General features: G+C 70.4%; 97 protein-coding genes and 7 pseudogenes. 53 read left to right on the top strand and 51 right to left on the bottom strand.

Annotated features, from left to right (window positions below):
* Positions 1-126: 126 nt before the first annotated feature.
* Positions 127-867, top strand: coding sequence for an SDR family oxidoreductase (locus AC068B_RS12935; RefSeq protein ID WP_478671200.1), 741 nt, complete (start codon positions 127-129; stop codon positions 865-867).
* A gap of 82 nt (positions 868-949) precedes the next feature.
* Here the strand turns inward: AC068B_RS12935 and alc are convergent, their stop codons facing one another.
* Together alc and allB are read right to left on the bottom strand one after the other, a co-directional pair.
* Complete coding sequence (gene alc / locus AC068B_RS12930; RefSeq protein ID WP_478671197.1) at positions 950-2,056, bottom strand: allantoicase; 1,107 nt, start codon at positions 2,054-2,056, stop codon at positions 950-952.
* Between the two features lie 28 nt (positions 2,057-2,084).
* Complete coding sequence (gene allB, locus AC068B_RS12925) at positions 2,085-3,458, bottom strand: allantoinase AllB (RefSeq protein WP_478671196.1); 1,374 nt, start codon at positions 3,456-3,458, stop codon at positions 2,085-2,087.
* 358 nt (positions 3,459-3,816) lie between these two features.
* On the opposite strand from allB, the gene AC068B_RS12920 reads away from it, so the two are divergent.
* On the top strand, positions 3,817-4,632 hold the full coding sequence (locus tag AC068B_RS12920; protein ID WP_478671195.1) for an IclR family transcriptional regulator: 816 nt from the start codon (positions 3,817-3,819) through the stop codon (positions 4,630-4,632).
* A gap of 96 nt (positions 4,633-4,728) precedes the next feature.
* Here the strand turns inward: AC068B_RS12920 and AC068B_RS12915 are convergent, their stop codons facing one another.
* Positions 4,729-5,229 carry a universal stress protein gene (locus tag AC068B_RS12915; protein WP_478671193.1) on the bottom strand — a complete coding sequence of 167 codons (501 nt, stop codon included), beginning with the start codon at positions 5,227-5,229 and terminating at the stop codon, positions 4,729-4,731.
* 116 nt (positions 5,230-5,345) lie between these two features.
* Between AC068B_RS12915 and yczR the strand changes: the two genes are divergently transcribed.
* Entirely contained in the window at positions 5,346-6,815 is a 1,470-nt protein-coding gene (yczR, locus tag AC068B_RS12910) for a MocR-like transcription factor YczR (RefSeq protein ID WP_478671192.1), read from the top strand.
* A gap of 63 nt (positions 6,816-6,878) precedes the next feature.
* Here the strand turns inward: yczR and AC068B_RS12905 are convergent, their stop codons facing one another.
* Positions 6,879-7,193 (bottom strand): DUF5955 family protein, encoded by a 315-nt coding sequence (locus AC068B_RS12905; RefSeq protein WP_478671191.1) that lies wholly within the window; start codon positions 7,191-7,193, stop codon positions 6,879-6,881.
* Between the two features lie 165 nt (positions 7,194-7,358).
* Between AC068B_RS12905 and AC068B_RS12900 the strand changes: the two genes are divergently transcribed.
* The 6 genes from AC068B_RS12900 (at position 7,359) to AC068B_RS12875 (ending at position 13,905) form a co-directional block, all read left to right on the top strand.
* A complete protein-coding gene (locus AC068B_RS12900; protein WP_478671188.1) occupies positions 7,359-8,051 on the top strand; it encodes a nucleotidyltransferase family protein in 693 nt (230 codons plus the stop codon).
* Between the two features lie 247 nt (positions 8,052-8,298).
* On the top strand, positions 8,299-9,936 hold the full coding sequence (aceB, locus tag AC068B_RS12895) for a malate synthase A (RefSeq protein WP_478671187.1): 1,638 nt from the start codon (positions 8,299-8,301) through the stop codon (positions 9,934-9,936).
* A gap of 153 nt (positions 9,937-10,089) precedes the next feature.
* On the top strand, positions 10,090-10,674 hold the full coding sequence (locus AC068B_RS12890; RefSeq protein WP_468558002.1) for a sigma-70 family RNA polymerase sigma factor: 585 nt from the start codon (positions 10,090-10,092) through the stop codon (positions 10,672-10,674).
* Entirely contained in the window at positions 10,671-11,438 is a 768-nt protein-coding gene (locus AC068B_RS12885) for an anti-sigma factor (RefSeq protein ID WP_478671185.1), read from the top strand. The genes AC068B_RS12890 and AC068B_RS12885 overlap by 4 nt, the downstream gene beginning before the upstream one ends.
* A gap of 62 nt (positions 11,439-11,500) precedes the next feature.
* Positions 11,501-13,168 (top strand): molybdopterin-dependent oxidoreductase, encoded by a 1,668-nt coding sequence (locus tag AC068B_RS12880; protein ID WP_478671307.1) that lies wholly within the window; start codon positions 11,501-11,503, stop codon positions 13,166-13,168.
* An 80-nt stretch (positions 13,169-13,248) separates the two neighbouring features.
* Positions 13,249-13,905 carry a fasciclin domain-containing protein gene (locus AC068B_RS12875; RefSeq protein ID WP_478671183.1) on the top strand — a complete coding sequence of 219 codons (657 nt, stop codon included), beginning with the start codon at positions 13,249-13,251 and terminating at the stop codon, positions 13,903-13,905.
* A gap of 12 nt (positions 13,906-13,917) precedes the next feature.
* Here the strand turns inward: AC068B_RS12875 and AC068B_RS12870 are convergent, their stop codons facing one another.
* Positions 13,918-14,823: a HipA family kinase gene (locus AC068B_RS12870; RefSeq protein ID WP_478671181.1), complete on the bottom strand. Its 906-nt coding sequence runs from the start codon at positions 14,821-14,823 to the stop codon at positions 13,918-13,920.
* A gap of 144 nt (positions 14,824-14,967) precedes the next feature.
* On the opposite strand from AC068B_RS12870, the pseudogene AC068B_RS12865 reads away from it, so the two are divergent.
* Together AC068B_RS12865 and AC068B_RS12860 are read left to right on the top strand one after the other, a co-directional pair.
* Positions 14,968-15,440, top strand: a pseudogene (locus AC068B_RS12865) (MarR family winged helix-turn-helix transcriptional regulator).
* A 48-nt stretch (positions 15,441-15,488) separates the two neighbouring features.
* A pseudogene (locus AC068B_RS12860) lies at positions 15,489-15,614 on the top strand (MMPL family transporter); the annotation flags it as partial.
* Here the strand turns inward: AC068B_RS12860 and AC068B_RS12855 are convergent.
* Positions 15,601-16,269 carry a winged helix-turn-helix transcriptional regulator gene (locus tag AC068B_RS12855; RefSeq protein WP_478671180.1) on the bottom strand — a complete coding sequence of 223 codons (669 nt, stop codon included), beginning with the start codon at positions 16,267-16,269 and terminating at the stop codon, positions 15,601-15,603. The pseudogene AC068B_RS12860 and the gene AC068B_RS12855 overlap by 14 nt on opposite strands.
* Positions 16,270-16,353: 84 nt before the next feature.
* On the opposite strand from AC068B_RS12855, the gene AC068B_RS12850 reads away from it, so the two are divergent.
* The 10 genes from AC068B_RS12850 to AC068B_RS12805 all read left to right on the top strand — a co-directional run bounded on the left by AC068B_RS12850 (position 16,354) and on the right by AC068B_RS12805 (position 25,662).
* The gene (locus tag AC068B_RS12850) at positions 16,354-17,565 is read left to right on the top strand and encodes a pyridoxal phosphate-dependent aminotransferase (RefSeq protein WP_478671178.1); all 1,212 of its coding nucleotides are present in this window, start codon (positions 16,354-16,356) and stop codon (positions 17,563-17,565) included.
* Between the two features lie 56 nt (positions 17,566-17,621).
* A complete protein-coding gene (locus AC068B_RS12845; RefSeq protein ID WP_478671176.1) occupies positions 17,622-18,227 on the top strand; it encodes a peptidase in 606 nt (201 codons plus the stop codon).
* Positions 18,228-18,262: 35 nt separating this feature from the next.
* A complete protein-coding gene (locus tag AC068B_RS12840) occupies positions 18,263-19,489 on the top strand; it encodes an FAD-dependent monooxygenase (protein WP_478671305.1) in 1,227 nt (408 codons plus the stop codon).
* A 159-nt stretch (positions 19,490-19,648) separates the two neighbouring features.
* The gene (locus tag AC068B_RS12835; RefSeq protein WP_478671175.1) at positions 19,649-20,944 is read left to right on the top strand and encodes a VWA domain-containing protein; all 1,296 of its coding nucleotides are present in this window, start codon (positions 19,649-19,651) and stop codon (positions 20,942-20,944) included.
* The gene (locus tag AC068B_RS12830) at positions 20,944-21,726 is read left to right on the top strand and encodes a hypothetical protein (RefSeq protein WP_478671173.1); all 783 of its coding nucleotides are present in this window, start codon (positions 20,944-20,946) and stop codon (positions 21,724-21,726) included. The genes AC068B_RS12835 and AC068B_RS12830 overlap by 1 nt, the downstream gene beginning before the upstream one ends.
* Before the next feature lie 123 nt (positions 21,727-21,849).
* Positions 21,850-22,455, top strand: coding sequence for a histidine phosphatase family protein (locus AC068B_RS12825; RefSeq protein ID WP_356248848.1), 606 nt, complete (start codon positions 21,850-21,852; stop codon positions 22,453-22,455).
* A gap of 95 nt (positions 22,456-22,550) precedes the next feature.
* On the top strand, positions 22,551-23,456 hold the full coding sequence (locus AC068B_RS12820) for a TIGR03619 family F420-dependent LLM class oxidoreductase (RefSeq protein WP_478671171.1): 906 nt from the start codon (positions 22,551-22,553) through the stop codon (positions 23,454-23,456).
* Positions 23,457-23,507: 51 nt separating this feature from the next.
* Complete coding sequence (locus tag AC068B_RS12815; RefSeq protein WP_478671170.1) at positions 23,508-24,149, top strand: hypothetical protein; 642 nt, start codon at positions 23,508-23,510, stop codon at positions 24,147-24,149.
* Between the two features lie 96 nt (positions 24,150-24,245).
* The gene (locus AC068B_RS12810; protein WP_478671167.1) at positions 24,246-24,668 is read left to right on the top strand and encodes an acyl-CoA thioesterase; all 423 of its coding nucleotides are present in this window, start codon (positions 24,246-24,248) and stop codon (positions 24,666-24,668) included.
* Positions 24,669-24,837: 169 nt separating this feature from the next.
* Complete coding sequence (locus tag AC068B_RS12805; protein ID WP_478671166.1) at positions 24,838-25,662, top strand: endonuclease I family protein; 825 nt, start codon at positions 24,838-24,840, stop codon at positions 25,660-25,662.
* Positions 25,663-25,677: 15 nt separating this feature from the next.
* On the opposite strand, the gene AC068B_RS12800 is transcribed toward AC068B_RS12805, so the two are convergent.
* Together AC068B_RS12800 and AC068B_RS12795 are read right to left on the bottom strand one after the other, a co-directional pair.
* Positions 25,678-28,257 (bottom strand): DUF6185 family protein, encoded by a 2,580-nt coding sequence (locus tag AC068B_RS12800; RefSeq protein WP_478671164.1) that lies wholly within the window; start codon positions 28,255-28,257, stop codon positions 25,678-25,680.
* A gap of 26 nt (positions 28,258-28,283) precedes the next feature.
* Entirely contained in the window at positions 28,284-29,216 is a 933-nt protein-coding gene (locus tag AC068B_RS12795; RefSeq protein WP_478671163.1) for an aldo/keto reductase, read from the bottom strand.
* Positions 29,217-29,313: 97 nt separating this feature from the next.
* Here AC068B_RS12795 and AC068B_RS12790 point away from each other — a divergent pair, with 97 nt between their 5' ends.
* Together AC068B_RS12790 and AC068B_RS12785 are read left to right on the top strand one after the other, a co-directional pair.
* Positions 29,314-30,009, top strand: coding sequence for a DNA-binding response regulator (locus AC068B_RS12790; RefSeq protein ID WP_478671160.1), 696 nt, complete (start codon positions 29,314-29,316; stop codon positions 30,007-30,009).
* A 99-nt stretch (positions 30,010-30,108) separates the two neighbouring features.
* Positions 30,109-30,921 carry an SAM-dependent methyltransferase gene (locus tag AC068B_RS12785; RefSeq protein WP_478671159.1) on the top strand — a complete coding sequence of 271 codons (813 nt, stop codon included), beginning with the start codon at positions 30,109-30,111 and terminating at the stop codon, positions 30,919-30,921.
* A gap of 29 nt (positions 30,922-30,950) precedes the next feature.
* Here AC068B_RS12785 and AC068B_RS12780 read toward each other — a convergent pair whose 3' ends face one another.
* A complete protein-coding gene (locus AC068B_RS12780; protein WP_478671158.1) occupies positions 30,951-31,973 on the bottom strand; it encodes an alpha/beta fold hydrolase in 1,023 nt (340 codons plus the stop codon).
* Between the two features lie 151 nt (positions 31,974-32,124).
* On the opposite strand from AC068B_RS12780, the gene AC068B_RS12775 reads away from it, so the two are divergent.
* Both AC068B_RS12775 and AC068B_RS12770 read left to right on the top strand, forming a co-directional pair.
* On the top strand, positions 32,125-32,697 hold the full coding sequence (locus AC068B_RS12775; protein ID WP_468558034.1) for a helix-turn-helix domain-containing protein: 573 nt from the start codon (positions 32,125-32,127) through the stop codon (positions 32,695-32,697).
* A gap of 247 nt (positions 32,698-32,944) precedes the next feature.
* Positions 32,945-33,472 carry a DUF4232 domain-containing protein gene (locus AC068B_RS12770; protein ID WP_478671155.1) on the top strand — a complete coding sequence of 176 codons (528 nt, stop codon included), beginning with the start codon at positions 32,945-32,947 and terminating at the stop codon, positions 33,470-33,472.
* On the opposite strand, the gene AC068B_RS12765 is transcribed toward AC068B_RS12770, so the two are convergent.
* The gene (locus AC068B_RS12765; protein WP_478671154.1) at positions 33,465-34,526 is read right to left on the bottom strand and encodes an ArsR/SmtB family transcription factor; all 1,062 of its coding nucleotides are present in this window, start codon (positions 34,524-34,526) and stop codon (positions 33,465-33,467) included. The two genes, AC068B_RS12770 and AC068B_RS12765, sit on opposite strands and share 8 nt — an antisense overlap.
* Positions 34,527-34,678: 152 nt before the next feature.
* Positions 34,679-35,788: a serine hydrolase domain-containing protein gene (locus AC068B_RS12760; protein WP_478671151.1), complete on the bottom strand. Its 1,110-nt coding sequence runs from the start codon at positions 35,786-35,788 to the stop codon at positions 34,679-34,681.
* Between the two features lie 200 nt (positions 35,789-35,988).
* On the opposite strand from AC068B_RS12760, the gene AC068B_RS12755 reads away from it, so the two are divergent.
* A complete protein-coding gene (locus AC068B_RS12755; protein WP_478671150.1) occupies positions 35,989-36,888 on the top strand; it encodes a GbsR/MarR family transcriptional regulator in 900 nt (299 codons plus the stop codon).
* Positions 36,889-36,900: 12 nt separating this feature from the next.
* Here the strand turns inward: AC068B_RS12755 and AC068B_RS12750 are convergent, their stop codons facing one another.
* On the bottom strand, positions 36,901-38,208 hold the full coding sequence (locus AC068B_RS12750; protein WP_478671148.1) for a phytase: 1,308 nt from the start codon (positions 38,206-38,208) through the stop codon (positions 36,901-36,903).
* A gap of 129 nt (positions 38,209-38,337) precedes the next feature.
* Entirely contained in the window at positions 38,338-38,778 is a 441-nt protein-coding gene (locus tag AC068B_RS12745; protein WP_478671146.1) for an ATP-binding protein, read from the bottom strand.
* A gap of 156 nt (positions 38,779-38,934) precedes the next feature.
* Here AC068B_RS12745 and AC068B_RS12740 point away from each other — a divergent pair, with 156 nt between their 5' ends.
* Both AC068B_RS12740 and AC068B_RS12735 read left to right on the top strand, forming a co-directional pair.
* The gene (locus AC068B_RS12740) at positions 38,935-39,768 is read left to right on the top strand and encodes a helix-turn-helix domain-containing protein (protein WP_478671145.1); all 834 of its coding nucleotides are present in this window, start codon (positions 38,935-38,937) and stop codon (positions 39,766-39,768) included.
* The gene (locus tag AC068B_RS12735) at positions 39,765-40,010 is read left to right on the top strand and encodes a DUF397 domain-containing protein (RefSeq protein ID WP_478671143.1); all 246 of its coding nucleotides are present in this window, start codon (positions 39,765-39,767) and stop codon (positions 40,008-40,010) included. The genes AC068B_RS12740 and AC068B_RS12735 overlap by 4 nt, the downstream gene beginning before the upstream one ends.
* A gap of 10 nt (positions 40,011-40,020) precedes the next feature.
* Here AC068B_RS12735 and proP read toward each other — a convergent pair whose 3' ends face one another.
* Together proP and AC068B_RS12725 are read right to left on the bottom strand one after the other, a co-directional pair.
* Positions 40,021-41,496: a glycine betaine/L-proline transporter ProP gene (proP, locus tag AC068B_RS12730; protein WP_478671141.1), complete on the bottom strand. Its 1,476-nt coding sequence runs from the start codon at positions 41,494-41,496 to the stop codon at positions 40,021-40,023.
* Between the two features lie 170 nt (positions 41,497-41,666).
* On the bottom strand, positions 41,667-43,493 hold the full coding sequence (locus AC068B_RS12725; protein WP_478671140.1) for an alpha-L-fucosidase: 1,827 nt from the start codon (positions 43,491-43,493) through the stop codon (positions 41,667-41,669).
* Between the two features lie 241 nt (positions 43,494-43,734).
* Between AC068B_RS12725 and AC068B_RS12720 the strand changes: the two genes are divergently transcribed.
* The 3 genes from AC068B_RS12720 (at position 43,735) to AC068B_RS12710 (ending at position 49,285) form a co-directional block, all read left to right on the top strand.
* Positions 43,735-45,951: an alpha-N-acetylglucosaminidase gene (locus AC068B_RS12720; protein ID WP_478671138.1), complete on the top strand. Its 2,217-nt coding sequence runs from the start codon at positions 43,735-43,737 to the stop codon at positions 45,949-45,951.
* 433 nt (positions 45,952-46,384) lie between these two features.
* Entirely contained in the window at positions 46,385-47,404 is a 1,020-nt protein-coding gene (locus AC068B_RS12715) for a D-alanyl-D-alanine carboxypeptidase family protein (RefSeq protein WP_478671136.1), read from the top strand.
* A 240-nt stretch (positions 47,405-47,644) separates the two neighbouring features.
* On the top strand, positions 47,645-49,285 hold the full coding sequence (locus AC068B_RS12710; protein ID WP_478671135.1) for a BCCT family transporter: 1,641 nt from the start codon (positions 47,645-47,647) through the stop codon (positions 49,283-49,285).
* A 172-nt stretch (positions 49,286-49,457) separates the two neighbouring features.
* On the opposite strand, the gene AC068B_RS12705 is transcribed toward AC068B_RS12710, so the two are convergent.
* On the bottom strand, positions 49,458-50,105 hold the full coding sequence (locus tag AC068B_RS12705; RefSeq protein WP_478671133.1) for a DUF4360 domain-containing protein: 648 nt from the start codon (positions 50,103-50,105) through the stop codon (positions 49,458-49,460).
* Positions 50,106-50,359: 254 nt separating this feature from the next.
* Between AC068B_RS12705 and AC068B_RS12700 the strand changes: the two genes are divergently transcribed.
* The gene (locus tag AC068B_RS12700; RefSeq protein WP_478671132.1) at positions 50,360-51,214 is read left to right on the top strand and encodes a chitosanase; all 855 of its coding nucleotides are present in this window, start codon (positions 50,360-50,362) and stop codon (positions 51,212-51,214) included.
* Between the two features lie 131 nt (positions 51,215-51,345).
* Positions 51,346-52,287, top strand: a complete 942-nt coding sequence (locus AC068B_RS12695; protein WP_478671129.1) for a hypothetical protein — start codon at positions 51,346-51,348, stop codon at positions 52,285-52,287.
* A 24-nt stretch (positions 52,288-52,311) separates the two neighbouring features.
* On the opposite strand, the gene AC068B_RS12690 is transcribed toward AC068B_RS12695, so the two are convergent.
* Both AC068B_RS12690 and AC068B_RS12685 read right to left on the bottom strand, forming a co-directional pair.
* Complete coding sequence (locus AC068B_RS12690; protein ID WP_478671128.1) at positions 52,312-53,529, bottom strand: MFS transporter; 1,218 nt, start codon at positions 53,527-53,529, stop codon at positions 52,312-52,314.
* Between the two features lie 136 nt (positions 53,530-53,665).
* Positions 53,666-55,057: a sporulation protein gene (locus tag AC068B_RS12685; protein ID WP_478671126.1), complete on the bottom strand. Its 1,392-nt coding sequence runs from the start codon at positions 55,055-55,057 to the stop codon at positions 53,666-53,668.
* 259 nt (positions 55,058-55,316) lie between these two features.
* Here AC068B_RS12685 and AC068B_RS12680 point away from each other — a divergent pair.
* Together AC068B_RS12680 and AC068B_RS12675 are read left to right on the top strand one after the other, a co-directional pair.
* Positions 55,317-56,637, top strand: a pseudogene (locus tag AC068B_RS12680) (UDP-glucose dehydrogenase family protein).
* Positions 56,638-56,687: 50 nt separating this feature from the next.
* Positions 56,688-57,116: a nuclear transport factor 2 family protein gene (locus AC068B_RS12675; RefSeq protein WP_478671124.1), complete on the top strand. Its 429-nt coding sequence runs from the start codon at positions 56,688-56,690 to the stop codon at positions 57,114-57,116.
* A 25-nt stretch (positions 57,117-57,141) separates the two neighbouring features.
* Here AC068B_RS12675 and AC068B_RS12670 read toward each other — a convergent pair whose 3' ends face one another.
* The 4 genes from AC068B_RS12670 to AC068B_RS12655 form a co-directional block, all read right to left on the bottom strand.
* Complete coding sequence (locus tag AC068B_RS12670) at positions 57,142-57,573, bottom strand: SgcJ/EcaC family oxidoreductase (protein ID WP_478671122.1); 432 nt, start codon at positions 57,571-57,573, stop codon at positions 57,142-57,144.
* A gap of 115 nt (positions 57,574-57,688) precedes the next feature.
* Entirely contained in the window at positions 57,689-58,153 is a 465-nt protein-coding gene (locus AC068B_RS12665; RefSeq protein ID WP_478671121.1) for a hypothetical protein, read from the bottom strand.
* Positions 58,150-58,620: an RDD family protein gene (locus AC068B_RS12660; protein ID WP_478671119.1), complete on the bottom strand. Its 471-nt coding sequence runs from the start codon at positions 58,618-58,620 to the stop codon at positions 58,150-58,152. Before AC068B_RS12660 ends, AC068B_RS12665 begins: the two co-directional genes overlap by 4 nt.
* 55 nt (positions 58,621-58,675) lie before the next feature.
* Positions 58,676-60,064 carry a nucleobase:cation symporter-2 family protein gene (locus AC068B_RS12655; protein WP_478671118.1) on the bottom strand — a complete coding sequence of 463 codons (1,389 nt, stop codon included), beginning with the start codon at positions 60,062-60,064 and terminating at the stop codon, positions 58,676-58,678.
* A 261-nt stretch (positions 60,065-60,325) separates the two neighbouring features.
* Between AC068B_RS12655 and AC068B_RS12650 the strand changes: the two genes are divergently transcribed.
* Positions 60,326-61,243 (top strand): scabin-related ADP-ribosyltransferase, encoded by a 918-nt coding sequence (locus AC068B_RS12650; RefSeq protein ID WP_478671116.1) that lies wholly within the window; start codon positions 60,326-60,328, stop codon positions 61,241-61,243.
* Positions 61,244-61,349: 106 nt separating this feature from the next.
* On the opposite strand, the gene AC068B_RS12645 is transcribed toward AC068B_RS12650, so the two are convergent.
* The 8 genes from AC068B_RS12645 to AC068B_RS12610 form a co-directional block, all read right to left on the bottom strand.
* The gene (locus AC068B_RS12645; protein ID WP_478671303.1) at positions 61,350-62,717 is read right to left on the bottom strand and encodes a nucleobase:cation symporter-2 family protein; all 1,368 of its coding nucleotides are present in this window, start codon (positions 62,715-62,717) and stop codon (positions 61,350-61,352) included.
* 381 nt (positions 62,718-63,098) lie between these two features.
* On the bottom strand, positions 63,099-64,499 hold the full coding sequence (locus AC068B_RS12640; RefSeq protein WP_478671114.1) for an 8-oxoguanine deaminase: 1,401 nt from the start codon (positions 64,497-64,499) through the stop codon (positions 63,099-63,101).
* Positions 64,500-64,576: 77 nt separating this feature from the next.
* Positions 64,577-65,989 carry a nucleobase:cation symporter-2 family protein gene (locus tag AC068B_RS12635; RefSeq protein WP_478671113.1) on the bottom strand — a complete coding sequence of 471 codons (1,413 nt, stop codon included), beginning with the start codon at positions 65,987-65,989 and terminating at the stop codon, positions 64,577-64,579.
* A gap of 67 nt (positions 65,990-66,056) precedes the next feature.
* Positions 66,057-66,989, bottom strand: coding sequence for a factor-independent urate hydroxylase (gene pucL / locus AC068B_RS12630; protein ID WP_478671110.1), 933 nt, complete (start codon positions 66,987-66,989; stop codon positions 66,057-66,059).
* 5 nt (positions 66,990-66,994) lie between these two features.
* Positions 66,995-67,402, bottom strand: coding sequence for a hydroxyisourate hydrolase (uraH, locus tag AC068B_RS12625; protein ID WP_468558079.1), 408 nt, complete (start codon positions 67,400-67,402; stop codon positions 66,995-66,997).
* On the bottom strand, positions 67,399-67,914 hold the full coding sequence (gene uraD, locus AC068B_RS12620; RefSeq protein WP_478671109.1) for a 2-oxo-4-hydroxy-4-carboxy-5-ureidoimidazoline decarboxylase: 516 nt from the start codon (positions 67,912-67,914) through the stop codon (positions 67,399-67,401). The genes uraH and uraD overlap by 4 nt, the downstream gene beginning before the upstream one ends.
* 192 nt (positions 67,915-68,106) lie before the next feature.
* Positions 68,107-68,484, bottom strand: coding sequence for a helix-turn-helix domain-containing protein (locus tag AC068B_RS12615; RefSeq protein ID WP_306337169.1), 378 nt, complete (start codon positions 68,482-68,484; stop codon positions 68,107-68,109).
* On the bottom strand, positions 68,481-68,759 hold the full coding sequence (locus tag AC068B_RS12610) for a YkoF family thiamine-binding protein (protein WP_356248929.1): 279 nt from the start codon (positions 68,757-68,759) through the stop codon (positions 68,481-68,483). Before AC068B_RS12610 ends, AC068B_RS12615 begins: the two co-directional genes overlap by 4 nt.
* Positions 68,760-68,885: 126 nt before the next feature.
* Here AC068B_RS12610 and AC068B_RS12605 point away from each other — a divergent pair, with 126 nt between their 5' ends.
* The 3 genes from AC068B_RS12605 to AC068B_RS12595 all read left to right on the top strand — a co-directional run bounded on the left by AC068B_RS12605 (position 68,886) and on the right by AC068B_RS12595 (position 72,326).
* Positions 68,886-69,725: a TIM barrel protein gene (locus AC068B_RS12605; RefSeq protein WP_478671107.1), complete on the top strand. Its 840-nt coding sequence runs from the start codon at positions 68,886-68,888 to the stop codon at positions 69,723-69,725.
* Positions 69,726-69,769: 44 nt separating this feature from the next.
* Positions 69,770-70,684: a 2-hydroxy-3-oxopropionate reductase gene (locus AC068B_RS12600; protein WP_478671105.1), complete on the top strand. Its 915-nt coding sequence runs from the start codon at positions 69,770-69,772 to the stop codon at positions 70,682-70,684.
* Positions 70,685-70,868: 184 nt separating this feature from the next.
* Positions 70,869-72,326 (top strand): catalase, encoded by a 1,458-nt coding sequence (locus AC068B_RS12595; RefSeq protein ID WP_478671103.1) that lies wholly within the window; start codon positions 70,869-70,871, stop codon positions 72,324-72,326.
* A 640-nt stretch (positions 72,327-72,966) separates the two neighbouring features.
* On the opposite strand, the gene gcl is transcribed toward AC068B_RS12595, so the two are convergent.
* A complete protein-coding gene (gcl, locus tag AC068B_RS12590; RefSeq protein WP_478671302.1) occupies positions 72,967-74,754 on the bottom strand; it encodes a glyoxylate carboligase in 1,788 nt (595 codons plus the stop codon).
* A gap of 293 nt (positions 74,755-75,047) precedes the next feature.
* On the opposite strand from gcl, the gene AC068B_RS12585 reads away from it, so the two are divergent.
* Entirely contained in the window at positions 75,048-75,836 is a 789-nt protein-coding gene (locus AC068B_RS12585) for a hypothetical protein (RefSeq protein WP_478671299.1), read from the top strand.
* A 7-nt stretch (positions 75,837-75,843) separates the two neighbouring features.
* Here AC068B_RS12585 and AC068B_RS12580 read toward each other — a convergent pair whose 3' ends face one another.
* Positions 75,844-77,031, bottom strand: coding sequence for an MFS transporter (locus tag AC068B_RS12580; RefSeq protein WP_478671298.1), 1,188 nt, complete (start codon positions 77,029-77,031; stop codon positions 75,844-75,846).
* 202 nt (positions 77,032-77,233) lie between these two features.
* Here AC068B_RS12580 and AC068B_RS12575 point away from each other — a divergent pair, with 202 nt between their 5' ends.
* Entirely contained in the window at positions 77,234-77,806 is a 573-nt protein-coding gene (locus AC068B_RS12575) for a GNAT family N-acetyltransferase (RefSeq protein WP_478671102.1), read from the top strand.
* On the opposite strand, the gene AC068B_RS12570 is transcribed toward AC068B_RS12575, so the two are convergent.
* Both AC068B_RS12570 and AC068B_RS12565 read right to left on the bottom strand, forming a co-directional pair.
* Positions 77,784-79,415 (bottom strand): AMP-binding protein, encoded by a 1,632-nt coding sequence (locus AC068B_RS12570; RefSeq protein ID WP_478671100.1) that lies wholly within the window; start codon positions 79,413-79,415, stop codon positions 77,784-77,786. The two genes, AC068B_RS12575 and AC068B_RS12570, sit on opposite strands and share 23 nt — an antisense overlap.
* Positions 79,412-81,115, bottom strand: a complete 1,704-nt coding sequence (locus AC068B_RS12565) for an AMP-binding protein (protein ID WP_478671099.1) — start codon at positions 81,113-81,115, stop codon at positions 79,412-79,414. Before AC068B_RS12565 ends, AC068B_RS12570 begins: the two co-directional genes overlap by 4 nt.
* Positions 81,116-81,334: 219 nt before the next feature.
* On the opposite strand from AC068B_RS12565, the gene AC068B_RS12560 reads away from it, so the two are divergent.
* Positions 81,335-82,168 (top strand): helix-turn-helix transcriptional regulator, encoded by an 834-nt coding sequence (locus AC068B_RS12560; RefSeq protein ID WP_478671295.1) that lies wholly within the window; start codon positions 81,335-81,337, stop codon positions 82,166-82,168.
* 77 nt (positions 82,169-82,245) lie between these two features.
* Here the strand turns inward: AC068B_RS12560 and AC068B_RS12555 are convergent, their stop codons facing one another.
* The 3 genes from AC068B_RS12555 to AC068B_RS12545 are packed head-to-tail and all read right to left on the bottom strand — an operon-like array spanning position 82,246 to position 85,684.
* Positions 82,246-82,416, bottom strand: a complete 171-nt coding sequence (locus AC068B_RS12555) for a hypothetical protein (RefSeq protein WP_478671098.1) — start codon at positions 82,414-82,416, stop codon at positions 82,246-82,248.
* Entirely contained in the window at positions 82,413-84,941 is a 2,529-nt protein-coding gene (locus AC068B_RS12550; RefSeq protein ID WP_478671097.1) for an FtsX-like permease family protein, read from the bottom strand. Before AC068B_RS12550 ends, AC068B_RS12555 begins: the two co-directional genes overlap by 4 nt.
* On the bottom strand, positions 84,935-85,684 hold the full coding sequence (locus AC068B_RS12545; protein ID WP_478671294.1) for an ABC transporter ATP-binding protein: 750 nt from the start codon (positions 85,682-85,684) through the stop codon (positions 84,935-84,937). The genes AC068B_RS12550 and AC068B_RS12545 overlap by 7 nt, the downstream gene beginning before the upstream one ends.
* 266 nt (positions 85,685-85,950) lie before the next feature.
* Here AC068B_RS12545 and AC068B_RS12540 point away from each other — a divergent pair, with 266 nt between their 5' ends.
* On the top strand, positions 85,951-87,222 hold the full coding sequence (locus AC068B_RS12540; protein WP_478671292.1) for a sensor histidine kinase: 1,272 nt from the start codon (positions 85,951-85,953) through the stop codon (positions 87,220-87,222).
* Positions 87,186-87,854, top strand: a complete 669-nt coding sequence (locus AC068B_RS12535) for a response regulator transcription factor (protein ID WP_478671095.1) — start codon at positions 87,186-87,188, stop codon at positions 87,852-87,854. The genes AC068B_RS12540 and AC068B_RS12535 overlap by 37 nt, the downstream gene beginning before the upstream one ends.
* Positions 87,855-87,901: 47 nt before the next feature.
* Here AC068B_RS12535 and AC068B_RS12530 read toward each other — a convergent pair whose 3' ends face one another.
* A complete protein-coding gene (locus tag AC068B_RS12530; RefSeq protein WP_478671094.1) occupies positions 87,902-89,086 on the bottom strand; it encodes a winged helix DNA-binding domain-containing protein in 1,185 nt (394 codons plus the stop codon).
* 211 nt (positions 89,087-89,297) lie between these two features.
* Between AC068B_RS12530 and AC068B_RS12525 the strand changes: the two genes are divergently transcribed.
* Entirely contained in the window at positions 89,298-90,467 is a 1,170-nt protein-coding gene (locus AC068B_RS12525) for a magnesium and cobalt transport protein CorA (protein WP_478671091.1), read from the top strand.
* Between the two features lie 168 nt (positions 90,468-90,635).
* Here the strand turns inward: AC068B_RS12525 and AC068B_RS12520 are convergent.
* Positions 90,636-91,245, bottom strand: a pseudogene (locus AC068B_RS12520) (ISKra4 family transposase); the annotation flags it as partial.
* Between the two features lie 104 nt (positions 91,246-91,349).
* Positions 91,350-92,279 carry a hypothetical protein gene (locus tag AC068B_RS12515; protein WP_478671090.1) on the bottom strand — a complete coding sequence of 310 codons (930 nt, stop codon included), beginning with the start codon at positions 92,277-92,279 and terminating at the stop codon, positions 91,350-91,352.
* An 835-nt stretch (positions 92,280-93,114) separates the two neighbouring features.
* Here AC068B_RS12515 and AC068B_RS12510 point away from each other — a divergent pair.
* Together AC068B_RS12510 and AC068B_RS12505 are read left to right on the top strand one after the other, a co-directional pair.
* Positions 93,115-93,300, top strand: a pseudogene (locus AC068B_RS12510) (hypothetical protein); the annotation flags it as partial.
* Between the two features lie 353 nt (positions 93,301-93,653).
* Positions 93,654-95,303 carry an RICIN domain-containing protein gene (locus tag AC068B_RS12505; protein WP_478671088.1) on the top strand — a complete coding sequence of 550 codons (1,650 nt, stop codon included), beginning with the start codon at positions 93,654-93,656 and terminating at the stop codon, positions 95,301-95,303.
* Positions 95,304-96,088: 785 nt separating this feature from the next.
* Here AC068B_RS12505 and AC068B_RS12500 read toward each other — a convergent pair.
* Positions 96,089-96,889, bottom strand: a complete 801-nt coding sequence (locus AC068B_RS12500; protein WP_478671087.1) for a phosphotransferase family protein — start codon at positions 96,887-96,889, stop codon at positions 96,089-96,091.
* 579 nt (positions 96,890-97,468) lie between these two features.
* Here AC068B_RS12500 and AC068B_RS12495 point away from each other — a divergent pair.
* Positions 97,469-97,660, top strand: a pseudogene (locus tag AC068B_RS12495) (CorA family divalent cation transporter); the annotation flags it as partial.
* 524 nt (positions 97,661-98,184) lie between these two features.
* Entirely contained in the window at positions 98,185-98,751 is a 567-nt protein-coding gene (locus AC068B_RS12490; protein WP_478671085.1) for a peptide deformylase, read from the top strand.
* 475 nt (positions 98,752-99,226) lie between these two features.
* Here AC068B_RS12490 and AC068B_RS12485 read toward each other — a convergent pair whose 3' ends face one another.
* Together AC068B_RS12485 and AC068B_RS12480 are read right to left on the bottom strand one after the other, a co-directional pair.
* Positions 99,227-101,068 (bottom strand): FG-GAP-like repeat-containing protein, encoded by a 1,842-nt coding sequence (locus tag AC068B_RS12485; RefSeq protein WP_478671083.1) that lies wholly within the window; start codon positions 101,066-101,068, stop codon positions 99,227-99,229.
* Between the two features lie 67 nt (positions 101,069-101,135).
* Entirely contained in the window at positions 101,136-101,855 is a 720-nt protein-coding gene (locus AC068B_RS12480; protein WP_478671082.1) for a hypothetical protein, read from the bottom strand.
* A gap of 384 nt (positions 101,856-102,239) precedes the next feature.
* Between AC068B_RS12480 and AC068B_RS12475 the strand changes: the two genes are divergently transcribed.
* A complete protein-coding gene (locus tag AC068B_RS12475) occupies positions 102,240-103,340 on the top strand; it encodes a hypothetical protein (protein ID WP_478671080.1) in 1,101 nt (366 codons plus the stop codon).
* A gap of 39 nt (positions 103,341-103,379) precedes the next feature.
* Positions 103,380-103,877 (top strand): hypothetical protein, encoded by a 498-nt coding sequence (locus AC068B_RS12470; RefSeq protein WP_478671079.1) that lies wholly within the window; start codon positions 103,380-103,382, stop codon positions 103,875-103,877.
* 57 nt (positions 103,878-103,934) lie between these two features.
* Here AC068B_RS12470 and AC068B_RS12465 read toward each other — a convergent pair whose 3' ends face one another.
* Positions 103,935-105,464 carry an NHL domain-containing protein gene (locus AC068B_RS12465; protein WP_478671078.1) on the bottom strand — a complete coding sequence of 510 codons (1,530 nt, stop codon included), beginning with the start codon at positions 105,462-105,464 and terminating at the stop codon, positions 103,935-103,937.
* A gap of 236 nt (positions 105,465-105,700) precedes the next feature.
* Here AC068B_RS12465 and AC068B_RS12460 point away from each other — a divergent pair, with 236 nt between their 5' ends.
* Entirely contained in the window at positions 105,701-106,747 is a 1,047-nt protein-coding gene (locus tag AC068B_RS12460; protein WP_478671290.1) for a saccharopine dehydrogenase, read from the top strand.
* Here the strand turns inward: AC068B_RS12460 and asnB are convergent.
* From asnB to AC068B_RS12440, 4 genes and pseudogenes are all read right to left on the bottom strand, one after another.
* On the bottom strand, positions 106,727-108,247 hold the full coding sequence (gene asnB, locus AC068B_RS12455; RefSeq protein WP_478671076.1) for an asparagine synthase (glutamine-hydrolyzing): 1,521 nt from the start codon (positions 108,245-108,247) through the stop codon (positions 106,727-106,729). The two genes, AC068B_RS12460 and asnB, sit on opposite strands and share 21 nt — an antisense overlap.
* A 238-nt stretch (positions 108,248-108,485) precedes the next feature.
* The gene (locus AC068B_RS12450) at positions 108,486-108,830 is read right to left on the bottom strand and encodes a hypothetical protein (protein ID WP_478671075.1); all 345 of its coding nucleotides are present in this window, start codon (positions 108,828-108,830) and stop codon (positions 108,486-108,488) included.
* A 576-nt stretch (positions 108,831-109,406) separates the two neighbouring features.
* Positions 109,407-110,144 carry an alpha/beta fold hydrolase gene (locus AC068B_RS12445; protein ID WP_478671073.1) on the bottom strand — a complete coding sequence of 246 codons (738 nt, stop codon included), beginning with the start codon at positions 110,142-110,144 and terminating at the stop codon, positions 109,407-109,409.
* Positions 110,145-110,831: 687 nt separating this feature from the next.
* Positions 110,832-111,240: pseudogene (locus AC068B_RS12440) on the bottom strand (flavoprotein); the annotation flags it as partial.
* Between the two features lie 53 nt (positions 111,241-111,293).
* On the opposite strand from AC068B_RS12440, the gene AC068B_RS12435 reads away from it, so the two are divergent.
* Positions 111,294-111,785 carry a 2'-5' RNA ligase family protein gene (locus AC068B_RS12435; RefSeq protein ID WP_478671072.1) on the top strand — a complete coding sequence of 164 codons (492 nt, stop codon included), beginning with the start codon at positions 111,294-111,296 and terminating at the stop codon, positions 111,783-111,785.
* Positions 111,786-111,882: 97 nt separating this feature from the next.
* On the opposite strand, the gene AC068B_RS12430 is transcribed toward AC068B_RS12435, so the two are convergent.
* From AC068B_RS12430 to AC068B_RS12420, 3 genes are all read right to left on the bottom strand, one after another.
* Positions 111,883-112,323 (bottom strand): hypothetical protein, encoded by a 441-nt coding sequence (locus AC068B_RS12430; protein ID WP_478671070.1) that lies wholly within the window; start codon positions 112,321-112,323, stop codon positions 111,883-111,885.
* Between the two features lie 122 nt (positions 112,324-112,445).
* Positions 112,446-114,218, bottom strand: a complete 1,773-nt coding sequence (locus AC068B_RS12425) for an outer membrane protein assembly factor BamB family protein (protein ID WP_478671068.1) — start codon at positions 114,216-114,218, stop codon at positions 112,446-112,448.
* A 3-nt stretch (positions 114,219-114,221) separates the two neighbouring features.
* The gene (locus AC068B_RS12420) at positions 114,222-114,863 is read right to left on the bottom strand and encodes a hypothetical protein (RefSeq protein ID WP_478671067.1); all 642 of its coding nucleotides are present in this window, start codon (positions 114,861-114,863) and stop codon (positions 114,222-114,224) included.
* Positions 114,864-114,869: the final 6 nt, after the last annotated feature.

Genomic DNA, 114,869 nt, shown 5'->3' with positions numbered 1-114,869 from the left:
CACCGTAACCGGCCCCGCCGGAACCTCGGCAAGGATTTACGTGTCCGATTGCCGCCAGCCTCCACCCCCACCGGACGACTTTCATTGAACCCGCAAGCACTTAGTGATGAAGCGAAAGGTTCTGAAATGTCTTCTCTCACCGGCAGGACGGCTCTGGTCACCGGCGGCAGCCGCGGCATGGGCGCGGCGATCGCGCTGCGGCTCGCCCAGGAGGGCGCGGACGTGGCCATCACCTACGTCCACGGCGAGGCGGCCGCGAACGAGGTGGTCACGAAGATCCAGGCCATGGGGCAGCGCGCCTTCGCCATCAAGGCGGACGCCGCGGACGCCGGGGACGCGGCCGGTGCGGTGGACCGCGCCGCCGACGACCTGGGCGGCCTGGACATCCTGGTGAACAACGCGGGGATCGGCGTCCTCGGCCCCGTCACCGATCTGTCGCTCGCCGACATCGACCGGGTCCTGGCCGTGAACGTACGAGGGGTCTTTCTGGCCTCCCAGACGGCGGCCGCCCGGCTCCGCGACGGCGGCCGGATCATCACCATCGGCAGTTGCATGGCCCAGCGCGTCCCCGGCCCCGGCGGCACGCTGTACGCGACGAGCAAGGCCGCGCTGATCGGCCTCAACAAGGCGCTGGCACGGGAGTTGGGCGGCCGCAGGATCACGGCGAACCTCGTCCAGCCGGGCCCGATCGACACGGACATGAACCCGGCGAACGGCCCCTTCGCCGACGCCCAGAGCGCCATGACCGCCCTCGGCCGCTTCGGCTCGGCCACCGAGGTGGCATCCCTGGTCGGCTATCTCGCCGGGGACGACGCGGCGTACATCACGGGCACCGAACTGTCGGTGGACGGCGGTCACGCCGCCTGACGGATCCGGGCCAGGTCCGGGCATGGGTGCGAGGCGCGCCGGGGCTGTCCACCCGGCGCGCCCCACGTTCAGCGGGGGCGGGTCAGCCGCCCAGCTCCTGGTGGCGGGCCGCCAGCTTGGCTGCGCCGTCTTCGGTCAGGGAACCGAACAGGCGGAGGCGGGAGATGCCGCCGTCCGGGAAGATGTCGACGCGGACGTGCGTGCCGACGGCCGGTGTGGGCAGGACGAAGCGGTGGTTGGTGTCGGGCTGCAGGCGGGTGCGGGGCAGGGCCTCGACCCACTCGCCCGACTCGCCGTCGCGTACCGAAAGGGCGGCCCATCCGGCCGAGTTGCCCTTGAGGTAGGCGGTGTCGATCTCCACCGAGCGGATCTCGGACTGCTGCACCAGCTGGTAGCGGATCCAGTCGTTGCCGGTGTCGCGGCGACGGCGGGTCTCCCAGCCGTCGTCCATCTTGCGGGAGCGGCCCGGCTGGATGGTGTTGGTGGCCGGGGAGTAGAAGCGGTCGGACGCGTCCTCGACCTGGCCGCCGTTCTCCAGGGCGACGACGTCGAACGTGCCGAGCGCGGCGAGCCACGCGGGGTCGGCGACGACCTCGCCGTACACACGGAGGCGGGCGATGCCGCCGTCGGGGTGCTGGTTGACGCGCAGGTGCGTGAAGCGCTGCTCGATGTCGACGGCGAAGCCGTTCGCGGCGTGGCCGCCGACGGGCGTGCGCGGGACGATGGTCGTCCACTTCACGTCGTCGGCGCAGAGCTCCTCGGGCGTCGGCGAACCGTCGACGCTGGTGCCCTCCACGGAGACGGCCTGCGGGTAGTTGCCGCGGAAGTGCGCGGTGTCGATGACGATGCCGCGGATGACACCGGGCGCGCCGAGCCGGACGAGCGCCCAGTCGTGGTCGTCCGCGGTGGGCCACGGGTGCTCGGCCGAGACACCGCGCCGACGGCGGGTCTCCCAGCCGTCCATGACCTTGCCCTTGTGGCCGAAGTGCTCGGGGTCGAACACGGCGGGGTGGGCGAGGAGCAGGTTCTCGCGCATCGCGAAGAACTCGTCGTTGGCGGCGATCACACCGGCGCCGAGCTGCCGGTCGGCGAGGTTGGCGTACTGGGTGAAGGGGAAGTCGGCCGTGCGGTAGTCGGCGTAGGGCTCGCCGCCGCCGTAGGGGCTCGCGTCGCCGGTGAAGGAAGCCACAGGGGATATATGCTGCGCCGTCACTGTTTCAGTTGTTCCTTTCCAGAAGGCGGCCTGCGGGTTCACTGAACTCGCCGCCGTGCAGGATGCGTTCGCCGCGCAGCCAGGTGGACTTCACGACGCCGCTGAGGGTCTTTCCCGCGTACGCCGTGACTCGGTTCCGGTGCTGCAGCTCCGCGGGGTCCACGGTGAAGGTCTCGTCGGGCGCGAGGACCGCGAAGTCGGCGTCGCGGCCGACTTCGATGGCGCCCTTCTGGCCGAGTCCGACCAGCTGTGCGGTGCGCGTGGACATCCAGCGCACCACGTCGTCGAGGGAGTGACCGCGCTTCCTGGCCTCGGTCCAGACGGCGGGCAGGCTCAGCTGGAGCCCGGAGATGCCGCCCCACGCGGTCGCGAAGTCGTCGGTCTTCAGGTCGGCGGTGGAGGGCGAGTGGTCGGTGACCACGCAGTCGACGGTGCCGTCGGCGAGCGCCTCCCACAGCAGGTCCTGGTTGCCCGCCTCGCGGATGGGCGGGCAGCACTTGAACTCGCTGGCGCCGTCCGGGACTTCCTCGGCGGTCAGGGTGAGGTAGTGCGGGCAGGTCTCGACGGTCAGCTCGACGCCCTCGCGCTTGGCGGCGGCGACGAGCGGCAGCGCGTCGGAGGAGGACAGGTGCAGGACGTGGACGCGCGCGCCGATCCGCTTGGCGACGGCGATGAGGCCTTCGATCGCCGTGTCCTCGGAGATGCGGGGCCGCGTCTGGAGGTAGTCCGCGTACTTGGGGCCGCTCGTGTGCGGGGCGGCGTCCAGCTCGTGCGGGTCCTCCGCGTGCACGATCAGGAGCCCGCCGAATCCGGCGATCTCGGCCATGGAGGCGGTGAGCTGGTCCTGGTTCAGCTCGGGGAACTCGTCGACGCCCGAGGGCGAGAGGAAGCACTTGAACCCGAAGACGCCCGCGTCGTGCAGCGGCTTGAGATCCTGGACGTTGTCGGGGAGCGCGCCGCCCCAGAAGCCGACGTCGATGTGCGCCTTGGTGCGGGCGACGTCCTTCTTGGTGCGCAGGTTGTCCACCGTCGTCGTCGGCGGCAGGGAGTTGAGCGGCATGTCGACGAGGGTGGTGATGCCACCGGCGGCCGCGGCGCGGGTGGCGGTCCAGAAGCCCTCCCACTCCGTGCGGCCCGGGTCGTTCACATGGACGTGGGTGTCGACCAGGCCGGGCAGCAGGGCGTCGTCGCCGAAGTCTTCGAGGCGTGCGCCGTCCGGCACTTCGGCGTCGTACGCCTCGACGGCCACGATCTTCCCGCCGGACACGGCGACCGATGCGGCCCGGGTGCTCTCCGGGGTGATGACGCGGGTCGAGCGGAGCACCAGTTCCACATCCGCGCCCGCCGTCGCGTCCACGTCCACGTCCTTTTCGGACACCCGCGTCCCCTCTCTTCTGTTCCGCTACACAGACCTTTTGTTTCCGCTTAACGGAATTCAACGTTCTGTTGAAGAAGTTTTCACGCTCGCTCTCATGGCGTCAAGGGTGTGCTTCAGCACCCCGTCGCGCCGGGCGGCGAATCCGACCCGGACTGGACGTTTCCACAACGTGGAATTAGAATTCCACTTGCCAGAACGTAGCTACGCACAACGCGAGCGTTGAGTCTTCGCGGACAACCCCGCGAAGAGGGGGACAAAGGCCCCCTGACCGGCGACGACGGCATGACGAGCAAGAGCCCTCGTGAAGAACCGACCGGTAGGCTGCTTCCTTGCCCGCCAGCACCGAAAGGAACGCGCCGTGCCGACGTCAAGCGCCAGCGACGCCCCTGCTGAAACCGCCGCCTCCAAGACCCCCGCCGCGAGCGGTGGCGTCCAGTCCCTCGAGCGCGCCTTCGATCTGCTCGAGCGGATGGCGGACGCGGGGGGCGAGGTCGGCCTCAGCGAACTCTCTGCCAGCAGCGGCCTTCCGCTGCCCACGATCCACCGCCTCATGCGCACGCTGGTCGCCTGCGGATACGTACGCCAGCAGACCAACCGCCGCTACTCACTCGGCCCCCGCCTGATCCGCCTCGGCGAATCCGCCTCCCGCCTGCTCGGCACCTGGGCCAGGCCCTACCTCGCCCGCCTCGTCGAGGAGACCGGCGAGACCGCGAACATGGCGCTCCTCGACGGCGACGAGATCGTGTACGTCGCGCAGGTGCCGTCCAAGCACTCCATGCGGATGTTCACCGAGGTCGGCCGCCGGGTCCTCCCGCACTCCACGGGCGTCGGCAAGGCGCTGCTCGCGAACACGTCGCCGGACGAGGTCCGCGCGCTGCTCGCCCGCACCGGGATGCCCGCCGCCACGGAGAAGACGATCACCACGCCCGAGGGCTTCCTCGACGCACTCGAAGACGTGCGCCGCACGGGGTACGCGGTGGACGACAACGAGCAGGAGATCGGCGTCCGGTGCCTGGCCGTGCCGGTGCCAGACTCGCCCACGGCCGCGGCGATCTCCATCTCCGGCCCCGCGGGCCGGGTGACCGAGGCGGCTACGGACAAGATCGTGCCGGTGCTGCAGCAGGTGGCGGTGGAGCTTTCGGCGGCGCTCGCCAGTGCGGGGCCGGGCTCCTGAGCCGTGAGCCCTGAGCCGTGAGTCCTGAGTCATGAGTCGTGAGTCGTGCAGTACGACAGCCCCGCCGCTATCGCGGCGGGGCTTTTTTCTGCCCTGCTAGTGGTTCGCCAGGGCGAAGTCCTCCGTCGTCATTCTCCGCAGGGTGCGGCGCATGCCCTTCGGGGCCGGGGGCGCGGGGACGGTGAGGACCGCGCAGGTGGCGTGGGTGTGGACGTAGCGGTGGGTGCGGGTCGTGTGGTGTCTGCCGGGGCGCGCACCGAGGACCAGGAGGTCGTCGGGGTGCGCCGCCAGCTCGCACAGGACGCGGCCGGGACGCCCCCTGATCACCCGGCGCTCGGACACGACACCGGGCGGCGCGCCGCCGAAGACCTCGTCGAAGGCACGGTCGAGGCGGGCCCGCGCCTCGGTCCACCAGTGCCGCGCCCACTGCGGATCCGGGTGGCGCAGATACAGCCCCTCCCCCTCCGGCGGTTCCCAGGCGAGCACCGCCACAAGGACACGGCCCCCGCGCCGCGCCTGCTCCGCCCCGGCCCGCAACGCCGCGAGGCTCGCGAGCGAACCGCTGACTCCCACCACCACCGCTTCGTGCTCCGGCATCGATGCTCCTTCCCCCGGGCCTCACGAGCCAGGCCAAACAAGCCGACTGAAGTGCTACGAACGGCAGTCTGTACGCTGATTGGCCTGGGCAGCAGGGCCAATCGGCAGGAGTTGGCATGGCAGACGCACATGTGGTCCACGCAGTGGACAGGAGGCTGGGCAGCCGTCAGCTGGCCCACCTCCTGACCGGCGCCGTCGGCGAACGCCCCGGCTACCGCGCACTCGCCCACGGCGTGTGCCGCCTGCTGCTCGACGGCCGCATCCCCCTGCACACCCGGCTCCCCGCCGAGCGCGAGCTGGCCTCGGCGCTGGCCGTCAGCCGGGCCACGGTCACGGCGGCGTACGACGTGCTGCGTGAGGGCGGCTACGCCCTCAGCCGTCGCGGCGCGGGCACCTGGACCGAGCTGCCGCAGGGACAGCGGCCGTCGAGCGTGGCGGCGTTCCCGGCGGGCGACGGCGTCCTCGACCTGGCGGTGGCGGCGCCGGGCGCGCCGGAGGCGGAGCTCGGGGCGGCGCTCGCCGCGGCGGGCACGATGCTGGCCGAGCACGCGCCGACGCCGGGCTACCACCCGTACGGCATCCCGGAGTTGAGGTCAGCGGTCGCCGAGCGGTTCACGCGGCGCGGCCTGCCCACCCTCCCCGACCAGATCCTGATCACCACCGGCGCCCAGCACGCGCTGTCGCTGACCCTGGCCCTCCTCGGCAGGCAGGGCGACCGGGTCCTGGTCGAGAACCCGTCGTACCCGAACGCCCTGGACGCGATCCGCGGCGCGGGCCTGCGCGCGGTGCCCGTGCCGGTCACGGAGGACGGGTGGGACGCGGGCCTCGTCGAGTCGTCGCTCCGGCAGGCGGCGCCCCGTCTCGCGTATCTCGTACCGGACTTCCAGAACCCGACGGGCAGCCTGATGCCGCGCGAGCAGCGGGTGCGCATCCTGGAGACGGCCCGCGCCACCGGCACCTGGCTGCTGATCGACGAGACCAACGCCGACATCGCGCTGGACGGGCCGCCGCCCGCGCCCTTCGCCTCGCTCGCGCCGCACGGCGCGGGCGAACAGGTCATCACCGTCGGGTCGTTGAGTAAGACGCACTGGGGCGGCCTGCGGATCGGCTGGGTGCGGGCCGGGTCCAGGCTGATCACCGAGCTGGCGACGAAGCGGGTGCCGAGCGACATGGCGACGCCCGTCATCGAGCAGCTGGTGGCGCTCCATCTGCTGCACGGCATGGACGACGTGCTGCGCGAGCGGCTGCCGCGGCTGCGGGCGCAGCGGGAGGCGCTTACGGCGTCGCTGGCCCGTCATGTGCCGGAGTGGCGTTGGCAGGTGCCGCCTGGCGGGCTCTCGCTCTGGGTGGACCTGGGGCGGCCGATCGCGTCCTCGCTGGCCCGCGCGGTGCTGGCGCAGGGCGTGCGGATCGAGGGCGGCTCCCGGTTCGGGGCGGACCCGGGGACGCACGAGCACCGGCTGCGCATCCCGTACACGCTCTCCGCGGACCTCGCGGAGCAGGCCGTGCGCCGTCTGGCGACCGCCCTGTCGGGCGACCTCCGGCCCACGGTCGACGACACGGTGCGCAGGCACTGGGTGGCGTAGGGCACCAAGCCACTGGACCCCCAGCCCTCCGCGCCGCTCCTCAGCAGAACCGATTCCTCAGCCCTATCGGCCGCTGGGCTCGCCGAACATCTCCACCGCGATGCGCACCGCCGCAAGCCCCGCCGCCAGTGCGCTGACCGAGCCGATCGCACCCGCCACGAGCAGCAGGGATCTGCGCATCCTGGGGATCTCGGGGGCGCCGCCGTACGCCATCTCCGCCAGTGCGGCCAGCTCGTCCTCGGCGATGCCGCGGTCGGTGAACTCGGCCGGATGCGCGGCGAGCTCACGGCGCAGCCGGGCTACGGCGGCGCGCAGTTCGGCCACCCGTGGGTCCTCGTCGCTCCCTGTCACTTGCCTCTGCTCCACGCTCCGCAACACAGCTCCCCCTGCGCACGCCGTCGCACGGCTGTTCTCGTGCAATTCCACTGACTCTCCAGAGGCTGGTCGGGCACCTGGGGGCCGCGGGTCAGTAAACCGTTCCTGATGCGGGATGCGCCACTTCGCACACGCCGTCGGGGCGGGTATCTCGTGTATCCAGGAGTCATGACGACAGAACCGAGGAACGCGCAGGCCGCCGGGGCGGGAGAGGCCTACGGGGCAGGAGAGGTCGTCGGGCTGCTGCTCGCCGCGGGAGGCGGACGGCGTCTCGGCGGACGGCCGAAAGCGCTGCTCGAGCACGGGGGGCGGCCGCTCGTGGAGCACGCCGTGCGGGTGCTGCGCGAGGCAGGCTGCGCGCGGGTGCACGTGGTCATCGGCGCGTCCGCCGACGCCGTGCGCGCGCGGGCCTCGCTCCCCGGCTGCGTGCTGGTCGACAACCCGGAGTGGGAGGAGGGCATGGGCGCGTCCCTCCGCGCCGGTCTCGCCTCGATGGCGGGCACGGGCGCGGCCGCCGCGCTGGTCTCGCTGGTCGACCAGCCGGGGATCGGCGCGGCGGCGACGGCGCGGGTCCGTGCCGCGTACCGCTCGCCCCAGACGCTCGCCGCGGCTGCTTACGACGGGCAACGGGGTCACCCCGTCCTGTTCGGGAACGGGCACTGGGCGGGGATCGGGGCGAGTGCGGTCGGCGACCGTGGGGCACGCGACTACTTGCGGGAGCACGCGGGCGAGATCACGCTCGTGGAATGCGGGGACGTCGCGGAGGCGTACGACATCGACACGGCGGCGGACCTGACCCGCCTGGCGCCGGGCCCCGGCCTCCCGTCCGGCCCCGGAACCCCGGCCTCCGGGGCTTCCTGAGCCCCGGCCCACGTGGAGTGACCGGCATGGCACTCAGCGCCATGTTCTGTCGACGAAGAGAATCTCGACGTCAACAAACCATTGAACTTCCACCATAAGGAAACTAGTATCCACTGACCAGAAGGCCCGTTACCTCGGACGGGGCCCCAAAGCCGTACCTCGGCCCCTGTGGCACCCAGTGCCACCGCGTCTGCCCGGCGGCTCGCCCGGCACCGTCCGTGCAGCTCTCTGAAGGAAGTGACAGGACATGTCCGCACTAGCGCCGTCGCCGCTGGCCATCGTCGACGCAGAGCCCCTGCCCCGGCAGGAAGAGGTGCTCACCGACGCGGCCCTCGCCTTTGTGGCGGAGCTGCACCGGCTGTTCACCCCCCGGCGTGACGAGCTCCTCGCCCGGCGTGCCGAGCGCCGTGCAGAATTTTCGGCGAGTGCCCGCACCTCCACCCTGGACTTCCTCCCGGAGACCGCCGCGGTCCGCGAGGACGACTCCTGGAAGGTCGCCCCGGCCCCGGCCGCGCTGAACGACCGCCGCGTGGAGATCACGGGCCCCACCGACCGCAAGATGACCATCAACGCCCTCAACTCGGGCGCCAAGGTCTGGCTCGCCGACTTCGAGGACGCCTCCGCTCCCACCTGGGAGAACGTCATCCTCGGCCAGCTCAACCTGATCGACGCCTATGAGCTCCGCATCGACTTCACGGACGAGCGCACCGGCAAGTCGTACGCGCTCAAGAGCGCCGACGAGCTCGCGACGGTCGTCATGCGGCCGCGCGGCTGGCACCTGAACGAGCGTCACCTCCAGGTCGACGGCCAGGCGGTCCCCGGCGCGCTCGTCGACTTCGGCCTGTACTTCTTCCACAACGCCAAGCGCCTCATCGAGCTCGGCAAGGGCCCGTACTTCTACCTCCCGAAGACGGAGTCGTACCTGGAGGCCCGCCTCTGGAACGACATCTTCGTCTTCGCGCAGGACTACGTCGGCATCCCGCAGGGCACCGTCCGCGCCACGGTCCTCATCGAAACGATCACGGCCGCGTACGAGATGGAGGAGATCCTCTACGAGCTCCGCGACCACGCGTCCGGCCTGAACGCGGGACGCTGGGACTACCTCTTCTCCATCGTCAAGAACTTCCGTGACGGCGGCTCGAAGTTCGTCCTGCCGGACCGCAACCTCGTGACGATGACGGCCCCCTTCATGCGGGCGTACACCGAACTCCTCGTCCGCACCTGCCACAAGCGCGGTGCGCACGCGATCGGCGGCATGGCCGCGTTCATCCCGTCCCGCAAGGACGCGGAGGTCAACAAGGTCGCCTTCGAGAAGGTCAAGAACGACAAGGACCGCGAGGCGGGCGACGGCTTCGACGGCTCGTGGGTCGCGCACCCCGACCTGGTCCCGATCGCCATGAAGTCCTTCGACGCGGTCCTCGGCGAGAAGCCGAACCAGAAGGACCGGCTGCGCGAGGACGTCAAGGTCGCGCCCGGGGACCTCATCGCCATCGACTCCCTCGATGCGAAGCCCACCTACGACGGCCTGGTCAACGCCGTCCAGGTCGGCATCCGCTACATCGAGGCCTGGCTGCGGGGCCTGGGCGCCGTCGCCATCTTCAACCTCATGGAGGACGCGGCCACCGCGGAGATCTCGCGCTCGCAGATCTGGCAGTGGATCAACGCGGGCGTCGTCTTCGAGCACGCCGGAGAGACAGTGACGGCGACGGCGGACCTGGCCCGCAAGGTCGCCGCCGAGGAGCTCACCGCGATCCGCACCGAGATCGGCGACGAGGCCTTCGCGTCCGGCAAGTGGCAGCAGGCCCACGACCTCCTCCTCCAGGTCTCCCTGGACGCGGACTACGCGGACTTCCTGACCCTCCCGGCGTACGAGCAGCTGCGCTGACACCCTTCACGTATACGTCCACTCGTACGTGGACACTTCGCCCCCGGCACCGCACAGCGCCGGGGGCGAAGTGCGTGGAAGGTTGACCAATCCGGAGCGCGGTCGGCTACGTATCAGAGGTGTACGTCGGCCTGCGCCCTGGAGGATCTGCGCGTGAATGAAGTCGTCCGCATCGGGTCCCGGTCGGCACCCGGCCCCGATCTGCAAGAGCTGCTCGCCCGGGTCGCCCGCGGGGACCAGCAAGCGTTCACCGGTGTCTACGACGCCGTGGCGGGCCCCGTCCTCGGGATCGTGCGCGGAGTGCTGCGCGACCACGCCCAGTCCGAGGAGGTCACCCAGGAGGTCCTGGTCGAGGTGTGGCGCACCGCGCCCCGCTACCGGCCGGACCGCGGCACGGCGATGACCTGGGTGCTCACGCTCGCGCACCGGCGCGCGGTGGACCGGGTCCGCTCGGTGGAGGCGGCCGCGGCCCGTGACCAGAAGGCCGCACTGCTCGCCCGCACCCCGGCGTTCGACGAGGTCAGCGAGGAGGTCGAGGCGCATCTGGAGCGCGAGCAGGTGCGCCGGTGCCTGCGCGCCCTCACCGAGGTCCAGCGCCAGTCCGTGACCCTCGCCTACTACCGCGGCCTGACCTACCGACAGGTGGCCGAGCTGCTCGCCCTCCCCTTGGGCACCGTCAAGACCCGCCTGCGCGACGGCCTCATCCGGCTGCGCGACTGCCTGGGGGTGAGCGCGTGAACAGCGCGGCCGACCTGCACACCCTGACCGGCGCCTACGCCGCCGACGCCCTGGACGACGCCGAGCGCGCGCAGTTCGAGGAGCACCTCGCGCTCTGCCCGTCCTGCGCCCAGGAGGTACGGGAGCTGACCGCGACCGTCGCGCGCCTGGCGCTGGCATCGGCCGTCACGCCCCGCCCCGCCATGAAGGACGAGGTGCTCCGGCGCATCGCCACGGTCCGCCAGGACGTGCCGCGCGGCGAACCGGGTCCGGTGCCGAGCGCCACGCCGCGCGGGGCACACGGGTTGGCCCGCTGGGCCCTTGCGGCCTGCCTCGCCGCGGCCGTCGCCTTCGGCGGCACCGCGGTCTGGCAGCACCAGCGTGCGCAGGACGCGCGCGACGCAGCCCGGCAGGCGCAGGAGCAGGCCAGGACACAGGCCCAGGAGCTCGCGGCGGTGCTCGCCGCGCCGGACGCCAGGACCCGTACCGGCGAGCTCACGGAAGGGGCCAGGGGGACGGTCGTCGTCTCCAAGAGCCTCGACAAGGCCGTGTTCGTGGCCGACGGCATGGCACGGCCGCCGCGCGGCAAGGTCTACCAACTCTGGTTCGACGACGGCGGGTCCATGCGCTCGGCCGGACTCGTGGAGCCGGACCGGTCGGCGGTGACGGTCCTGATGCGGGGCGGAGTCGGCAAGGCGACGGGCATGGGCATCACGGTGGAACCGGCGGGCGGTTCGGACGAGCCGACCTCTGCGCCGGTGGCGCTGATGGACCTGCCCGCCTGATCTCCCCATCGGATGGGGAATCCGGTGGGGAACTGACCAATCCGCACGGCCGTCGGCCTCGGATACCCCATGTGACGACAGAACGGAACCGCCCGAAACCGCGCCGCGACCTGTGGCGGATCGCGGCGGGCGCCCTGAGCGGGGCGCTGGCCGGGTTCGCCGCACTTGCGGCGGCGGAGCTGCTGTCCTCCGCGGTGCGTCCCGAGGCAGGGCCCGTGGTCGCGGTCGGCGGCGCCACGATCGACCGCACCCCCGCGTCCGTCAAGGACTGGGCCATCCGGGAGTTCGGCACCGACGACAAGCTCGTCCTGCAGTCGGGCATCGTCGCGGTGCTTGCGCTCCTGGCCGTCTCGCTGGGGCTCGTCTCCCTGCGCCACCGTCGGGTCGGCACGGCGGGCGTGCTGCTCTTCGGGCTGATCGGCGCCTTCGCGGCGACGTCCCGGCCGGATTCCACCGGTCTCGTGGATGCGCTGCCCTCCCTGGCGGGCGCCGTGGCCGGTGCGGCGCTGCTGTACGTGCTCGCGGGCCTGCTGCGGCCTCGCCCGGCTCCGGTCCCGGTGGGCGGCGCGGCGGACCCGGACGCGGAGGACCCGGCCCCGGCCCAGGGGGAAGCGGAGGACCCGGCCCCGGGAGAAACCGGGTGGGACCGGCGCCGCTTCCTCGTCGCCGCCACCGCGGCCGCGGCCACCTCGGCCGGGGTCGGCGCCCTGGGCCGGGCGTTCAACGCCTCGCGCGGCAAGGGCGCCATCGCCTCGCGCGCAGGCATCGTGCTGCCCGCTCCGGCCTCGCCCGCCTCCGCCGTCCCCAAGGGCGCGCGGCTGCGCGTGCCGGGCATCAGCCCCTTCGTCACGTCCAACGGGGACTTCTACCGGGTGGACACCGCGCTCGTGGTGCCCAAGGTGAACGCCGACACCTGGCGGCTGCGCATCCACGGCAAGGGCGTCGCGCGTGAGCGGACCCTGTCCTTCGCGGACCTGCTGGGGCGCGAACTGATCGAGCGGGACATCACGTTGACCTGCGTGTCGAACGAGGTCGGCGGGTCCTATGCGGGCAACGCCCGCTGGATCGGGGTGCGGTTGGCGGATGTGCTCGCCGAGTGCGGGGTCGAGCCGCCGTCCCGGGGAGGCCCCGCCGACCAGCTGGTCGCCCGGTCCGTGGACGGCATGACCATCGGCACGCCCGTGGACGACGTGATGGACGGCCGCGACGCGCTGCTCGCGCTCGGCATGAACGGCGAGCCGCTGCCGTTCGCGCACGGCTTCCCCGTCCGCATGGTGGTGCCGGGTCTCTACGGCTACGTATCCGCGTGCAAGTGGATCGAGGACATCGAGCTGACGACGTTCGACGCCTACGACCCGTACTGGGTAGAGCGCGACTGGGCCGCCAGGGCGCCGATCAAGACCCAGTCCCGGATCGACACCCCCAAGCCGTTCGCCAGGCCGAAGGCGGGCACGGTGATGGTCGCCGGGGTGGCCTGGGCGCAGCACCGCGGCATCGACAAGGTCGAGGTGCGCGTCGACGACGGCCCCTGGCAGCTCGCGGACCTGGCGTCCGAGGACACCCGGGACACCTGGCGCCAGTGGTCCTTCCCCTGGAAGGCCGCCGCGGGCGGTCACACGCTCACCGTGCGGGCGACCGACCGCACGGGCGCCGTCCAGACCGACAAGCGGACCCGCACGATCCCCGACGGGGCGAGCGGCCGCCATTCGGTGGTGGTCACCGTCGACTGACCCGCCCCCCTCCTCCGTACACGGACCGGAGTCGAGCCGAACACGTGCTCACTCACATCACATCGACACCAGGAGAAGCCATGAACACCACCACCCCCCGCCGGGTCCGCCGCGCCGCCGTCGCCGTCGTCTCGGTCGCCTTTCTCCCCGTCGCCCTGACGGCCTGTTCCGACGACAGCAGCGACAGCGGCAGCAACACCGCCAAGGACAAGGCCACCGCGAGCGCCTCCAAGAGCCCGTCCGACGACATGGGCAGCATGACGGAGCCCTTCGGTCCCGGCTGTTCGTCCGTGCCCAAGGACGGCAAGGGCAGCTTCGACGGCATGGCGAAGGACCCCGTGGCCACCGCCGCGTCGAACAACCCCGACCTGTCCACGCTGGTGACCGCCGTCAAGAAGGCCGGTCTGGTCGACACGCTCAACAACGCCAAGGACATCACCGTCTTCGCCCCGACGAACGACGCCTTCGCGAAGATCCCCAAGGCCGACCTGGACAAGGTCCTGAACGACAAGGCGCAGCTCACCAAGATCCTCACGTACCACGTGGTCGGCAAGCGGCTCGCGCCGAAGGACCTGGCGAGCGGCTCCTACGAGACGCTGGAGAAGTCCAAGCTCACGACGTCCGGTTCGGGAGAGTCGTACAAGGTGAACGACTCGGCGAACGTCGTCTGCGGCAACGTCAAGACGGCCAACGCCAACGTCCACGTCATCGACACGGTCCTGATGCCGAAGATGTGAGACCGGCTGCCGTCAGCCGAGATGGGTCGACCAGTCCTGCTCCGCAGCGGGCTTCCCGTGCAGATCGGGGACGCGCTTCAGCCAGGAGGGTCGGCCCTTCTCGGTGGCGGCGGCGCGCCGGGCGTCGGCGGCCGCCAGCTCGTCGCGGGAGGGGAAGCAGGTGGGCAGCCACGCCGCGGAGGCGCGGGCGCGGGCCAGGAGGTGGTCCACATAAGCCGCGCGCACCGCGTCCGGGGAGTCGAAGCCGGGCTCGTCGGCGAGCCAGGCGTCGGGGACGAGGGCGACGATCTCGCGGAGGGCGTCCTCGGTGACCAGGGGCGCCAGTTCGGCGTCGGCGGCCGCCATGTCCGGGCCGTACGCGCCCAGGGCGTGGTGCTGGAAGTCGTACGCCTTGTCGGGGGCGGAGGCGCCCCAGCGGTGGTGGAAAACGAGGGCGGCGCCGTGGTCGATGAGCCACAGCTTCGGCTCGTGCACGCCGAACGTGGGCCAGATCATCAGGTTCGAACTGTGCACCGTGCGGTCGACGTTCGCGGTGAGGGCGTCGAGCCAGATGACCTTCCCTGCCTCCAGCGGGTCGACGTCGATCGCCTCCGGTGTGAAGTCCGCGGCGCCCGGCAGCAGGTCCATGCCGAGGTTGAGGCCCGCGCTGGCGTGCAGCAGGTCCTGGACCTCCTGGTGCGGTTCGTCGGCGGCGACCGCCGGGTCGAAGTGGACCAGCACGAGCTCGGGGAAGCGCAGGCCGAGGCGGCGCGCGAGTTCACCGACGATGATCTCGGCGACCAGCGCCTTGCGCCCCTGGGCCGACCCGGTGAACTTCACGACGTAGGTCCCGAGGTCGTCGGCCTCGACGACGCCGGGCACGGAGCCGCCGGTCCGCAGCGGGTTCACATAGCGAACAGCAGTCACTTCACGCAGCACACCGGCCACTGTATGCCGAGGTCAGCGCCCCGCACGAGCGGGTTTCCGCGGCGGGCTCGCACATGCCGTCGTGAGGGTCATCAGTGTCCCCGCTCTCCGGAGTCCGGGGCCCCGACGGCTCTATAGGCTGCTCGCGTGGCGTCCATGAAAGATCCAGCACCCGAGAGCAGCGCGGCGACCGACCTGGTGTCGTTCACGGTGCAGTTGCGCCGCATGAACGGCGAGATCAACCGGCTGGTCCACGCGTTCGCCGCCGGTCACGAGCTGCACGCCACCGACGTCCAGGCCCTGGCGCCATCCTCGACGCCCAGGAGCCGATGACTCCGGGACGGCTCAGGGCGCATCTGGGCCTGACGTCCGGTGCCGTCACCGCTTGCCTCGACCGGCTGGAGCGGGCCGGGCCCATCCGGCGCTCCCGGGAGAGCCAGGACCGCCGCGTCGTCCACCTGCACTACGAGGACAGTGCCCGCGCCGCCGCACGGGCCTTCTGCCAGCCCCTCGCGGTGGCCACGGAGAGCGCCCGCACCCGCTTCAGCGCTGAGGAACTCACCGTCGTACTGAGCTTCCTCACGGCACTGAACGAGGAGCTTTCCGACCTGCCCCAGCCTGCCCCGTAGGGGTCATGTTCCTGCTCCGTAGGAGTCACACCTCGGGACCCCCCTGGCCTGCGCGGCCTGACCGCCACCGGTGGCGTCATCACGTCGGCCGGTCTCGTCCTGGCCGCCACGTTCGCCGCCCTGGGCGTGATCCCGCTGGCCTTCCTGGTTCAGATCGCGTTCATCGTCGCGTTCGTTCCAGCAAGGCCTTCGCCAGGACGCCGTCGCCGCTGAGCTCGACCCGACCGTCCCGCACGCCCTCGCCGAGGGTGAGCTCGCCCCGGGCGACGGCCGCGCACGTCGCGGCGTCCAGGGCGATGCGGGCGTCGGGCTCCTCGGGGGCCGCGCCCTCGCCGTACCCCTCCGCGCCCTGGCCGGTCCGCACGTGGAAGCACCCCTCGTCGAGCCGCACTTCGAGCACCCCCGCGGCGCCGAGACCCGCCAGGGACCGCAGCAGCGGCAGCGCGAACCAGTGCGCCCGCACCGCGTCGGTCGGCCTGCGCTCCGCGAGGGCGGGGGCGCCCCAGGCGGCGAGGGCCTTGAGGACCGGCAGCAACTCCCTTCCGCGGTCGGTCAGTTCGTACACGTACGCCGCCGCGGGCGGGGGCAGCTTGCGGCGGGTGCTCAGGCCCTGCTGCTCCATGTCCTTCAGGCGCGAGGCCAGGACGTCCGTGCTGACGCCGGGCAGGTCGGCGTGCAGGTCCGTGTAGCGCCGCGGGCCCGCGAGCAGTTCCCGGATGATCAGCAGGGTCCAGCGGTCGCCCACGGCGTCGAGGCCTCGGGCTGCGGCGCAGTACTGGTCGTAGCTTCGGCGGGGCCGGGCGTTCGGCCGGGGCTGCTGAGGTGGCATGCGACATAGTCTATGCAAGTTGTTGGACTTTCCAAGCGGAGACTTGGTAAAACCAAGTAACACACGTCACGGGAGGCACAGCGCATGGAGTTCCGGCAGTCGAGCAAGCTCAGCGAGGTCTGTTACGAGATCCGGGGCCCCGTCATCGAGCACGCCGACGCACTGGAGGAGGCGGGCCACAGCGTCCTGCGCCTCAACACCGGCAACCCCGCACTCTTCGGCTTCGAGGCGCCCGAGGAGATCGTCCAGGACATGATCCGGATGCTCCCGAACGCGCACGGCTACACGGACTCGCGCGGCGTACTCTCCGCCCGCCGCGCCGTCGCCCAGCGCTACCAGTCGCTCGGCCTGGACGACGTCTCCGTAGACGACGTCTTTCTCGGCAACGGCGTCTCCGAGCTGGTCACCATGGCCGTGCAGGCCCTCCTGGAGGACGGCGACGAAGTCCTCATCCCGGCCCCCGACTTCCCCCTGTGGACCGCCGTCACGACCCTCTCCGGAGGCAAGGCCGTCCACTATGTGTGCGACGAGTCCGCGGACTGGTACCCCGACCTCGACGACATGGCCTCGAAGATCACCGACCGCACCAAGGCCGTCGTGATCATCAACCCCAACAACCCCACGGGCGCGGTCTATCCGAAGGAGGTCCTGGAGGGCATCCTCGACCTGGCGCGCAGGCACGGCCTGATGGTCTTCGCCGACGAGATCTACGACCAGATCCTGTACGACGACGCGGTGCACCACAGCGTCGCCTCCCTCGCGCCGGACCTCGTCGTCCTCACCTTCTGCGGTCTGTCCAAGACGTATCGGGTGGCAGGGTTCCGGTCGGGCTGGCTGGTCGTCACCGGGCCGCAGCAGCACGCGAAGAGCTACCTGGAGGGGCTGACGATGCTCGCCTCCATGCGGCTGTGCCCCAACGCCCCCGCGCAGTACGCCATCCAGGCCGCGCTCGGCGGCCGCCAGTCCATCCGCGAACTCACCGCGCCCGGCGGCCGGTTGCGTGAGCAGCGCGACAAGGCCTGGGAGAAGCTGAACGAGATCCCGGGCGTCTCCTGTGTGAAGCCGAAGGGCGCCCTGTACGCCTTCCCGCGTCTTGACCCGAAGGTCCACCCGATCCACGACGACGAGAAGTTCGTGCTCGACCTCCTCCTCCAGGAGAAGATCCAGGTCGTCCAGGGCACGGGCTTCAACTGGCCCCGCCCCGACCACTTCCGCATCCTCACGCTCCCCTACGCCGACGACCTCGACGCGGCCATCAGCCGCATCGGCCGATTCCTGAGCGGATACCATCAGTGATCCCATCGGTGACACCACCGGTGGAGCCGACCACGACGCCGAGAGCCGGGAGCACCGTGCCGCCCTGTACCGCCTGCGGACAGCCCGTCCAGACCCAGTTCGCCTCGCCCGAACTCGTCGCGCCCATCGTGTACGAGGGCTTCGACGCCGCCGCCGACCCGGCCTGGCCCAGCTCGGGCGCGGCCACCCTCGACGACTACGCGCGCTGGTGCAAGCACCTGTGCGGGCTCACCTGCTTCCGGATGGCGCTCGGCCCGTCCGCGCCGTCCCTCTTCACGCTGCGGGACGGCGCGCTCAAGCGCGGTGCGTACACCGAGGAGGGCGGGGTGATCAAGGGCATGATCTACGCCCCGTTCGCCGAGTACGCCCGCGACGAGTTCGGCGTCGACGCCGAGGTCCACCGGCACCTCTCCGTCGAGGAGATCTGCGCGCTCCTCGACGAGGGGAAGAAGGTCATCGCCTCGGTGCACTTCGAGATCCGCCGCCCGCACCGCCCCTCGCCGGGCCGCGGCGGCCATCTGGTCCTGCTCACCCGGCGCACGGCCGAGGGGCTGCTGCACTTCCACAACCCGTCGGGCATCGACGCCCGCAGCCGCGCCGCCGAACTGTCCACCGAAGAGTTCGAGCCGTTCTTCGCCGGACGCGGGGTGTCGCTGCGCTGACAGGTGGTCACCGGGGCTGCCAGGATGGCGCCATGATGCGTGGAGGCAAGGTCGCCGTCGTCGGCGGCAGCATCGCCGGGTGCGCCGCGGCCCTGGCCGCGCACCGCGGCGGCGCGGACGAGATCACCGTGTACGAACGGGCCGCGGGGGACCTGGCGGACCGCGGCGTGGGACTCGCCGTGCACGACTCCCGCTACGCCGAACTGGAGTCGGCCGGGTACCTGGACGCGGGCATGCCGTGGGTGCAGCTCGTGCGGCGGCGGTGGTACGTGCGTGACGACGCGGCCGCGTCCCCGGTGGGCCGGGAGATCGCCGTGATGCCGTTCCCCTTCCGCACGTACAACTGGGGTCCTCTGTGGCGCGAGTTGCGCGGCCGCATTCCGCGGGGCGTTGACTTCCGCGCCGGATCACCGGTGCGGCACGTGCTCCCCGGGCCCGACGGCGTCGAGGTGACCACCGACACGGACAGCACCCGCCACGACCTCGTGATCGGCGCCGACGGCTACCGCTCCGCCGTCCGCGCCGCCCGCTTCGGCGACGTACGCCCCGCCTACGCGGGCTACCTCGCCTGGCGCGGCGCCTTCCCCGAGGCCCGGCTGCACGATCCGGAGCCGTGGGCCGACGACGACTGCGTATACGCCGTCTTCCCGGGCGGCCACGTGATCATCTACCGCATCCCGGACGGCGCGGGCGGCCACCGCGTCAACTGGGTCCTGTACACCGCGCCGCCCCCGGACCTCGACCTCGGACTCGGCCTCGACCTCCGGCTCACCGGTCCCACGAGCCTGCCGCCCGGCGGCCTCACCGACGCGCTCGCCGCCCACCTCGGCCATGTGGCCGACGACCTGCTGCCGCCCTACTGGGGCGCACTGTTGCGCGAGACGGCGCCCGACGAGCTCTTCCTCCAGCCCATGTACGACTTCACCGCGCCGCGCTGCACGGCGGACCGCGTCCTGCTGGTCGGCGACGCGGCGGCGGTGGCGCGGCCGCACACCGGCGCGGGCGCGGTCAAGGCGCTGCAGGACGCGACGGTCCTGGAGTCCGCCCTCGCCACGGCGGACACCTGGGCGGACGCCCTGGACACGTACGACACCGACCGCACGGTCTCCGGCCGCGCGATGGTGGACCTCGGGCGGCGGCTCGGCGGGGCGCTGGTTCAGGCGACGCCGGACTGGCGGGCGATGGACCAGTCGGCGATGGAGACGTGGTGGAAGCAGGCCGACGGGAGCGGGGCGTTCGGGGGGCGTGTGCTGAAGCGCTGACGCGGCGTTCGAGGGGCGTGCTGAAGCGCTGACGCCGACTCGCGCGCCCCGCTCCTACCCCCGTGGACCTGCGTGCGTGATGCGTGGTCAGGCCGTCGCGCCGGGTGCCGTTCTGACGCCGTTTTGGGGATGCACACCCGAGATCAATAGTATCCGGCGATGATCACAAGACAACGGCCGGCGGCCTGGGCCATCGCCCTGCTCGCCGCCCTGACCGCCGGGCTCGTCACGGCAGGCCCCGCCGCCGCCGATGACAGCGACGAACCGGCACAGCCCTCCCCCAAGGTCGAGCTCGTCCTCGACGTCAGCGGGTCCATGCGGGCCCGCGACATCGACGGCAAGTCCCGCATGGCCGCCGCCAAGCAGGCCTTCAACGAGGTCCTGGACGCGACCCCGGACGAGGTCGCGCTCGGCATCCGCACCCTCGGCGCCAACTACCGCGGCGACGACCGCAAGACGGGCTGCAAGGACACCGAGCTGCTCTACCCCGTGGAGCAGCTCGACAAGGCGGGCCGCACCGACGCGAAGACCGCCGTGGCGACGCTCGCGCCCACCGGCTGGACCCCGATCGGCCCGACGCTCCTCAAGGCCGCCGACGACCTGACGAAGGACGACGACGCCGAGCGCAGCCGACGCATCGTGCTGATCTCCGACGGCGAGGACACCTGCCAGCCGCTCGACCCCTGCGTGGTCGCCCGCGACATCTCCGCCAAGGGCATCCACCTCACCATCGACACGCTCGGCCTGGTCCCCGACGCCAAGACCCGCGACCAGCTGAGCTGCATCGCCGAGGCCACCGGCGGAACGTACACGTCGATCCGGCACACCGATGAACTCTCCGGCCGCGTCAAGCAGTTGGTGGACCGCGCGGCCGACCCCGTGGTCACCCCGGTCGAGGCGAAGGGCGCCGCCCAGTGCACCGACGCACCCGAGCTGAAGTCCGGTCTCTACACCGACCGCGAGAAGTTCGGCGAGCACCGCTGGTACCGCGTGGACGTCCCGGCGGGCAAGGAGCTGCGGGCCTCCGTGAGCGTGGCCGCCGACCGGGCCGTCAACAAGGACTACGGCGTGCTGCTGCGCGCCGAGACGCCGGGCGGCCGTGAGATCGTGCGCGGCCAGGAGTCCGGCGACGGGCGCACCGACGTGATCTCGACGGGGCTGCGGTATCCGACGCCCGAGGCGGACGACGACGAGGAGGAAGGCACGGCTGAGAGCGTCTGCCTGCGCGTCAGCAACTCCTTCTCGGCGGCCGCTTCGGTCAAGACGTCCCCCGGTCTCCCCGTCGAGCTCGCCGTCGACCTGGTGGACACCTCCGACGAGGCCTCTGACGTCGCCTTCTTCGGGCTCGGCCACGGCTGGTGGCTGCTCGGCCTCCTCGTCCTTGTCGGCTTCCTCGCCGGTCTGGTCTGGGGCTGGGTATCGCGCTGGCGCTTCGCGGTCTGGAGGACCAACTGATGCGTACGACACGTGTGGTGCGGCGCTTCGCCGTGACGACCGGCGCGGCCCTGCTGGCGCTGACCGGAGCCGCCGGAGCGGCGACGGCCGACGACGAAAAGCCCGAGGCGGTGACGGAGGCGGGCACGTCCTTCCGTACCGCCACCGCGCTCCGCATCGACCAGGAGGCCACCGCGGAGGCGTCCACGGGTGACTACCTGTACTGGGCGTTCCCCGTGGACACCGGTCAGCGCGCCACCGTGCACGCGACGGTGAAGCTGCCCGACGCCGCGACCCGGCACGCCGCGTCCACCTGGCAGGTCGACGTGTACGACGGGCTGCGGCGCCGTCAGGCCTGCCGACTCGGCACGCCCACGAAGACGGCCGCGCAGGACGCCGCGTCGGTGTCGCTGTCCTGCTCGCTGCGTACCGTCAGGTCCTGGTCGGAGCAGTGGGCGAACGATCCGCTGCCGGGCACGTACTACCTGCGGCTCACCGTCACCGACCTCAAGGCGGACGACCTGGGGCAGCCGGTGCGGGCCGAGGCGAAGGTCACCTCGACCGACGCGGGCGGCGCACAGGCGGTCGACGGGGCGCTCGCGGAGCCGCTGGTGCCGGGCGCGGGCTCGGACAAGCAGACCGCCGCCGCCGTGGAGCCGGAGGACGGCTGGTCGGGCGGCTGGTGGTCGTCGCGCTGGCTCTGGACGGCGGCGGGCGGCGTCCTCGCGGCGCTCGCGGGCGTCGGCGGATACGCGCTGACGCGCGGTTCGGGGCGGCCCGCGCGGGTGCCGCAGGGGATGTAGCGCAGGCGCGTGACGCCCCGCCTGCCGGGTCCCGCCGGGCGCGGGACCCGGGGGGCGTGGCAGGCTCGGTGGTGGCGGTGCCGGACGGCCCGCCACCACCGGGAGAACAGGAACGGCGCGATCATGGGTGATCTGCTCCTCGTCCGGCACGGCGAGACGGAGTGGTCCCTCTCGGGGCAGCACACCAGCTGGACGGACATCCCCCTGACGGACAACGGCAGGGAGCAGGCGCGCTCGCTGGCCCCGCTCATCAGCAGGTTCCGGATCGGGGCGGCGTTCACCAGCCCGCGGCAGCGCTCGCTGGAGACCGCGGAGCTGGCCGGTTTCGGGGACGCCAGGGTGGACCCGGACCTGAGCGAGTGGGAGTACGGCGCGTACGAAGGGGTCACGACCGTCGAGATCCACCGCACCCGGCCCGACTGGTACCTCTTCACGGACGGTGTCGCGCTCGGCCCGCCGGAGCATCCCGGCGAGAGCCCGGAGCAGGTGGGCCAGCGCGCCGACCGCATGCTGGCGAAGGTGGACGCGGCGCTCGCCGACAACGAGGGCAGCGTCGTCCTCTTCGCCCACAGCCACTTCCTGCGCGTCCTCGCGGCCCGTCGGCTCGGCCTGCCCGCGTCGGGCGGCTCGATGTTCCTGCTCGCCACCGGCACCGTGAGCCGGTTGAGCACGGAGCACCGGCGGCACGTGGTGGCGAGCTGGAACCTGCGTCCGCAGCTGGTGAAGTGACGTTTCCCACCGTGTGATCCGCCCGGCCGCAAGCCGACCGTGATCCGCGCGGACGGCATTCGACAGACGCGATGACGATCATCAAGACTGCGGCCATGCGATACGGCGTTAACCTCCTCAACTTCGGCCCCGGCACGACCCCCGACTCCCTCCTCCGGCAGGCGACCGACGCGCGCGACCTCGGATTCGAGTTCGCGATGATCTCCGATCACATCGCGGTGACCCCGGACGTGCACGAGGTCTATCCGGCGCCGTTCTACGACCAGTTCGTGCTCGCCGCGTACCTCGCGGGCCGGGTGCCGGGGCTGCGGCTCGGGACGACCATCACCGTCGTCCCGTACCGGCACCCGTTGCAGACGGCCCGCATGGCCGCCAACATCGACAAGTTGAACGACGCCGGGTTCGTCCTGGGCGCCGGGGTGGGCTGGTCGGCCGCCGAGTACGAGGTGCTCGGCGTGCCCTTCCGCGAGCGCGGCGCGATCACCGACGAGTACCTCACCGCGATCCGCGCCGCGTGGCGCGAGGACCCGACGTCGTTCCACGGGAAGTACGTCGCGTACGACGGTGTGCGCACCGCGCCCGCCCCCTCGACCGAACCCTGCCTGCCCGTCTGGGTCGGCGGCAACTCCCCCGCGGCGCAGCGCCGCGCGGCTCGCCTCGGCGAGGGCTGGCACCCGTTCATGCCGAGCCGGGAACTGCTCGGCGATGCGCTGCCCCGCATCGCGGCGGAGGCCGAGGCCGCGGGCCGTCCCGCGCCGGACCTGGTGCCGCGCCTGCAGATCCGCATCGGAGAGCAGCAGGACGCTCCGGGGCGTCCGCTGGGCCACGGCAGCGTCGACCAGATCCGTGGCGACCTGGAGACCCTGGCCGGTCTCGGCGCCACGGACGTCCTCCTGGACACCTACCCCGGCAGCCCCGCAGAGCAGGCGGGCGCCGACGAGGACCGGCGGGTCCTCGAACTCCTGATGTCAGTGGCACAGGGCACCATCGGTACCAGTTGACGAACCCCGTCGACTGATCGACGGGACCGGTTCGGGGAAGGGGTGCGCGCGGTGAAGCCTCCGACAGCCGCTCAGCGACGGATCATCGAGGCCGCGGACCCGCAGACCGGACGCCTGTCCGGCAGTGAGGCCCAGCTGGCGGGCCTGGTGCGGGCGCGCCTCGCCTTCCGCCATCCCCGGCCGCCGCACGCGTTCTTCCTGACGCCCGCGGGCCATCGGGCAAGGGACGAGGGCGCCGCCCCCGCCGCCACTCCTGAGCCGCCGCCCCCGGCCCCGGCGCCCTCCTCCGGAGTCTTCGCCGCGCGCACCGGCACGGAGACCGAGCCGCCCGGCTCCGAGGGCCCCGCCAGGGCGCGCGAGGTCCGCGGCGCCTGGGAGGGCCTGGTCGAGCTGCGCCGCATGACGAACGCCGACGGCGCCCGGGACCGCCCGTGCGCCTGGGAGCGTACGCATCTGGTGCAGGCGGCGGCACTGGCCCTGGAGGCGGCCGGGTGCAGACCTGCGGGCCCCGGCCGCGAGGGGTACCGGGTCGCCGGGACACCGCAGCCGGAGGCCGTCGCCGTGCGGGAACCGACGCCGGAGGGGATCCGGGGGTGTGCCGCCGCCCTGGAGCGGGCGGGCTGGCAGGTCAGCGAGCACGCGGAGCCGCGCGGGGGCGGCCGCTATGTGCTGGCGTCGCCGCGGAGGGTGTGAGCCTCGGGGCACGTGTCATCGGAATGCCGTACGCAATGGCCGAGTTGAACGCTTCGAGCACGCACCGATGAAGACCGGTCCAGCGAAGGGAACACCGTGACAGAGCCCTACTCCGTGAGCGTCGGCGTCCGTGGGTACGAGACGGACACTCAGGGCCACCTCAACCAGGCCGTGTACCTCCAGTACGCCGAGCACGCCCGGTGGTCGCTGCTGCGTGCGGCGGGCATCGCGCAGACCGACCTCCTGGACAAGGGCGTCGGCCCGGTGGTCCTGGAGACCACCATCGGCTACCGCAGCGAACTCCTCGCGGGCGACGAGGTATCGGTGAGTTGCACGTTCGTGTGGGGCGAGCGCAAGACGTTCGGCGTCGAGCAGACGATCACCAAGGCGGACGGCACGGTCGCCGCGACCGTCTCCTCCGTCGGCGGGCTGCTCGACCTCAAGGAGCGGCGGCTGGTGGCGGATCCGCGCGAATACTTCAGGGCGCTGGCGGCGGACCCGTCGACACTGGGCCTGTAGCCAGCATCCATGTACATGACATCGTTACCCAACCATCCCGATACGTTCACACGCTCGTACGCACATCCGTGCCACTCTCCCGGTGGTTGATTAGTCAACTCGCGTAGACCGCACGCTCATTGGTTCGGGCGCACGGCGCGCGAGGCCACCGGGAAAGGACACACCCCACATGCCCGTCCCGCGCGTACGCCGCTGGAAACCCCTGGCCCTGACCGCCGCCGCGGTGTTCGTCGGCATCACCGTGCCGGCCACCGCCACGGCCACCCCCTCCCCCACACCCGCCCCGGCCCCCGCGGCCGTCGGCGCCTACGACGACACGTACTACAAGGACGCGCTCGGCAAGACAGGGCCCGAGCTCAAGTCCGCGCTGCACACGATCATCAGCGAACAGACCAAACTCTCGTACGACCAGGTCTGGGACGCCCTCAAGACCACCGACGAGGACCCGGCCAACAGCTCGAACGTCATCCTGCTCTACTCCGGCACCTCGCGGAGCAAGAGCAGCAGCGGCGGCGACCAGGGCGACTGGAACCGTGAGCACGTCTGGGCCAAGTCCCACGGCGACTTCGGCACGGCGACCGGCCCCGGCACCGACGTCCACCACCTGCGCCCCGAGGACGTCACGGTCAACAGCATCCGTGGCAACAAGGACTTCGACAACGGCGGCAGCGCCGTCGAAGGAGCCCCCGGCAACCTCACCGACGGCGACTCCTTCGAGCCCCGCGACGCGGTCAAGGGCGATGTGGCCCGCATGATCCTCTACATGGCGGTCCGCTACGACGGCGAGAGCGGCTTCCCCGACCTGGAGCCCAACGACAAGGTGGACAACGGCAGCGCGCCCGCCATCGGCCGTCTCTCGGTCCTGAAGAAGTGGAGCGACGAGGACCCGCCGGACGCGTTCGAGAAGAACCGGAACCAGGTCATATTCGACAAGTTCCAGCACAACCGGAACCCGTTCATCGACCACCCGGAGTGGGTGGAAGAGGTCTACTGACCTCGGCCTGGCGGCTCAGCCGCCGCTGCCGCCGCCACTGCCACCGCCCTCGAACTCCTTGGGCGGTGGCCCCCCACCGGTGTCGGCGAAGAACTGCCAGAGCGTGACGAGGGCGACCGCCTGCGCGACCAGGTAGGCGAGCTGCAGCGAGAAGTACCGCATCTGGTAGATCGACAGCAGCAGCCCGAACCGGCTCTGCCAGAACCGGCGTTCGCCCTGGAAGATGTCGAGGTCCAGGGCGATGCCGGTGAGGGTGAGGACGAAGAGCATCGTCAGCACGACCAGGCCGATGTCACCGTACCCCTGGTCCAGGAAGAAGTACCCCACCGCGCCGACCCCGGCGGGCAGGGCGACGGCCGCGGCCACCGCCAGCGCCTTCACAGGCCCCCGCCGCCCCGGCAGCCGACGCCAGAGCGCGCCCAGCACGAAGCCCCCGCCGACCCAGCACGCCTGCCAGCACACGAAGCCCATCGCCATGTCGGGCAGGCCGAAACCGGAGTACATGCTGGCGCGCCAGTTGTCACCGCGGATCCACCCCGACCAGACCACCACCGCGGTCGCCGGGAGGCCGAAGAGGCAGGCGATCAGGGCGGCCCTACAGCCGTTGCCCCACCAGGTGTCGCGCGGCCCCATCGCGAGCGCCACGTCGACGACCGAGACCCGGGAGGGCAGCCGGTCCGGGGTGCCCGACGCGCTGGTCCACGTGTGGAGTCCGCGTACCTCCTGTTCCAGCAGGCGCCGCTGGAGTATGTCGTCGTCCGACTGGCCCGCCTCCAGCCGTCGCATCATCGCGTGGATCTCGCGGTAGCGGCGGGCGCGGCCCAGGACATCGCGGCGTCGGTGGGCGGTGACGGTGTCGCCGAGTCGCTCGCGGGTCGTCTCCAGGACGTGGTCGAGGACGGTCCGGCTCCTGGCCACGACCGTGACCAGGTACAGCGCCGCCATGTTCAGGAGGAGCCAGACGGGTTCGAGGAGTGCGTTGTTGCCGAAGGAGCCGAGGGCCAGACCGACGATGACGGGGAAGAACAGCAGGAAGAGCCACCGGTCCTCCGGCTCCTCGACCGGCGACTCGGTGGCCCGCGCACCGGCGGCTCGCAGCACGGCCAGGACGACGAGGCCGGTGATCAGCCAGTGGTACCAGAACCACCAGTTCTGGAAGTTCACGGTGAACCAGGTGAGATCTTCCCTGATGTCGTCCAGATGATCCAGGTCGTACGTGGGGTCCCATCGGACGCTCAGCCATGAGATGCGCCGCCAGTCGCGTTCGACCGCCATGGCGTAGCAGGCGCCCATGGCTGCCGTACCGATGACGACCGCCGGTCCGGCGTAACGGAGTCGAAGGTCGCGCGGGCCGTTCGGGGCCCTACGGCTCGGTGGGACGAGACCGCAGTCGCGGGCCGTGCGCCAGACGGCGGCGGCGAATCCGAGGAGGCTCAGCGCCGCCACGCAGCCATGGGCGACGAACAGCGCGTACACGGCTCTGTCCGGTGCACCGACGTGCAGCTCCAATGACGTCGGCAGTCCGAACCGGTGCGGCGCGCACGACACGGCGAGCACGGGCGCGGCCAGGACGGCTCCCGCCCACGCGACAGGCCGCCGCGGCCGCCCGAAGGCGAGCAGGAGCACGGCAACACCGAGAGTGCTGGGCAAGCTGAGGCGCTGCTCGCGGTCGTACCAGTCCTCCTCGCTCGCCAAGGCCCTCGCGAGGCGGTAGAGGACCTCGTCGGCGTTGACGGCGATGACGAGACCGGCCGAGAGCCAGGCCCAGTCGCTCAGCGTCCGCGCCGCCCGCTCCTCGTCTCCGGTGATCCCCGCACGGCGACGCACCTTCCCGGCCGCGCGCAGGAGGATTCCGCACGCCACGAACGTCCACGCCGAGCCGCCCACGGTGCTCACGTTGGCGAACAGCAGCCGGTCGTCCTGCGCCGCGAACGACCGTGGCCACTCCGGTGCGATCCGCACCACGACGGAGGGCGGGCCCTTCTCGCCCTTGGGCCGCCACACCAGTGCGGTGGCGCCCTCCTTGGTGGTCGGCTCCGGCACGGCCGACGCGGCTCCCGGGTCACCGGGGTCCACGAGGATCTTCGTCCAGTCGACGCGGTGGAGACCGGGGGCCGGTTCGAAGAGCAGCCCCCAGCGCGCCACACCTCGTTCCACCCTCCAGGGGCCGAGAGTGAACCACTCGGTGGCATCGTCGATCCAGGAGAAGGTGTCGAAGGTGACTTCGAAGCCGCCCTTCTCCGGCTTCACCCAAGGGCTGCCGTCGGGGCGCCACTCGTTCCACCAGCGCAGCTGGGTCTGGTAAGGGCGGGTCAGGCACCCCATGGCCGTTCCGTACTCGCCGGTGTCCTCGTCCAGCAGAAGCGACTTCGCATGCTCCCAGGACGACGGCACATGGACCCTCAGCCGGGCGGTCACCTTGGTCTGGACGCGTCCGCCGTGCGAGAGCCGGACGGAGGCGCTCGCCTTCGCCTTGTCGAGGCCCGCGGTGTCGCACCCCGAGTCGACCGGGTCCCCGGCGGCCCCCGCCCGGGCAGGCCACAGCAGCGCGCACAGCACCACTACGAGCGTCAGCAACGCCGCACGTGACTTCAACTACCACCCCCAACACCCCAGTTGGCCTAGGAGTCAGTGTCCCCGAGCCCGTCCAGTTCCGCGAGGTCCTCGGCGCTGAGCCGGAGCCCGGCCGCCGCCACGTTCTCCTCCAGGTGGTCCGGCGACGACGTCCCGGGGATCGCGAGCATCGACGGGGACGCGGCGAGCAGCCACGCCAGGGTGACCTGCGCGGGTGTGGCGCCGTGCCGGTCGGCGACGCGGCGGAGTGCCGCGAGGTCGGGTGCTCCGGCGCCGCCGAAGGGGAAGTACGGGACGTACGCGATGTTCCGTGCCGCGCAGTGCTCGATCAGCTCGGCGTGGTCGCGCGACAGCGGGCTGAACCTGTTCTGGACGGCGACGACGGGCGCGATCTCCTGAGCCTCGGCGAGTTGCTCCGGCGTGGCGCCGCTGACGCCGAGGTGGCGGATGAGGCCCTCCTCGCGCAGGGCCGCCAGGGTGGCGAAGCGGTCCTCGCCGGGGCCGTCGCTCCGCAGGAAGCGGAGGTAGACCAGGTCGAGGTGGTCCCGGCCCAGCTCGCGGAGGTTGCGGTGCACGGCCGCGCGCAGCTCCGCCGGGTCCGCGGGGTCCATCCAGCTGCCGTCGGGGAAGCGGCCGGGGCCGACCTTGGTGGCGATCACCAGGTCCTCGGGGTAGGGGTGCAGGGCCCTTCGGATGAGGTCGTTGGCCGCGATGTCCTCGTAGAAGTAGAAGGCCGCCGTGTCGATGTGGTTCACGCCGAGCTCCACCGCGCGGCGCAGCACGGCGATGCCGCGGTCGGGGTCGTGGGCGGGGCCGTCCCAGTGGGCGGAGGGCAGACGCATCGCGCCGAAGCCCATGCGGTGGACGAGGCGGTCGCCGCCGATGCGGTGGTGTCCGGCCGCGGCGGCCGGGGCGGCGTTGCTCGTCTTCGTACTCGTACGCGGGTTGGAGCTGGAGCTGGTGCTGTCCATGGGTGCCATGGCCAGATCCTGCGACGTGCGTCCGGGGAGCGCGATCGCGTGGCCACTTGCTGCCGCCGTTGACCCCTTGCGGGTCGGGCCGCAGACTGTCGCCACCATGCCGAGCACATCCCATACAGATCAGATCGTGTCGCTGCGGGGCGAGCGGGAGCTGGTGCGTCGAGCCGGGGAGCTCATCACCGGCGCCCGCGAGGAGTTCCTGTGCGCGGCGGCGGACCTGGTGACCTTCTCGCCCGGCGTGAACGCCGCGTTCGCCGGGGGCAGGCGCCCACCGCTCGTCCCCGGCGGCCTGACGATGCGCAAGCTGTACACCCCGCGCGCGCTCGCGGACGCCGAGTCGGAGGCACGGCTCGTCCGGATCGCCGAATCCGGGGCGCAGGTCCGCATCACGGCGGCGCCGCTCGCCCACGAGGCGATCGTCATCGACCGGCGCGTGGCGATCCTCGCCGGGGCGCCGGTCCAGGGGGTGCGGACGTTCACCGTGATCCGTACGCCGATCGCGGTCGAGGGCGTCAGGGCGCTGGTGCACGCGGCCTGGGAGACGGCCGCCGACCTCGACGAGTTCCGCCGGACGCGGCCGCCCGCGCTGAGCGAGGAGGTGCGCCGGGTGCTGCGGGCGCTGAGCGCCGGGCACACCGACGAGGTGACGGCGCGCGAGCTCGGCATGTCGCTGCGCACGTACCGCAGGCGCGTCGCCGAGCTCATGACCGCACTTGGCGCGACCTCCCGTTTCCAAGCGGGGCTGCGGGCGCGCGAGTTGGATTTCGGCGTTCGGGACGGGGCGGGCAACTGACCGCGGCGGAGGGCCGTCTAGATTACTGCTTGATCGTTGAACGCTTGACCGTCGAACCGATGGGTACGACGGGGCAGGTACGTTGCCCAGGAGGCTCCCGTGTCAGATCACGACCCCCAGCTCGGCTCAGCCGCTGACATCCGCGCGCGCATCGACACCAGCACGCCGCACTCCGCGCGCTTCTGGAACTACTTCGTGGGCGGCAAGGACAACTACGAGAAGGACAGGGAGCTCGGGGACCACATCAAGGAGATCTTCCCCGGCCTGGTCGACGTGGCCCGCACCAGTCGGCTGTTCCTCGGCCGCGCGGTGCGCCACCTCGCCACGGAGCACGGCGTGCGGCAGTTCCTGGACATCGGCACGGGCCTGCCGACGGCGGACAACACGCACGAGGTCGCCCAGCGCGTCGCCCCGGACTCGCGCATCGTCTACGTCGACAACGACCCGCTGGTCCTCGCCCACGCGCGGGCCCTGCTGACCAGCACGCCCGAGGGCGAGACGGCGTACATCGACGCGAACCTCTACGAGCCCGAGGCGATCCTCGCGGAGGCCTCGAAGACCCTCGACCTGTCCCAGCCGGTCGCCCTCATCATCCTCAACACCCTCGGCCACGTCGCCGACATCGGCCAGGCCCGCGATCTGGTGACCCGCCTCATGGCAGGCCTCCCGTCCGGCAGCCACCTGGTCATCAGCGACTCCACGGCCACCAGCGAGGGCATGATCGCGGCGTCGAACGAGTACAACAAGAGCGGCGCGATCCCCTACTACGTCCGCAGCGTCGACGAGATCGGCGCCTTCTTCGAGGGTCTCGAACTGGTAGAGCCCGGCGTCACCCAGGTCACGCGCTGGCGCCCGGACGCGGAGGACGCGACGGCGGTCGACGCGTACGGAGCGGTGGGCCGCAAGGCGTGAGCTGAGCCGACGCGGTGGAGATCCCCGACCTACCGGCCCGTGAACGCGAGGATCTCGCGGGTCACGGCGTCGGGGTTCTCCTCGGCCAGCCAGTGCCCCGACTTCGGGATCTCGACCGCGCGCGTGACGTTGCGCAGCATCGGCGTCAGGGTCGGCCGGGTGGCGGCGAGTGAACCGGTCGCCGTGAGGAGCAGGGTGGGGGTGTCCGTGGGTGCGGCGGAGGCGTTGTCCCGCTCGTCCTCGTCCAGGCTCCGGTAGAGCTCGAATCCCGCGTGCAGGGTGTCCGGGCGGCCGTAGGTGCGGACGTATTCCTCGGTCTCCGCCTCGGTGAAGGGCGGCCGTGTCCTCGTACCGCCGAATGCCGATCCTCCGTAGGCGACCTGCGTGGAGAACGCCGTGACGTACTCGCGTACGTCCTCCCGGTCGTCCACGAGCTGTTCGGGGATCGCCTGCTGGCTGTTGAAGGCCATGTGCCAGGAGAACGTCCGGTACTTCGCGGCGGGGAGCTTCCGGCCCGGGAGCGGATAGTCCATGTGTACGTAGGAATGGACCCGGCCCGGGAACTGCGAGACGTACTGGGCCCCGACTCCGGCGCCGAGATCGTGTGCCACCAGGTCGAAGTCGTCGAGCCCGATGCGGTCCCGCAGCAGCGCGTGGACGTAGCGGGCCAGCGTCTTCTTGTCGAAGCCGGTCGGGCTTCCCTTGCTGTCGCCGAGGCCGGGGAGGTCGAGCGCGTACACGGTGTGGTGCTTGGCGAGCGTCGGCATGATCTTCCGCCACTCGTACCAGGTCTGAGGCCAGCCGTGCAGCAGGACCAGGGCCGGGCCTTTGCCGCCGGTGACGTAGTGCATGCGTACGCCGCGGACCTTCGCGAATTTGTGCTGGAACGTCGCGTTGAACGTGGTGTCGTCGGGGGCGGGGGTCGCCGCCGCGGCTCCGTCGGCTCCGTCGGCTCCATCCAGCGTGTTCCACCCGGCCGTGCCGCCCACGGCGAGCGAGAGGGCAAGGGCGCCGGATCCGAGGAGCACGCGTCGGCGGTGCGGACGCTTCACGCTGCTTCTGCCGCTTCTGTTTCCGCTTCGAGTGAGTGTCATGGTGCGATCCTCAAGCCGTGCCTTGCGGAACCGCACACTTTTTTGCAGGCTTGCAAAGAGCGCGTTCGTACGGAGCGGGCCCCGTGGAACCGAGTGGAGGCGTCGGCCGGTGACGGAAGACCAGGCGGTGCTGGAGAACGTCGGCCCGCGGCTGCGGGGCTTCCGCAAGGCGCTCGGCCTCACCCTCGCCATCCTGTCGGAGCGCACGGGGCTCACGCCGAGCACGATCTCCCGGCTCGAACGCGGGCACATCCGCCCGACCCTGGAACAGCTCCTCCCCCTCGCCCGCGCCTACGCCGTGCCGCTCGACGAACTCGTGGCCGCACCGACCACCGGTGACCCACGGGTCCACCTGCGCCCCTTCCGCAAGGACGGGCTGACCTTCGTGCCGCTGGGCGTGAAGACGGGCGGGATGCGCGCGTACAAGGTGATCTACCCGCCGATGTCGAAACTCCCGCCGCCGCAGTTCCATGTGCACCCCGGCCGGGAGTGGTTCTACGTCCTCCACGGCACGGTCCAGCTCGTCCTGACCGACACCCGCACGGAGCTGGCGGCGGGCGAAGCGGCGGAGTTCGACACCGCCACCCCGCACTGGATCGGCAACGCCCGGGACGACGTACCGGCGGAGACCATCGCCATCTACGGGCAGCAAGGCGAACGAGTGCACGTCACGGACGTCTGACGAGGACGTCACCGCTCCGGCCCTCCGTTCCCGTTCCCCGTTCCAGTCCCCCGTTCCAGGGTGAAGGTGTCTGCGCTGGTCAGCGGCCGTTCCGGCATTCCTGCGTCCCGTACCACCGGCGTGTTGTGGCGGCCGGGACGGATCGCGGCCCATGCTGTGGATCGTCCGAGCGGCTCGCCGAAACGAGCCCCCTCAGGGACCACTGCCCATTGGCCACTGACCACTCACCGCACCCATGGAGTTCTCGATGCGTTCGCGTCTCGCCGCCCGTTCCACCCGCCTCGTCCTGACCGCCGTGGCCGCCGCGGCCCTCGCCACCACCGCCACCGGCACCGCCCTCGCCGTCGGCGGCCAGAGCAAGGCCCCTGTCGAGCAGGTCTGCGGTACCGCCGACCTGACCTACAAGGTCACCGAGGAGACGCAGGCAGGCGGCTACCTGCTCGTGACCGCCAAGGCCAGGCCCGGCATCACCTGCTACCTGGAGGGCACCATCCCCGCCGCCGCCTTCGGCTCCCACCCCGACCGGCAGGTCGCCCCCGCCGAGCAGGCCGTCACCGACACCATCAAGCTCTCCGGTTCCACCGCCGCCTACGCCGGTATCAACCCCAAGTCGACCAACAACAACTTCGGCGCGGAGTTCGACCGGATGGTCATCGCCGTCGCCGGGGACGAGGAAGGCGCCATCTCCGTCCGGCTGCCCAGCACGACCCTGGTCGACAAGCCGCTGAGCACGAACTGGCACGCCGACCCGGCCGACGCCGTTCCCTTCAGCTGACGCGCCCCGAGCCGTGCGGCCCACCTCCCCCACACCCCCGGGGGGAGGCGGCCGCACGGCTCGGCCTTTCGGCCGACGGGGGCGGTGTCCGCCCCACCACGGCTCCGGTGAGCAGGTGGTTCCCGAGTGGGGTGAGCGTGTGGCGCACGTGATGCCGCTGTCTCGTGCTGGCGATGAGACCGGCGCGGCGCAGCACCGTGGCGTGCTCACTGGCGGAGGACACGGACACGCCCGCGCATCGCGCCAACTCGCCTGTCGTACAAGGGGTTTGGAGCGCTTGCAGGACGGCAGCCCGGGTGTGGCCGAGCAGCGGTGCCAGTCTGGTGCTCGGTGCGGCGGGCGTGTCGGAGCAGAGCGGTCGCGCGGGGTAGACCAGGACGGGCCACAGGGTCTCGTCCAGCAGGGCCACCGGTGTGCGCCGACAGAAGTACGAGGGCACCAGCAGCAGTCCGCGCCCTCTCAGGTACACGTCCCGTTCGACGGGGTAGTCGGCGCACAGGACCGGGGACTGCCAGCCAAGGAGGGGCGCGAAGGACCGCAGCATCTCCTCGGTGCCGAGGCGGCACTGGGTCTCGGTCCGGTGCCGCCGGTCGCCTTCGATGCGGGAGGCGATGTCCCGCCAGCCGGGCTCCAGGACGGAGGCGTGGTAGTCGCGCAGCGCACAGCCCAGGCGGTGCAGGGCGCCCGTTCCCCCCTCGGCGAGTCGCCGGACTCCCGAGGGCAGCGGGTTGTGGCCCGCCAACAGCGCCAATTCACCGCGCAGTTGGCGGCGCGGTGTGGAGAGCACCGCATCGATCCCGGACTCCAGCCCGCCCGAACCCTCGGCGGGCGTGAGGAAATCCGGGAAGTAGCCCCGCGAGGGCATCAGCGGGGACAGCGTTCTCAGCGCACGGCCGCCGCGCGCGCACCTGCGGCGCCGCCAGCCGTCGAGCACCGGTTCCCGGCTTTTCTCGCGGAGTTGCTGCAGGCTCAGGACCGTTTCCCATAAGGGGTCCGGTTCCTCGGCGATCCTGGTGCGGGCCAGATCTCCGGAACTGAAATGAATACGCAGCACGGCATCCCCCGATTGTCCGCTACGGCGTTCATGTGGACGATAGTGGCAAGAACCGTGGTTCCCAAGTACACGTAAGGGTGAGCGAAGTCCCCCCGAGTTTCGGGCAGCGCCGAAAGCCCTGGCCCCAGGCGGGGCGCCGCCGTGTCACCGCGTCAGGGGGACGCGAACCCTAACGCGCAGCCGTAGCTGAACTCGGCCTCCAGGAGGTCGGTGAAGATGCCGATCGGGTCCTCCCAACGCCCCGACACCCAGTCGGCGTTGATGTTCACCGCGAGCAGGTGCGTGCCGTCGCGCGTGCCGTAGACGTACGACCAGGATCCGAAGAGCGCGCCACCCATCCCCCAGAGCGCCGTGCCGGAGGGAAGCATCACGCGGGAGACGCCGAGGCCGTACGTGGAGCGGGGCAGCCAGTCCTGCGTCGGGGTCATGGTGAGCAACTCGCGCTGCTGCTCCGGCCGGAGGAGGCGGCCGCCGAGCAGTGCCGAGAAAAACCGGGTCAGGTCGGAGACGGTGGAGATCATGCCGCCCGCCGCCCAGTACGGAGTCGTCTCCAGTTCCGTGACGTCGTGGACCGGGGCGTCCGGATCGGGGGAGAACAGCTTGGTGTAGTGGCGCGCGTGCGGCCGGGGAAGGGCCGCGTCGGCGCCCACCGGCAGGGAGGTTCCCGTCAGGCCGAGCGGGCGGGCAACACGGTCGGCGATCTCCTCCGTGAGCGTCCGGCCGGTCACGCGCTCGATGATCATCCCGGCGACGACGTAGTTCGTGTTGGAGTACGCCCAGCCCTTCCCCGCGGGGAAGTCCGCGGGGTGCGACATGGCGATCCCGACGAGCTCCGCGGGCGTGTAGCTCTCCTGCGTGCTCAGCGCCGGCTGGTCATGGGTGTGGCTGAAGATTCCGCTGGTGTGGTCGAGGAGTTGGCGGACCGTGATCGTGCCGCCGTCGTGTCCGTTCCCGGCGACCACGCCCGGCAGCCACTGCTCCACCGTGTCCCGCAGGGTCAACCGGCTCTCCGCCACGAGTTGCAGGAGCACCGTGGCGGTGAAGGTCTTGGTGATGCTGCCGATCCGGAACCGGTCCTCGTGCCCGCGCGAGCGACGCGTACGCGTGTCGGCGACCCCCGCCGTGCCGAACCAGTTCCCGCCGCGGTCACGTACCTGAGCAAGAATTCCCGGCACTCCCCCTTCCCGCACCGCCCGATCGAGCACACGCTGTGCGGCGTCGTGACCCCGTCGGGCGGGCGCCACGGGAGTGGCGTCTTCCATGTGAACTCCCCTGATTCTGTGTTCTCTTGTCTTTAGTGACACATGAAAGCTACGTTGCGTACGCGTCCGTCAGAAACGCCGCAGGCCGCGCAACTTCGGAGAACAGGGGAGTTTTCCGGATCTTGTAGCGTTGCCGATGACGGCTAACGCAACGCAGGGCTACGGACGTTGGCGCGGGCCCCAGGGGCGGGAAGGCGGACATGGGCGGCGGGAGACTGACCGCGGAGGACCGGCGAGTCATCGAGGCGGGGCTGTCCGAGGGTCTGGCGTACGCCGCGATCGCCCGTCGTCTGGGGCGGGCAACCTCGTCCGTCAGCAGGGAGGTCGCCCGCAACGGCGGTCCCGGCGCGTACCGCGCGGAGCACGCCGACCGCGCCGACGCCTGGCGGCGCCGCAACCGGCCGCCGCGGCCCGCGGCGCCACGACCCGCCGACGCCGACTGCGACTCGGGCTCCGGTGCGGCCACCCAAACCGACCCCGAGGCCGTCCAGGCGTACGTGGACAAGTTCGCGTCCCTGCTGATCGCTGTCGGGCTGCCCCGCACGGCCGCCAGGGTGCTGGCCTGCCTGGTGACAGCCCCGTCCGGCGCCGGGACCTCCGCGGAACTCACCCGGCGCCTGAAGGTCAGCCCGGCCTCGATCTCCAAGGCCGTGGGGTACCTCGAAGGGCTCGACGTCCTCTCCCGGAAGCACGAGCCCGGCCGCCGCCAGGAGCGCTACGTCATCGACGAGGACGTCTGGCTCCGCGCCTGGCTGACCAGCGCCCACAAGAACGCGGCGTGTGCCGCGGCCGCCCGGGAGGGCGCCGACCTGTTCGGACTCGAAACGCCCACGGGGGCGCGGCTCCGGACGATGTACTCGTTCTTCGCGGGAATCCACCGGAACATGACAGGACCGCCGATCGCGGGGGCCCTCGACGACGCGCTGACCGTACTGGCCGCCCTCTTCCACGCGGCCCGGCCCCTCACGACCGGCGAATTGGCCACCGCGCTCGGCTGGCCGGAGGGGCGGGTCGCCACCGCCGTGGAGGAAGCCGCCGGAAGCGAGCCGCATGCACGGCTCACGCCCGCGCAGCGCGCCGCACTCACCGGGGCGCCGTGACCCCTCCTGGGATCAGTCGTCCAGCGCCTTGGTGACCTTCCCGAGGTCGACGAACTTGAAGTTCGTGGACGGGCGGTCACCGTCGCCGGGAACGTCGTGGCCGTCCTGGACGACAAGGAGGCCGTGCGGGTACTTCTGCCCGAGCGGCTCGTTCAGCGCGGCCGCGCCGTCGCACTCCTCGGAGCCGTCAAGCGCGCCGCCCGTGGGGGTGACGCGGAAGCCGCCCTCGTACTCGTTGTGGTCGCTCAGTTCGCGGTCGTACGCGGCGAAGGTGTTGTCACCCTGGCTGGAGGCAAGGAGATAGCCGTCCCCGCCGTCCTCGTTGACGAGGGTCAGCCCCTCGACGTCGGCCGTGATCCGCTTGCCGCCGTACCCGGGATCGGCGCCCGGAGTGCACTCCTCCGTCTCCTCGTCGTAGACGCCGGGGACCCCGTACTCACGCACCTTGTCGACCAGTTCGGGCTTGCCGGTCAGGTCGGCGCGCAGCCGCCAGATGCCGACGTCCTCCTGTCCGGCGTACAGCGTGCCGTTGTCCGGGTCGACGACCATGCCCTCGACCTGCGGGAGTTCACCCGGCTCGGCGCACGGGCTCCACGAGGTGCCGTTCGGCAGCCGGAACGAGGACGGCAGGTCCAGCGTGCGGACCTTGCGGTACGTGACCTTGCCGCCCGCGGCCGGGAGCAGTTCGAGGAGCGCGACGCTGGTCCGCTCGCGTTGGCTGACCAGGGCGTACGAACGACCGCTCGCCTTGTCCTGCCAGGTCGCGAGGCCGTACGCGGTGCGCTGCTCGTTGATCTCGGCCTGGTCGGCGGAGAAGACGGGCGGGGCGGCGGGGTCGGTGACGTCGGTGAGCGGGCCGCCGGGGCGGTCGCGGTCGATGCGGTAGAAGCGCAGGCGGTCGTGGCCGCGGTCGCTGGTGACGGCGAGGTCGGCGCGGCCGGAGGCAAGCTTCAGACCATGCACGAGGTCAACGTTGTTGAAGCGGCCCGGCGCGTCGTCGGGCCCTTCGGCGGGCGGGGCGGCGACGGACTGGACGGGGCGGGCGTCCAAGTCGTAGGCGCGCAGGCCGCCTTCCTTGGCGGTGGCGATCACCAGGCTGCGCGCCGGGTCGGCGGTGTTGCGCCAGATCGCGGGGTCGTCGGCGTCGGCGTTGCCGCCCGCGTCGTCGTCGTGGAGCACGGGGGTCTCGGCCCGGGGCGTGACCCCCGGCAGCGGGTCGGCGGCCACGGCCGTGGCGGAGGCGGAGCTCGCCGCGAGGACGGTGGTCAGTGCGAGAACGACCGTGCCGATCGTTCGACGGGTCGGACAGTGTCTGGTCACGCGATGTCTCCTCGTTCCGGGAACGGATGGATCTTGCGTGAGACTGGGGCCTGCCGGTGTCCGCGTGGCGTACGCAGCGCGTCGGGTAACACCCCGCCCGAATGTACACAGGGTTAACTCACCCCGGAATCAGGTGCGTTGAGGGGTCACAGCAAGCTCAGCCCACACGGTCTTGCCGACCTTCCGACCGGCGACGCCCCACTCGACGGCGAGCGCCGCCACGATCACGAGCCCTCTGCCCGTCTCCCGGGCGGGGTCCGGGGAGTCGCGCGCCACCAGCGGCAGACCTTCCGCGCGGGCGTCCGCGACCTCGATACGCAGCGTGTCCGCACGCAACGTCAGGCCGAGCTCGAAGTCACGTCCCGATACGCGACCGTGGGTCACGGCGTTCGCCGCGAGCTCGGCGACGATCGCCTCGGCGGCGTTCGAGAGTTCGGTGTCGTACGCGATTCCCCAGCCGTCCAGGTGATACCTGGTCAGCCTCCTCGCGAGGCGGGCACCCCGGGGCGTGGCACTGAAGCGTTGCGCGAAGGTGCGGGGTGCGGCGGCGGGGCGCGCTTGGGTCGACATGGCGGCAACGGTGGCCGTACGCGGCCGGGGGCACCAGGCACGAAACTCGTACGCTGCGTAATTGTACGAGTGCGAAGTGTGGACAGTACGGGTAACCGAACGTGACCATGGGCGCGTTGGCGGGGACCGATAGCCGAGCGTCAGGGGATACCCGTGATGTCGTCAAGTACGACGGGCAGCAATGAGCCCGAACCGACCGATGGACTCAAGGCCTTCGGCGCGGTCCTGAAGAGCTTCCGCAAGCGCGCCGGGTACACGCAGGAGTCCCTGGCTCCCGAGATCGGCTACTCGGCCCATTTCATCGCCTCCGTCGAACAGGGCCGCCGCTTTCCGCCGCCGCGGTTCGTCGACCAGTGCGAGGTGACGCTGGACGCGTTCGGGACGCTGCGACTGGCGGCGAATCAGCTGTCGCGGCAGCGGGGGCTGGCTTCCTGGTTCCGGCGGTGGGCCCTCCTGGAGCAGGAGGCGGTGGCCCTCTCCACGTACGAATGCCGATTGATTCCGGGGCTGTTGCAGACGACCTCGTATGCGCGGACGCTGTTCGTCAACCAGCTCCCCCCGATGGGCGACGAGCAGATCGAGGCGCAGCTTGAGGCCCGGGTCGAGCGTCAACTACTGCTCACGGAACGGCCGAACACGGCGTACAGCTTCATCCTTGAGGAACACCTGTTCCTGCGCCGCATGGGCGGGCATGAAGTCACCATGGAACTCATCGACCATGTCCTCGGTCTCGCCGAGCGCCGGAACATCGAGCTGCAGATCATGCCGGTGGTGAGGGAGAGTCATGCCGGGATGGACGGACCCATGCGGCTGCTGGAGACCCCTGAGAACAGGTGGTTCGCCTACGCCGAGGGCCAGCGCAGCGGCCAGCTCATCTCCGACGCGAAAGAAATCAGTGTCCTACACATGCGGTATGCCAGGATGCGCGCACAGGCTCTCTCGTTCGATGACTCGGTGAGCCTGCTGGAGCAGATGCGAGGAGCGGCATGAGCACCCCCGAACTGGCCTGGTTCAAAAGCAGTTTCAGCGGCGGCGACGGAGACGACTGCGTAGAAGTTGCCCTCGCCTGGCGCAAGTCCAGCTACAGCAGCAGCGGCGACGGAGACTGCGTAGAGATCGCCCCCTGCCCCACCACCATCCACATCCGCGACTCCAAGAACCCCGACGGCCCCCAACTCGCGTTGACTCCCCGCGCCTGGGCGGAGTTCGTGGCGTACGCCGAGGGCCGCTGAGGCACCGTCGTCAGTACTGCGGCTGCGACTGGGGCTCCACCAGTTCCCGTGCCTCCTCATCCGTCGCCACCGAGGGCGGCGAGCCCTCCAGCGGCTGGCGGGCCGTCTCCTTCATCGCGGCGACCGCGATGATGCCGACGAGTCCGGCGAGCATCGTGTAGAACGCGGGCATCAGGTCGTTGCCGGTCGCGCCGATCAGTCCGGCGACCACCAGCGGGGTCGTACCGCCGAACAGCGACACCGAGATGTTGAAGCCGATGGAGAGCGAACCGTAGCGGACGTCCGTCGGGAACAGTGCCGGGAGCGACGACGACATCGCGCCGAGGTAGCAGACCAGGGCGAGGCCGAGGATGAGCAGGCCGGAGAAGACCGCGACCGTGCCGCCCTGCTTGATGAGGAGGAAGGCGGGCAGGGCGAGGACGAAGAAGCCGACCGAGCCCGCCATCAGGACCGGCTTGCGGCCGATGCGGTCGGAGAGGCGGCCGACGGAGTTGATGAGCGCCATCAGGATCAGCATCACGACGACGATCGACATCAGGCCGCCGGTCTCGCCGAAGCCGAGCTGCGTGAGGTACGTCGGCATGTACGACAGGAGCATGTAGTCGGTGATGTTGAACGCCGCGACCAGCGCGATGCACAGCAGCATCGCGCGCCACTGGCCGAAGAAGGAGTCCTTGAGGGACTTCTTGTCGCGCTCGGCGGCCGGTCCGCCCTCCTCCATCTTCTGGAAGGCGGGCGACTCGTCGAGCTTCATCCGCAGGTAGAGGCCGATGAGGCCGAGCGGCGCCGCCACCAGGAACGGGATGCGCCAGCCCCAGGACTGCATGGCGTCATCGCTGAGCAGCATCGTCAGGGTGGTCACGAGGACCGCGGCGACCGTGTAGCCGATGAGGGTGCCGAACTCCAGGAAGGAGCCCCAGAAGCCGCGGCGCTTGTCGGGGGCGTACTCCGCGATGAACGTCGCGGCGCCGCCGTACTCACCGCCCGTCGAGAAGCCCTGCACCATGCGGCAGAGGACGAGGAGGACCGGCGCCCAGAAGCCGATCGAGGCGTAGCTCGGTATCAGGCCGATCGCCAGCGTCGCCGTCGACATCATGATCATGGTGAGCGCGAGGATCTTCTTGCGGCCCACGCGGTCGCCGAGCGGGCCGAAGAACATGCCGCCGATGGGGCGCACCAGGAAGGCCGCGGCGAAGGTCGCCAGGGAGGAGAGGGTCTGCGCGGTGTCGTTCCCTGAGGGGAAGAACTCCTTGCCGATGATGACGGCGAGGTAGGCGTAAACACCGAAGTCGTACCACTCCATGGCGTTGCCCAGCGCGGTCGCCTTCACCGCCCGTTTGACCTGGGCTTCCTCGGTGACGGTGATGTCCGACTGGCGCAGCCGCGGATTCTTGCGTCGGTGGATCGCCCGGAAGAGCGCCCGGTGCCTCGCCACGGCTTCGGGAGCCGGGGGTGCCGGTGTTTCAGGGGCTTCGGGCGCGCTCACTGGTCAGTCACTCTCTCTGTCGGCACCTGGTGGGTCGGGTCGGACGTCGATCAACATTGCCAACCCCGGTACCGGAAAGTGCCCGCTGATGGTCCTTACGAACAGGGCCTCAAGTCCTTGATCACAAGGACTTGAGGCCTGTTTCGCCACAAATTCTCCGGGCAGGCTGTTCAGCGTGCGTACAGCTGCGACCGCGGAATAATCTGCTGCTCCTGGCCGGGGCTCGACCACAGCAGCTTCAGATGCGCCTCACCGGTCTGTTCCGCGTACTCGACCTTGATCGCGTGCCGTTTTCCCGCGGTCAGCCGCACCTGCGCCTTGTCGAGCTTCGGCTCGTGCGGTGTCCAGGAGTCGATGACCAGCTTGCCGTCGACCCAGACGCGGGCCATGTCGTCGGAGACGGTCGTGAGCGTGTACGTCTCCGAGCGGCGCGGCTCGACCGAACCCGTCCAGCGGATGCCGAAGTGGTCCGCGGGGATCGAGGCGGCCGGTGATCCGGTGTACTTCCAGGCGTGGTTGAGGGTGGCGTCGGTGCGGGTGATCTTCGGGGCGCCTTCGAGGTTCGCGTTGTCGAAGATCTCCTGTTTGAGGCCCTTGCCCTGGCCGGGGCGTGCCGTGGGGCCGGGGTCGACCCGCAGCTCGATCACGGTCGCGATGCCGTTCGTGGCGGCGCCCGAGGGCTTGATGTCGTAGCCGTCGCCGGACGCGGTGACCGTCACCTTCTGGTCGCTGCCCAGGGCCCTCGCGCCGCGCACCGCGAAGTCCGTCCGCGCCTTCAGGTGCAGCGTCCCGCCCGCCGCGGGCCACTGCGTGACCGCCGCGTACAGCTTGTCGCCCTTGCGGCTCACGGAACCCCAGGCCGGTTCCTCGACGAGGCCGCCGAAGCGGGCGCCGTAGACCGCGTCGCCCTGGCCCGCCGTACGCAGCCAGTCGCCCATCTGCGCGAGGCGGTCGACGGAGGGCTGCGGGACGCGGCCGCGCGCGTCGGGGCCGACGTTGAGGAGGTAGTTGCCGCTGCGGGAGGTGGTGGCGAGGAGGTTGCGGGTCAGGGTCTGGGCGGACTTCCAGTCCTCGTCGTAACGGGCGTACCCCCAATGGCCGTTGAGGGTCATGCAGGACTCCCAGAGCTGGCCGTCGACCGGTGCGGCGGGGATCTCCTGCTCGGGGGTGCCGTAGTCGCCGTCGACGACGCGGCGCTTGCCGACGCGGTTGTTGATGACCAGGTCGGGGTCGAGGCCGCGGAGGTAGGACTCCAGCTTCTCGCCGTCCTTCGCCGTCCAGGGGTTGTGGGGCTTGTCGGTGTCCCACTCGCCGTCGAACCAGAGGAGCGCCGGGTCGTAGTTGTCGACCAGCTCCTTGAGCTGCGCGTACATGCGCTTCTCGTACTTGGGGAACGTCGCCGGGTCCGCGAAGTCCTTGTCGTGCCAGTCCCAGATCGAGTAGTAGAAGCCGAGCTTGATGCCCGCGTCGTCGGACGCCTTCTTGAGCTCGGCGAGGATGTCGCGGTTCTTGTCGAAGGAGGAGTGGTCGCGCAGGTTCCAGTCGTTGACCTTCGTCGGCCACATCGCATAGCCCTCGTGGTGCTTGGAGGTGATGACGATGTAGCGCATCCCGGCGTCCTTGGCCGCCTTGACGACGGCCTTCGCGTCGAAGTCCGCCGGGTTGAAGTTTTGCGCCTGTTTCTCGTACGCGTCCATGGGGATGTCGCACTCCCGCTTGATCCACTCCGCGTTGCGGCAGGTCGTGCCGTCGGGGCGCTTGTACTCGCCCTCCAGGTTCGAGTAGGCGCCGAAGTGGATGAACATGCCGAACCGGTCCTGACGGAACCAGTTGGTGCGGTCGGCGGTGAAGGGGTCGTCCGACGCGTGGTCGGTGCCGGGGCCCGCGGCCCGTGCGGGCCGCGGAGCCTCGTCGGGCACGGCCGTCGCGGCCGGGACGGCGGCGCCCGCGAGGGCGGCGGCGAGGAGCAGGGCGAGTCCAGTGGCTCTGTGGCGCATGGGGCGGCTCCCGGTGTTCCTGTTCCCTGGGTTGGGGGGTCGCACGGGAACGTAGGGATGAATACATCGGATGTCAATGGGCTGAACTCGCATCTGCCCGCCCCTATTTGACTCTTGGAGCCCATATCGCTCCGATGACTGAGATCCGGAGCGGTGGCGGTTAGAAGCAGGGGGGCTACGGGGGAAGAGACCTCCGGTATGCACCGCGCGCCCGCACCCCCATCCGACCGACGGAGCCCGTATGCCCCTGCACCGCCGCACCTTCCTCACCGGCCTCGCCGGGACGGCGGGTGTCGCCGCCGTCGCCTGTTCCGGCACCACCGCCGACGGCGCGGTCACCGACGGCGCGCCCGCCCCGCGCCGGACCGCAGCCGCCGAGGCCGCCCGGCGCCTGCTCCCCCGCCACTGGGACCAGATCGAGTTCAGGACCGTCCCGAAGAAGGCGGACGCCGAGGACTCCTTCCAGGTCACCGGGCGACGCGGCCGCATCACGGTCACCGCGACCGGCCCGTCCACCCAACTGACCGGCCTGCGCCACTACTTGAAGCACGTCACGCACGCCAACATCACCTGGGCGGGCAGCCGCACCGACCACCTCCCCGACCGGCTCCCCGCACCGGACGCGCCCCTCACCGGAGCGGCCAACACCCCGCACCGCTTCGTCCTGAACGACACCAACGACGGTTACACCGGCGCCTACTACGACTGGGACTACTGGCAGCACGAGATCGACGTGCTCGCGCTTCACGGCTACAACGAAGTCCTCGTGTACGCGGGCGCGGACGCCGTGTACCACCGCGCCTTCCAGGAGTTCGGGTACACCGACGACGAGCTGCGGGCCTGGATACCCGCCCCCGCCCACCAGCCGTGGTGGCTCCTGCAGAACATGTCGTCGTTCCCGCACCCGGTCTCCCGGCAGCTGCTCGACGCCCGCGCCCGCCTGGGCCGCCGCATCTGCGACCGGCTGCGCGACCTCGGCATGACACCGGTCCTGCCGGGCTACTACGGGACCGTGCCGCCGGGATTCGAGAAGAAGAACCCGGGCGCGAGGACCGTTCCGCAGGGCGACTGGGTCGGCTTCGCGCGACCGGACTGGCTTGATCCGCGCACCGGCCACTTCTCGCGCGTGGCCGCCGCGTTCTACCGCGCGCAGGACGAGCTGTACGGCCCGACCACGATGTACAAGATGGACCTCCTCCACGAGGGCGGAAAGCCCGGCGACGTACCGGTCGGCGACGCGGCCAAGGGCGTCGAGAAGGCGCTGCGGACCGCCCACCCCGACGCCACCTGGGTGATCCTCGGCTGGCAGCACAATCCGCCGAAGGCCATCACCGACGCCGTCGACAAGAAGCGGATGCTCGTCGTCGACGGTCTCTCCGACCGCTTCCCGAACGTCACCGACCGCGAGGCCGACTGGGGCTCGACGCCGTACACGTTCGGCTCCATCTGGAACTTCGGCGGTCACACGACGCTCGGCGCCAACACCCCTGACTGGGCAGCCCTGTTCGAGAAGTGGCGCACCAAGGAGGGCAGCACGCTCAGCGGGATCTCCCTGATGCCCGAGGCGGCCGACAACAACCCCGCCGCCTTCGAGCTCTTCTCGGAACTCGCCTGGCGCAAGGGTGACTTGGACCTCGAAACCTGGTTCCGGGAGTGGTCGACCTCCCGTTACGGAGCCGCCGACCCGCACGCCGCGGCCGCCTGGGACATCCTGCGCCGCACGGCCTACGGCACGACCCGCGCCGACGAGTGGGCCGAGGGCGCCGACGGCGTCTTCGGCGCCCGGCCCGACCTCTCGGCGACGTCGGCGGCGTCGTGGTCGCCCAAGAAGCTGCGGTACGCGGCGGCGGACTTCGAGCCCGCGCTCGGCGAACTACTTGCGGTTCGGGCCGGGTTGCGGACCTCCTCCGCGTACCGCCGCGACCTGCTCGATGTCGCCCGGCAGGCCCTCTCCAACCGCAGCCGCGTCCTGCTGCCGCGGATCAAGGAGGCGTACGACGCCGGGGACACCGCCCGCTTCGACGGTCTCACCCGCGAGTGGCTCGCCCTCATCGACCTGCTCGACCGGCTGGTGGCCACCGACTCCCGGCACCTGCTGGGCCGTTGGGTCGCGGACGCCCGCGCGTGGGGCGCCGACCGGGAGGAGCAGGACCGGCTCGCGTACGACCAGCTCTCGCTGCTGACGGTGTGGGGCACCCGCTCCGGCGCGGACGCGGGGCTGCGGGACTACGCGAACCGCGAGTGGGCGGGGCTCGTCGGCGGCCTGTACCGGCTGCGCTGGGAGCGTTACTTCAAGGAGCTGCGGGCCGCCCTTGCGGAGGGGCGCGCCCCCGAGAAGATCGACTGGTACACGGTGGAGGCGGACTGGATCAAGGCCCCGGGCAACTTGGCGACCCATCCAAAGGGCAACACCTACAAGGCCGCGCAACAGGTACGGGCCCACTTGAGTGCCCCTTAAGAGGTGCAAGGCGCTGACCCCGAACACCTCGGCGAGAACGCCCGGTGTGAGGACGTCGAGGACCGGCCGAGCGGATCAGGCTCAGGAGTTCGAAGCGGGCGCGGATGTCGAGGCCGAACAGGGTCGCGCCGCCGCCCAGGTCGATGGCCCACGTCACGCTCAAGTTCCCGAAAGCCAGCCGTACCCCGGTAAGGGGTGGGGCGCATCATGGGCACCTCGCCGTCATCGACCCAGCCGTGAACGCGCGGAACGAGAACCTCTCAGCTCACCTCCATCTCCCCGGTACTGGGTCAACTCGACCTCCACCATCCCCAGCCCTGTTACCCGCTTATGACACAGCGATCTTGAAATGGCCGTCATCACCCAAGTAGGTTCACTGTGCACCGATTTCCCCCCACCAGCCGGCGCCCGGCGCCGGGAGAAGAGATGCCTCATGGGTTCCCACGCTCGCCCCAACCGGCTGCACCGGACCGGGGCCCGGATCGCGACCGTCGCCCTGGTCGGGGCCGTACTCCCGATCACCGCCGGCGGTCTCGCCGAGGCTGCCACCCCCAGTGCCACCCACTCCGTCGATGAGAATGAGCGGACGAGCGGCCAGGCCGCCGGGACCGTCGGGCAGGGACGGGAACAGGGCCGGGGGCAGGGCGCGCCCGACGCGACGGGCCAGGACGCCCCCGTCATCAAGGCCGACCACGCTTTTCTCCTGGACGCCCGCGACGGCAGCCAGGAGCGGGAGATGTGGGCCGGGGCCAAGGCCGACGAGAGCGTGGCGATGGCCAGTACGACCAAAATCATGACCGCCTTCGTCGTGCTCAAGTACCCGGAGCAGCTGGACCGGCAGTTCACGGTGAAGCAGGAGTACCGGGACTACGTCGCGAAGGCCGGTTCCAGCACGGCCGACCTCCAGACCGGCGACAAGCTGACCGCCAGGCAGCTGCTGCACGCCATGCTGCTCCCCTCGGGGGCGGACGCCGCGATGGCGCTGGCCGACAACTTCGGGTCCGGGGACACCATGGACGCGCGGATCGCCGACTTCGAAAGCCAGATGAACGCCGAGGCGCAGCAACTGGGCCTGACGGGCACGCACTTCGACTCCTTCGACGGCATATCGCACGGCGACAACCGCAGCACCGCCCGCGATCTCGCCAAGCTCGGCCAACGCGCCATGCTGAAGCCGGTGTTCGCCGACATCGTGAAGAAGAAGCAGTTCAAGACCGAGGCCCCCGCGGCCAACGGCCGTACCCGCTACTACACCTGGAACAACACCAACGTGCTGCTGAGCACCTACGACGGCGCGCTGGGCATCAAGACCGGCAGCGGCGCGGAGGCCGGCTACGCCGTCGTCTTCGCCGCCGAGCGCGACAACCGCACCCTGATCGGCGCGATCGTGGGGGCCGACAAGGACCGCTTCGAGGACGCCGCCAAGATGCTCGACTGGGGCTTCGCCCACTGACCGGACGGGGCCGGAGAAGGCGCAGCCACCGCCGGCGCCCGGCGCGAACGCGGCTGCCGCGCCACCGGACATTGTCCGGAATTTGACGACAACGCCCTTCGGATAGCACCCTTCCCTGCTGACCTTCGCACCGAGCGGTCCGGCCGCCCGGCACTCCGTATGCGCGCATACGGGCTCGCGCACCGTGACGTGCCGCGCGCCGTGCCCTCGTGTGCGAATCCCCCCTCAGCAAGGAACCTCATGTCGACTTCCCCCGCCCGTACCGTCGCGCCCGCCGACGGCGAGTCCGCCGCGGACGACGACGAAGGCGGCCATACGAAGGAAGAGGGCCACACGGCGGACGCCGCGGCCCCCGGCGGCCATGGACGCACCGACCTCCCCGTACTGGCCGTCAGCGGCGGGCTGCTCACCGCGTTCGTCCTGGCCGCGCTGATCGCGCCCACGGCCACGGGCGACGCCGTGAACGCCGTGTTCACCTTCGTCGCGCGGTGGTTCGGTCCGCTGTGGCAGGTGCTGCTGCTCGCGACGTTCGGCGTCGCGCTGTGGCTGGGCTTCTCCCGGTACGGGAAGGTGCGGCTCGGGGGCGCCGGGGCGCGGCCGGAGTACAGCAGGTTCCAGTGGATCGCGATGATCATGTCGACACTGCTCGCGGGCGGCGGCGTCTTCTTCGCGGCGGGCGAGCCCGTGGAGCACTACATCAACACGCCCCCCTTCTACGACGGCGTCAAGAGCGGCACCCAGGAGGCGGCCGACGCCGCGCTCTCCCAGAGCTTCGCGCACTGGGGCTTCCTCGCCTGGGCCGTCCTCGGCACGCTCGCCTCGATCGTGATGATCCGGGGCCAGGAGCGCGGCATGCCGCTGCGCCCGCGCACCCTGCTGCACCCGTTCCTCGGTGAGCGCGTCCGGCACTCCCGTCTCGGGGCCGCCGTCGACATCGTCTGCGTCATCGCCGTGGTGGCCGGCACCGTCGGCCCGATCGGCTTCCTCGGCCTCCAGGTCTCGTACGGACTCTCCGAGGTGTTCGGCATCTCCGGCGGCTACCCCGTGCAGCTCGGCGTCATCGTCCTGCTGACCGTCGTCGCGGTGCTCTCCGTCGCCAGCGGTGTCGACCGCGGCATCCAGTTCTTCAGCAAGGCCAACATCTGGCTCGCGGTCGCCCTGATGGCCGTCTTCCTGGTCCTCGGCTCCCTCGGCTTCGTGCTCGACTCGTTCCTGGGCGGCTTCGGCCAGTACGTGCGGGACTTCGTGCCGCTGGCGCTGAACCGGGGCGACCACGCGTGGCTCGGCTCCTGGACGGTCTTCTTCTTCGGCTGGTTCCTCGGCTACGGGCCGCTGATGTCCATCTTCGTGGCCCGTATCTCCCGGGGCCGCACCCTGCGCGACCTCGTGGTCTCCACGGCGATCGTCCCTCCGCTGGCCACCATGTTCTGGTTCACGGTGTTCGGTGGCACCGGCATCTTCCTGGAGCAGCGCGACCCCGGCGCGATCTCGGGCCCGCTGAAGTCGGTCGGCATGGACGCCGCCGTCATCTCCATGGCGCAGCGGCTCCCGATGGGTGCGGTGGTCGCGGTCGCGCTGCTGCTGCTGACGATCACGTTCGTGGTGACGACCACCGACTCGATGTCGTACAGCATCGCCTCCGCGGGCACGAGGGCCGGTGAACCGACGCGTGCGGTACGGGCGTTCTGGGCACTGCTGATGGGCGCGGCGGCCGCGGTGCTGATCCTGGTCGGCGACGGGGGCATCACGGCACTCCAGTCGTTCATCGTGGTCACGGCGGTGCCGGTGGGCTTCATCATGCTGCCGACGCTGTGGACGGCGCCCCGGGTGGCGCGTGAGATGGCGCAGGAGCAGGGGCTCGTCCCGCAGGACCGGGGGTGAGCTGTTGAGCTCCACGCCCGCCGCTCAGAACCCGTCTCGGAACCTTCTCAACAGGTTTCGAGACGGGTTCTCAAGGGGCGCGGGGAACTGCGCGACAAGCCACGAAGGACCCGCAGTCCGCGCACAAGGAGCGGCACCCCGAACCGGCCCGGCACGGGGCGCCGCCCACCCGTCAGGCGCGGGGACACTCCTTCCACGCCACGTGATAGATCGTGCTGATGTCGCCGTCCGTAGAGTCCATCGTCATGAAGCTGGACTTCGCGGGGTCGGACGTCCCCTGGTCGACGCGCAACTCCGTGTTGATGTTGAAGTTCCGCTTCACGCCGCACGGCGCCCAGACGAGCTGGGCCCAGTCCGTCGTGTCGGTCGCCTGCCAGTTGTCGTTGTAGACGCCCTTGAACTCATGGCTGATCGAGGCCGTCTGGGGTGAGCCCTGGAAGTAGTACGACGCCTTCTCCGTGCCCTTGGCGCCGGGCTGGAGCGAGGCGTAACCGCGGTAGTCCGCGCTCGCGATCGCGTACGTGAAGCCCGAGGGGACGTGCACGATCAGGCTGAGCTGGCAGTTCCTGCGGAACGCGGTGGGGTCCGCGCCGCCGCCCGCCTTGGCGAGGTAGTCGCTGTAGGTGACGGTGAACGCCGTGTTGTCCTCGGAGACGGCGACGGCCGCGGTGCCCAGGGGGCAGCCCGATCCGTTCACCGTGGCGACCTCGATCACGATCTTGTCGGGGGGCGGATCCTGGATCGACGTCGTGTCCTGCGCGGGGAGCGTCGAGCCGAACAGCGCCACGAGGGCGCCGCTCAGCAGCAGTGCACCGGCCATGGTTCTCCATTCCATTTCTGCGGAGGGGGGTTGGAGAAGTGCCTGTGGTGAGTGGAGCGCATTGCGGGTGCCTGGAGCGGATTGCGTGAGCGAGGGGATCGTATGGACCAATGGGCCGGGGGGACAGAGCGATGTCCGGCCATTCGGAATCCGCGACTCATCCTGTCTTGACGGGTATACGTCACACCGGATCTCTGGTAGGAAACCTTCCTAACAGTACGCGGAACGCTGAACTCCCCCATCTGGAGGCCCTCATGGAGACCCCCCACATACGCCCGCGCACCACCCTCACCTCCCGTCGCACCCTGCTCGCCTTCATGGGCGCCGCGGCCGTGGCGGGCCCGCTGCTCGCCACGCAGTCGGCGGGCGCGTCCCAGATCTCCTCCCTGGTCTCGGCGAGCGGGCTCGACGACCCGGCGAAGAAGGAGATCGCGATGCAGATCGTCTGCAGCGCGGAGAACTCCTCGCTCGAATGGAAGAAGCAGTATCGATACTGCGAGGACATCGACGACGGCCGCGGCTACACCGCGGGCATCATCGGCTTCTGTTCCGGCACCGGCGACATGCTCGACCTCGTCGAGCTCTACACGAAGCGCAAGCCGGGCAACATCCTCGCCAAGTACCTCCCGGCGCTGCGCAGGGTCGACGGCAGCGACTCGCACGACGGGCTCGACCCGAACTTCAAGCCCGACTGGGAGCGGGCCGCCGACACGGACGCGGAGTTCCGCAAGGCGCAGAACGACGAGCGCGACCGCGTCTACTTCAACCCGGCCGTCAAGCAGGGCAAGACGGACGGCATCGGCGTGCTCGGCCAGTTCGCCTACTACGACGCGATCGTCATGCACGGCGACGGCGGCGACTCCACCAGCTTCAGCAACATCCGCAAGCGCGCCCTGCGCTCGGCCAAGACACCGGCGCAGGGCGGCGACGAGGTGAAGTACCTCAACGCCTTCCTCGACGCGCGCGTCTGGGCAATGAAGCAGGAGGAGGCGCACGAGGACACCAGCCGGGTCGACACCGCGCAGCGGGTCTTCCTGAAGAAGGGCAACCTCAACCTGAACACGCCGCTGGACTGGAAGGTGTACGGAGACCCGTTCCACATCGGGTAGTCCAGATGCGCGGGGTGCCGCTGGCACCCCGCGCGCCTGTACTGCCTCTTGCCTCCCGGAGGTTGAAATGGGTACCGTCCGCGCCAACTCCCGTCTACGCGCGTCAACCTGCACCGAGGTGAGAGATCTCCATGTTCCTCCGTACGACTACCACCGTGCTGACCGCCACCGCCGCCCTCCTGTCGGCGGGCGGCCTCACGGCGTCGGCGGCACCCACCGCGGACGGCGGCTGGCAGAAGTTCGGTGACGACATCAAGTCCGGCATCAGCGGACTCGCCCTCACCGGTGGCGGCCACGAGCGCGGTGCGGCCCACGCCCTCGTCGTACGCGACAACAAGAAGCCCGGCGAGAACCGCGTCGCCCGGATCACCTACCGCGCGGGCGCGGGCGCCGACCGCTCCGCCGCCGTCGAGCCGCTCACCTGGACGGGCACCTCGGAGCCCATCGACCTGGAGGCCATCGAGGCGGTGCCGGGCGCCCCCGACGAGTACGTGGCCCTGGCCAGCCGCGGCCTGGCCTACCACCTGAAGGTCACCGGCACGGAGGCCCAGGTCCTGGACACCTCCCCGCTCCCCGCGATCGCCGACGGCGACGACTACGAAAGCTTCGCGCTGACCGCGCGGCACGGAAAGCTGGCGGCGGTCTGGGCGGACCGGGGCGCGGGCAGGAAGCGTCCCGCGACGCTGCACGCCGCGCCCTTCTCCTTCAACAAGTACGGCGAGGCCGACTTCGGCCCGGTCACCACGGCCCGCTTCCGCGCGTCCTACCCGAAGGGCGACGTCCGGCACGCCTCCGACCTCACCGTCACCTCCGCGGGCCGCCTGCTCGTCGGCTCGGCATCGGACGCGGGCGACGACGGCCCCTTCGATTCGGCGGTCAGCGACGCGGGCAAGGTGTCCGTGAGCCGCACGGGCAAGGTACGGCTCGGCATCGACAAGTCCCCCGACGTCCTGCGGAAGTTCAAGGGGCACAAGATCGAGGCACTGGAGTGCGTGCCGGGCACGCGGACGGCGCTGCTCGGGACGGACGACGAGAACGGGGGCGGTGCGGTGCGGAGCGCGGGGCTCTGCTGACGGCAGGAGTCAAGTCGTTCACCGTCACGCCCGACGCCGGGGACCGAGGCAGGCGCCTGCCGCCAGCGCCGCGGCGATGGCGCCGATGAACATCACCGCCGAGACGGACGCCGCGTCCACGACCGCACCGCCCGCCAGCGCCCCCAGTGAGATCGTCGCCTGGAACGACGACGTGAACACGACGGACGCGGCCTCGGGCGTGTGCGGCGCGGCGGTCGCGAACCAGGTCTGGGAGCAGACGGGCACGGCACCGTAGGCGAGGCCCCAGACCAGGAGCAGTACCAGCGCGCCCGCCCTGCTCGTGCCGAGGACCGGCAGGAGCAGGACCGCCGCGGCGAGGAGCGCCGCCGTGCTCGCGAAGGTGATCCTGAGCGCGCGCCCGGCCCACGCCCCTGCGAGGAAGTTGCCGACGACGCCCGCGGCGCCGAAGGCCAGCAGGAACGTGGTGATCAGCCCCGGACTCGCGTGCGTGACGTCTGCCAGGAACGGCGTGACGTACGTGTACGTGCCGAAGTGCGCGGTCACGATCAGGAACGTCACGACGAGCCCGGCGCGGACGCGGCCACTGCCGAGCAGGTCGCGCAGCACGGCGAGGCGGGTGACCTGCTGGGGCGGCAGCGGGGGCAGGGACAGCAGGAGCGCGCCGAGCACGGCGAGTGCCAGCACCCCCATGGCGATGAACACCGCACGCCAGCCCGCGAGTTGGTCGAGCAGGGTACCGGCGGGCACGCCGAGCACGGAGCCGAGGGGAACGGCGGAGAAGATCACCGCGGTCGCCCTGCCCACCCGCTCCGCCGGGACGAGCCGTTCCGCGAGCCCCGCACCGATGGACCAGAACGCCCCGATGACGAAGCCGACCAGGACGCGGGAGACCATCAACAGCCAGTACGCGGACGCGCCCGCGGCCAGGAAGTTCGCGAGGGCGAGTACCGCCATCAGAAGGCAGAGCATGCGCCGCCGGTCGACGCGCGCGGCACTGACGGTGACGGCCGGGGCGGCGACGGCGGCGAGGAACCCCGGCAGGGTCATCATCAGCCCGGACGTACCGTCCGACGTGCCGAAGGTGTCCCCGATGGGGGTGAGCAGACCGATGGGCAGGATCTCGGTGGTGACGATCGAGAAGAGCCCCAGGGTGAGGGAGAGAACGGCGAGCCAGCCGAGGCGGGGCGAGCGGGCAGGGACGGCGGCGGTGCCGGTCGGGCTGCCGACGGGCGGCGCCGAGGTGGGTGTCTGTGCGGGCATGAGGTCGAGTTCAGCAGCGAGCCCGGGGTGGGGTCTGGCATGAATGCGACGTGGATGTGGGGCATGGGCGTAGGGCGTGGGCGTAGGACTTCGGCGTAGGACGTGGGCCTAGGTGGTGAGCCGACCGGTTGCCCGGTCAGGCCGCGACGCCGAGCTCCTTTCGGGTCCGGTGGACGAACTCGCGCGCGGCAGGCTCACGCCGCCACGGGGCCAGGGCCTGGTTGAACTCGCGGACGTAGTCCTTGGCCCGCGAGGACTGGACGCGGGCGAGGATGTCGACGCTGCGACGGCCGAGCTCAAGGCCGTGGTCGAGGTCGCGGGCCTGGAGGTGGGCGGTCCCGACGATGGCGAGGCGCATGCCGACGGAGCGGGTGAACACGCCGGGCGGCATCGCGGCGGCCTGCTGGTTCCAGCCGAGCGCGGCTCTGGGGTTCTTCAGGTCGCGGAAGACCTCGGCCGCGTCTGCCGAAAGGCGGGCGTGGTGGTAGAAGTCGATCCACCCGGGCTCGTCGCCGCTGTGTTCCCGCGCCCGCCCGAGCAGGTCCTCGGAGGCCTTCAGCGCTCGGGAGGCCGCACGGGGGTCGTTCTCGCGGGCGTGGGCCCGGGCCTCGATCAGCTTGGTGAACGCCAGCACCCGGGGGGCGGCCTGCCCCTTGGCCCGCTCGAAGGCGCCCTGGGCCATGTCGACGGCCTCGGACACGAACCCGCGCATGAGGGACTGCATGGCCATCGTGGTCAGCACATAGCAGCCGAGCTGCACGTCGCCGCCCGCACGGGCGAGGCGAAGCGCCTGGATGAAGTGCCGCTGGGCCACCTCGTGCTCACCGACGTCGAAGGCCGTCCACCCGGCCAGCCGCGACAACTCGGCGGTCACGCTGAAGAGCTCGCGGCCGATCCCGTCCGAGAAACTGCCCTGGAGCAGGGGCCCGGCACGGTGGTCGAGACAGTCCGTGACGGAGTTGGCCTTCCAGTTCCCGCCGCCGTACCTGGAATCCCACCGTCGGGCCTCCTCGGCGGCCTCGCGCAGTTCGGCGAGATCTGCCCGGCCCACCTGCTGGCCGCCACGATGGTCGGCGGTCTCGTCCGCCGGGGTGACGAGCCATCGGGTGACGGGGGTGGTGAAGGCGGAGGCGGCGAAGCCGGATCCGGCCAGGAAGTCGCGGCGGTTCACGGAGCTCCAGAACATCGTGGCGACGCGGACGGCGTCGGCGGGGTCTCGCGGGAAATCCAACCCCACATCCGCATCGACCGCCGCCGCCTCGCCCATACCGATCTCACCGAGGCCGACAGGGCGGCCGAGCCGTTCGCCGATGGCCTGCGACAGCAGCTTGGGGACCGGCCATTTCGGCGTCATCCCGCGCCTGCACCAGTTCGCCACTGAGGTATGCGAATAGCCGGTCGCCATCCCGGCGGTGCAGGCGAGCTGGTTGACGCGCAGAGCCAGGGACTTGTGGCTCGCGCCGCTCGCTTCGATGAGCCGGGCCAGGTCCGCGTTGGGCGGACGGGTCCGGCGGGTGCTCGCTGCCACGACTCTCCCTCTGCCGGTGACCGGACCCGCACCGCTCGACCGAGGACGAAGAGCCGTACGCGTTCCGCGTGATGGATCGTTGATGGATCACTGACGATAATCCTGAGCCGTCAGCCGCGGACCGCGTCCGCGAGTTGTGAGCCCCCCTGCGAGCCCTCCCCCGTGACCCGCACGGACCGCTGTGATGAAGGTCCTGGCCACCGCCGCACCTGGCGACCGCCGCACCTGGCCGCCCGGCCCGTCTGGAAGGACACCCTTCATGAAACTCACCGTCATCGGCTGCGGCTATCTCGGCGCCACCCACGCGGCCTGCATGGCCGAACTCGGCCACGAGGTCCTCGGCATGGACTCCGACATCCACAAGGTCGCGGTCCTCAACTCCGGCAACGCCCCCATCCACGAACGCGGCCTCGACGAGCTGCTCGCCCGCCACACCGCCTCGGGGCGACTGAAGTTCACCGCCTCCTATGCGGAGACCGCTGCCTTCGCCGACCTGCACTTCATCGGCGTCGGCACCCCGCAGCGGCCCGGCGAACACGCCTACGACCTCAGCCACCTCTTCTCCGCCGCACGCCAACTCGCCCCCCCACCTCAAGAGCCGGGCCGTCATCGCGGTGAAGTCCACCGTCCCGGTCGGCACGGCACCACGCGTACGCGATCTGCTGCACGCGTACGCGCCGGCCGGGGACGCGGTCGAGGTCGCCTGGAACCCGGAGTTCCTGCGCGAGTCGTCCGCCATCGAGGACACCCTCCGCCCCGACCGGCTCGTCCTCGGCTTCGGGACCGAGCGCTCCTGGGCCGAGGCCGTCCTGCGGCAGTGCTTCGGGAAGATCATCGAGGCAGGTACGCCGACGATCGTGACCGACTGGGCCACCGCCGAACTCGCGAAGTCCTCCGCGAACGCCTTCCTCGCCACGAAGATCTCCTTCATCAACGCCGTCGCGGAGGTCTGTGAAGCCTCCGGCGCCGATGTCACCACGCTTGCCGACATCCTCGGCCACGACGTCCGCATCGGCCGCCGCGGCATGCGGCCCGGGCTCGGCTTCGGCGGCGGCTGCCTTCCCAAGGACATGCGCGGGTTCATGGCACGCGCCGGTGAACTCGGCGCCGACCAGGCCCTGACGATCCTCCGCGAGGTCGACGCGATCAACATGCGTCGCCGCGAACGCATGGTCGACCTCTCCCGCGAGCAGCTCGACGGCAGCCTCGCCGGTAAGCGGATCACCGTCTGGGGCGCCGCCTTCAAGCCGGACACCGACGACATCCGCGACTCACCTGCCCTGGCCGTGGCCCAGAAGCTCCACGGGCTCGGCGCCGCCGTCACCGTCACCGATCCCCGGGCCCTCGACAACGCCCGCAAGGCGCACCCCGGGATCGAGTACGTCGACGACCCGATCGCCGCGGTCCAGGACGCCGACCTGCTCCTGCACCTGACCGAGTGGGCGCAGTACTCCGACGTCGACCCGCAACTCCTGGCCGCCCGCGCGGCGAGCCCGAGGGTCATCGACGGCCGCGGCACCCTCAACGCCCGGAGCTGGCGCCGGGCCGGGTGGACCGTACGGTCGCTGGGCCGTCCCTGACGCCGTTGCCGGCACGTCCACGGCCAGCCGCACGGTGCTACCGTCCCCGGATGTCCAAGGCTGAGATACCCAAAGCTGAGATACCCAAGGCTGAAATCGACGCGCTGACCGCCGAGTTCTTCGGATCCTTCGACAACCGGGGCGGCAAGGCCGCCGACGTCGCCCGGATCCGTCGGCTCATGCTGCCCGGCGGCGTGATCGTCGTGACCGGACCGCAGTACGCGGCGTACACCGTGGAGGAGTTCATCGAGCCCCGCGAGCGGCTGCTCGCCGACGGCCGTCTGGTCGAGTTCTCCGAGTGGGAGATCTCGGCACGGACGGACATCGTCGGCGACATCGCGTGCAGGTTCGGCGAGTACGGCAAGGCGGGGGTCCTGGACGGCGAGCCCTTCGAGGGCGGCGGCACGAAGACCATGCAGTTCGTCCGCACCCCGGAGGGCTGGCGCATCGCGGCGTTCTCCTGGTACGACCGGCCCTGAGAGCCGGTGTCACAACCCCGGCCGGTCAGCCGAGGATCGGTGTCGTCTGGGAGGAGGCGATCCGCCAGGCGTCGCCCTCCTTCACCAGTACGTGCGTGAGCCGCCCCGACGAGGCGTGCAAGGGGGTCACCGACTCGCCGTCGGCCCCCGGCTGCCGCCGGTCGGAGACGTGCTTGATGCTGGCGACGATCGCCACGTCGGCACGGAGGAAGCGGATGTCTTCCTCCTCCAGCGTGGTGACCACGTCGGCAAGCGGTGACGCCAGGGCCTGCCGCATCGCGTCGGCCAGCGTGTCCCGGCCCGCGACACGGCGCCCGCCGAAGTTCACGACCGTGGTGTCGGCGGTGAACAGCGGGATGAACCGCTCCACGTCGCCCTGGAACTCGCTTGCGTCGGCGACCACTTGGCGGATGGCGGCCAACTCGATGGCTTCGGCTGAGGACGTGTCGGTACGCATGGCAGCTCTCCCGTGCGGGTGTGGTGCGGGTCGGCGATCCGGGGCGGATCTCCTGTTCCGCACCCTCAGACCTCAAGGGGACTTGAGGTCAAGCGGCCGGAAGGGCACCGGGGCCCTAGCCCCGGTTCGAGTCGTAACCCCAGCGGGCGTGGCCGTCCTTGCCCATGAAGCACTTCGCGGGGCGGCCGTCGAGGGTGGCGGCGAGGGCGCCCACCGGGGCGCAGGAGCGGCCGAAGCCGACCGCCGGGCGGCCGCCGCCCGTGGCGGGGCGGGAGTGGGTGGGAGTGGCGGTTGGTGTCGGCGTCGGCGTGGCCTTGGGCTTGGGTTCGGGCTTGGGCTTGGGGCCCGGCGTCCGCGTGGCCTTCGCCTCGGGGGACGCGGTCACCGTCACGGTCACGGTCACCGTGGGCGCGACGTCCGGGCGGGTCAGGTCGCCGCCCGTCACCACGTCGCCGATCGCCATCACTGCGAGGAGCCCGGCGCCCGAGGCGACGCACCCCAGGATCAGCTTCTGTCTGCCGTTCATGGGCGGGCCGCCGGTGAGGCGCGGGAGCCGAGGAGGGCCGGGAGGTGCGCTCATCGGCGCACCACCCGCAGGCCCACCGCGTCCTGCTGCTCGACGTCGCTGTCCGTCACGACGTGCAGGGGCACGAACACCACCATCCAGTAGAAGCCGAACAGCCAGCGGCCGGTCAGCGGGAGGAGGCGGGGGCGCCCCGCGTCGGCGGCGCGGACCACGCGCAGGCCCGTCAGCAGCTTGCCCAGGCTCGCCCTGGTCAGGCGGGTGAGCAGGGCGTGGTTCAGGAGGGAGAAGCCGAGTGCGGCGCCCAGTGCCGCGGCCCGCATCGCCGGGGACTGCACACGGACCTCGACCACCCCGTCGGCGGCGGTGACGCCGACCGCCGCCGCGGCCACCAGGCCGCACAGGAGGGCGGTCAGCGCGTCGACGGCGGACGCCGTGAGCCTGCGGGGCGCAGTGGCCGGTCGGAGCGGCCGGGCCGCCGCGCGGGGCTGTCGGGCGGCTGTTGGGGAGGACTGGGGGATCACGGCGCCTCAGCGTAGTCAGGCCGCCCCGGGGCGCTGCGCGCGGGAGGCGGCGACGTCAGTGCGTCACCGCGGGGTCGGGTTCGGCGACGGGCGAACTGTCCTCCGTACCAAGGTGGTTGAAGACCAGGTTGAGGGAGACCGCGAGGATGCAGCCCGTCGAGATCCCGGAGCCGAGGACGATCTGGGCCCAGTCGGGGAACGCGTCGTAGAAGCCGTCGGAGAGGGCGGGGGCGAGGCCCGCGCCCAGTGTGACGACGACGATCAGTGCGTTGTCGCCGCGGTGCAGGTCCGCCTGGAGCAGCGTCTGGATGCCGCTGACCGCGATGGAGCCGAAGAGGAAGAGGCTGACGGCCGCGAGGACCGGCATGGGGACGACCGAGATGAGCGCCGCCGCGGCCGGGCTGAGGCCGATGAGGACCAGGATCGCGCCGCTCAGCGCGACGACGAAGCGGCTGCGCACCTTGGAGATCACGACCAGGCCGATGTTCTGGGCGAACGCGCTGGCGTGGAAGGCGTTGAAGAGCGGGCTGAGCGCGGAGCCGAGGGCGTCGGCGCGCAGGCCGCGGGCGATGGTCTTCTCGTCGACGTCCTTCTCGACGATCTTCCCGAGCGCGATCATGTCGGCGGTCGACTCAGTGAGGATCACCAGCATCACGACGCACATCGAGATGATGGCGGGGATGTTGAACTCCGGGGCGCCGAAGTGCAGCGGGGACGGGATGCCGACCGGGTCCGCGCCGTCCAGCTCGGAGAAGTCGGCGAGGCCCATCGGTATCGCGAGCAGCGTGCCGAAGACCATCGCGATGAGCATGCTGATCTGCTTGAGGAAGCCGCGCGTGAAGCGCTGCAGCAGGAGCATCACGAGGACCGTGGCGCCCGCGAGCCCGATGCTCTTCGGCTCCGGCGTGCCGGTGGCCGAGTCGTCGACGATCCAGTCGTACGCGACGGGGATGAGTGAGACCCCGATGAGGGTGATGACGGAGCCCGTGACGACGGGCGGGAAGAAGCGGACGAGTCGTGAGAAGTACGAGCTGACCAGGAACCCGAAGAGGCTCGACACGATGATCGCGCCGAAGACGACGGGCATGCCCGCCTCGATGCCGCCCTGCGTCGAGATGATCGTCAGCATCACGCCGACGCCCGCGAACGAGACGCCGTTGACGAACGGCAGCCGTGAGCCGATGAAGTTGCCGATGCCCAGGGTCTGGAGCAGGGTGGCGATGCCCGCCATCAGAAGGCTGCCGCCCATGAGTACGGCCGTGTCGCCCGGGGACATCTTCGCCGCGACGGCCACGACGAGCGGGACGGAGACCGCGCCCGCATACATGGAGGCGACGTGCTGGAGGCTGGCGACGAGCATGCGGCCCGGCGGCAGGATCTCGTCGACGGGGTGGACCTCGGGGGCAGTTGCCGGGGCACCGGCGGACTTCTGGTGAGAACTCATGGGTGGCGCTTCTTCCGTCGCGTGACGCCGGAAATCGGCCCCGTTCCGTGGGAGTTCATGAGACGCGGAACAGGGCGGAAGTGTCCGACTGGAAAGTAACTTCCGCCATACGGTCGGCGGCGCCACGACGTTACGTCAGCGCACCCCGACAGCGGAAGACCCTGCGGACCACGAGAACTGCACGTGGGACTGCCCTTTGGTGCCTGGTTCCGCGGGACGCTTCGTGGGCAGACTGGGTGTCTCTGTACCTGAGGAGCCCCGTTGCGCGACCACGACCACGCCAGAACGCACGACGCCGCGAAAGCGCGGACCGCGGCCCGCAGACCCGCGGCCACGTCCGAGTCCGACGCCCCGCTCCAGCGGCTCCTCGCCCTGCAGGGTTCGGCGGGCAACGCCGCCGTCGTCCAGATGCTCCGCAAGGGCGGGCAGTCCGCGGGCCAGGAGCAGCACCAGCACGGCGCGGGCTGCGGCCACCAGGAGGCCGAACAGCCCGTGGTGCAGCGCGCGGGCGGCCAGGACACGACGGCCATGGACATCGACCGGCTGGACTTCTCCGACGCGGAGGAGCTCTCGGACGGGGGCACCGACTCGGAGGCCGGTGAGTACGACTACCCGTCGTTCATGGCCGAGCGCGGCAAGCACCCCCGCTCCACCACGCCGACTCCGCAGGCCGCGGCGGGCTTCGGGGACAGTACGTACGGCATCGACCCCGGCAAGGTGAAGTCGATGCGTGAGGACAGGAAGCAGGGGCGCGACGTACCCCCGCTGCAGTACCGCAAGGACAACGAGCCCCTGTACCGCTGGGACGGCAGGACGCCCGACCAGATCTTGGGCAAGGGCTTCAAGCCCTGGAACGAGAAGCTGCCCGCGAGCCTCCGGCACTATCAGAAGCTGCTGCAGAGGACGGGGTTCGTCAGCACCACCCGCTCCCCCGGCGGGTACGTGCCCGACTGGGCGCGGCAGCCGGACGGGAGCGGCTGGCGCTACGTGATCCACGCGCCCGGCGGCATCGACCTGGTGGACACGCTGGGGACCACGTCCTTCGCCCAGCAGCAGGAAGTCATCTTCTGGAAGGGCATCCAGGCGGGTTACGTCGTCCGAGCGGAGCTGTGCGACGCGGGCGGCAACATCATCAAGGTCGTCAAGAGCGGCGGCGACGACGCGATGGACATCGACTGAGGCGCTGCCGACAGAAGTGGCGCTGCCGACAGAAGTACGTTCCCTCGCGCGGGACCTGACCGCGCGAGGGGACGGTGTAGCTGTGCCGTGAGCCGTAACCGGGGCCTCAGTGCGCTACCGCCTCGCTCTGGCCCTGGCCCTGACCCGGCACCCGCGTCTCGGCGATCGCCCCGCCGCCCTCCATCGGCGCCGTCACGTCGTCCTCGTCGCGGCCCTTGCCGATGTGGTTGAAGACCAGGTTCAGGAGCACGGCCGCCACACAGCCCGTCGAGATGCCCGAGTCGAGGATGATCTTCGCGGTCTCCGGGAACGCGTGGTAGAACTCCGGCGCCGCGATCGGGATGAGGCCGACGGCCAGCGAGACCGCCACGATCAGGACGTTGTTGTCCTTCTCCAGGTCCGCCTTGACCAGCGTCTGGATGCCGCTCGCCGCGACCGAGCCGAAGAGGACGACGCCCGCGCCGCCGAGCACCGGGCGCGGCACGACGGCGATGAGCGAGGCGGCCATCGGGCACAGGCCCATCAGGACGAGGAAGCCGCCGCCGACGGCGACCACATAGCGGCTGCGGATCTTCGTCATCGCGACCAGGCCGATGTTCTGCGCGAAAGCGCTGCACATGAAGCCGTTGAAGAGCGGGCTGACCGCCGAGCCGAGGGTGTCGGCGCGCAGGCCCGCGGCGATGGTCTTCTCGTCGGCGGGACGGCCCACGATCTCGCCGAGGGCGAGCATGTCGGCGGTCGACTCGGTCATCGAGACGACCATGACGACACAGAGCGAGACGATCGCGGCCGCCGCGAACTGCGGTGCGCCGAAGTGGAACGGCGTCGGGAAGCCCACGATGTCCGCGTCGCCGACCGGGCCGAAGTCCGTGACGCCGAACGGGATCGCGATGAGCGTGCCGATGACGAGGCCGAGCAGGACCGCGATCTGCTTCACGAATCCGGTGGTGAAGCGGCGCAGCAGCAGGACGATGACGAGCGTGATGCCCGCGAGGCCCAGGTTCTTCATCGAGCCGTAGTCGTCGGCGCCGGGCACGGGCCCCTGCGCCCAGCCGAAGGCGACCGGCATCAGCGAGATGCCGATGAGGGTGATGACCGTGCCGGTCACGACCGGCGGGAAGAAGCGGATCATCTTCGAGAAGAACGGGGCGGCGATGAAGCCGAGCACACCGGCCACGATCACCGCGCCGAAGATGACCGGCAGCGCGTCGTCCTTGTTGTCGGTCGAATCGACGACCGCGAGCATCGGCGCGACACCGGCGAAGGTGACGCCGTTGACGAACGGCAGCCGGGCGCCGATCTTCCAGACGCCGAGGGTCTGCAGGAAGGTGGCGAGGCCCGCGGTGAACAGGCAGGCGCCGGTGAGGAAGGTGAGTTCCTTGGCCGAGAGGCCGATGGCAGCGCCGACGATGAGCGGCGGCGCGACGACTCCCGCGTACATGGCGGCCACGTGCTGGAGGCCGGTCGTCGCCATCTTCAGGGCGGGGAGCTTCTCGTCGACGGGGTGTATCGCCCCGTCGGTGCGTATGGACCCGTCGTCGGTCTCCGGGTCGGGGGCGGCACCTGGGCCGGTGCCTGGGGTGGTGCCTTGCTTGGTGAACCTGGGCTGAGTGGCCACTGTGGCTCCTCCGGTTGTTTTCCGGTCCCGGCGGGCCGCCGGCACTTTTCGCTTCTGGGAGGTGGTGCGTGGTGCAAGGACTTGCTCTGTATGCGGTTGTGGGAAATGCGCCCAGGTAGTACTGACCGCCCCGGGAACGTGAAGCTTTGGGCCACGTTCCCGGGGCGGCACTTGAGCAGCCCGCTCGGCTGCTCAAGTCCGGTCAAGGGCCGTCCCCCCTGACCGGAGTTCTTGGGGTCAGCTCTCGGCGGCGATGCGCGCGAGACGCTGGGCCTGCTCCCGTGTGGAGCGGGCGATGGCGTCCTCGTCGGCGTGCAGCAGGATGCCGTTCTCGACGACCGGCTTGCCGTTGACGAGGGAGAGGGTGACCGGGGCCGCCGCGCCGAAGACGATCGCGGTCACCGGGTCGGCGATCGAGGCGTGTCCGATGCCGTCGATCTTCCAGAGCACCAGGTCGGCGAGCTTCCCCGCCTCCAGGGAGCCGATCTGCGTGGCGCGGCCGAGGACCTGAGCGCCGCCGTACGTACCGAGGCGAAGGGCCTGACGGGCATTCAGGGCGGCCTCGCGGTGCGCGCCCAGACGGTTGATCAGCAGGGCGTTGCGCAGCTCGGTGTGGAGCTCGCCGGACTCGTTGGAGGCGGTGCCGTCGACGCCGAGGCCGACGGGGACACCGGCCTTGAGCATGTCGGGGACGCGGGCGATGCCTGCCGCGAGGCGGGCGTTGGAGGAGGGGCAGTGCGCGACGCCGGTGCCGGTGCGGGCGAAGGCGGCGATGTCGGAGTCGTTCATGTGGACGCAGTGCGCCATCCACACGTCCTCACCGAGCCAGCCCGTCGACTCGAAGTAGTCGGTCGGGCCCATGCCGAACAGCTCGTGGCAGAACTTCTCCTCCTCGACCGTCTCGCTGCCGTGCGTGTGCAGGCGCACTCCGAGGCGGCGCGCCAACTCGGCGCCCTGCTTCATGAGTTCGGTGGAGACGGAGAAGGGCGAGCAGGGCGCGACGGCGACCTGCGTCATCGCGTCGAAGGACGCGTCGTGGTGCTTCTTGACGGTCTCCTCGGTGGCGGCGAGCGCGCCTTCAAGGGTCTCGACGGCGAAGTCCGGCGGCAGGCCGCCGTCCTTCTCGCTGCGGTCCATGGAACCGCGGGCCAGGGTGAAGCGGACGCCCATCTCGGAGGCGGCACGGATGATGGAACCGGAGAGGTCACCGGAGCCCTGCGGGAACACGTAGTGGTGGTCCATGGCGGTGGTGACTCCGCCGCGGGCCATCATGCCGAGGGAGCCCTGTGCGGCCGCGTACGTCATCTGCTCGTCGATGCGCGCCCACGTCGGGTACAGCGCCACCAGCCAGTTGAAGAGGTTGTGGTCGGTGGCCAGGCCCCGGGTGATCCACTGGTAGAAGTGGTGGTGCGTGTTGACCAGGCCGGGGGTGACGAGGTGGCCGGTGGCGTCGACACGGCGTACGACGTTCGCCAGGCCCTCGGGGGCCTTTCCGGCGCCGATCGACTCGATCTTGTTGCCCGCGACGACGACGTAGCCGGACGCGTACTCCGTGTCCTGGGCGTCGACCGTCGCGATGGCGGCGTTCTCGATGACGATGCGCTCTACGGCGCCTTCCGGGGTTGCCGAGGTTGCCATGGTGCTTCCTTTGTCGGTGAGTGGCGATGGGGGTCCCCCCTGCTCCTTCAGAGCTTGGGGGAGGGCACGGCATGACCCTAGGAAGATTTGAGTGCCGCGGCGGTGGAGCCACGGGTGCCGAGATGGTGAAAGAAGAGGTTGAGCGATACCGCGACGAGCGCACCGGCGCTGATGCCGGAGCCGAGCACGGTCTGCGCCCAGGCGGGGAAGTCCGCGTAGAAGGTGGGCGCGGCGAGCGGGATGATGCCCGCTCCGAGCGCGACGGCCACCAGGATGATGTTGGAGCTGTCGTCCAGGCCCGCCTCGGAGAGCGTACGGATGCCGCTGACCGCGATGGAACCGAAGAGGACGATGCCCGCACCGCCGAGGACCGGCATGGGGACCACGTTCACGACGGCGCCGAGCACCGGGAAGGCGCCGAGCACGATGAGCGCGCCGCCCGCGACCGCGACGACGTAGCGGCTGCGGACCCGGGTCAGCGAGACCACGCCGACGTTCTGCGCGAAGGCTGAGGTCGGGAAGCCGCCGAAGACGGGGCCGACCAGGGTGGCGATGCCGTCCGTGCGCAGGCCGCGGGTGATGGTCTTCCCGTCGGTCTTGCGCTCGCAGATCTCGCCGAGGGCGAGCATGCCTGCCGCGGACTCGGTCATCAGGACCAGCATCACGATGCAGAGCGAGAGGATCGCGGCGGGCTGGAAGACGGGGGCGCCGGAGGCGAACGGCGTGGGCAGGGCTGCCAGCGGGGCCGTCTGCACCGAGGTGAAGTCGGCCATGCCGAACGGGATCGCGGCGAGCGTTCCGATGAACATGCCTGCCAGCAGGGCGACTTGCTTGAGGAAGCCGCGTCCGAAGCGCTGGAAGAGCAGGATCACGACGAGCGTGAAGGCGGCGAGCGCCAGGTACCTCATGTCGCCGAACGTCGGGTCGGTGTCGTCGCCGCCCTGCGCCCACTTCACGGGCACGGGCATCAGCGTGACGCCGATGAGCGTGATGACGACGCCGGTGACCAGCGGCGGGAAGAAGCGGAGCAGCTTGCCGAAGAAGGGTCCGACGGCGAGGCAGAAGACGCCCGCGACCATCACCGCGCCGTAGATCGCGGGGAGTTGGTCGCCCTTGGCGTTGGTCTCGGCGATCGCGAGGATGGGTGCGATGCCCGCCGAGGAGGCGGCGTTCACGAACGGCAGACGGTTGCCGACGAAGCCTTTGACGCCGAGGGTCTGCAGGATGGTGGCGAGACCGGCGATCAGCAGACCGGCGGCGATCAGCCGGGTCTGGGCCACGGTGTCCAGGCCGCAGGCCTGGCCGATGATGAGCGGAGGGGTGACCACGCCCGCGTACATGGCGGCGATGTGCTGGAGCGCGGCGGGGACGAGCCGCGAGGGGTGGAGCTTCTCATCCACCGGGTGACAGGCGGCAGGTGACTCGCTGTCAGCTATGTCCGATGGGGTGGAACATGGACCTTCTGCAGGGTCCTTTGCTGGCTGTGCCATTGCGGATGTTCCCTCCGGTGTGGCGCGCCCCCGCCCACTGCGGCGGGGCGGGGGCGCGCATCCCGCGTCAGAGGTTGGTCATGTCGACCGGGATCTTCGGCTCGACGCCGTCCCGCAGGATCGTGGCCTCGATCAGGCCGTACGGGCGGTCGGCGGCGTAGTAGACGGCGCCGTCCTTGGCTTCGTTGTCGAGGCCGAAGGACGAGAGGTCCTGACGGAAGTGGTGCTTGTTGGGCGCGGAGAAGCGGATCTCGTCGATCTCGCTGCGGTTGTTGATGACCCGCGAGCCCATTTGGTACAGCGTCTGCTGCAGGGAGAGGGAGTAGGTCTCCACGAAGGCGTGCAGGATGTGCTTCTTCGCCTGCTCGTACGACCGCTCCCAACTCGGCATGCGCTGCTCGTCGTTGGTCCAGTTGTGCCGCCACCAGGTGGACAGGGAGGTGGCGAGGATGCGGTCGTAGTCCTCTTGGAGGGTCGTGTACTTGTCCTTGATGTAGCCCCAGAACTCGGAGTTCGTGGAGTTCATCACCGTCAGGTCCTTCAGACCCGAGAGGATCTCGAAGTTCGCGCCGTCATACGTTATCTGGGCGACCCGCGTCTCCTGGCCCTTGCGGACGAAGGAGTGCTTGACCTCGTCGGCGCCGATGAACTTGGAGTTGCTGTCGGAGCCGCCGATGCGCTCCCAGCTGTACTCCTCGATGCGGATGCGCGCGCGGTGGATCGAGGGCTGGCTGTCCACGAAGTGCCGGGCGAGGTGGATGCCGTACTGCTCGGCGGACTCGATGCCGTATTCCTTGGCGAACGCGAAGCAGGTGTTCTTCGTCGTGTCCGTCGGCAGGCAGTTGGCGTTCGAGCCGTTGTAGTGGACGTCGTCCAGGTCGCCGGAGAGGGCGACCGAGACGTTCAGGTCCTTGATGTGGTGGGTGTCGCCGTCCCGCGTGATCTTTACGACCCGGTTCTCAGCCTTGCCGTACTGGTTCTGTCCCAGAATGGTGGGCATGTCTGCTAGCTCCCTCGGTAAACGGAGTAGCCGAACGGGTTGAGCAGCAGCGGTACGTGGTAGTGCTCGCCCGGCTTGACGGCGAACGTGATCGCCACCTCCGGGAAGAACGCTCCGGTCGCATCGCTGTCCCGATTCGCGGGGGCGTCCTGCTGCGCCTCGGCTTGCTGGTTGTTCTTGGTCAGGAAGTACGCCTCGGTCTCGAAGTCGAGACGTACGTGGGTGGTGCCTTCCGGCAGGGCCGGGAGATCCTTGCAGCGGCCGTCCGCGTCGGTGGCGCTGCCGCCGAGTGCCTTCCACTCCTCGCCTGTACCACTGCGGGCGGACAGGGAGATGGCGACGCCCTCGGCGGGGCGTCCGACGCTGGTGTCCAGGATGTGGGTGGACACCGAGGCGGTGGTGGCGGTGCTCATGCGTCGCTTCCTTCTTCTACGAGGCGGGTCAGCCGGATGCGGTTGATCTTGCCCAGTTCGCTGCGGACGATCTCCCGCTCCGCCTCCGCCCCGTGCTCGATCCGGATCTTGAGCTGACCGAGCATGAACTCGGCGGTCGCGCCGGTCGCGCAGATCAGGAAGACGTGACCGAACTTCTCCTGGTAGGCCAGGTTCAGTTCGAGCAGTTCGGCCTTGAGCTCCTCGGAGGCCCCGGCCATCCCGCGCTGTTCACGGGCGGAGGTCGGGTCCCCCGGCTTCGGGCGGCCGATCGGCGGGTGCCCCGCCATCGCCTCGGCCAGATCCTCGGCGGTGAGCTCGGCCATGGCGGCGTCGCTCGCGGCGAAGAGGGCTTCGACGGTGGCGTAGGGACGCTGGGCAAGCAGCTTGCTTCCCCAGGCCGAAGAGGCACAGGCCTCGTGGAGGGCGGCGGTGGCCGCGGCCTCCTCCAAGGCGTTGAACCGGGTGAGACCCGGCGTCTTACTCGAAGTCACGGGGAGCCTCCGTGGCCTTGTGCTGGACGGGCTGCGGAACAGCTAAGACCTTCAACAACACCGCGTCAACAGTTTGTTGAAATAACTTGAACAAAGAAGCCGTCACCCGGCAATACGGGTGACGGCTCGGCCGCTCAGAGTGACGGCAGGGACGGCGGAGACGGGCACAGCAGGGGCCCACGCCGGTCGGGTTCATTCACCCTTGGCGGCGTTCTCCCTGTTCAGGTAGTTGTACACGGTGAAGCGGGAGACCCCTAGGGCGCCCGCCACAGTCTCCACGCCGTGCCGTACGGAGAAGGCGCCGCGCGCCTCCAGTATCCGTACGACCTCCTGCTTGGCCTTGCGGTCCAGCTCCGACAGGGGCCGCCCCTGCTTCCGCTCCAGGGCGAGCAGGATGTGGTCCAGGGAGTCGGCGAGCTGCGGCAGCCGCACGGCCACCACATCCTCGCCCTCCCAGGCGAGCACGACGTCGTCGGTCCCGGCCTGGTCGGGCGGCATCATCTCGCCGCCCATGGCGTCCACCAGCGGCTTCACCGCGGTGACGAAGGGGTCGTCCCCGAAGCTGGTCACTTATCCGCCTCCCCCGGACCGGCCGCCGCTCCCGGCTCGCCGATCACGTTGACCTGGAGCGAGACACGGGTCGCGCCCGCCCCCAGGGACCGGCGCAGCATCGCATCAACGGCAGTAAGCACCGCGTCGACGTCGCCCTCGGCCGTATTGCCGAACGGACCTACGTCCACGGTGTCCAGCGGGGCCCCCTGAATGACCTCGCGAGCCACCAGCGCATGCGCCGGGGCCTCGTCGAGATCGAAGGGTTCGGTCGTGAACTCCACTCTCAATCGCACGCGCAACAACCTAATGCCGCCGCCGGAATTTTCGGCAGTCCCCTCTTGACAGCTTCCGCAGATCGGAGGCAGTCTTCCACCAGACAGAAATGAACTTCCGCAATACGGAAGGAGCGCGGAAGCCCCATGGGATACTCCGACCAGCGCTTCAATGTGAACCTGTCGATCCTCTTCACCGAGCTCCCGCTCCTGGAGCGCCCCGCGGCCGCCGCGAAGGCGGGCTTCGGCGCGGTCGAGCTGTGGTGGCCCTGGGTCGACGCCCCCACCCCCGAGCAGTCCGAGCTCGACGCCCTGAAGAAGGCGATCGAGGACGCGGGCGTCCGGCTGGTGGGCCTGAACTTCTACGCGGGACAGCTGCCGGGCCCGGACCGCGGCGCCCTGTCGATCCCCGGCGAGGAGAGCGCGAAGTTCCGCGCGAACCTCGCGGTGGCGGCGGACTTCGCGAAGTCCCTCGGCTGCACGGCGCTCAACGCGCTGTACGGCAACCGCGTGGACGGCGTCGACCCGGCCGTCCAGGACGAACTCGCCCTGGAGAACCTGGTGCTCGCCGCCCGCGAGGCGGACCGCGTCGGCGCGATCCTGCTGATCGAGGCGCTGAACAAGCCCGAGTCGCCGCTCTGCCCGATCGTGAGCGCGCCCAAGGCGATCGAGATCGTGGACAAGGTGAACGCGGCCACCGGTCTCGGCAACGCGAAGTTCCTCATGGACCTGTACCACCTGTCCATGAACGGCGAGGACCTGCCGTCGGTCATCGAGCAGTACGCGGCCAAGACCGGCCACGTGCAGATCGCCGACAACCCGGGCCGCGGCGCCCCCGGCACGGGGTCGCTGCCCCTCGAAGGCCTTCTCGACCAGCTCAAGAAGGTCGGTTACGAGGGCTGGGTCGGCCTGGAGTACAAGCCGGGCGACGCGCCGAGCGCGGAGGCCTTCGGCTGGCTGCCCGCCGAGGCCCGCGCCGCGCGCTGAGCGCCAACTCAACGTCGTACGAAAGCAGTTAGAGAGGCACCCTCATGAGCAACCTTGCTGATTCCTCCCACCCTGCCCGCCCGGCGATCGCGTGGATCGGCCTCGGCATCATGGGCTCGCCCATGTCCGAGAACCTGATCAAGGCGGGTTACTCCGTCACCGGCTTCACCCTCGAGCAGGACAAGCTGGACCGCCTGGCCGCGGCCGGCGGCACGGTCGCCAAGTCCATCGCCGAGGCCGTCAAGGACGCCGACGTCGTCGTGACGATGGTGCCCGCCTCCCCGCAGGTCGAGGCCATCGCGTACGGTCCTGACGGCATCGTGGAGAACGCGAAGTCCGGCGCGCTGATCGTCGACATGTCGTCGATCACCCCGCAGACCTCCGTGGACCTGGCCAAGGCCGCCAAGGAGAAGGGGCTGCGCGTCCTGGACGCCCCCGTCTCCGGTGGCGAGGCCGGTGCGATCGAGGCCGTGCTCTCCATCATGGTCGGCGGCGAGCAGGCCGACTTCGACGAGGCCAAGCCGCTCCTCGAGGCGCTGGGCAAGACCATCGTGCTGTGCGGTCCGCACGGCTCGGGCCAGACGGTGAAGGCCGCCAACCAGCTCATCGTCGCCGTCAACATCCAGGCGTGCGCCGAGGCCGTGGTCTTCCTGGAGAAGTCCGGTGTGGACCTGCGGGCCGCGCTCGACGTCCTGAACGGGGGACTTGCGGGCTCGACCGTGCTGACCCGCAAGAAGGACAACTTCCTGAACCGGGACTTCAAGCCCGGCTTCCGGATCGACCTGCACCACAAGGACATGGGCATCGTCACCGACGCCGCCCGCAACGTCGGTGCGGCCCTGCCCGTCGGCGCGGTCGTCGCCCAGCTCGTCGCCTCGCTGCGCACGCAGGGTGACGGCGGCCTCGACCACTCCGCCCTGCTGCGCTCCGTCGAGCGCCTCTCGGGCGCCGAGCTCTAAGCCGCACCACCGGCGAGAGCTCCTCTCGAACTTCCGGGCCGTGGCGGCGCTGACACCTGTCCTGTCGCGCCCAGGCGTCGCCGCGGCCCGGAACTCCATCATCAACTTCAACAAACTGTTGACGTAGCAGTTCAGGGGTCCTTACGCTCCGAACACCTCAGCAGTCACAGCACGGAAGGTCACGATGTCGAAGCGCGTGCTTACGACCGAGTCCGGCGCCCCCGTCGCCGACAATCAGAACTCCGCCACCGCCGGCGTCGGTGGCCCGATCCTCCTCCAGGACCAGCACCTGCTGGAGAAGCTCGCCCGCTTCAACCGTGAGCGCATCCCGGAGCGTGTCGTGCACGCCCGCGGCTCCGGTGCGTACGGCTACTTCGAGGTGACGGACGACGTCACCGGCTTCACCCACGCCGACTTCCTCAGCGAGCTCGGCAAGCGCACCGAGGTCTTCCTGCGCTTCTCGACCGTGGCGGACAACCTCGGTGGCGCGGACGCGGTCCGTGACCCCCGTGGCTTCGCGCTGAAGTTCTACACCGAAGAGGGCAACTACGACCTCGTAGGCAACAACACGCCGGTCTTCTTCATCAAGGACCCCATCAAGTTCCCGGACTTCATCCACTCCCAGAAGCGCGACCCCTTCACGGGCAAGCAGGAGCCGGACAACGTCTGGGACTTCTGGGCGCACGCCCCCGAGGCGACGCACCAGATCACCTGGCTCATGGGCGACCGCGGCATCCCCGCCTCGTACCGCCACATGAACGGCTACGGCTCGCACACCTACCAGTGGACGAACTCGCAGGGCGAGGCCTTCTTCGTCAAGTACCACTTCAAGACGAACCAGGGCATCCGCAGCCTCTCCGCCGAGCAGGGCGCCGAGATCGCGGGCACGGACCCGAACTCGCACCAGACGGACCTCCTGCAGGCCATCGAGCGCGGCGTGAACCCGTCCTGGACCCTGCACGTGCAGATCATGCCCGCGGCGGACGCGGCCGAGTACCGCTTCAACCCGTTCGACCTCACCAAGGTGTGGCCGCACAAGGACTACCCGCTGCAGCGCGTCGGCCGTCTGGTCCTGGACCGCAACCCCGACAACGTCTTCGCCGAGGTCGAGCAGGCCGCCTTCTCCCCGAACAACTTCGTTCCGGGCATCGGCCCCTCCCCCGACAAGATGCTGCAGGGCCGCCTGTTCGCCTACGCGGACGCGCACCGCTACCGCCTGGGCGTCAACCACACCCAGCTCGCGGTGAACGCCCCCAAGGCGGCGAAGGCCGACAACTACGGCCGCGACGGCCTCATGGCGTCCAACGCGTACGGCCGTGACCGCAAGAACTACGAGCCCAACTCGTACGACGGCCCCGCCGAGACCGGCACCCCGCTGTCGGCCCCGCTGGCCGTCAACGGCCACACGGGCACGCACGAGGCCCCGGCCCACACCAAGGACGACGACTTCTTCCAGGCGGGCGAGCTGTACCGCCTGATGTCGGAGGACGAGAAGTCCCGTCTGGTGGCGAACATCGCGGGCGGCCTCTCGCAGGTCTCCCGCGACGACGTCATCGAGAAGAACCTCGCCCACTTCCACGCCGCCGACGCCGACTACGGCAAGCGCGTCGAGAAGGCCGTCCGCGCCCTGCGCGAGGACTGAGCGAGCAGGCAACACCCAGGCTGCGCCGGTGGGTTGACGGGAGGTCGACCCACCGGTGCTGAGCCCGCACCGCCACGGACCCGGATGAGGGGTGGTCCCGTGCGCACCGCGGGCAGTCCGCTCACGCGGACAGGCACGGGTCCGCGGCGGCTCTGTGAGCCAGTGCGGTGGTAAAGGTCCGGCGGCTTCCTTCTCGACCTGAGGGAGGGGAATCCCCGTTCCATCACAGCCGCCGCGGTCCCCGCCGAATCCCACGAACTCCGTCCGGCAGCGCGTATGCATGTTCCGCCAGTCGCGCGCGGTCGGACGGCTACAACTCCACAGCCCCACAGGCCACTTCACGGCCCACGAGGCAGCTGAGCCAGAGCGGCGAGTACGGGACGGTCCCCGTACTCGCCGCTCTTCTGTGTGCGCACCTGCCGCCCCTGCGTGCGTGCCGGGTAGCCGGGGTGCCTGCCGCCCTGCCGCGTGCCGCCCTGCGCCGCCGCGTGCCGCTCTGTGCCGCCCTGTGCCGCCCTGACGTCGGGTGCCTCCGCAGCCCTGCCCTCCCCCTGTCGGCCGCTGCTGAGCTCGTGCGCGCACGACGAAGGGGCGGTCCACCCCGCCGGGTGGACCGCCCCTCTGAGTGCTGTGGTGGTCGTCAGACCTTCAGCGGACGGATCGCCGTGGGCGCGTGGCCCGGCTCCGTTGCGATCTCCTCGAACTCCTTGACCGCGCTGATGTCGGCGGTGGGGCTCATGGAGATGTTCGTGATGCGCTCCAGGATCGCCTCGACGACGACCGGCACCTGGTGCTCCTGCGCGAGCTTCTTGGCCTGCTCGAAGGCGGCACCCAGCTCGTTCGGGTCGGTCACGCGGATCGCCTTGCAGCCGAGGCCCTCGGCGACCTTGACGTGGTCGACGCCGTAGACGCCGAGCTCCGGGGAGTTCTGGTTCTCAAACTCCAGGTTGACCTGGAAGTTGATGTCCAGGCCGATCTGCGCCTGGCGGATCAGGCCCAGGTACGCGTTGTTCACCAGCACGTGGACGTACGGGATGCGGTGCTGCGCACCGACCGCCAGCTCCTCGATCATGAACTGGAAGTCGTAGTCGCCGGAGAGGGCGACGACCTGGGTGTCCGGGTCCGCCTTCGCGACGCCGAGCGCGGCCGGGATGGTCCAGCCGAGCGGGCCCGCCTGGCCGCAGTTGATCCAGTGGCGCGGCTTGTAGACGTGCAGCATCTGGGCGCCGGCGATCTGCGAGAGGCCGATCGTGGTGACGTAGCGCGTGTCCTTGCCGAACGCCTTGTTCATCTCCTCGTAGACGCGCTGCGGCTTCATGGGGATGTTGTCGAAGTGCGTACGGCGCTGCAGGGTCTCCTTGCGCTCCAGGCTGGAGGCGACCCACGCCGACCGGTCGGGCAGCTTGCCCGCGGCCTTGAGCTCCTTCGCGACCTGCACGAACAGCTCCAGGGCCGCCTTGGCGTCCGACGCGATGCCGTAGTCAGGGGCGAAGATCTTGCCCAGCTGCGTCGGCTCGATGTCGACGTGCACGAACTTGCGGTCCTTGGTGTACACGTCGAGGTTGTAGCCCGTGTGACGGTTGGCCCAGCGGTTGCCGATGCCCAGGACGAAGTCCGACTCCAGGAACGTCGCGTTGCCGTAGCGGTGGCCGGTCTGCTGGCCCACCATGCCCGCGTTCAGGTCGTGGTCGTCGGGGATGGTGCCCCAGCCCATCAGGGTCGGGACGACCGGGGTGTTGGTGATCTCGGCGAACTCGACCAGGAGGTCGGCGGCGTCGGCGTTGATGATGCCGCCGCCCGCGATGATCAGCGGACGCTCGGACTCGACCAGGAAGGTGATGGCCTTCTCGATCTGGGCACGGGTCGCGGTCGGCTTGTAGACCGCCAGCGGCTCGTACGTCTCCGGGTCGAACTCGATCTCCGTCTGCTGGACGTCGATCGGCAGGTCGATGAGGACAGGTCCTGGACGGCCCGAGCGCATCAGGTGGAACGCCTGCTGGAAGATGCCGGGGACCTGCGCGGCCTCCAGGACGGTGACGGCCATCTTCGTGACCGGCTTGGCGATCGTCGCGATGTCGACGGCCTGGAAGTCCTCCTTGTGGAGCAGGTGCGTCGGCGCCTGGCCCGTGATGCAGAGGATCGGGATCGAGTCGCCGGTCGCGGAGTACAGACCGGTGATCATGTCGGTGCCTGCCGGTCCCGACGTGCCGATGCAGACACCGATGTTGCCCGGGTTGGTCCGGGTGTAGCCCTCGGCCATGTGCGAGGCGCCCTCGACGTGGCGGGCGAGGGTGTGGTCGATGCCACCACCCTCCTTGAGCGCCTTGTAGAAGGGGTTGATCGCGGCGCCCGGCACACCGAACGCGTTGACGACGCCTTCGCGCTTGAGGATCTCAACTGCCGCGCGGGCAGCGGTCATACGAGCCATGGGGTTCTCCTGCTTCGACAGCTTCGACAGCTCTTCGGCTGCCGGATTCGGCTGGCGGATCCGGCTCCCGTCGCGCCCCGCGGTGAGCTTCTGTTTCCGCATTGTGGAAATTCAGTTCTGCTATACGGAAGCAATGTATGCGGGCATGCCGGACAGCGTCAAGAGAGATCGGCGGAACGGCTCCGTGGAACCCGGCGCCGGGGCGTTGACCCAACTGGCAGCAGTCGGCCATCGCTTGGGTGGAGGATGGGGAGAGACCGATGGTGGCGACGGTGACGGAGAGTGGCGTGCCGATGGTCCCGACAGTGCCGATACGGTGCCCGGAGTGCGGGCGCGAGCATCTGTACGCTCCCCCGTCCTATCCCTGCGCGTGCGGCGCCCCCGTGGCCCCGCCGGTGGCCAGGGGCGCGACGGTGGCCCAGGTCACGGACCGGACCTGGGCGGACGAGTGGGTCACGGCGTGCTGCGGGGCCTGCGGCCGCGAGGGCCACTGGCCCCGGCCGGAGCTGGACTGCGCTTGTGGGGCGGTATTACGTGTTCCGGTGGCCGGAACGGTGGAGGGGACGGGGGCGGAGGCAGCGGAAACGGCGGCTGAGCACCCCGCCGACGAGGACGCGCCGCCCGGCAGCCCGACGGCGCCGCCCGGCCTCCCCTCCCACATCCCGCTGCCCCGCACCGCCCCGCGCCCCCGCCCCGCCTTCCGCCCCGTGACGATCCGCGACGCCCGCGATGCCGTGACCGTGGCCGCCCTGTACCTGCGCTGGCTCGGCTACCTGAACACGCGCAGCGCCGCCCGACGCCCGCCATCGGGGTCCCGGATCGCCGCGCGCGGCATGCTGGCCCAGGTCGAGCCCGCACTGCGGCCCACCACCCTGCGGGACATCGAATGCCTCTGGCTCACCGCGATGACGGAGGCGGGCGACACACCCGTGACGTGCGCCTTCTTCTCCCTCGCCGGGTACACGTCCGGCGCCCGCACCCGCGCGGACACCCTGGGCGTCCCCCTCTTCACGATGGACGCGACCGGCACGCCCCAACCCATCAACAGCGCGGCGGACGAGCTGGTGGCCGCGGGGGCGTGACCGGGGGCTACGGACGGGTGAGGGGCCGCCCGGCGCCGGGGCGTGCGGCGCCGCGCAGGTGCACCACGTGGCGGGTCAGCGCCAGCGTCGCAAGCAGGGCGACCAGACCGCACACGCCCGGCCAGCCGAAGGCTCCGTACGCCTGCACCGACAGCCAGGAACCCACGCTTCCGCCCAGGTAGGCGCAGGTCATGTAGGCCGTGTTGAGACGGGCCCGCGCCTCGTCGCTGAGCCCGAATATCCGTACCTGGTTGGCGACCGTGCCGGACTGCATCGCCACGTCGAGCAGCAGCGTCCCCACCGCGAGGGCGGCGAGCCCGACGGCCCCGCCGATGCCGCCCGCGAAGAGGACGGCCGACGCCACGAGGACCGCGACCATGCAGACGAGATTCACCGCGTCGGACCCCCGGCGGTCCACCTGCCGCCCCGCCACCGGCGTACAGAGCATGGTCGCCGCGTTGACCAGCGCGAGCACGCCGACCGCCGACGCGCCGAGACCGTACTCGGGTCCCGTCAGGAGCAGCGCGACACCGGTCCACAGAGCGGAGAAGCCGCCGAAGATCATCGCCTGGTAGAAGCCGGAGCGGCGCAGGTCGGGCTCGGTGCGCAGCAGCCGCAGCGACTCGGCGAGCAGGGCGGGGTAGCGCTGCCGGGACGGTGCCGTCGACCGGGGCAGCGCACGCGCCAGTACGCACGCGATGACCAGCGCGATCACCGACGTCATCAGGTACGGGGCGCGCCAGCCGAGCCACTCCCCCACCGTGCCGCCGAAGACGCGGGACAGCAGCATCCCGCCGATCGAACCGCTGAGCAGCGTGCCCGCGACGGCGCCGCGCCGTTCCTCGGGGACAAGACCGGCCGCCGTCGGCGCGATGACCTGCGCCACGACGGTGGTGACACCGACGAGGACGCTCGCCGCGATCAGCGGCGAGATCCCCGGCGCGGCGGCCGCGCCGAGCAGGCCGAGGCCGGTGAGGGAGAGGAGCGTGACGATGAGCGTCCGGTACGGGATGCGGTCGCCGAGCGGTACGAGGAGGAAGATGCCGCCCGCGTACCCGAACTGGGTGGCGGTCACGACAAGCGCCGCGGTGTCGGCCGATACGTTCAGGCCGTCGGCGACCAGCGGGCTGACGGCCTGCGGGAAGTAGACGTTCCCGACGGCGACGCCACAGGTGACGGCGAGCAGCAGCACCATGCCCCGGCTCAGACCGGGCGGTCGCGGCCGCTCCGCGCCGGTCGCGGCCCCGACGGCCCCTGCCTCTTCAGGACCACCGGCCTTGGACAGACGCACGCTCACCCCATGGAATCGACGGAAGGGCCCTGCTGACGGACCGGCCCACGATCCCCGGTCGGCCCCCGGCCGCACAAGGGGTTTTGGCCGGGGCATACTCGGCCCCATGCTCATCCGCCCCGCCACCGCCGCCGAACTGCCCGCGCTCCAGGACATCGAGCGGGCCGCGGGCGAGCCGTTCCGCGCCCTGGGCATGGCCGCGATCGCGGACGACGAGCCGTTCACGATCGAGGAGTTGGACCGCTACCGCCGGGCGGGCCACGCCTGGGTCGCCGTCGACGAGGGCAACGACGGCAACGGGGACGGTGATGGCTCCCCGGCCGCGTATCTGATCGCCGACCCCCTCCCCGACGACCACGCGCTCCACATCGAGCAGGTCACCGTGCACCCCCGCGCCGCCCGCCGCGGTGTCGGCCGCGCGCTGATCGCGTACGTGGCGGACCGGGCCCGCGCGGAGGGTGCGACCGCGCTGACCCTGACGACCTTCACCGACGTCCCGTGGAACGCCCCGTACTACGCCCGCATCGGCTTCCGCCCGCTCGCGGACGCCGAGCTCACCCCGGCCCTGCGCAGGATCCGCGCGCACGAGGCGGAGCTCGGCCTGGACCGCTGGCCCCGCCTCTGCATGCGCCGCGACCTCACCGGGGCCGCCGCCGTCACTCCCCGTACCGCTCCCTGAGCTCGATCTTGCGCACCTTTCCGGAGACCGTCATCGGGAAGGCCTCCAGGATCCGCAGGGCGGCTGGGATCTTGTAGTGGGCCAACTTCCCCTTGCAGTAGGCCTGGAGCTCCTCCAGCGTGAGGACGTCGTCGGGGTCCCGCACGATCACGCAGGCCAGCGGCACCTCTCCGTACCGCTCGTCGGGTACGCCGACCACCTGCACGTCCGCGACCTTCGGATGGCCGTACAGGAACTCCTCGATCTCCCGGGGGTAGATGTTCTCGCCACCCTTGATGATCATGTCCTTGATGCGGCCGACGATCTGGACGTACCCGTCCTCGCGCAGGACCGCGAGGTCCCCGGTGTGCATCCAGCGTCCGGAGTCGATGACTTCGGCGGTCCGCTCGGGCTCGTTCCAGTAGCCGAGCATCACGCTGTACCCGCGCGTGCACAGCTCGCCGGAGGCGCCGCGCGGCAGCGTCACACCGGTCGCGGGGTCGATGACCTTGACCTCGATGTGGGGCAGGACCCGGCCGACCGTGCAGGTGCGGCGCTCCAGGTCGTCGTCGCGGCGCGTCTGCGTGGAGACGGGCGAGGTCTCGGTCATGCCGTAGCAGATGGAGACCTCCGCCATGTGCATCTCGGCGACGACCCGCTTCATCACCTCGACCGGGCAGGGCGAGCCCGCCATGATGCCGGTGCGCAGCGAACTCAGGTCGTACGTCGCGAAGTCGGCGAGGTTGAGCTCGGCGATGAACATCGTCGGCACGCCGTACAGCGAGGTGCAGCGCTCCCGCTCGACGGCGTGCAGCGTGGCGACCGGGTCGAAGGACGGGGCGGGGATGACGATGCACGCGCCGTGCGAGGTGGCGCCGAGGTTGCCCATCACCATGCCGAAGCAGTGGTAGAAGGGCACGGGCAGACAGACCCGGTCCTGCTCGGTGTAGCCGACCGTACGGCCCACCCAGTAGCCGTTGTTGAGGATGTTGTGGTGGGAGAGCGTGGCTCCCTTGGCGAAGCCGGTGGTGCCGGAGGTGTACTGGATGTTGACGGGGTCGTCGAAGCTCAACTCGGCTTCACGTGCCGCCAGTTGCTCTGAACCGACAGAGGCGGCGGCGTCCAGGAGCGCGTCCCACGAGCCGTCCCCGATGTAGTGGACGGCGCGCAGTTCGGGGCAGCGGGGCCGCACCTCGTCGACGAGCGCGCGGTAGTCGCTGCTCTTGTGCGCCAGGGTGGCGACCAGGACGGAGACGCCGGACTGGTTGAGGACGTACTCCAGCTCGTGGGCGCGGTAGGCCGGGTTGATGTTGACCATGATGGCGCCGATGCGGGCGGTGGCGTACTGCACGAGCACCCACTCGGCGCAGTTCACCGCCCAGATCCCGACCCGGTCCCCCTTGGCGACGCCCGCCCCGAGGAAGCCGCGCGCCAACTGTGCGACGGCCGCGCCGAATTCGGCGTACGTCCAGCGCGTTCCGGCCGCGACGTCCACGAGCGCGTCCCGGTCCGGCCAGGCGGTCACGGCCCGGTCGAGGTTCTGGCCGATGGTGTCGCCGAGGAGCGGCGTGCCGCTCGTGCCGTGCGCGTAGGAAAGGCGGTGGGAGATCTCGCCGGGCTGTGCGCTCATCGGAAGTCCTCCTCGCGGTACTCCGCGTCCGAACCCGCGGCGGTCGCCTCGCGCAGCTCGATGCGGCGGATCTTGCCGGACACGGTCTTGGGGAGCGAGCCGAACTCCAGGCGGCGCAGGCGCTTGTAGGGGGCGAGCACCGCGCGCGAGTGCTCGAAGAGCAACTTCGCGGTGTCCGGGCCCGGTTGGAACCCTGCGGCGAGCACGACGTACGCCTTGGGCACGGCGAGCCGCACCGGGTCGGGCGCGGGCACGACCGCGGCCTCGGCGACCGCCTCGTGCTCCAGGAGCGCGCTCTCCAGCTCGAACGGGGAGATCTTGTAGTCGGACGCCTTGAAGACGTCGTCGGCCCGGCCGACGTAGGTGATGTAGCCGTCGGCGTCGCGCGAGCCGATGTCGCCGGTGCGGTAGTAGCCGCCCGCCATCGCCTGCGCCGTACGCTCGGGGTCGCCGTGGTACCCGGCCATCAGGCCGACCGGGTCCGTCCCGAGGACCAGGGAGATCTCCCCCTCCGCCGCGCCCGGCGCGCCGGTCACGGGGTCGAGGAGCTCGACGGCGAAGCCGGGCGTGGGGCGGCCCATCGAGCCGGGCTTCAGCTCCTGGCCCGGCGAGTTGGCGACCTGCACGGCGGTCTCGGTCTGCCCGAAGCCGTCGCGGATGGTGACGCCCCAGTCGCGCCGCACCTGCTCGATGACCTCGGGGTTGAGCGGCTCACCGGCCGCGACGACCTCGCGCGGCGGGGTGCGCAGCTGGGTCAGGTCGGCCTGGATGAGCATGCGCCACACGGTGGGCGGGGCGCAGAACGACGTGACGCCCGCCCGGTCCATCTCCGCCATGAGCCGTCCGGCGTCGAAGCGCGCGTAGTTGTGGATGAAGACCGTCGCCTCGGCGTTCCACGGGGCGAAGAGGTTCGACCAGGCGTGCTTGGCCCAGCCGGGCGAGGAGATGTTCAGGTGGATGTCGCCGGGCTTGAGGCCGATCCAGTACATCGTCGCGAGGTGGCCCACGGGGTACGACACGTGGGTGTGCTCGACCAGCTTGGGCTGGGCGGTGGTGCCCGAGGTGAAGTAGAGCATGAGGGGGTCGTCAGCGAGGGTGATGCCCTCGGGCTCGAAGACGTCGGGGGTGGCGGTGATATGGGAGGCGGCGGCGTCGGCTCCCGCGTAGGAGGTCCAGCCCTCGCGCTCGCCCCCGACGACGATCCGCGAGTAGTCGCCGGGCACGTCGTCGAACTTCGCGGTGTCCTCGGGGCGCACGACCACGTGCCGGGCGCGGCCGCGGTCGATGCGGTCGCGCAGGTCGACGGGGCCGAGCAGCGGCGTCGCCGGGATGACGACGGCGCGCAGCTTCATCGCGGCGAGGGCGATCTCCCAGAGCTCGGCCTGGTTGCCGAGCATGACGACGATGCGGTCACCGGTCCGCACGCCCCGCGCACGCAGCCAGTTGGCGACGCGGTTCGAGCGGGCGGACAGCTGTGCGAAGGAGAAGCGTGACTCCGCGCCGTCCTCCTCGACGATGTGCAGGGCCGTGCGGTCGTTGCCCTGCGCGATCACGTCGAACCAGTCGAGCGCCCAGTTGAAGCGCTCGGGCCGTGGCCAGGCGAAGCCTTCGTACGCGGCGGCGTAGTCCTCTCGATGCCGCAGGAGGAAATCCCGTGCGGTACGGAACTGCTCCGTGGCGCTCGTGCCGTCACTCGTCATGTGCACCCCTAGTCGCCCGCTCTCGCGGTGGATCACGCTGCTGGTCGTGCTGATGCTCGTACCGTCGCTCGTACTGCCGTACTCATTGCCGTACTCATTGCCGGACGCTACGGAACATCGTGTAATTCGTGAGGCGGATCTCACTACCCCCGGACGGGGGTGTCTGTCACGAGGTGAAAGGGCGGGCGCGTGTCGGCTGACGGCGGCGAGACGGTGGAGATGCGGGCCGCTCTGCTGCGGCTGTGCCGCGGCACGGGGCTCCCGGTGGCGTTCGGCGGACTGCTCGAAGGGTCGCGCCAGGTGCGCATCGGCGAGCTGATCGGCACGGGTACGCGCGCCCTGCAGGGCCTCGCCATCTCGTCGGGGAACGGCCTCGGCGGCAAGGCGGTCGCCCTGTCACGGCCCTGTGCGGTCACCGATTACCACGTGTCGCGGCACATCAGCCACGAGTACGACGCGGCGGTGGCGGCGGAGGGCCTGCGGTCGGTGCTCGCGGTGCCCGTGGTGGTGCGGCGCCGGGTGCGCGGGGTGCTGTACGGCGCGCTGCGCGCGGCCCAGCCGCTCGGCGACCGGACGCTGTCGGCGGCGGTGGCGGCGGCCCGTGACGTGGAGCAGGCCCTGGTCGTACGGGACGAGGTGCGGTCGCTGCTCGCGGCGGCCCGGGAGGCGGCGGGGCCGGAGGCGGGGCCCGGTCCCGGGCCGGGGGCGTGGGAGCAGGTCCGGGAGGCGCACGGTGCGCTGCGCGCGCTGGCGCCCCGCGTGACCGACGCCGTGCTGCGGGCCGAACTCCTCGTGGTGTGCGGTCGGCTGGAGTCGGCGGCCACGGCCACGGTCCCGGAACGGGCCCGGGACCGCCCCGTCGCCCTCGCCCCCCGCGAGGTCGACGTCCTGTCCTGCGTGGCCGCGGGCGTGACGAACGCGGCGGCCGCCGAGCGGCTCGGGCTTCGCCCCGAGACCGTCAAGGGCTATCTGCGCTCGGCCATGCGGAAGCTGGGGGCGCACACGCGCTTGGAGGCGGTGGTGGCGGCGCGCCGGGCGGGCCTGCTTCCGTAGACCCGGCGACCCGACTCGACTCGCCCCGGCCCGACCCGACCCGACCGACCCGGCGTGGGGTGGGGAGGTTGGGGGCTCTACTTGTCGGCGGTCAGCTCCCCGGCGGCGCCCCAGCCGTCGGTCGGCGCCCCACGGCGCAGGACGAGACCGGCCGGAGCGACCGCGAGGAAGCGTATGCGCGCGGCGGCACCGGACGCCGCCCACCAGGACGCCGCCACTCCGGCAAGCCATCGCTCCGAGGACGTCACTCGCGTACCCCCGCAGCCCCCAACGCCCCGCGGCGCAAGGCGAGACCGGCCGGAGCCACCGCCGAGAGCACCGCGAGCAGCGCGCAGGCGGCCAGGACCGTCGCGAGTGTCGTCCACGGGATCGCCACGGGCGTCCACACCGAGAGCAGGCCCAGCGCGCCCCACATGCCCGCCAGGTTGAGCCCGGCGACCAGTGCCCCCAGCAGTCCGCCGATCATGACCACCATCAACGCCTCCGCGCCCACCAGCCGCAGCACCTGCCACCGGGTGGCCCCGGCCAGCCGCAGCCCCGCCAGTTCGCGGAGCCGGTCGGAGGTCGCCATGACCATGGTGTTGGCCAGGGAGATGCCGGTGTAGAGGAGGGCGATTCCGAGGACCATGAAGAGGCCGAGGCGGGTCGTCCGGTTGGTCTCGGGGCGCATCGCCCGTACCCAGGCGTCCGTGGTGCGTACCTCTCCGCCCGACGCCCGTACCGCCTGCCGCAGACCCGCGGCCACGGTGGCCGGGTCGGCGCGGTCCGAGAGGCGTACGTCGACTCGGTCGACGGGTGCCGTGGGGGCGTTGCGCGGGGTGACGTAGGCGCCGTTGTCGCCGGTGCCCGTGGTCATGACGGCGGCGATCCGCAGGGACTTCCTCGTGCCGTCGCCGAGCCACACGTCCACCCGCTCGCCCACGGTGTGCTCCGCCCATTCCTCGTTGACGATGATCGAGTCGTCGTCCAGGTCGCTCACCTTCCCCGCGGCCAGCGGGAGTCGGGCCGTTGCGGCGAGCGGTTCCGGCTCGGCGGCCCTGGCGTCGGACCTGATGAGCGCCACGCCGTCCTCCAGGACGTACACGGCGCTCGACGAGCTCGCCGAGATCTCGGTGCCGGGCACGGCGCGCAGCCGCTCCAGCGCCGCCCCGTAGAAGCCGGTGTCGCCCGCCTCGCCCGCCTCGCCCGCCGGGGTGACCACGAAGTCGGCGGCCGTCCGTTCCCGCATCTCGGTGGCCTTCGCCTCGCCGAGGGTCGCGGTGGCGCCGAGCAGCGAGCCCGCCAGCGCGACCGTGACCAGCACGGGTGCCGCGACGGCTGCGGTACGGCGCACTCCGGCGGCCGCGTTCTCCCGCGCCAGCATCCCCCCGGCGCCCGGCAGTCGGGCAGGCAGCCAGGCGATCAGCCTCGCCATGGGCCCCACCAGTACCGGAGCGAGCAGCGCGACCGCGGTGATCAGCAGCATGGGCCTGCTCACGTAGGTCTTGCGCTGCAACAGGTCGCCCGGGCTCGTCACCAGGGCCAGGACCAGCGTCACCACTGCGGCGGCCAGGAGAACCGAGCCGACCAGCCAACGCCCCCATGTCATCGCCCGGGTGTCCACGGACGCCTCGCGCAACGCCTCGGTCGGCCCGGTGCGCCCCGCCCGCCACGACGCGGCCAGCGCGCCGCACAGGGCCATGAACAGACCTGTCCAGAACGCCAGGTGGTAGGGCCAGCTGTACTCGCCGATGGTGAACCAGCGGGGCGCGAGGCGCTCGTGGACCGCCCACTCCGCGAGCTTCGGCGCCCCGTAGGAGCCGAGCACGCAGCCGACTGCCGAGGCGAGCACGCCGACCACCAGCGCCTCCGAGAGGACCATGCGGCGGATCTGCCCCGGGGTCGCCCCGGCCGTGCGGAGGAGTCCGAACTCGCGTCGCCGCTGCGCCACCGCGAACGCGAACGTGGAGGCCACCACGAACACCGACACGAATCCGGTGACGCCGCCTGCCGTGCCGAACATGGCGTTCATCGCGGTGAGCGCCTCGCTGTCCCGGTCGGGGTCGGCGTCTGCGTACCGACGCGCGTCCCCGGTGAGAACCCGGACGCCTTCGCTGCCGCGCACCGCCTCGCGCACGGCCGCCGCGTCGGCGTCGACCACGAGTTGGAGGCTGCGCGGCGACAGTTCGGCGGCGCGGGCGTCGGTGTGGAACACGGCGTTCTCGAAGCCGAGCGCGGCCACGGTTCCGACGACGCGCACCGTGCCGCCGCCGGTGCGCAGCCGGGTGCCCGGACGGGCCCAGTCACCGCTGACGACGACTTCGTCCGCGGCCTCGGGCGCGCGTCCCGCGTCGAGCTCGTACGGCGCGAAGGCCGCGGTGGACCAGGGGTGGCCGACCAGATCGGTGGGGCCGCCGTCGGCGCGCACGGCGAACGACCGGTCCTGGACGACGGTCCCGAGGCGGCGCAGCTTCGCGACCGTGGCGTCGGGCACGGCGCGGGGCTGCGCGAGCTGCTGGGTCTTCTCGGTCTTCTCGGTCTTCTGGTTCTTCTGGTTCTTCTGGTTCTTCTGGGTGCGGTCGTCGATCGAGGCGGGCACCTTGAGGGTGTCCTGTCCCTTGACGACGACCAGCGCGGCGGCGAACCGCTCGGGCCCCCGGTGCGGCGCATCCTGCGAGGAGGCCAGGGCGAGCCCCATGACGGCGATCAGGGCCACGCCCAGGGAGAGGGCGACGAAGCTGCCGACGAGGGTGGTCCAGCGGTGGCGCAGGGTGCGCAGCACTGCAATCAGCACGGTGCCGCCTCGAAGTTGGCCTCAAGCTTCGTCACGTGCGCCGCGATGTCCCCGGCGACGGCTCCACGCAACTCGCCGTTGACACGGCCGTCCACGAGGAAGACGACCCGGTCCGCGTAGGAGGCGGCGACGGGGTCGTGCGTGACCATGACGACCGTCTGGCCGTCCCCGTCGACCATGCCCCGCAGCAGCGTCAGCACTTCGCGGCCGGTCCGCGAGTCGAGCGCACCGGTCGGCTCGTCGCCGAACAGCACGTCGGGCCGGGTGATGAGGGCGCGGGCGAGGGCGACCCGCTGCTGCTGACCGCCGGACAGCTCCGTCGGCCGGTGCCGCGCCCGGTCGCCGAGTCCGACCCGGTGGAGCACCTCGCGCACCTGCGCCTTCTTCGGGCGGCGTCCTGCCAGGCGCAGGGGCAGGGCCACGTTCTGTTCGGCGGTCAGCGAGGGCAGCAGGTTGAACGCCTGGAACACGAAGCCGATGCGCTTGCGCCGCAGCAGGGTCAGCCTGGTCTCGCTCAGCGCGGTCAGCTCCGTGCCACCCACGGCGACCGAGCCCGCCGTGGGCCGGTCCAGGCCCGCGGCACACTGCAACAGGGTCGACTTGCCGGACCCGGACGGTCCCATCACGGCGGTGAACGTCCCCCTCGGGAACGCCAGCGACACGTCGTCGAGCGCGGTGACGGACGTACCGCCCGAGCCGAACCGTCGCGTCACGGACCGCAATCGGATCGCGTCGTCGCCCATGTGTCCCTCGCCCATGTGCCCCTCGCCCATGTGTCTCTCCACCAGTACCTGCTCCTCGGCTCGTGACGGCTGCTCGTGACGGCTCGTAGCGGCTCGCTCGTCGGTGCCCTTACGAAACCGCGGAAGCCCCTCGTCACGCAGTACGGCGGGAACGAGACCTGGGGTAGGGCCAGGCATACCCCTGATACGGACCCTGCCCCGATGTCACCGCCCCGCCGAGGCCACTTACGGTCATGCACATGCATCCTCGGAACGTGTGGCAGGCCATGTCCCGGCCGGGCTTCCTGCTGTCGGCCTGGCCCTGGCGCTCCGCCGCGTATCTGCTCACCGGCGCGGTGACCGGCGTCGCCACCCTGGTGGGGCTCGTGGTGCTCGCGACGGTCTGCGGGGCGCTCGCCCTCGTCCTGGTGGGGCTGCCGCTGCTCGTCCTGATCGCCCTCAGCGGGATCCCAGTGGCAGCGGTGGAGCGGCGCAGGCTGCGCCTGATCGACCGCGACCCTATGTCCGGCGGTCACCAGGTGCCTGCCACGCCGGGGCTCCGGCCCTGGCTGACCACGCGGCTGCGCGAGCCGGTGACGTGGCGGGAGCTCGGCTATGCCCTGCTGTTCGCCGGGCTGCTGTGGCCGGTCGACGCCGTGGCGATCGTGGTCGCCCTGTTCCTCCCCCTGTCCGTCGTCGCCACGCCCCTCCTCATGGCCACGGTCGGCGACGGCCACGAGGCGAAGGTGCTCAAGCAGTGGACGGTCACCACTTGGCCGACCGCCTTCGGCATGGCCGTACTCGGCCTGCTCCTGCTGGCCCTGGGCGCCTACGTGCTGGCTGCCACCGCCGGCGCCCGCGCCGGTCTGACCCGGCTGCTGATCAGCTCCCCCGAGGGCGAGCTCGGCGCCAAGGTGGTCGAACTGGCCCGCTCCCGCGCCCGGTTGGTGGATGCCTTCGAGGCCGAACGGCGCCGGATCGAGCGCGATCTGCACGACGGCGCCCAACAGCGCCTCGTCGCCCTGTCGATGACCCTGGGCCTGGCAAGGCTCGACGCGCCATCCGGCCCGCTCGCCGACCAGCTCACCAAGGCCCACGGCGAGGCGGGCAAGGCGCTCGCGGAGCTGCGCGAACTCATCCACGGCATCTACCCGAAGGTCCTCACCGACTACGGCCTCCAGGCAGCGGTCGCCGACGCCGCCGACCGTTGCGCGGTCCCCGTCGACGTAGACCTCGAACTGCCGGGCCGCCCGGCACCGGCGGTGGAGTCCGCGGCGTACTTCGTGGTCTGCGAGGCGCTCGCCAACGTCGCGAAGCACAGCGGGGCGGAGCGTGCGCGGGTCAGCGGTGGCCATCGCGACGGGCGCCTGTTCCTGGAACTGCGCGACGACGGCCGCGGCGGCGCGGACGCCTCGGCGGGCAGTGGTCTCACCGGCCTCGCGGACCGGGTGTCGGTCCTGGATGGCAGACTGGCGCTGACCAGTCCGCCGGGTGGGCCGACTCTGTTGCGAGTGGAGTTTCCTTGCGAGTTGACCAGGGCGGGCGACCGCTCCGCGTAGTGCTGGCCGAGGACAGCGTGCTGCTGCGGGAGGGGCTCATCGGCCTGCTCGACCGCTGCGGCCACGAGGTGGTGTCGGCCGTCGGCGACGCGCAGGCGCTGGTGACCGCGGTCGAGGAGCACGCCCCCGACATCGTGGTGACGGACGTCCGCATGCCGCCCGACTTCCAGGACGAGGGCCTGCACGCGGCGGTGCGGCTCCGCGAGAAGCGCCCCGCACTCCCCGTCCTGGTCCTCAGTCAGTACGCACAACGGTCGTACGCCGCCGAGCTCCTGGACTCCGGCGACGGATCGGGCGTCGGCTACCTCCTCAAGGACCGCGTCGGCCAGGTCGAGGAGTTCGTGACGGCGCTGCGCAAGGTGGCGGAGGGCGGGACGGTGGTCGACCCCGAGGTGGTGCGCCAGTTGCTGCGCCGCCGCCGGGACCCGCTGGAGCAGCTCACCCCGCGCGAACGCGAGGTGCTCGCGCTGATCGCCGAGGGCAAGTCCAACGGCGCGATAGCCAGGGAGCTCGTGGTGTCCGACGCCGCGATCGGCAAGCACATCGGCAACATCCTCACCAAGCTGGACCTGCCCCAGACAGACGAGACACACCGCAGGGTGCTGGCGGTCCTGACGTACCTGCGGGCCTGACGTACTTGCGGGCCTGAGGGTGGGCACAGCGGCCGGGACGTACGACATCAGGCGTCGATGACGCTCCCGAAGCGGATGTCGTACGACGAGGACGTCTCCGCGACCCGCGTCAGCATCCGCTCCGCCTCCCGCACCAGGTCCTCCCGCTGAGCGCGACCGAGCTGCGGCCCGAACGGCTCGATGGTGAGCACGGCGACCCCACTCCTAGCATCCTCCACCACCCTCCACACCCCCGCGAGAAACCCGTCGAGCAGGAAGACGCAGTAGGGCTGATTCCCCTTCCACGTACGGCCCTTGTAGGCGTCGGGGATGACGCGGGTCCGGTCGGCGTGCGAGAGGAGGAGGTTGTCGTACTCGGGGAGGAAGCGGGGCGGGGCAGGGGTGTCGGGGTCGGGGCGCGGCGCGTCGGGCAGGTCGAAGAGCTCGACGCCGTTCTCGTCGCGGAAGGTACGCAGCCGGGGCCTGAGCCGCTCGAAGACCTCCCGCAGCCGGGTGAGGCGGGCCCAGGTCTGCATGTCCTTGACGGAGGCGGGGCCGAAGGCGGCGAGGTATCGCAGGACGGCGTCGTCGAGGGAGGCGCCACCGGAGGATCCGGCCGACTCGTCGTCACCGAGCCACTGCCCGACCGTGGTGAGCGCGACCTGCCCGCCGCGCCGCCACAGTCCGCGCGGGGTGACCTGGACGAGCGGCAGCATGCAGCGGGCGGCGACGGCGAGGGACTGCGGGTCGGCGTCGGGCCACCGCACGAGCAGCACCTCACGGAGCTGCTTCATCGTGCGGGGCTCCGCCTCGACGGCCGCACGCGCGATCCCCGCGAGCTCCGCCAGATCGACACCGACGAGCCCTTTCCTGAACCCCGCCAACTCCCGCTCGCGCGCGTCCTGGACGAGCGGCCGCAGGGTGCGGGCGTCGGCGGCGGTGTGCAGGTGGATGGTGGAGCGCAGGGTGACGATGCGGACCAGCTCGCGCGCCTCCAGGAGCCCGGAGAGCTCGGCGGGGTCGAAGTCCGCGAGGCGCGCGGCGAGGGCGTAGTAGGGCGGCTTGACGTTCTGCGCCTGGAGGCCGACGAGGTGGGTGACGGCGTCCTGCACCGAGAGATCGTGGGAGCGGCGCAGGAGGAGCTGGCGGTCGAGGGTGGCGCGGTTGAGAGCACGGGGGCCGAGGACGGGGGCGGGGGCGGGCGCGGGCTTGGTGGCGGGGCCTGCCGGATCCGAGGCCGTCGTGTTCTTCATGGTCGGCACGTTAGCGGGAGTTACGGACACATACGGTCCGCAACTCCCCCCCTCCTCGCCCCGGGGCCGCCTACGCGCCGCTGCCGCCCCGCACCAAGATGGACACATATCCTGCTCGGACCCACAGAACCGAATCCCCCAAGACCACCCACACCCCTCCCGTACTCCCCCTCCCCCCTCCTCCCCTCCTCCCCGATCGAAGGTGGTCGCCATGACGGAGCGCCGAGCTCGCCCCGAACCGCCCGCGAACACCCGAAAGCACGCGTGGCGCCGCGCGACGCGCCCCCCGACGCCCCCGCCCGCCGCGAACACCGCGGAGCCACCGAGGAACCCGACCACGCCACCGGAGACCCCCTCCACCCACAGCGTCGTCGAGGCGTCCCTGTACCGCGACGGCGTCCGTGTGGCGACGCCCGCCTCCCTGGCGGACACCTTCCGCGAACTGCGCGAGCAGCCGGACGGCATGGCGTGGATCGGCCTCGCACGCCCGACGGAGGCGGAGCTCCTCTCCCTGGCCGCCGAGTTCGACCTCCACGAGCTGGCGCTCGAAGACGCGATGGAGGCCCACCAGCGCCCGAAACTGGAGCGCTACGGCGAGACACTCTTCGTCGTCCTGCGAGCCGCCCGCTACCTCGACGCCCCCGAAGAGGTCGACTTCGGCGAACTGCACCTGTTCGTGGGCCCCGACTTCGTCATCACGGTCCGCCACAGCGCCGCCCCCGACCTGTCCGGCGTCCGCCGCCGCATGGAGGAGACCCCCGACCTCCTCAGACTGGGCCCGGAGGCGGTGCTCTACGCCATCCTCGACGCGGTGGTCGACGGCTACGTCCCGGTCGTCGCCGGTGTCCAGAACGACATCGACGAGATCGAGACCGAGGTCTTCCGCGGCGACCCGGAGGTCTCCCGCCGCATCTACGAACTCTCCCGCGAAATGGTCGAGTTCCAACGCGCGACCCGCCCCCTGGTCAGCATGCTGCACTCCTTGATGGCAGGCTTCGCGAAGTACGGCACGGACGAGGAACTCCAGCGCTACCTGCGCGACGTGGCCGACCACGTCACCCACACCAGCGAACGAGTCGACGGCTTCCGCCAGGCCCTGACCGACATCCTCACGGTCAACGCGACGCTGGTGACCCAGCAGCAGAACGCGGAGATGCGAGCGCTGGCGGAGGCGGGCTTCGAACAGAACGAGGAGATCAAGAAGATCTCGTCCTGGGCGGCCATCTTGTTCGCACCCACGCTGGTGGGAACGATCTACGGCATGAACTTCGACGAGATGCCGGAATTGCACTGGACGTTCGGGTATCCGTTCGCGATCGGCCTGATGGCAGTGGTCTGCGTGAGTCTGTACTTCATCTTCAAGCGGCGGGACTGGCTGTAGCGGGGAGCCAGTAGGCTTGCTCGACTTCGCGTACGCGAAGGGTTCAGAAGGGCTCTCCCGGCCCCCTGGGGAGAATCTGGGGAGAATGCGCGGCGCTGGGGAGCGGGCCATCACCCGCCGCACGTCATTCGCCGTTGGGTGTAGCTCTCCCCGGGAGACGCCTGCGGTTCAGACCGTGAGGTCGTAGTCGTGCTGGTCAGAGGTGGAATAGAGCCGTTCGTGCTCGCGGGCGAGATGGAAGGCGAAGTAGGCGTCGAGGGCACCGTTGTCCTTCACCGCCCGGAGTTTGAGGACGGCCTCGGCGCCGCTCAGCCCCCACCTTGCCCCGGTGATCTCCAGACGGTCGCCGATGAGATGCCTGCATGCGCCCTCGATCGGGCCGGTGGCGATCGGCCAGCCCTCGGCCAACGCGGTCTCGTAGCAGAGTTGGTCAAGGTGGCCGCCCAGGTAGCGGACGCAGGTGGCTGCGGCTTCGCGTTTCGCTCCGCGCAGGCTGACCCGCTCCGCCTGCGCGGTGGTCTCCGCGGCTGGCCCGGCCGTGGAGGATCGTGGTCAGATGCCCGGCGACCCAGGCTTCGGCTGCCGGGGTGCCGGGCCGGTGGAAGCTGTGCGCGGCAGCCCAGACGCACTCGCTGACGTGCACGATGTCGAGCAGGACCTACACGGGGATCCCGCGCCGGTCGGCTTCGGCGCGGATCGGGTCGAGTTGGTGGCGGGCGCCGTCGACCAGGACGACCCAGGTCCGCACGTGGTCGCGGTCGCGGGCCTGGGCCGCCGCCTCCCGCGCCTCCAACCCCCGATCAACGACCCCATCAGCGTCGCCTCCTCCACCCACACGGTAGAGACCCGACCACGCCGCCGCCCCTCATGCGCAGTCGTACGTCAGCCCGCCCGCTCATAGGTAAGGACGGTCTTCGGGTGGTTGCCGATCTTGCGTAGGCGCAGCGGGCCATCCGAGGACTTCACGTCGAAGGAGTACTCGGTCTCCTCCGGCGGGCAGTTGACGGTCCTGGTGCCCTGATCGAGCTTGAAGTTGCTCATGGACAGATCGTGCTGGTCGATGCCGGAGACAGTCGCGCTGCCCTTGCATCGCGGGCCGGTTCGGGACTCGATGACCACGCGTGCGCGTCTGCCCGACTCGACCTGGTGAAGGGTCAGCTGCTGACTGCCGTCCCTGGCTCGCCACCGGCCCACGAACCAGGGGTGGATGGGCTTGTACTTCGTGGCCACCCCGGCGAATCCGGAGCCTTTGCGCCAGGTCAGCGTGGTGGTTTCCAGCATGCTGGGATCGACGAAGTCCACTCGGGCGCCACCTTCGCGGATGCGGGCCTTCGGCCAGGCGATGGTGTTTTTGGTCGGGTCGGTGGTCCAGGAGGAGAGGTCCCCGGTGGCGACGGCCGCGATCACCTCTTGCGGTTCTTCGCCGTCCCTGCAGTACGCGCCGAAGCCGGCCGCGAGCCACACGGTGTCCCGGTACGCCTTTGCCCTGATGCCGTGGCACGGTTTGGTGCCGGTCTCATAGACCGTCTTCCGGGCGGACCAGGCGTCGTCAGAGGCGTGGCGATGCTGTGCCTCCAGGCCGCGGCGAGTGAAGCGGAGGGACACCTGCCGGCCGTCGGACAGTTCGAGGACGGTGTGGTCGTCGTCGTCCTCGACGACCCGTGAATCAGGCTTGTCCTCGGGTTCGCGGTGGGACTTCGTGTGCTTCGCGCTGCCGGACGGTCCCTTGTCCGATTGCTCGGCGCAGCCGCCGACGGCTGCGCCGAGCATCAGCACCGCTACCGCCCACGCCGCTGCGCTCTTCGTTCTCATGCCGTGTCAGCTCCCCTGTACGCCGCGCCGCGATGCCCGGGCCGGTGGGTGGCACGAACTCGGCGATGCTAGTCGGTGGGGGGCCCGCCCCGCTCGGCCCCCGGCACGGTGCGGCCCCGGCGGTTCCGTCACTCGTCGAGGACGGCGGCGACCGCACCCGGGCCCGGGCCACCGCCTCCCGCGCCTCCAACTCCCCGATCAACGACCCCATCAGCGTCGCCTCCTCCACCCACCCGGTAGAGACCCGACCACGCCGCCATCACCCACAACCACGATCTCCCAGCTCAAACCATCGGGGCCGCCCCCGGAAGAGAGCTACACCCTTCGCCGTTTCCTGCGTGGCTCACCCCGGCCCTCCCCGGCTGTGCCGAACCGTCACCGACGGTATTGACCGACCAGGATGTGGACAGGAAGGGCCGCGCCACTGTGCGGGAGATCAGGCACCGCATGTTGCAGCAGCCCAGATCAAGGACCTGGTCCGCTCGGCGGATCGGCTTCCTGGCTCATCCCCGATGCTCGCTCGCGCAGCACCGCCCGCAACTCGTGCCATGCGCGCACGACAGCGATCAGGTTCGTCAACACGACACGGGCTTGGGACAGCAGAAGCCCCAAGAGACCCAAGAGCGCGAGGATCCCCAAAGCCAAGGTGGCCCATGTCACCACGCACCCCTTCCCGTTGGCCCCATGACACGCGAAGCACCTGGGGTCACCGGCCCACCGTCTTGGTCCGCATACTCCCGTCGCAAGAGATCAAAGTCTGCACGGCAAATGAGGCATTTTGTGATCTTCACGCCGAAGATCACTCGCGGGCCGTCTGCCGCAGGGCGCATGACCGCTTAGTCACGTTGAGGCGCTGATGGAGCGGTGGGCGGCGAGCGGGGAAGCCCTGGGAGGGCGCTATTCCTGGTCCTCGGACGGCCTCATCGTCCGCGACGCCGGCATCAGCAACATGGCCCAGGTCCTCACCGGTCTGATCGAGAACGGGGAGTTCACGCAGATCCTTCAACGCCTCGACGACTGACCCCACCCAGCCCGCACGTCTCATTCTGAAACGATCAGTAAAGCACTACTTCTCGACTGACAGAGGTGGGATGTTGAGGCCAGGGTTGCTGCATGGGCCGCGGAGATGTAACGAATGCGGAGTGGGAACGCCGTGAGTCGGGCCCGGTAGGTGCTGACCTCCTGCGGAGAACCTTTGGTCACGCTTGTGTCCTGCCAGCCGATGGTGCCATGGCCTGAGTGGCCTTTGCCTCTGCCTCTGCCTTCCGAGTCGTGAGCATGATTGCTTACCCTGCTCTAATGAAACTTACGTTCGGGCGAAGATGGCGTCTTCTCGGGTTCTCCCTCGGGGTGGCCATAGCGTCATCGGTCCTCATGCCGGTCCAGTCGGCTCAGGCCGCAACCGGCCTGGAGCCGTTCAACACAACCTCTCAACTCACGCGTATCGGTGCGGACAACACGGACCTCATCAAGTCGGTCGAGGCCACCTTGGGTGCGGACAAGGTGGCCCCGGTCACCGAGGTCCTGGGCGGACGCACGGGCCGTGCGAACCTCTGCCACGGCACCGGAACGAACTGGGCCCTCAAGATCGATGGGTTCTGCTGGGACGAAGGCGACGACAAGAGCGGGTACACCGATGAGCCCATCGGTGGCTGGATGCCCCAAGGCTTCGCCGGAGCGCACGCCGCCACCCCCGACGGGCTGTATGCGGGCCGGCATCTCTATGCCACCTCCTGGTACTTCGGCAAGCTCCGCAACGACGACGCAGGCGAGGAGTACACGCGGATCTCGATCGCAGAGTCCACCGGTGACCGGGTCACCTACGGACACATCGCGCTCGTAGAACCGACAAGTGGCGGCTTCAAGGAGCTGAAGTACAAATCGCATGCGGACGGTGTCGCCTGGTACGGCGACCGGCTGTTCGTCGCCAACGGTGTGGAACTCCAGGTGTACGACCTGACACACATCTGGCGAATGGACGACACGACCCGTGCCGACACCGGCTTGATCGACGGCAAGACCTCTGCCCGCTTCCACCGTTGGGCGCTGCCCCTCGTGGCCCGCTACAGCACCTACACGAAGGCGGGCGAGGATCCCACCAAGCCGTTCCCGGGCGCGAACGACCCCCGTAGTTGCGGACCGACCAACGGTGAACTCTGCCTGAGCACGTTGAGCGTCGACCGTTCCGGCAGTCCGAGCCTGGTCTCCGCGGAAAACAGGAGTGGCGCCGGCGCGCGCATTGTGCACTGGCCGCTGGCGAACCTGGGCGCCGGCGCACCCACGCACGTGCCCGCACGGCCGGTGGGGTACACGTCACCGGTGTACAAAATCCAGGGCATCGCCACGGACGGCACCGACTACTACATGAGCGGCAGCTGCCCGGACACCTGGCCGGGATACAAGACCTACTCCTGCATTCACGTGGCCAAGTCTGGTGAAGCTCCGCACGTCAAGGCTCAGGCGCCGCCGCTGACCCAGGGGCTGTCCTGGGATCCCCATGCCAAGCGACTCTGGGGCGTCAACGAAGCGCTCAAGGACGCGAAGGGCAACGGGCGCCGCGTCGTGTTCTCCCTCGACCCCCACGCCGGGCGGACCGTCGACGGCTGGGGCTGGCTCGCCAACCACAACCGCCCCGGCTCGGTGTGCGCGACGCCGCAGAGTGAGGACACCGCCAACGGAACGCCCGTCACCGTGTGGACCTGTACTGGGGCAGAAAGCCAGCGCTGGGCGTTCAAGGACGGACGCATCGTGCACAAGATGAGCGGTAAGTGCCTTACCCCTAAGGGCGACGCCAGTGACGTCGACGGCACCGTCCTGACCCTGTGGACTTGCAACCCCGCATCCAGCAGCCAGAAGTTCAGCCCCGGAGCAGGCGCCATCGTCAACAGCTCCGGCAAGGCCATCACGCCCAAGGGCAATAAGTTCACCAACGGAGCGTGGCTTACCCTGTGGACCGCCTCCCCTGATCCGGCACACCCTGACCAGCGCAACGTACTTCAGGAGTGGGCCGTCAAGGGCTTCTAAGCAGCCATACCTCGACCGGTCATGGAGCGTGCAGGTCGAACAGACCTCCTGGCCGGGTGATCTCCCCGTTGTACGCGTGTGAAGGCAAGGCCTCTTGGTAGCCCGGGAATGCGAATCTAGCCGAGCGGCGCCAAGGGGCCCTGTTGTCGCCTGTGCATGCGGTCCGGTCTGTCAACTTCAACGCCTTCTTGGCACAGAACCCGGAGGCAGAAACGGAGGCCCGGCCGGTGTATGCGGCGGAGCTGCACATGCGTCTGCGAGAACCACGCGGGCACCAGGGCCGGAAGATTCCATCGCAGGGCCAGAGCCGCCCTGGTGGCCCGCGGGAGGCGCTCCGACCGCTCGGCGGCGTGCCCGCTTGGTCTGAGCCGAGGCGCCGGTGACGGAGGCCACGGTCTCAAGGCCGAAGTGATCGTTGCCGAAGTACCGGTAGCGGACCAGGTCGATCGAGTGCCGGTGCTCGCGTACGGCGCGGGCGTCGTAGCGGGTGAAGTCTCCGGCCCCGCAGATCAGCCGGGGTGCGCTCCACAGGATCTGGGACGCGGCCGTCGCCCCGAGCCGGTCGCGGACCAGGTTCTGGAGGGCGTGCTTGTGGCTCGTCAGCCAGGCCATGTAGTACAGCCCTTGGTTGATCACGCCCGCGTCGGTGCCCCGCTTGGCCTCCGGTGCGGCCGACTCAGCCGCGCCGGAGGAGCCGCACGGGCATGAGCCTTCGGGTGTGGCTCTTCTGTAGGGACCCTATGAGTTGCGGTGTCCGCGCACAGAGCACGTCCCGCGAGTTCGAATCAGAGGTGTACTTCCGTCCACCTGGTGTGCCTCTCACGCAAGTCGACGGCCGACAAGTCGCCGCGCCCGAGGTCGTGGTAGTTGGGAAGCCAGGTCTCGACGCTGCGGTAGGAGTTGCTGAGTGCGAACAGATCCCACAGGGCGGCATCGGCCACCGCGACTCCCGCCGCCTCCTCGTACGCAGACAGGAAGATCTCGGCGGTGTCCGGGCCGTGCAGCAGCGCCAGATCTAGCCGACACCAGCTGACGTCGAAGCCACGAGGCGCGAGGGAGGCCCCCGACCAGTCGACCACGCCGGTGAGCGTCTGCTGCTGCCACAGGACATTGCCCGACCAGAAGTCATAGTGCGTCAGCACCCGCTGCTGCTCGGCGAGCCGATGGCCGTGAGTTGCCACCACCGTCGCCGCGGGACCCCGGTCGCCGGTCCGTGCTGATGCAGCCAGGGCCGCGCCCGTCCCGTCGCGCAACCCGGAAAGTCGTGCAGTGGGCGTGGAGTGGATGCGGGCCAGCACACGGCCGAGCTGGGTTGCTGCCTCCGCGGGCGGGACGTTCGTGATGTCGGCGTTGCCGGGGATACGCGTGATCAAGACGGCGGGTGCGCCGTAGCGACTCCCGTCGGGGTCAGCGTCGACCAGTCGTGGGGCCCAGCCGTCCAGACCCTCCAGCGCCGCCAGGACACCCGCCTCGTAGCCGGGTGCCGGGTCGCCCGGCGGGAAGCGACGCAGCACCAATTCCTGCTGCGGCGGCCCGATGTGCAGCAGGTGCGTCGTGGCATGGGTCCCGCCGGCAAGTCTGCGCACGCAACGCGCTGTCGCGCCGGGAGCGACGGCGCGGGCGGCCTGGGTGAGGGCGGATGGCGGAGGTGTCTCGATCACCAGGGCATCCTCCGTGATCCACCTGCGGAACGCACGGCGTTTTGCATTGGGTGCAGCTCATATGCAGCCCCAGTGTGAGTTGGGGTGTGGGGGTGGGGCTGGGCTGGCGTGCTGAAGGTTGAGTGAGAACCGTCCGGATTGGTTTCGAGCGGGGTGGCTGGCGGTCTGGCCGGGTGGTGTGTCAGCTTCGGTGAGAGTGTCGGCTGTTGTCCCAGATGGCTGTCCGCGTCTACGGTCCGCTCCCCAGCCAGCACCCCGCAATGGTGACGGCGAGTGACGCATGTGCACGATATGAGAAACTCGCCGCACCTCGCCCGGGGACATATTTGCACTGCAAATAGAGCCCCATCCTGGGGGGAATATGGGGAGTTTGAGCGCCGCTGGGGAGCGCGTGGGGAGAATCGGCTAGATAAAACTGCACGAAACTGAAAGCCCCTGAAAGATCTCCTCACGCAGGCCAGAGGGCACGCCAGGGACAAAACCCCAGGTAGGTGGGGTATACGAGAGGATTTCAAGAAGATCTCTTCGTGGGCGGCGATCCTGTTCGCCCCGACGCTGGTCGGCACGATCTACGGCATGAACTTCGAGACGATGCCGGAGCTGAAGTGGGCAGCGGGGTATCCGTTCGCGATCCTGCTGATGGCGGTCGTGTGCGTGAGTCTGTACTTCATCTTCAAGAGGCGGGACTGGCTGTAGCGGGACCCAAGAGACTTGATCAACTTCGCGTACACGAAGGACTCCGAGGTGCCTTGAACGAACTCGTTCGGTCGTTCCTCGCCCCTGAAACCCCGAGGTAGTTGGTCCGTCGACGCAAGGAAGCCCACGGGAACGGCAGTGAGGTTCGGGCTCGTCGCCACGATCGATGCGTGAGCGGACCGTACCCCACAGACTGTTCCCTGGTGAATCACGCATCAACCCGCACCGCCCCTGCCCAGGCGGCCACGGACCGGAGGGGGGCCGCCCGGACCCACCCGGACGGCCTCCTCCAGGCTCGAAGTCCAGCTCGCCTTCCCCACAGCCCTCGACCCCGTCGTGTGGGGCACCGAGACCTCCATGACCGCCGAAGCCTCGCCCCTGCGGACCCCGCCCGTCCACAGCGACGACGGTGAACTGAGGCAATCCACTTGGATCACGGCCACGCCCACCCTCCATGCTCGGTACCGTCTTGAGTGGAGGTTCCGGGCACGGCCCGAACACAACACGGAACAAGGGGACTTCAGGTGATTGACGTGCGGCCCAGCCAGCAGATGCGAGACCTCGGAGTCGTCCAGCACGGCGCCGGCATCCTGGCCGAACCGGCCCGCGCCTTCACCCTGCCCGACGAGCGCGACGAAGCCGAGCGCATCACCGACGAGTTGTTCGCCGCCATGGAACGGATCGGCCAGGTCCACCCCTTCTCCAAGGGCATGGGCATCGCCGCCCCGCAGATCGGAATCGGCCGCTCCGCAGCCGTCGTCCAGCCGCCCGGCGACGCGCCCGCCGTCATCCTGCTCAACCCGAAGATCACTGACCGCTCCGACGAACTGGACGAGCAGTACGAAGGCTGCCTGAGCTTCTTCGACGTCCGCGGACTCGTCCCCCGCCCCCTGAAGATCACCGTCGAGACCACAGCCCTGACCGGCGAGACCGTCACCACCGTGGACGAACGCGGCCTCGCCCGCCTCATCCACCACGAGATCGACCACCTCGACGGCCTGGTCTACACCGCCCGCATGTGCACCGGGGTCGAGCCGATCCCCGTGGAGGAGTACCGGCAGACCGGCAGGGCCTGGGCGTACGAGCAATAGCCGTCAGCTTCACGTGGAGGCCGAGGCACGGGCTCGCGCTCTACCAGCGCCGCGGCGTGCCCGGCGCCGCCGAACTCGCCAAAGATCGCTGGCCTTCGCCAGCTAGACGTCAACGAGGGCAGGGTGCCGGAGTTCCGTATACGTGAGAAACCGCGAACCCCGTTCGGACACCGCTGAGCGCAGCCGACAGCCCTGCCCTCCACACCTGCCAGGCTTCCCACTGGCGCGTGCGGAGGGATCACCGCCCCCGCCTGAGGGCCACTTTGGTCGGGCCCCCAGGCGGAGAACCGGCCTCGCCGCACGGTGGCCTTTTCTTGAGTCCCCGCTGCCCAGGTCACCCGTCCGGCGATCTGCACGCCTCCGGAGAGGTCCGCCGGGATCTCGGCCCTACCGCCATCTGTCCGGCGACCGCCGTCCCCAAGCCCACGGTGACCCGCAAGCTCGCCGTGATGGGGCCGGGGAGGCCCTTCGGGGGCTATCGGGTCCTGAAGCGGCGGTAGAGGTTGCGGGCCACGTGGACTCCCGGGCCGCCGAAGCCGACGATGTCGACGCGGCCGTCTCCGGTGATGTCGGTGAGGAAGCGGGGGTGGCGGCCGACCCGCCAGGCGCCCGCGTCGTCGTTGTACCCGAAGCCCCGGCACACCAGCTGGGCCTGCTCGAACCGGCCGTCGCCGGTGCCGTGCGACACCCAGACGCCCTCGTTACCGAAGCCGACGACGTCCGGGTTCCCGTCTCCGGTGACGTCGGCGAGCAGCCGGAGGTGCTTCGCGCCCGTCCATCCCTGGGCGTGCCCGAAGTCGTTCAGGACGAGCTTCGGGGGTTCGAAGGTGCCGTCGCCGAGCCCGCGGGCGACGACGACTCCCTGCGGGCCGAAGCCGACGATGTCCAGTGATCCGTCGGCGGTGGTGCTGACCAGGAACCGCGGGTGCTCCTCGGTCGAACTCCAGCCCTGGTCGACGCCGAATTCGTCGAGGACGTACAGAGGCTCGGCGAACGTCCCTTCCTCGTCCTGGAGGGAGACCCAGACGCCGTCCTCGTGGCAGCCGACGATGTCGAGCCTGCCGTCGCCGGTGGTGTCGGCGAGGAAGCGGGGGTGTTTGTCGGCGATCCAGCCACCCGCCTCCTCACCGTGGCCGAACGCGCGGAGAGCGGGTTCGTCGCCGATCGGCGCGAACGCCCCTTCCTCGTCCTGGAGGGAGACCCAGACGCCGTCCTCGTGGCAGCCGACGATGTCGAGCCTGCCGTCGCCGGTGGTGTCGGCGAGGAAGCGGGGGTGTTTGTCGGCGATCCAGCCACCCGCCTCCTCACTGCGGCCGAACGCCTTGAGGGCCGGCTCGCCGCCCGCGGGCGCGTACGTCCCGTCCTCGTCCTGGGGAGAGATCCGGACTCCGTCAGCGGCGAGCACGACGACGTGGGGGCTGCCGTCACCCGTCGTGTCCGCGAGGGTCCACAGGTCCGCGCCGTTCAGGGAGGGGGCGGGCTGGTGCAGGACGCGCTCCACGTCGTCGAACGTCCCGTCGCCTCTGCCGGACGCCGCCACAGCCCCCTTCTTGAGGTTGAGCCCGACGACGTCCTGTCGTCCTGTTCCCGTGGTGTCGGCGAGGAACCGCGCACCGATACCGGCCCACCAGCCCGGTTGCCCGCCGGGAGGGCGCTGGGAGCCGTCGGTCTTCCACTTGCCGGCGCCCTGGTCGCTTCCGAACTGTTCGAGGACCAGCAGTACGTTGCTGAAGGAGGGGGTTGCGTCGGGTGCCGGCCGCAGCGCGGCCGAGTCGGCCAGCCGCCAGGACTGGCGGCCGTTCCAGTGGCTCAGTGGTGCCCACCGGAGCACCAGATCGCTGGTGCGCTCGGGCTCGACCGTCACGAACCGCCAGCGCTGGCTCTCCGCGTTGTCGTCGTACTCGCGCAGGACGACGATCCGGGGGTCGTCCTTTCCGGGTTTGTCCTCGCCGGGGTCGGCGAGGTCGAGAACGGCGCCGTCGGTCACGTCCTCGATGAAGTAGAGGCCCGCTTCGCCCTCGACGGGGACGACGTGCCACTGCTGGCTCTTCTTGCCGACGGAGGCTTTGGACTGGCGGACGCCGCCGTCCGCGGTGGCGGGGGTGTCGAGCACCTTGCCGCTGACCGCGTTGCGGATCACATACGCCTGGTCGTCCTGCGCGGGGGTGATGTGCCACCGCTCCGGGGGCGGACCGTCATCGGGGACGTCGCGGACGACGAGCGCCCCGGCCGCGCTCGGCGCGGACCCGGCGCCGAGGGTCTGCCCCGTGGCGACGTTGACGATCTCCAGCTTCAGTTCTTCCGTGGGCACGGGCATCGTGGTGCCTCTTCCAGGCGGTACGGGCAGGGGCTCAGGACGGGTGTGACCCAGCGGGGGCCGCGGATCACGTGAAGATGTGGTGGTACGGGACGTTCCACTCGCTGGGCAGCCGCGGGTAGAAGGTGTTGATGACCGTGCCGGTGAAGTCCCCGCCCCAGTTGTGGGTGAGACGCGCCTCGCCGGTGGCCGTCACCGTGTGGTCCTTGAACCCGAGGATGGTGTCGGGGTGGGTGATCGGTACGAACGTGATCCCGCCCCACGGCGTCACCGTGACGACCCAGAGCTGGGTGTCCTCGGCCGCGCCGTTCTTACCGCGCCACTTGTCCCCGACGTCGCCGGGGAGGCCGACCCGAAGAACGTCGTTCGGGTCCTTGGGGGCGTCCTGGTGGACGGTGATGCGCCTGCGCTGCGGCTTCGGAGCACCGTCGTCGCCGCGCCCGGCTTCGGCTTCGGCCACGCCCGCGGGTGGGGGTGTCACCTGGCCCGCCGCACTCTCGATGAAGTACAGCGGTCGCTGCCCGAAGAAGCCGCCGGGGGTGATGTGCCAGAGGTGGCCCTGCGCCTCCTTGGTCTCCGGGTCGAGCGCTGTCGCCAGCTCGACCCCCTTGTCGTGGATTTCCCCCTTCAGCTCGGTGGGCCGCAGGTAGCCGCCGTTGAAGGCGTGGACGAGCATGACCGGCCGGTTTTCGAGCAGTGCTGCCACGATCGCGTTGTCGTAGCTGTTCACCGCCACCGGGCCGCCGACCACCAAATTCGCCATTGCCGTGCGCTCTTGGGTGTACATCGCGGAAACCTCGCCTGTTCTTGAAGTGGAGAAAAACGCGGGAGAACAATATGCCGGGAACTCGATACCGATTAAGCACGTGGCATAACCACGCGGTCAACAGTCCGTGATCGAAACGACCTCGAAAAGCGAATGCGTGACCGAGGCAAATGTTCTCAAAACCGGCAAGGCCCCAGGTCACACCACCCGTTGGCGTGAATTCAGGAAGCCTTCCAGCTGATGGCTGGTCGTGGAATGCGAGTCCCCATCACCCGATTGAGCGTGATGTACGGCGGGCCCTTCTCGGGCAATGGAGCCCGTGCTAGCTTAATTTTTCGGGACGTGTGCAGATTCCTGTTTGCATTCGCCGAGCGCGGTTTCGGCCACATTAGTCGAGGACAGAAATTGCCTTCCAACGCGTACAACCTGGAACGGGCCAAGCGCCAGCCACTGACCAAGAAGAACATGCGGGAACTCGACATTCATCGGACCTGGGAGAGCATCCTGGGCCACCCCAGCCTGGTCTACGTCGACGACTACGGTGTGCGGCACAAGCCCGTCGGGTTCTCCATGAACAAGTTGAAGTTCGGCGACTTCGCCGGCCGCTTGGCGTTCGATCTGGGATGGCTCGCCTACATGAACCTCGGGGAGCCGCTGATCGAGGAGCGGCGCAACATCACCCAGCCCCCACCCGACACGTTCTCCTCACGCACCTACGTCAACCGCAGCAAGGAGTCCCAGATGGGCTTCACCGACTCGGTCGATTTCACCGTGTCGAACGGGGTCACGTGGTCACTCACGGGGGACACCAAGCTCACCTTCGGCGGCAGCGTCAGCGCGCAGCTGGGGCTGCAGCTTCAGCTGCAGCTCGGGCTGAACCTCCAAACGCAGCTCCAAGCACAGCTCAAGAACGAGATCACCGGCAAGAACACGAACACGATGACCAGCAAGAACAGCAAGGACAGCGTGGGGATGGACAACGCGAACGCCGTCGACATGGGCACGACCAACGGGGTGACGAACACCGCGTCGGGCTCGGTGACGGGCTCGACGTCGTTCACGACGACGGGCAGCGCCTCCGGCACCGCGGGGCTCAACGCCTCGTTGGCGCAGGGCGTCGCGGCTTCGGTCGGCGGTTCCCTGACCACCGGCTGGGCCTCGAAATCACAGATCTCCGGCACGGTCCCCGCAGGCTCCCGCGTGGAGACGCTCGTGACACAGCGCCGCACCCACAAGCAGTACACGTACGAGATCCCGGTGACCTTCTCCGGGTTGCTCGCGGTCGAGTACAAGGTGCCGGTGCCGGTTCTGTCTCCCCCGCAGCGCGATGACTCCCCGGGGCTCAGCCGAGTGGTCGCCCGCGACATCAGCGACATCGGCCTGGCAGGCGGCGGCTTCCGCATGAAGGGGCTGGCCGAGGTCGTCTCAGCCCTGGAGGTCCATCACACGATGTTCGACAGCGAGAGCCTGACGGGCAGCCAGCGGGCGCTGTACAAGAAGCCCTGACCGGGCAGCACGGCCACGACGACGACAGAGGTGACGACCATGGTGTTCCAGAACATCTTCAACTCCGCGAGCAACGGTGCGCGGCTCTTCTCGGTGACCACCGACCGCGAAAGGCCGCAGCCGGGAGCGGGCGTCGACTTCGAGGACGCCGACGAGTTCACCTATGACGACACGAGCACGAGCCTGTTCACCAGCGCGATCCACGGGGCTTCCTCCCGGGCGAAAGTCGTGCGGGAGCAGGCGCCCGAAGCGCGGGTCGTGCTGGGTTTCCTCGGCGCCTTCATCCAGACCAGCCGACAAGGTGCCGACGCCCAGGCCGCGTACGCCCAGGACCCCAGCTCGGTCTCTGCGGCGGCGGCCGCCGGCATGCGGCAGTCGAGTCAGACGGTGAAGGGTGACAACGACCTCAAGAATCCGGTGAAACCGGAAGACATGCCGACGAAGGACAAGTGCACGAATCCCAAGCCGCCCACCCCCAAGGCCGAGGAGCCCAAGGCCCCCGAGGCGAAGGCCAAGAAGCCGGACAGTTCGGAGTAGCGTCCGGGCAACGAGGGGTCAGGAGCGGGTTCCCGCTCCTGACCCCTCGTTTGTGTGTCACACGGGCAGCAGCTGCCACTGCCGCTCGCGGTGGTCACCCTCCGACCCGTACTGCTTGATCGCCGCGGGGCCGTTGGTGCCGACGCGCAGGAGCAGACCGCTGTGGCGGTTCGCGATCTCGTACACCTGCGGGGTGTCGGCCACCACGGACTCCACCGGGATCAGCCTCCACTGCTGGTGGAGTGCGTCCTCGCCCTCGTAGGCGCGCTGCGCGACCGCCGCCCCGTCCGCTGTTCCCGCCCCGACGACCTCCAGGACCTTGCCACTGCGCGCGTTCTCGATCGTGTACAGGACGTCGCCGTCTTCCTGTCCCGCCACGACCAGCCGCCACCGCTGGTGAGCCCTGGTGGAGGCGAGAGCCTGTGTGATCTCGGCCCCGTCCCTGGTGGACTCCCGCAGCACCCCCATCCGCAGCCTGCTGCGAACGTTGGCCCAGGAGGCGACCGTGCCCGAATCGGGCAGCCCGGCCATCTTCGCCGACGGGATCTTCCGGATCCGGCTGTTGCCGTAGTCGGCGATGTAGAGGGTGTCGACGCAGTCCACAGCCATCCCGTACGGGCCGCTCAACTGGGCCGAGATGGCTGGGCCGCCGTCACCGTCGGAGCCCTTGGTGCCCGTGCCTGCGACCGTGCTGATCTTCCCGTCAGCCGTGACCTTCCGGACCCGGTGGTTGGCATGGTCGGAGATATAGAGGGTGCCGGTGCTGTCCACCACCACCGCCAAGGCGTTGCTCAGCTGCGCCTCTGTGGCTGGGCCTCCGTCACCATCGGAGCCCTTGGTGCCCGTGCCTGCGACCGTGCTGATCTTCCCGTCGGCCGTGACCTTCCGGACCCGGCAGTTGCCGGCATCGGCGATGAAGAGGTCGTCCGCGCCGTCCACCGCCACCCACCACGGAAAACTCAGCTGAGCCTCCGTGGCTGAGCCGCCGTCACCGTCGGGGCCCTTGGTGCCCGTGCCGGCGACCGTGGTGATCTTCCCGTCAGCGGTGACCTTCCGAATCCGGTGGTTACCCCGGTCGGCGACATAGACGGCGTCGGTGCTGTCCACCGCCACCCCATACGGCCCGTTCAGCTGGACTTTCGTTGCTTGGCCGTCGTCGGCGCCAGGGCCCTTGGTGCCCGTGCCGGCGACCGTGGTGATCTTCCCGTCAGCGGTGATCTTCCGGATCCGGTGGTTCTCGGAATCGGCGATGTAGACGGCGCCCGCGCTGTCCACCGCGATCCCGCGCGGCGTGTTCAACAGGGCCTCGGTGGCCGAGCCGCCGTCGCCGCCGAAGTTCGCGGTGCCCGTGCCGGCGATGGTGGTGATCTTCCCGTCAGTAGTGACCTTCCGGATCCGGTGGCCGTTGCGGTCGGCGATGTAGAGGGCGCCGGTGCTGTCCACCGCGACCCCCGCCGGGTTCTTCAGCTGGGCTGCAACGGCCGGGCCGCCGTCACCGTCGAAGCCCGACTTCCCGGTCCCCGCGAATGTTCTGATCGGAGGGGCGTAGTCCTCGTCACCTGTGGCTGCCGCCTGGGTATTGCTCATCGCCATCCCTTCACCGTTGACCGACCGCCCACCACAGACGGTCAGCGCTTGATTCCACATAGTCAGAAGGGCGTCAGGGGCGGCAAGTCCACGACCGAGTGGTTTGCGGAGCACGGGGGCACGGCATCGCACCGGACCGGCAGTCGACCCGCCGACACCCAGAGGTGACGAAATGGCGCGGCATGCGAGGTAATGGGGCATATGTCCAAGACACTTATGCGGTGCCTGACACTGACATGCCGCGCCTCTGGATGAGACACGAGTCCCGGCGGACCGAGCGACGTGCCGCTCTGGCCCCCGAGGACGCCCGCGCATTGATCGGGAGGGGGGTGCACCTGACGGTCGAGGAGTCGCCGCAACGCGTCTTTCCCGTCCATGAGTACGCCGATGCCGGTTGTGCGATCGCACCGCAGGGCAGCTGGGCGAGCCGTTGCCCCGCGACGGACTACGTCCTGGGCCTCAAGGAACTGCCTGACAGACCCTCGGAGTTGACCCACCGGCACATCTTCTTCGGGCACGCCTACAAGGGGCAGATGGCGGCACCACGGCTGCTGCGGCGCTTCGAGTCGGGCGGCGGCACGCTGCTCGACCTGGAACACCTCGTCGACGCTGAGGGCCGCCGGTCGGTGGCCTTCGGCTACTGGGCGGGCTACGCGGGCGCCGCGCTGGCCGTTCTCCAGCACCGGCACGAGCTGACGGCGCCGCTCGCCTCGTCGTCCCAGGAAGAACTGCGCGAGCAGCTGACCCCTGACCGGCGCTTAGGCAGCGTCACCGCCCTGGTGATCGGAGCGGACGGGCGGTCAGGGCACGGGGCCTGCGACGCGCTCAGTGCCGCCGGTATCGAGCCGACCCGCTGGGGCCCCGAGGACACCAAGAACCTGGACCGTGACGCGCTGCTCGCGCACGACATCCTCGTGAACGCCATCGCCAGCCGTCAGCCCGTACCGCCGTTCCTGACCAAGGCCGACCTCGACCACGAGCAGCGGCGGCTGTCCGTGATCGCCGACGTGACGTGCGACGTGGGCTCCGACCTCAACGCCCTGCCCGTCTACGACCACGCCACCGACTGGGCCACCCCCGTACGGCGGCTTCGCGAGGATCCTCGGCCGCTCGACATCATCGCCGTCGACAACTTCCCCTCCCTCCTCCCGGCCGAGGCCAGCCGCGCCTTCTCCGCCGGCCTGTGGCCCCTTCTGCTGTCGTTGCGGGAGGGCTCAGAAATCTGGGACCGCTGCCTTGAGACGTTCCGTCGTGCTGTCGCCTCACTCGGCGAGCGGGGCTGAACGGCCCAGGGCCCGTACCGGATCGACGCCGGGGAACTCGGCGCGCCACAGCGCGTAGAAGGCCGCCTCCTCCTCGGCGTCACCCGTGGCGGTCCGTGCGGGCCCCGCCCCTGTCAGCCCCGCTGTCAGGACGCCCTTGGCCCCGGATCCGTGGCCGAACTGGAGCTTGCCGCGGCGCAGGATCTCCTCCGGCAGCCAGCCCGCGAAGGCGTCCCGCAGCAGCTTCTTCTCCTCGATGCCCGGGCCCGTCTTCTTGTGCTCGGGCGGGATCGAGAGCGCCAGGTCGATGACGTCCCGGTCGAGGAACGGCACCCTGGCCTCAAGGCCGTACGCCATCGTCGTACGGTCGCAGCGCTGCAGGTTCTCCCACTGCAGCCCTTCCACGATCGACACCAGCCTGGCCTGGAGGGCGTCCGGGGCCAGGAACGGCTCACGGTGGCAGTCCGGATAGCCGGCGAACAGCTCGTCCGCGCCTTCCCCGGTGAGTACGGCCCGTACGTGCCGGGAGGCGTACGCGGCCAGGAGCAGGTTCGGCACCGCGCTGCGCACCAAGTGCACGTCGAAGTGCTCGATCGTCCGCACCGTTCTCGGCAGGGCGGCCACGGCATCCTCGGGGGTCATCACCACCTCGTGGTGTTCGGTGCCGAGGTACTCCGCGACCACGCGCGCGGCCAGCAGGTCGGGGCTGTCGGGCGTACCGACCGCGAACGTCGGGAGCGGGCGGCGGTGCCCGTGGCGCTTCGCGTACTCCGCGGCCACGGCCGTGACGATCGCCGAGTCGAGGCCGCCGGAGAGGAAGACGCCGATGCCGACGTCGCTCATCATCCGGTCCTCGACCGCGGTGACGATCGTCTCGCGCACCGCCTTGAGCAACGTCTCGTCCCACTGGCCCGGAGCGGTGGACTCCGGAGGGCGCCGAGCGGGGCGCACCCTGGGAGGGACGGCGTCGGCGAAGCGGACCAGGCCGCCCTGCCGGGACCAGCAGCAGCCCGGCGGGAAGCTCTCCACCAGCGGACGGTCGGCCGGGTCGAAGGCGCGCAGCTCGCTGGCGAACAGGACACAGCCGTCCTTGCGGGCCCAGTACAGCGGTTTCACTCCCAGAGCGTCGCGGGCAACGAGGAGCGAGCCGGTCTCGTCGACGTAGGCGAGCGTGAACATGCCGCGGAGCCGGGTCAGTCCGGCGGGACCGTCCACGAGCAGCACGTGCAGGGCCGCCTCGCTGTCGGAGTCCGTCGTGAAGCGTTCCGTGCCCAGTTCCTCCCGGAGGTGGAGGTGGTTGTAGATCTCGCCGTTGGCCACGAGGCGGGAACGGCCGTCCGGCCCCACGAGCGGCTGGTGGCCGCCGGGCGGATCCATGATGGCAAGCCGCTGATGGCCCAGCCAGACGTCTCCGCAGTGCATCTCTCCCATGTCGTCCGGGCCGCGGTGCGCGATCCGGGCCAGCATCTCCCGGCAGAGCGGGACGTCGACCTCGCCGACCGCCGCAACGATTCCGCACATGGTGGGACATCCTCCTCGAAGCTCACGGCACTCGAAGCTCACGGCAATGGGGCGAAGACTCGTACCGAGACTCTTTTCCCCTGCCACGGCGGCAGTCCGTGGTGCCGGTCTTCTCACCCCGGCCACCGGCGCAAGTTCGTCTCCGAGTCCAGCCGATGCCCCGCGCCCCTGGTCGCGGGGACACTCAAGGGTCCGCCCGTTACAGCCGATGGGCTGGCACCGGGCGGATCCATGCCCATCAGGCGAAGATGACCGAGCGCACCTTCAGCCGCTCCGAGCCGCCGCCCGTGTGGGGGCGCAGGGAGAAGAAGTCGTCTCCCTCGCAGTCGGCGTTCAGGAAGACCACCGCCGTCGCGTCCGTCCGATTCTTCGGGGAATACCCGGGGAGCTGATCGTTGGACCCGACGCCGTAGAGGTTGATGCACTCGCCACTTGGCGGGTTGTTGAGGAAGCCGACCGCCTCGAAGCCCTCATCGGTCAGGTAGGTGTACCGGAACTGCCCGTCGGCAGCGCTGGCAGATGTGGGGGCCGTCAGAACAAGCGCGAGAGCTCCGAGAGCGACGGCTGCGGAACGAAGACGCATAAAGCAGGCTCCTGAGAAGAACGGGCATATGGGACGCCTGAGTCTGTCCGTTGACGGTCTGCATCACACGGGGTCACTTTGAGTAAACGATTCTCCGTGCCCCGTTCGGCCCGCAGGCAGGCGTCCTGCCGCTTCGCAGGGGGCGCCAGCCGACTACCTGCCCCCCACTCATCGGCACTCCAGTGCAACCGCTGTGGTCTGACCGTTCCAGCCGAGCGAGGCTCGCTCGCGCTCTACTGCTCTGCCGATTGCCAGGTCACCATGAACAACTTGGCGCAGGCGAAGCGACGCAAGGTCGAGCGCGCGGAAGCGAAGCAAAACCGACAGTGCGCGGTCTGCGGCCAACCGATCGAGATGCGGGAGCACGGTCTCCGCAAGTACTGCGGTCACGGCTGCTGGTATCGCGCCAACTACATCCCCAGACCGAAAGCCGATGCCTGTGCCTGGTGCGGTGACACGATGTCCCACCGCCGGGCTGACGCCAAGTTCTGTTAGGGGCGCACGGCCAACCGGTTCGTCGCGCTCGCCCCGCCCCCGTTGCTCTTGTCGCCACGCTCACCGCGTGGAAGGAGCTCGTCACGTGTCGTTCTCACGCAGGAAGGTCTCAAGTCGTTCGGCGAAGCCCGGTGCTGCGGCGACGAAGTGACCGGCGCCTGGATGCACGCTGCGCTCGCCACCGAGCGCATCCGCGAGGGCGTCACAGATCCGTTCGAGCGCGGCCGAGTGGTCTCCGGACGTGACGAGCACAGGGATGTCAGCATCACGGATCGCGTCGAGCTGTGGGTGCGCCTCGCTGGTCGGCCGGCCACCGTGCGCCCGTCGAACGCCGGCGACCACGCCCTCGGGAAGCGGGCCGTCGCCGATGGGCGCACCCGTGAGTCGGAGGAACTCGCGCAGTTGGGTCGGAGCTGTGTCCATACCGTGGGCGAGGACCGTATCGCCGAGGCGCTCGAGCCGTGCCACCTCGGGATCGTCAGGGACCAGGTAGTTGAGCGGCGGCTCGATCAGAGTGAGTGAGCGCACGCTGCCCGGCGCGGCAGCGGCTGCGATCAATGTCCCGAGGACTCCGTAGGAATGGGCGACGACATGCGGGCGGCCGATGAGCAGCGGCGCCAGGTCCAGGGCGTCCATCGCGAAGTCCTGACGCTCCTGCGGTGGTGGGCTCGGCGGATAGCCGCGGCGGTAGACGTATGCCAGCGTCCACCGGTCGGCCAGTGGAGCGACGGGGCCCCACGTCGTCCGCGGGCCTGCACCGCCGTGCACAAGCAGAACCTCCGGCCCAGAGCCATCACGTACCACCACGATCTCGCTCACAAGGCGAGCGTAGCGGCGCACGGTGGGCCACGGTCCCGCATTCGACGAGCGGGCGGCCCGACCCCATTGATTGCTCAACCGAGTGGCGAACGAAGGGCAGGACTGGCGACTTCAAGAATCGCCGTCAACCGAAGAACGCTGCCCAACACTCAACGCCCGTACACAGTCCAGGTGTTGACCACCATGGATTGTCAGTGGCCGTCGCTACTGTCGAATGTTGTGCCGAGGAACACCCGGCCCCGCCTCAGGGGTGCCGCATCCGCCCCCGCCTTCACCAGCGAGGTTCTGTGACCTACGTACGCCCTCATACCCGCCGCGACGGAACGCCCGTCAAAGGCCACTACCGTCGTCAACGCCCCCGCACCACCACAACGCGGACGACACCCCGACGCACCGCCCCGCACCTCACTCCCGTGCCGCGGCCCCGCCCCATCCACAACGGACCCACGACCTACGTCTCCACCTACTACCGGGCAGACGGCACCCGCGTGCGCGGGCACCTGCGCGCTGTCAGGCCCCGTACCGTCGCCGTGGCGGCAGGCAGCGGAGGCGGGGTCATCCTGCTGATCCTCCTTCTGCTGGCACTGGCCAGCGGCCCGGGCGACAGCAGCAAGACACCGACGCGCACAACGCCATCGCAGTCCACATCGGCACCGGCCCACCACAGGTAACCCTCGATGCGCACCCCTAAGCCCTCATCATCAGCCGACACGATCCCGGCGGCGCTGATCCGGCCAGGGCAGACAGCTTGGGAGTGAGCAGTTCCAGAGCCTCCTCCCAGCGGAAACGGTCAGCCCCGCCGCCGGCCTTTGGCTTGTGGGGTTCGTATGAGCCGATCAGGACGTCCATGTCGCGCAGCCGCTCCAGGCTCTGGCGGTACGGGGGACGGGCGGCCTGGGCCGAGTTCAGGTACGGGAAGGACTGCCGTGGGGATGCCGAAGCCGTACGCCTCGCACAGGATGCCCAGCGCCAGGGTGTCGGAGATCCCTGCTGCCCACTTGTTGATCGTGTTGAACGTGGCCGGGGCCACCGCGATGGCATAGGCGGGCGGCAGCGAGCGTGGGTCTCCGGGTGAGCGCCATGCCGAGCGGATCGGCCTGCGATGATGACGGTGTGCCAGAGCCAGGGACCACTGCCGTCGTCATTGTCTTGCCCGATGCCGCTCCGCTCCTCGACGCGGCGTGGCGTATCGACCCGGCGCTCGTACGTCGTGGGGTGCCGCCGCACGTCTCGCTCCTCTACCCGTTCGTGCCGGTGTCGGCGCTGACAGACCAGGACGAGGAGGGCGTGCGTTCCCTGGCTGCGAGATTCCCGGCGGCTGATCTGCTCTTGGAGGAGGTCGTGACGGCGCCCGGCTTCGTCGCCGTCGCCGTTCCGGGACTTCAGGCGATCGTCGATGCGTTCCACGCCCGGTGGCCCGGGTTGCGCCCGTACGACGGCCGCTTCGGGGCGCAGCCCGCCGCCCATGTCACGGTCGCCATGGGTGCGGACGACCCGACAGCTGCCGCCCGCGTCCGTGCTGCGATCGGCAGTCTGCTGCCGCTGCGCACCCGTGCGGCGGCGGTCCAGCTGGTGGTGCTGACGGAGGAAGGCTGGCAGCCGGGATTCACCGTGCCGCTCGGTGTGCCGGACGGGCCGTAAGCACGGGCCGTAAGCACAGCCCGCCCGTCCCTCGGCCCCCGGCGTCGGCCGTCATTGGCTGAGGGGCGATCCACCCTCCCTGATCCCCGATCCCTGATCAGCGGCGGCCCGCGGTCAGGATGACGAGGAACTGGCCACCGCCCGCCTCGATCCCCGCGGTCACCGGCACCCCCGGCAGCAGCCGGGAGAACCGGTCCACCAGCCAGTCCGCCGCCTCCTGGGCGTCCTTCCTGGTCGGACAGCGGCCCACCATCTCGCGGCCCCCCTTGCGCGCCAGCCTGTCGGCGACGGTGATCAGCGGCGCGGGTTCGACCACGTACAGGCGCTCCGGCCAGGCGATGACCACCTTGACCGCACCCTTGCGGCTGTTGCACCCGCGGTGCGCGAGCCGCTCGGCGACCTTGGCCTTCCGGTCGGCGGTCCGGCTGTCGACACTGGGCCCCCGCGGGTCGTTCACCGACTCGTCGGGGTCGACCGGTTCGTCACACACCCAGCAGCGCCAGCCGTCGCGCTCGGCCACATCATCGAGAAGACTCATCCAGGCAACCTAGCCTGCGCGGCGCGTCGTCCGTGACGTGGACGGTGGTGATCCCCAGCACGACGGGCAATACGACGCGCTCCAAGGCGAGCCGGATCGTGGTGCGCCTCGTCAGTCGCTTCTCACTTGTGCCCGGCGGATGCGAGAGAGGTCGCCACCTCTCGTACCAGCCGCTTGGTCCGTGCTTCGTTGTTACCCGCGCTGACCCCGATGACGTAGCGGCCTGACACCACGGTCGCGTGGGCGACCGGGCTCTGTTCGAGGCCTGTTCGGTACGTGTAGAGGTGGACACCGGGCCGGGGAGTCGTGATCCCGGCGGTCACACATCTGGTCTCCAGAGGGGGGTCGCAGCCCCAGGGCAGGGCATTCGACACGTAGGTTCTGGCGGCCTTCGTGTCGGGCGCCACCCAGCGCACGGTGACGGTGAAGATGTCGCTGTCGGAGCCGGCGGCGGATTCCGTGGCGAAACGGCAGACGCTCGGGTGTGGAAGTCTGGTGCCGAGGATGGTGCGGCTCTTCTTCACCGGCAGCTGGATGTAGTCCTTGCCGAGCCGCGCCAGAAGACCGGGGTCGACCAGGCGGCAGGCGTCGGGCCAGTCCGACCGCTCGACTCCCCCCAGCGCAGCCGGTTTTGTGGCGTCCATGTCGCGGTGAGCGGGCCGCAGAGCCGTGTAGCGCGTACCGCCGCGCTCGTCGCTGCGGACGATGAGCAGGTCTCCGCTCACTCCCGCGATCGCCCCGGCCACCGGCCAGGGAACAGTCGCGGTGTGCTTGCCCTCGAGGTCCGTCAGGCGGCTTGCTCCCGGTCCTTGGAGGCGGGCGTCTCCGACCGACCAGCGAACGTCGCCCCAGTACGCTCCGGCGGTGAACACCTGGCCGACGACGGCCTCACTGGTCACGTAACTGATGGCTTCCGAGCGCTTTTGGCGCCGCTCCCACCGGGTCCGCCCGGTGTCTGCCCGCACCGCGCGCAGGACATTGCCCGCCGTGACGTACAGCGTCCCGTCCGTCTCTCCGTCCAGCGCAAGGTAGTCCCCCGGGTCAGCCTGCTGCCGCAGGAGCTGCGCGCCCGACTCCGTGAAGATCCAGACTCTGTCGTCGATGGTCACGCCGATCGCGTGGCGGTCCACGACGAGCCTGGCGATCTGCCGGTTGCGGGCCAGCTTCTTCTTCCATACGAGGTGACCGTTCTCCGCATTCAGCACCTGGAGTTCCGCGATCTGGCCCGGGCAGTGGCGCAGCAGGACGACGCGGTTCGCCGTCGCGTCCACCAGGGGCGCGGAGGGCACCTCGCCGGGGCGGGTGTTGTCGCACGCGGTGTACGCCGGCATCCGCTCCCGCCAGCGGGCTGCGCCGGTACGCGGAGCCAGGCCCGCCAGCCAGTCGTCGGCCGCCTGGAGGACGGGGCCCGAGTCCGGCAGCACAGCTGTGTTCCGCAGCCAGGTGTAGTCCCGGTCCTGCCCCGTGATCGGGCTCGCCGTGCGCCGCCACAGCCTCCGCCCGGTCTCGGGGTCGAACATGCTCAGGGAACCCTTTCTGGCCCCCCACTCCTCGGCCAGCTGCCCGCCGCCCGAGAAGCCGACGGGCGTGAAGTCGGCCGCAGAGCCGTGCAGTTGGGAGAGTCTGCGGCCGTCGCGCGTGTCCACGAGGGTCACCTTCTTGCCCTGCGGGACGGCCAGCAGCCGGTCGTTCAGCGGAGCCGCCAGGTCCGCGACGTCCAGCGCCCTTCCCTCGCTGCGGAACGTCCACGCCACCTCCAGCGCGTTGGGGCGTTCGAGCGGCTTCGGTGACGTACCGCCGTCACCGACCAGTAGCGCCAGAAGGCTGAGGGCGAGCAGGATTCCGCCCCCGGTGTACCAGGCGTAGCGGGCGCGCGCCCTCGTCGGTCTCCTCATTGGTCAACACCCCTTTCGCTGAGCCGCGGGCAGCCACGTGCACGGCTGCGGCTGCTCGACCCGGCGGTAGCCGCCGTCGGCGGACCCCCAGTAGACGACCCCGTACCGCTTGGAGTAGCCGGTCACCGCGTACCGCCCGCCACTTGGGGCACGTACCGGGAGCGTGTGCTCCGTCCCGTCCTGTACGTAACGGATCAGGAGCCCGAAGGCGCGCGAGCCTTCCTCGGCCCGGAAGGTCGCCGACAGGTTGACCTGCTCGCCCGGTCGCAGCGTGATGACCTTGTCCTTGAAGTACCGCTGTGCGGAGTTCTCGCCGGTACGGAAGACGGGTTCCGGATCGTCCATGTCCGCGTACAGCTGGATCTTGGGCTCGCCACCGGCGCCCGGTTCACACAACAGCGTTCCGGAGAGCGGCAGTCCGGGTTCGGGCGACTTCGGTCTGACGTCGATCGACGTGATGGTCAGCGAACGCGCGCCGCCTTCGAAGGTGATACCGATGGTCAGTTCACCGGCTCGCGCTCCTTTGTTGCGCCGGATCACCGCGTTCGCGTCGCCGCCGGAGACGAGTTCCGCCCGGTCCCGCGGCGTGGACACCTTGTCCGGCAGGGCTGTGCAGCCCTCCTCATTCTCCTGTCTGGCGGTCACGGCGAA

It is taken from the genome of Streptomyces sp. NPDC042371, from assembly GCF_056437465.1.
The sequence above is the reverse complement of the archived record's forward strand: the minus strand, read 5'-3'. Positions and strand labels throughout refer to the sequence as shown.

Coding starts and splice junctions, on each gene's coding strand:
- AC068B_RS12605 (WP_478671107.1), top strand. CDS start 68,886: ATGGGATACTCCGACCAGCGCTTCAATGTGAACCTGTCGATCCTCTTC.
- AC068B_RS12795 (WP_478671163.1), bottom strand. CDS start 29,216: ATGGCACCCATGGACAGCACCAGCTCCAGCTCCAACCCGCGTACGAGT.
- AC068B_RS12715 (WP_478671136.1), top strand. CDS start 46,385: ATGGGTTCCCACGCTCGCCCCAACCGGCTGCACCGGACCGGGGCCCGG.
- AC068B_RS12735 (WP_478671143.1), top strand. CDS start 39,765: ATGAGCACCCCCGAACTGGCCTGGTTCAAAAGCAGTTTCAGCGGCGGC.
- AC068B_RS12505 (WP_478671088.1), top strand. CDS start 93,654: ATGCCGGTCCAGTCGGCTCAGGCCGCAACCGGCCTGGAGCCGTTCAAC.
- AC068B_RS12515 (WP_478671090.1), bottom strand. CDS start 92,279: ATGAGAACGAAGAGCGCAGCGGCGTGGGCGGTAGCGGTGCTGATGCTC.
- AC068B_RS12480 (WP_478671082.1), bottom strand. CDS start 101,855: ATGTACACCCAAGAGCGCACGGCAATGGCGAATTTGGTGGTCGGCGGC.
- AC068B_RS12760 (WP_478671151.1), bottom strand. CDS start 35,788: ATGGAAGACGCCACTCCCGTGGCGCCCGCCCGACGGGGTCACGACGCC.
- AC068B_RS12900 (WP_478671188.1), top strand. CDS start 7,359: ATGACGACAGAACCGAGGAACGCGCAGGCCGCCGGGGCGGGAGAGGCC.
- AC068B_RS12690 (WP_478671128.1), bottom strand. CDS start 53,529: ATGCCCGCACAGACACCCACCTCGGCGCCGCCCGTCGGCAGCCCGACC.
- AC068B_RS12600 (WP_478671105.1), top strand. CDS start 69,770: ATGAGCAACCTTGCTGATTCCTCCCACCCTGCCCGCCCGGCGATCGCG.
- AC068B_RS12545 (WP_478671294.1), bottom strand. CDS start 85,684: ATGGGCGACGACGCGATCCGATTGCGGTCCGTGACGCGACGGTTCGGC.
- AC068B_RS12835 (WP_478671175.1), top strand. CDS start 19,649: ATGATCACAAGACAACGGCCGGCGGCCTGGGCCATCGCCCTGCTCGCC.
- AC068B_RS12935 (WP_478671200.1), top strand. CDS start 127: ATGTCTTCTCTCACCGGCAGGACGGCTCTGGTCACCGGCGGCAGCCGC.
- AC068B_RS12645 (WP_478671303.1), bottom strand. CDS start 62,717: ATGGCGACGACCGGCCTCCAGCACGTGGCCGCCATGTACGCGGGAGTC.
- gcl (WP_478671302.1), bottom strand. CDS start 74,754: ATGGCTCGTATGACCGCTGCCCGCGCGGCAGTTGAGATCCTCAAGCGC.
- AC068B_RS12575 (WP_478671102.1), top strand. CDS start 77,234: ATGCTCATCCGCCCCGCCACCGCCGCCGAACTGCCCGCGCTCCAGGAC.
- AC068B_RS12430 (WP_478671070.1), bottom strand. CDS start 112,323: ATGAGTCTTCTCGATGATGTGGCCGAGCGCGACGGCTGGCGCTGCTGG.
- AC068B_RS12425 (WP_478671068.1), bottom strand. CDS start 114,218: ATGAGGAGACCGACGAGGGCGCGCGCCCGCTACGCCTGGTACACCGGG.
- AC068B_RS12840 (WP_478671305.1), top strand. CDS start 18,263: ATGCGTGGAGGCAAGGTCGCCGTCGTCGGCGGCAGCATCGCCGGGTGC.
- AC068B_RS12540 (WP_478671292.1), top strand. CDS start 85,951: ATGTCCCGGCCGGGCTTCCTGCTGTCGGCCTGGCCCTGGCGCTCCGCC.
- AC068B_RS12700 (WP_478671132.1), top strand. CDS start 50,360: ATGGAGACCCCCCACATACGCCCGCGCACCACCCTCACCTCCCGTCGC.
- AC068B_RS12695 (WP_478671129.1), top strand. CDS start 51,346: ATGTTCCTCCGTACGACTACCACCGTGCTGACCGCCACCGCCGCCCTC.
- AC068B_RS12530 (WP_478671094.1), bottom strand. CDS start 89,086: ATGAAGAACACGACGGCCTCGGATCCGGCAGGCCCCGCCACCAAGCCC.
- AC068B_RS12755 (WP_478671150.1), top strand. CDS start 35,989: ATGGGCGGCGGGAGACTGACCGCGGAGGACCGGCGAGTCATCGAGGCG.
- AC068B_RS12705 (WP_478671133.1), bottom strand. CDS start 50,105: ATGGCCGGTGCACTGCTGCTGAGCGGCGCCCTCGTGGCGCTGTTCGGC.
- uraH (WP_468558079.1), bottom strand. CDS start 67,402: ATGAGCACCGCCACCACCGCCTCGGTGTCCACCCACATCCTGGACACC.
- AC068B_RS12595 (WP_478671103.1), top strand. CDS start 70,869: ATGTCGAAGCGCGTGCTTACGACCGAGTCCGGCGCCCCCGTCGCCGAC.
- aceB (WP_478671187.1), top strand. CDS start 8,299: ATGTCCGCACTAGCGCCGTCGCCGCTGGCCATCGTCGACGCAGAGCCC.
- AC068B_RS12710 (WP_478671135.1), top strand. CDS start 47,645: ATGTCGACTTCCCCCGCCCGTACCGTCGCGCCCGCCGACGGCGAGTCC.
- AC068B_RS12565 (WP_478671099.1), bottom strand. CDS start 81,115: ATGACGAGTGACGGCACGAGCGCCACGGAGCAGTTCCGTACCGCACGG.
- AC068B_RS12585 (WP_478671299.1), top strand. CDS start 75,048: ATGGTCCCGACAGTGCCGATACGGTGCCCGGAGTGCGGGCGCGAGCAT.
- pucL (WP_478671110.1), bottom strand. CDS start 66,989: ATGCCCACCATTCTGGGACAGAACCAGTACGGCAAGGCTGAGAACCGG.
- AC068B_RS12675 (WP_478671124.1), top strand. CDS start 56,688: ATGTCCAAGGCTGAGATACCCAAAGCTGAGATACCCAAGGCTGAAATC.
- AC068B_RS12655 (WP_478671118.1), bottom strand. CDS start 60,064: ATGAGTTCTCACCAGAAGTCCGCCGGTGCCCCGGCAACTGCCCCCGAG.
- AC068B_RS12740 (WP_478671145.1), top strand. CDS start 38,935: ATGTCGTCAAGTACGACGGGCAGCAATGAGCCCGAACCGACCGATGGA.
- AC068B_RS12830 (WP_478671173.1), top strand. CDS start 20,944: ATGCGTACGACACGTGTGGTGCGGCGCTTCGCCGTGACGACCGGCGCG.
- AC068B_RS12820 (WP_478671171.1), top strand. CDS start 22,551: ATGCGATACGGCGTTAACCTCCTCAACTTCGGCCCCGGCACGACCCCC.
- AC068B_RS12485 (WP_478671083.1), bottom strand. CDS start 101,068: ATGCCCGTGCCCACGGAAGAACTGAAGCTGGAGATCGTCAACGTCGCC.
- AC068B_RS12855 (WP_478671180.1), bottom strand. CDS start 16,269: ATGCCACCTCAGCAGCCCCGGCCGAACGCCCGGCCCCGCCGAAGCTAC.
- AC068B_RS12875 (WP_478671183.1), top strand. CDS start 13,249: ATGAACACCACCACCCCCCGCCGGGTCCGCCGCGCCGCCGTCGCCGTC.
- AC068B_RS12460 (WP_478671290.1), top strand. CDS start 105,701: ATGCCGCGCCTCTGGATGAGACACGAGTCCCGGCGGACCGAGCGACGT.
- AC068B_RS12635 (WP_478671113.1), bottom strand. CDS start 65,989: ATGGCACAGCCAGCAAAGGACCCTGCAGAAGGTCCATGTTCCACCCCA.
- AC068B_RS12470 (WP_478671079.1), top strand. CDS start 103,380: ATGGTGTTCCAGAACATCTTCAACTCCGCGAGCAACGGTGCGCGGCTC.
- AC068B_RS12670 (WP_478671122.1), bottom strand. CDS start 57,573: ATGCGTACCGACACGTCCTCAGCCGAAGCCATCGAGTTGGCCGCCATC.
- AC068B_RS12770 (WP_478671155.1), top strand. CDS start 32,945: ATGCGTTCGCGTCTCGCCGCCCGTTCCACCCGCCTCGTCCTGACCGCC.
- yczR (WP_478671192.1), top strand. CDS start 5,346: ATGGCAGACGCACATGTGGTCCACGCAGTGGACAGGAGGCTGGGCAGC.
- AC068B_RS12560 (WP_478671295.1), top strand. CDS start 81,335: ATGCGGGCCGCTCTGCTGCGGCTGTGCCGCGGCACGGGGCTCCCGGTG.
- AC068B_RS12825 (WP_356248848.1), top strand. CDS start 21,850: ATGGGTGATCTGCTCCTCGTCCGGCACGGCGAGACGGAGTGGTCCCTC.
- asnB (WP_478671076.1), bottom strand. CDS start 108,247: ATGTGCGGAATCGTTGCGGCGGTCGGCGAGGTCGACGTCCCGCTCTGC.
- AC068B_RS12915 (WP_478671193.1), bottom strand. CDS start 5,229: ATGCCGGAGCACGAAGCGGTGGTGGTGGGAGTCAGCGGTTCGCTCGCG.
- AC068B_RS12790 (WP_478671160.1), top strand. CDS start 29,314: ATGCCGAGCACATCCCATACAGATCAGATCGTGTCGCTGCGGGGCGAG.
- AC068B_RS12450 (WP_478671075.1), bottom strand. CDS start 108,830: ATGCGTCTTCGTTCCGCAGCCGTCGCTCTCGGAGCTCTCGCGCTTGTT.
- AC068B_RS12720 (WP_478671138.1), top strand. CDS start 43,735: ATGCCCCTGCACCGCCGCACCTTCCTCACCGGCCTCGCCGGGACGGCG.
- AC068B_RS12665 (WP_478671121.1), bottom strand. CDS start 58,153: ATGAGCGCACCTCCCGGCCCTCCTCGGCTCCCGCGCCTCACCGGCGGC.
- AC068B_RS12805 (WP_478671166.1), top strand. CDS start 24,838: ATGCCCGTCCCGCGCGTACGCCGCTGGAAACCCCTGGCCCTGACCGCC.
- AC068B_RS12745 (WP_478671146.1), bottom strand. CDS start 38,778: ATGTCGACCCAAGCGCGCCCCGCCGCCGCACCCCGCACCTTCGCGCAA.
- AC068B_RS12725 (WP_478671140.1), bottom strand. CDS start 43,493: ATGCGCCACAGAGCCACTGGACTCGCCCTGCTCCTCGCCGCCGCCCTC.
- AC068B_RS12465 (WP_478671078.1), bottom strand. CDS start 105,464: ATGAGCAATACCCAGGCGGCAGCCACAGGTGACGAGGACTACGCCCCT.
- AC068B_RS12525 (WP_478671091.1), top strand. CDS start 89,298: ATGACGGAGCGCCGAGCTCGCCCCGAACCGCCCGCGAACACCCGAAAG.
- AC068B_RS12580 (WP_478671298.1), bottom strand. CDS start 77,031: ATGGTGCTGCTGCTCGCCGTCACCTGTGGCGTCGCCGTCGGGAACGTC.
- AC068B_RS12570 (WP_478671100.1), bottom strand. CDS start 79,415: ATGAGCGCACAGCCCGGCGAGATCTCCCACCGCCTTTCCTACGCGCAC.
- AC068B_RS12640 (WP_478671114.1), bottom strand. CDS start 64,499: ATGGCAACCTCGGCAACCCCGGAAGGCGCCGTAGAGCGCATCGTCATC.
- AC068B_RS12850 (WP_478671178.1), top strand. CDS start 16,354: ATGGAGTTCCGGCAGTCGAGCAAGCTCAGCGAGGTCTGTTACGAGATC.